The 115,343-nt window shown below is 59.8% G+C and carries 84 protein-coding genes and 3 pseudogenes (1 of these 87 running past the window's edge); 57 read left to right on the top strand and 30 right to left on the bottom strand.

Features of this window, described 5'->3' with window-relative positions; all coding sequences use genetic code 11:
- From ACCD02_RS05050 to ACCD02_RS05040, 3 genes are all read right to left on the bottom strand, one after another.
- Positions 1-707: the 5' portion of a hydroxymethylglutaryl-CoA lyase gene (locus ACCD02_RS05050; protein ID WP_413299032.1), read on the bottom strand. Its footprint begins 193 nt before the window's first position; only the first 707 of its 900 coding nucleotides appear in the window; it begins with the start codon at positions 705-707; its stop codon lies beyond the left edge, outside the window.
- Positions 708-744: 37 nt separating this feature from the next.
- Positions 745-1,140: a MerR family transcriptional regulator gene (locus tag ACCD02_RS05045; RefSeq protein WP_413299030.1), complete on the bottom strand. Its 396-nt coding sequence runs from the start codon at positions 1,138-1,140 to the stop codon at positions 745-747.
- A 132-nt stretch (positions 1,141-1,272) separates the two neighbouring features.
- Entirely contained in the window at positions 1,273-2,220 is a 948-nt protein-coding gene (locus ACCD02_RS05040) for a LysR family transcriptional regulator (protein ID WP_413299028.1), read from the bottom strand.
- A 157-nt stretch (positions 2,221-2,377) separates the two neighbouring features.
- Between ACCD02_RS05040 and ACCD02_RS05035 the strand changes: the two genes are divergently transcribed.
- The gene (locus ACCD02_RS05035) at positions 2,378-3,610 is read left to right on the top strand and encodes an acyl-CoA dehydrogenase (protein ID WP_413299026.1); all 1,233 of its coding nucleotides are present in this window, start codon (positions 2,378-2,380) and stop codon (positions 3,608-3,610) included.
- Between the two features lie 150 nt (positions 3,611-3,760).
- On the opposite strand, the gene ACCD02_RS05030 is transcribed toward ACCD02_RS05035, so the two are convergent.
- Positions 3,761-5,119, bottom strand: a complete 1,359-nt coding sequence (locus ACCD02_RS05030) for a substrate-binding domain-containing protein (RefSeq protein WP_413299024.1) — start codon at positions 5,117-5,119, stop codon at positions 3,761-3,763.
- A gap of 106 nt (positions 5,120-5,225) precedes the next feature.
- Complete coding sequence (gene xthA, locus ACCD02_RS05025; RefSeq protein ID WP_413299022.1) at positions 5,226-6,038, bottom strand: exodeoxyribonuclease III; 813 nt, start codon at positions 6,036-6,038, stop codon at positions 5,226-5,228.
- 139 nt (positions 6,039-6,177) lie between these two features.
- Here xthA and ACCD02_RS05020 point away from each other — a divergent pair, with 139 nt between their 5' ends.
- The 3 genes from ACCD02_RS05020 (at position 6,178) to ACCD02_RS05010 (ending at position 12,300) form a co-directional block, all read left to right on the top strand.
- Positions 6,178-6,819, top strand: a complete 642-nt coding sequence (locus tag ACCD02_RS05020; protein ID WP_413299020.1) for a GNAT family N-acetyltransferase — start codon at positions 6,178-6,180, stop codon at positions 6,817-6,819.
- Between the two features lie 67 nt (positions 6,820-6,886).
- Entirely contained in the window at positions 6,887-8,614 is a 1,728-nt protein-coding gene (locus ACCD02_RS05015; RefSeq protein WP_413299018.1) for an autotransporter assembly complex protein TamA, read from the top strand.
- Complete coding sequence (locus tag ACCD02_RS05010; protein ID WP_413299016.1) at positions 8,611-12,300, top strand: translocation/assembly module TamB domain-containing protein; 3,690 nt, start codon at positions 8,611-8,613, stop codon at positions 12,298-12,300. Before ACCD02_RS05015 ends, ACCD02_RS05010 begins: the two co-directional genes overlap by 4 nt.
- Positions 12,301-12,443: 143 nt before the next feature.
- Here the strand turns inward: ACCD02_RS05010 and ACCD02_RS05005 are convergent, their stop codons facing one another.
- Positions 12,444-13,439 (bottom strand): aldo/keto reductase, encoded by a 996-nt coding sequence (locus tag ACCD02_RS05005; RefSeq protein ID WP_413299014.1) that lies wholly within the window; start codon positions 13,437-13,439, stop codon positions 12,444-12,446.
- Between the two features lie 119 nt (positions 13,440-13,558).
- Between ACCD02_RS05005 and ACCD02_RS05000 the strand changes: the two genes are divergently transcribed.
- The 10 genes and pseudogenes from ACCD02_RS05000 (at position 13,559) to ACCD02_RS04955 (ending at position 30,382) form a co-directional block, all read left to right on the top strand.
- The gene (locus ACCD02_RS05000; protein WP_413299012.1) at positions 13,559-14,476 is read left to right on the top strand and encodes a LysR family transcriptional regulator; all 918 of its coding nucleotides are present in this window, start codon (positions 13,559-13,561) and stop codon (positions 14,474-14,476) included.
- 104 nt (positions 14,477-14,580) lie between these two features.
- Positions 14,581-15,081, top strand: coding sequence for a thiol peroxidase (tpx, locus tag ACCD02_RS04995; protein WP_413299010.1), 501 nt, complete (start codon positions 14,581-14,583; stop codon positions 15,079-15,081).
- Positions 15,082-15,312: 231 nt separating this feature from the next.
- Complete coding sequence (locus tag ACCD02_RS04990) at positions 15,313-16,662, top strand: MdtA/MuxA family multidrug efflux RND transporter periplasmic adaptor subunit (protein WP_413299008.1); 1,350 nt, start codon at positions 15,313-15,315, stop codon at positions 16,660-16,662.
- Entirely contained in the window at positions 16,659-19,769 is a 3,111-nt protein-coding gene (locus tag ACCD02_RS04985; protein WP_413299006.1) for an MdtB/MuxB family multidrug efflux RND transporter permease subunit, read from the top strand. Before ACCD02_RS04990 ends, ACCD02_RS04985 begins: the two co-directional genes overlap by 4 nt.
- Positions 19,766-22,873: an efflux RND transporter permease subunit gene (locus ACCD02_RS04980; protein ID WP_413299004.1), complete on the top strand. Its 3,108-nt coding sequence runs from the start codon at positions 19,766-19,768 to the stop codon at positions 22,871-22,873. The genes ACCD02_RS04985 and ACCD02_RS04980 overlap by 4 nt, the downstream gene beginning before the upstream one ends.
- On the top strand, positions 22,870-24,339 hold the full coding sequence (locus ACCD02_RS04975; protein WP_413299002.1) for an efflux transporter outer membrane subunit: 1,470 nt from the start codon (positions 22,870-22,872) through the stop codon (positions 24,337-24,339). The genes ACCD02_RS04980 and ACCD02_RS04975 overlap by 4 nt, the downstream gene beginning before the upstream one ends.
- Positions 24,340-24,544: 205 nt before the next feature.
- Positions 24,545-24,772 (top strand): annotated as a pseudogene (locus ACCD02_RS04970) (hypothetical protein); the annotation flags it as partial.
- Positions 24,773-25,305: 533 nt separating this feature from the next.
- Complete coding sequence (locus tag ACCD02_RS04965; RefSeq protein ID WP_413299000.1) at positions 25,306-27,249, top strand: T6SS phospholipase effector Tle1-like catalytic domain-containing protein; 1,944 nt, start codon at positions 25,306-25,308, stop codon at positions 27,247-27,249.
- A gap of 175 nt (positions 27,250-27,424) precedes the next feature.
- On the top strand, positions 27,425-29,545 hold the full coding sequence (locus ACCD02_RS04960) for a putative bifunctional diguanylate cyclase/phosphodiesterase (RefSeq protein WP_413298998.1): 2,121 nt from the start codon (positions 27,425-27,427) through the stop codon (positions 29,543-29,545).
- A gap of 90 nt (positions 29,546-29,635) precedes the next feature.
- A complete protein-coding gene (locus tag ACCD02_RS04955; protein WP_413298996.1) occupies positions 29,636-30,382 on the top strand; it encodes an SDR family oxidoreductase in 747 nt (248 codons plus the stop codon).
- A 131-nt stretch (positions 30,383-30,513) separates the two neighbouring features.
- On the opposite strand, the gene mapR is transcribed toward ACCD02_RS04955, so the two are convergent.
- Both mapR and ccoG read right to left on the bottom strand, forming a co-directional pair.
- Positions 30,514-31,944, bottom strand: coding sequence for a GntR family transcriptional regulator MpaR (gene mapR, locus ACCD02_RS04950; protein ID WP_413298994.1), 1,431 nt, complete (start codon positions 31,942-31,944; stop codon positions 30,514-30,516).
- 44 nt (positions 31,945-31,988) lie between these two features.
- Complete coding sequence (gene ccoG / locus ACCD02_RS04945; RefSeq protein ID WP_413298992.1) at positions 31,989-33,407, bottom strand: cytochrome c oxidase accessory protein CcoG; 1,419 nt, start codon at positions 33,405-33,407, stop codon at positions 31,989-31,991.
- 516 nt (positions 33,408-33,923) lie between these two features.
- Here ccoG and ACCD02_RS04940 point away from each other — a divergent pair.
- Genes ACCD02_RS04940 through glgB form a run of 3 tightly spaced genes read left to right on the top strand, consistent with a single transcriptional unit; the run spans position 33,924 to position 41,525 of the window.
- Positions 33,924-35,960: an alpha-1,4-glucan--maltose-1-phosphate maltosyltransferase gene (locus tag ACCD02_RS04940; protein WP_413298990.1), complete on the top strand. Its 2,037-nt coding sequence runs from the start codon at positions 33,924-33,926 to the stop codon at positions 35,958-35,960.
- A 13-nt stretch (positions 35,961-35,973) separates the two neighbouring features.
- Entirely contained in the window at positions 35,974-39,297 is a 3,324-nt protein-coding gene (treS, locus tag ACCD02_RS04935; protein ID WP_413298988.1) for a maltose alpha-D-glucosyltransferase, read from the top strand.
- On the top strand, positions 39,297-41,525 hold the full coding sequence (gene glgB, locus ACCD02_RS04930) for a 1,4-alpha-glucan branching protein GlgB (protein WP_413298986.1): 2,229 nt from the start codon (positions 39,297-39,299) through the stop codon (positions 41,523-41,525). Before treS ends, glgB begins: the two co-directional genes overlap by 1 nt.
- A gap of 151 nt (positions 41,526-41,676) precedes the next feature.
- Here glgB and ACCD02_RS04925 read toward each other — a convergent pair whose 3' ends face one another.
- The 3 genes from ACCD02_RS04925 to ACCD02_RS04915 form a co-directional block, all read right to left on the bottom strand.
- On the bottom strand, positions 41,677-42,885 hold the full coding sequence (locus tag ACCD02_RS04925; RefSeq protein ID WP_413298984.1) for an MFS transporter: 1,209 nt from the start codon (positions 42,883-42,885) through the stop codon (positions 41,677-41,679).
- 242 nt (positions 42,886-43,127) lie between these two features.
- Complete coding sequence (locus ACCD02_RS04920; protein WP_413298982.1) at positions 43,128-44,714, bottom strand: ABC-F family ATPase; 1,587 nt, start codon at positions 44,712-44,714, stop codon at positions 43,128-43,130.
- Positions 44,715-44,745: 31 nt separating this feature from the next.
- A complete protein-coding gene (locus tag ACCD02_RS04915) occupies positions 44,746-44,919 on the bottom strand; it encodes a hypothetical protein (RefSeq protein WP_413298980.1) in 174 nt (57 codons plus the stop codon).
- Between the two features lie 879 nt (positions 44,920-45,798).
- Here ACCD02_RS04915 and bcsQ point away from each other — a divergent pair.
- Genes bcsQ through ACCD02_RS04860 form a run of 11 tightly spaced genes read left to right on the top strand, consistent with a single transcriptional unit; the run spans position 45,799 to position 61,349 of the window.
- A complete protein-coding gene (bcsQ, locus tag ACCD02_RS04910) occupies positions 45,799-46,980 on the top strand; it encodes a cellulose biosynthesis protein BcsQ (protein ID WP_413298978.1) in 1,182 nt (393 codons plus the stop codon).
- Positions 46,977-49,193 (top strand): UDP-forming cellulose synthase catalytic subunit, encoded by a 2,217-nt coding sequence (gene bcsA / locus ACCD02_RS04905; RefSeq protein ID WP_413298976.1) that lies wholly within the window; start codon positions 46,977-46,979, stop codon positions 49,191-49,193. The genes bcsQ and bcsA overlap by 4 nt, the downstream gene beginning before the upstream one ends.
- 41 nt (positions 49,194-49,234) lie before the next feature.
- Complete coding sequence (gene bcsB, locus ACCD02_RS04900) at positions 49,235-51,445, top strand: cellulose biosynthesis cyclic di-GMP-binding regulatory protein BcsB (protein ID WP_413298974.1); 2,211 nt, start codon at positions 49,235-49,237, stop codon at positions 51,443-51,445.
- A gap of 23 nt (positions 51,446-51,468) precedes the next feature.
- Complete coding sequence (bcsZ, locus tag ACCD02_RS04895) at positions 51,469-52,689, top strand: cellulose synthase complex periplasmic endoglucanase BcsZ (protein WP_413298972.1); 1,221 nt, start codon at positions 51,469-51,471, stop codon at positions 52,687-52,689.
- On the top strand, positions 52,665-56,564 hold the full coding sequence (locus tag ACCD02_RS04890) for a cellulose synthase subunit BcsC-related outer membrane protein (RefSeq protein WP_413298970.1): 3,900 nt from the start codon (positions 52,665-52,667) through the stop codon (positions 56,562-56,564). Before bcsZ ends, ACCD02_RS04890 begins: the two co-directional genes overlap by 25 nt.
- 16 nt (positions 56,565-56,580) lie before the next feature.
- Positions 56,581-57,240 carry an SGNH/GDSL hydrolase family protein gene (locus ACCD02_RS04885; protein WP_413298968.1) on the top strand — a complete coding sequence of 220 codons (660 nt, stop codon included), beginning with the start codon at positions 56,581-56,583 and terminating at the stop codon, positions 57,238-57,240.
- Positions 57,240-57,911 carry a cell division protein FtsQ gene (locus ACCD02_RS04880; RefSeq protein ID WP_413298966.1) on the top strand — a complete coding sequence of 224 codons (672 nt, stop codon included), beginning with the start codon at positions 57,240-57,242 and terminating at the stop codon, positions 57,909-57,911. Before ACCD02_RS04885 ends, ACCD02_RS04880 begins: the two co-directional genes overlap by 1 nt.
- Before the next feature lie 18 nt (positions 57,912-57,929).
- On the top strand, positions 57,930-59,345 hold the full coding sequence (locus ACCD02_RS04875; RefSeq protein WP_413298963.1) for an MBOAT family O-acyltransferase: 1,416 nt from the start codon (positions 57,930-57,932) through the stop codon (positions 59,343-59,345).
- Positions 59,345-60,493, top strand: a complete 1,149-nt coding sequence (locus ACCD02_RS04870; protein WP_413298961.1) for an alginate O-acetyltransferase AlgX-related protein — start codon at positions 59,345-59,347, stop codon at positions 60,491-60,493. Before ACCD02_RS04875 ends, ACCD02_RS04870 begins: the two co-directional genes overlap by 1 nt.
- Before the next feature lie 37 nt (positions 60,494-60,530).
- A complete protein-coding gene (locus tag ACCD02_RS04865) occupies positions 60,531-60,956 on the top strand; it encodes a DUF3830 family protein (protein ID WP_413298959.1) in 426 nt (141 codons plus the stop codon).
- 45 nt (positions 60,957-61,001) lie between these two features.
- Positions 61,002-61,349: a 2-oxoacid ferredoxin oxidoreductase gene (locus tag ACCD02_RS04860; protein ID WP_413298957.1), complete on the top strand. Its 348-nt coding sequence runs from the start codon at positions 61,002-61,004 to the stop codon at positions 61,347-61,349.
- 215 nt (positions 61,350-61,564) lie between these two features.
- On the opposite strand, the gene ACCD02_RS04855 is transcribed toward ACCD02_RS04860, so the two are convergent.
- Positions 61,565-61,900, bottom strand: a complete 336-nt coding sequence (locus tag ACCD02_RS04855; protein WP_413298955.1) for a DUF6388 family protein — start codon at positions 61,898-61,900, stop codon at positions 61,565-61,567.
- Positions 61,901-62,199: 299 nt separating this feature from the next.
- On the opposite strand from ACCD02_RS04855, the gene ACCD02_RS04850 reads away from it, so the two are divergent.
- From ACCD02_RS04850 to ACCD02_RS04810, 9 genes are all read left to right on the top strand, one after another.
- Complete coding sequence (locus tag ACCD02_RS04850; RefSeq protein WP_259103791.1) at positions 62,200-63,048, top strand: transporter substrate-binding domain-containing protein; 849 nt, start codon at positions 62,200-62,202, stop codon at positions 63,046-63,048.
- Positions 63,049-63,112: 64 nt separating this feature from the next.
- Positions 63,113-63,775, top strand: a complete 663-nt coding sequence (locus ACCD02_RS04845; protein WP_259103972.1) for an amino acid ABC transporter permease — start codon at positions 63,113-63,115, stop codon at positions 63,773-63,775.
- Between the two features lie 9 nt (positions 63,776-63,784).
- Positions 63,785-64,447, top strand: coding sequence for an amino acid ABC transporter permease (locus tag ACCD02_RS04840; protein ID WP_259103790.1), 663 nt, complete (start codon positions 63,785-63,787; stop codon positions 64,445-64,447).
- Positions 64,444-65,235 carry an amino acid ABC transporter ATP-binding protein gene (locus ACCD02_RS04835; RefSeq protein ID WP_413298952.1) on the top strand — a complete coding sequence of 264 codons (792 nt, stop codon included), beginning with the start codon at positions 64,444-64,446 and terminating at the stop codon, positions 65,233-65,235. Before ACCD02_RS04840 ends, ACCD02_RS04835 begins: the two co-directional genes overlap by 4 nt.
- Before the next feature lie 21 nt (positions 65,236-65,256).
- Positions 65,257-65,649, top strand: a complete 393-nt coding sequence (locus ACCD02_RS04830) for a RidA family protein (RefSeq protein WP_413298950.1) — start codon at positions 65,257-65,259, stop codon at positions 65,647-65,649.
- Between the two features lie 169 nt (positions 65,650-65,818).
- Entirely contained in the window at positions 65,819-66,583 is a 765-nt protein-coding gene (locus ACCD02_RS04825) for an IclR family transcriptional regulator (protein ID WP_413298948.1), read from the top strand.
- A gap of 230 nt (positions 66,584-66,813) precedes the next feature.
- On the top strand, positions 66,814-68,019 hold the full coding sequence (locus tag ACCD02_RS04820; RefSeq protein WP_413298946.1) for an amino acid deaminase: 1,206 nt from the start codon (positions 66,814-66,816) through the stop codon (positions 68,017-68,019).
- A gap of 10 nt (positions 68,020-68,029) precedes the next feature.
- Positions 68,030-68,953 carry a sugar kinase gene (locus tag ACCD02_RS04815; RefSeq protein WP_413298944.1) on the top strand — a complete coding sequence of 308 codons (924 nt, stop codon included), beginning with the start codon at positions 68,030-68,032 and terminating at the stop codon, positions 68,951-68,953.
- Between the two features lie 369 nt (positions 68,954-69,322).
- Positions 69,323-70,003 carry a hypothetical protein gene (locus tag ACCD02_RS04810; protein ID WP_413298942.1) on the top strand — a complete coding sequence of 227 codons (681 nt, stop codon included), beginning with the start codon at positions 69,323-69,325 and terminating at the stop codon, positions 70,001-70,003.
- 282 nt (positions 70,004-70,285) lie between these two features.
- Here the strand turns inward: ACCD02_RS04810 and ACCD02_RS04805 are convergent, their stop codons facing one another.
- Together ACCD02_RS04805 and ACCD02_RS04800 are read right to left on the bottom strand one after the other, a co-directional pair.
- A complete protein-coding gene (locus tag ACCD02_RS04805) occupies positions 70,286-71,215 on the bottom strand; it encodes a magnesium transporter CorA family protein (RefSeq protein ID WP_413298940.1) in 930 nt (309 codons plus the stop codon).
- A 4-nt stretch (positions 71,216-71,219) separates the two neighbouring features.
- Positions 71,220-72,806 carry a RimK family protein gene (locus ACCD02_RS04800; protein ID WP_413298938.1) on the bottom strand — a complete coding sequence of 529 codons (1,587 nt, stop codon included), beginning with the start codon at positions 72,804-72,806 and terminating at the stop codon, positions 71,220-71,222.
- Between the two features lie 93 nt (positions 72,807-72,899).
- Between ACCD02_RS04800 and ACCD02_RS04795 the strand changes: the two genes are divergently transcribed.
- Complete coding sequence (locus tag ACCD02_RS04795; protein ID WP_413298936.1) at positions 72,900-74,003, top strand: peptidase C39 family protein; 1,104 nt, start codon at positions 72,900-72,902, stop codon at positions 74,001-74,003.
- A gap of 95 nt (positions 74,004-74,098) precedes the next feature.
- Here ACCD02_RS04795 and ACCD02_RS04790 read toward each other — a convergent pair whose 3' ends face one another.
- Positions 74,099-74,395 carry a hypothetical protein gene (locus ACCD02_RS04790; protein ID WP_413298934.1) on the bottom strand — a complete coding sequence of 99 codons (297 nt, stop codon included), beginning with the start codon at positions 74,393-74,395 and terminating at the stop codon, positions 74,099-74,101.
- A 441-nt stretch (positions 74,396-74,836) separates the two neighbouring features.
- Between ACCD02_RS04790 and ACCD02_RS04785 the strand changes: the two genes are divergently transcribed.
- The gene (locus ACCD02_RS04785) at positions 74,837-74,971 is read left to right on the top strand and encodes a hypothetical protein (protein WP_413298932.1); all 135 of its coding nucleotides are present in this window, start codon (positions 74,837-74,839) and stop codon (positions 74,969-74,971) included.
- On the opposite strand, the gene ACCD02_RS04780 is transcribed toward ACCD02_RS04785, so the two are convergent.
- On the bottom strand, positions 74,961-76,154 hold the full coding sequence (locus tag ACCD02_RS04780; RefSeq protein WP_413298930.1) for an acetate/propionate family kinase: 1,194 nt from the start codon (positions 76,152-76,154) through the stop codon (positions 74,961-74,963). The two genes, ACCD02_RS04785 and ACCD02_RS04780, sit on opposite strands and share 11 nt — an antisense overlap.
- A 266-nt stretch (positions 76,155-76,420) precedes the next feature.
- On the opposite strand from ACCD02_RS04780, the gene ACCD02_RS04775 reads away from it, so the two are divergent.
- A complete protein-coding gene (locus ACCD02_RS04775) occupies positions 76,421-76,606 on the top strand; it encodes a hypothetical protein (protein ID WP_413298928.1) in 186 nt (61 codons plus the stop codon).
- On the opposite strand, the pseudogene ACCD02_RS04770 reads toward ACCD02_RS04775, so the two are convergent.
- Together ACCD02_RS04770 and ACCD02_RS04765 are read right to left on the bottom strand one after the other, a co-directional pair.
- Positions 76,584-76,878: pseudogene (locus tag ACCD02_RS04770) on the bottom strand (PAAR-like protein). The gene ACCD02_RS04775 and the pseudogene ACCD02_RS04770 overlap by 23 nt on opposite strands.
- A gap of 107 nt (positions 76,879-76,985) precedes the next feature.
- Positions 76,986-78,176, bottom strand: coding sequence for an MFS transporter (locus tag ACCD02_RS04765; RefSeq protein ID WP_413298926.1), 1,191 nt, complete (start codon positions 78,174-78,176; stop codon positions 76,986-76,988).
- Positions 78,177-78,533: 357 nt separating this feature from the next.
- Here ACCD02_RS04765 and ACCD02_RS04760 point away from each other — a divergent pair, with 357 nt between their 5' ends.
- Positions 78,534-78,983, top strand: coding sequence for a VOC family protein (locus tag ACCD02_RS04760; protein ID WP_413298923.1), 450 nt, complete (start codon positions 78,534-78,536; stop codon positions 78,981-78,983).
- Positions 78,984-79,314: 331 nt separating this feature from the next.
- On the opposite strand, the gene ACCD02_RS04755 is transcribed toward ACCD02_RS04760, so the two are convergent.
- From ACCD02_RS04755 to ACCD02_RS04725, 7 genes are all read right to left on the bottom strand, one after another.
- On the bottom strand, positions 79,315-80,172 hold the full coding sequence (locus tag ACCD02_RS04755) for a hypothetical protein (protein WP_413298921.1): 858 nt from the start codon (positions 80,170-80,172) through the stop codon (positions 79,315-79,317).
- Entirely contained in the window at positions 80,166-82,124 is a 1,959-nt protein-coding gene (locus ACCD02_RS04750) for an NfrA family protein (RefSeq protein WP_413298919.1), read from the bottom strand. The genes ACCD02_RS04755 and ACCD02_RS04750 overlap by 7 nt, the downstream gene beginning before the upstream one ends.
- Positions 82,121-84,238: a glycosyl transferase family protein gene (locus ACCD02_RS04745; protein WP_413298917.1), complete on the bottom strand. Its 2,118-nt coding sequence runs from the start codon at positions 84,236-84,238 to the stop codon at positions 82,121-82,123. The genes ACCD02_RS04750 and ACCD02_RS04745 overlap by 4 nt, the downstream gene beginning before the upstream one ends.
- A gap of 12 nt (positions 84,239-84,250) precedes the next feature.
- A complete protein-coding gene (locus ACCD02_RS04740) occupies positions 84,251-86,467 on the bottom strand; it encodes a hypothetical protein (protein WP_413298915.1) in 2,217 nt (738 codons plus the stop codon).
- Between the two features lie 157 nt (positions 86,468-86,624).
- Positions 86,625-87,854, bottom strand: a complete 1,230-nt coding sequence (gene wecB / locus ACCD02_RS04735; protein ID WP_413298913.1) for a non-hydrolyzing UDP-N-acetylglucosamine 2-epimerase — start codon at positions 87,852-87,854, stop codon at positions 86,625-86,627.
- 619 nt (positions 87,855-88,473) lie between these two features.
- Positions 88,474-89,502 carry an ABC transporter substrate-binding protein gene (locus ACCD02_RS04730; RefSeq protein WP_413298911.1) on the bottom strand — a complete coding sequence of 343 codons (1,029 nt, stop codon included), beginning with the start codon at positions 89,500-89,502 and terminating at the stop codon, positions 88,474-88,476.
- A gap of 316 nt (positions 89,503-89,818) precedes the next feature.
- Positions 89,819-90,568, bottom strand: coding sequence for an SDR family oxidoreductase (locus ACCD02_RS04725; protein WP_413298909.1), 750 nt, complete (start codon positions 90,566-90,568; stop codon positions 89,819-89,821).
- Between the two features lie 432 nt (positions 90,569-91,000).
- Between ACCD02_RS04725 and ACCD02_RS04720 the strand changes: the two are divergent.
- The 14 genes and pseudogenes from ACCD02_RS04720 (at position 91,001) to ACCD02_RS04655 (ending at position 108,743) form a co-directional block, all read left to right on the top strand.
- Positions 91,001-91,587: pseudogene (locus tag ACCD02_RS04720) on the top strand (histidine phosphatase family protein).
- A gap of 487 nt (positions 91,588-92,074) precedes the next feature.
- Complete coding sequence (locus ACCD02_RS04715) at positions 92,075-92,905, top strand: class II aldolase/adducin family protein (RefSeq protein ID WP_413298907.1); 831 nt, start codon at positions 92,075-92,077, stop codon at positions 92,903-92,905.
- A gap of 6 nt (positions 92,906-92,911) precedes the next feature.
- A complete protein-coding gene (locus tag ACCD02_RS04710) occupies positions 92,912-93,874 on the top strand; it encodes an ABC transporter substrate-binding protein (RefSeq protein ID WP_413298905.1) in 963 nt (320 codons plus the stop codon).
- A 6-nt stretch (positions 93,875-93,880) separates the two neighbouring features.
- Positions 93,881-96,334, top strand: a complete 2,454-nt coding sequence (locus tag ACCD02_RS04705; protein ID WP_413298903.1) for a TonB-dependent receptor plug domain-containing protein — start codon at positions 93,881-93,883, stop codon at positions 96,332-96,334.
- Positions 96,335-96,346: 12 nt separating this feature from the next.
- Entirely contained in the window at positions 96,347-97,687 is a 1,341-nt protein-coding gene (locus ACCD02_RS04700; RefSeq protein WP_413298901.1) for an LLM class flavin-dependent oxidoreductase, read from the top strand.
- A gap of 137 nt (positions 97,688-97,824) precedes the next feature.
- Entirely contained in the window at positions 97,825-99,408 is a 1,584-nt protein-coding gene (locus tag ACCD02_RS04695; protein ID WP_413298899.1) for an ABC transporter substrate-binding protein, read from the top strand.
- Between the two features lie 10 nt (positions 99,409-99,418).
- Positions 99,419-100,435, top strand: a complete 1,017-nt coding sequence (locus ACCD02_RS04690) for an ABC transporter permease (protein WP_413298897.1) — start codon at positions 99,419-99,421, stop codon at positions 100,433-100,435.
- Between the two features lie 65 nt (positions 100,436-100,500).
- The gene (locus ACCD02_RS04685; RefSeq protein WP_413298895.1) at positions 100,501-101,313 is read left to right on the top strand and encodes an ABC transporter permease; all 813 of its coding nucleotides are present in this window, start codon (positions 100,501-100,503) and stop codon (positions 101,311-101,313) included.
- Positions 101,310-102,941 carry a dipeptide ABC transporter ATP-binding protein gene (locus ACCD02_RS04680; RefSeq protein WP_413298893.1) on the top strand — a complete coding sequence of 544 codons (1,632 nt, stop codon included), beginning with the start codon at positions 101,310-101,312 and terminating at the stop codon, positions 102,939-102,941. The genes ACCD02_RS04685 and ACCD02_RS04680 overlap by 4 nt, the downstream gene beginning before the upstream one ends.
- 475 nt (positions 102,942-103,416) lie before the next feature.
- Positions 103,417-104,574: an alpha-hydroxy acid oxidase gene (locus ACCD02_RS04675; RefSeq protein ID WP_413298891.1), complete on the top strand. Its 1,158-nt coding sequence runs from the start codon at positions 103,417-103,419 to the stop codon at positions 104,572-104,574.
- On the top strand, positions 104,574-105,476 hold the full coding sequence (locus ACCD02_RS04670) for a LysR family transcriptional regulator (RefSeq protein WP_413298889.1): 903 nt from the start codon (positions 104,574-104,576) through the stop codon (positions 105,474-105,476). Before ACCD02_RS04675 ends, ACCD02_RS04670 begins: the two co-directional genes overlap by 1 nt.
- A gap of 119 nt (positions 105,477-105,595) precedes the next feature.
- The gene (locus tag ACCD02_RS04665) at positions 105,596-106,261 is read left to right on the top strand and encodes an RraA family protein (RefSeq protein ID WP_413298887.1); all 666 of its coding nucleotides are present in this window, start codon (positions 105,596-105,598) and stop codon (positions 106,259-106,261) included.
- Positions 106,262-106,318: 57 nt separating this feature from the next.
- Positions 106,319-107,683 (top strand): MFS transporter, encoded by a 1,365-nt coding sequence (locus ACCD02_RS04660; RefSeq protein ID WP_413298885.1) that lies wholly within the window; start codon positions 106,319-106,321, stop codon positions 107,681-107,683.
- A 16-nt stretch (positions 107,684-107,699) separates the two neighbouring features.
- Complete coding sequence (locus tag ACCD02_RS04655) at positions 107,700-108,743, top strand: hydroxyacid dehydrogenase (protein WP_413298883.1); 1,044 nt, start codon at positions 107,700-107,702, stop codon at positions 108,741-108,743.
- Between the two features lie 137 nt (positions 108,744-108,880).
- Here the strand turns inward: ACCD02_RS04655 and ACCD02_RS04650 are convergent, their stop codons facing one another.
- From ACCD02_RS04650 to ACCD02_RS04640, 3 genes are all read right to left on the bottom strand, one after another.
- Positions 108,881-109,693: a pyrroline-5-carboxylate reductase family protein gene (locus ACCD02_RS04650; protein ID WP_413298881.1), complete on the bottom strand. Its 813-nt coding sequence runs from the start codon at positions 109,691-109,693 to the stop codon at positions 108,881-108,883.
- 83 nt (positions 109,694-109,776) lie between these two features.
- Positions 109,777-110,409 carry an FMN-dependent NADH-azoreductase gene (locus tag ACCD02_RS04645; protein ID WP_413298879.1) on the bottom strand — a complete coding sequence of 211 codons (633 nt, stop codon included), beginning with the start codon at positions 110,407-110,409 and terminating at the stop codon, positions 109,777-109,779.
- Positions 110,402-110,851, bottom strand: a complete 450-nt coding sequence (locus tag ACCD02_RS04640) for a GNAT family N-acetyltransferase (RefSeq protein ID WP_413298877.1) — start codon at positions 110,849-110,851, stop codon at positions 110,402-110,404. Before ACCD02_RS04640 ends, ACCD02_RS04645 begins: the two co-directional genes overlap by 8 nt.
- Before the next feature lie 97 nt (positions 110,852-110,948).
- Between ACCD02_RS04640 and ACCD02_RS04635 the strand changes: the two genes are divergently transcribed.
- Entirely contained in the window at positions 110,949-112,358 is a 1,410-nt protein-coding gene (locus ACCD02_RS04635; protein ID WP_413298875.1) for a PLP-dependent aminotransferase family protein, read from the top strand.
- On the opposite strand, the gene argC is transcribed toward ACCD02_RS04635, so the two are convergent.
- Entirely contained in the window at positions 112,359-113,279 is a 921-nt protein-coding gene (argC, locus tag ACCD02_RS04630; RefSeq protein ID WP_413298873.1) for an N-acetyl-gamma-glutamyl-phosphate reductase, read from the bottom strand.
- 114 nt (positions 113,280-113,393) lie between these two features.
- Between argC and ACCD02_RS04625 the strand changes: the two genes are divergently transcribed.
- A complete protein-coding gene (locus ACCD02_RS04625; RefSeq protein WP_413298871.1) occupies positions 113,394-114,278 on the top strand; it encodes a LysR family transcriptional regulator in 885 nt (294 codons plus the stop codon).
- Between the two features lie 129 nt (positions 114,279-114,407).
- On the opposite strand, the gene ACCD02_RS04620 is transcribed toward ACCD02_RS04625, so the two are convergent.
- Positions 114,408-115,343 (bottom strand): hypothetical protein (locus ACCD02_RS04620; RefSeq protein WP_413298868.1); only part of this gene is annotated, 936 nt, incomplete at its 5' end.

Raw genomic sequence — 115,343 nt, 5'->3', positions numbered from 1 at the left:
CCGGCGACCGAGCTGTCGAAAACGCTGACGCCTTCCAGCAGGCTGGCGTAGATATTGGCCAGGGCCTGACCATAGGTGTCATGGAAATGCCCGGCCAATTGCTCGCGCGGGACATGAGCCGCCACGACGTCCAGCAGGGTGCGGGTTGCCCCCGGCGTGCCAGTGCCGATGGTATCGCCCAGAGATATCTCGTAGCAGCCCATATCGAGCAACTCACGGGCAACAGCCGCGACCTGTTGCGGGCTGATAACACCCTCATAGGGGCAGCCCAGCACGCAAGACACATAGCCGCGCACCTGAATGCCATGAGCGCGCGCGGTATCCATGATCGGCACGAACCGTTCCAGGCTCTCCTTGATCGAACAGTTGATATTGCGTTGCGAGAAGGCTTGCGAAGCCGCCGCAAATACCGCGACCTCCCGTACTCCGGCGGCAAGGGCGTCTTCGAGACCTCGCAGGTTCGGCGTCAGGGCCGAGTAGATGACTCCCGGGCGCTTCCCGATAGCGGCGAAGACCTCTGCGGAGCCGGCCATCTGTGGCACCCACCTGGGCGAGACGAAGCTGCCGACTTCAATGTGGCGCATCCCGGCGTCGGTCAGGTCATTCACCAGGTTGACCTTGTCGGTGATGCTCACCGGGTTGGCTTCGTTCTGCAGGCCGTCGCGAGGACCGACCTCCACCAGACGCACGGATTGAGGCAGGGACATGACGGGCTCCAATTAATTACTTTTCGAGAAATATTTCTTAAGCTATTGAACTTAAAGAAATCTTTTCAAGTTCGGTGCGGCATCGCTCTTCGGCGGTATCCAGTTCCAGCTGCATTTGCTGGATGTCGAGCAGTTGCTGTTCCAGTTGCCCGCGACGTTCTTCGATCTTGCCGAGCATGGTGGTCAGTTGCTTCTGATTGCCGCCGCTGGGATCGTAAAGCTCAATGAGTTCGCGGCATTCGGCCAGGGAGAAGCCGATGCGTTTACCCCGCAGGATCAGCTTGAGGGTGACCTTGTCCCGGGCCGAGTAGATCCGCTCCAGGCCACGTCTTTCGGGGGCGAGCATGCCTTGCTCTTCGTAGAAACGGATGGCCCGGGTGGTGATATCCAGCTCCCGGGCGAGGTCGGAAATGCTGTAGGTCTGACTGCTCATGGCAAGGCTCGATGGAAGCGTGCCATTAACCTAAGGTGTGCTTGACGTATACGTCAAGCATGCTGCCTGCACATTTGGCGATATTCGTTATTCTCGAAAATACTTTAATTGGTGCTATCTGTTCTAAAACAATTAGATAGCGTTTGATTCCAAGGTTTTTTCGAGCTTCTTCTCTTGGGCCGTGACCCATTGACACAGCTCAATGATCTGCTCGCGCATCCAACGGTTGGCCGGATCCTGGTCGGTACTTTCGTGCCAGTACAGGTGAGTTTCCACGGTGGGTACGTCGTTGACCGGGACATAGACATAGTGCAGGTCATTACGCCGTGCAAAGCGCTCCGGCACGGTCATGACCATATCGGTTTGCTGCAACACCTGGGACGCCATCAGGTAATGCTGCGAGCGCAGGGCGATCTTGCGCTGGATGCCCATCTTGCCCAGGGCCAGATCAACATGACCGAGGCCGCTGCGACGACTGGAAATATGAATGTGAGTCAGGGACAGGTAGTCATCAAGAACGAAGGCCTCCTTGTGCGCCAACGGATGGCCCTTGCGCATGGCACACACGTAGCGGTCTTCCATCAGCTTGACGTGACGCACCTGCGGGTCTGTGTTGAGCGGTGCGTCGACGGCGAAGTCAAGACGCCCGGCGGCCAGTTCCTTGGTGGTCTCGCGACGCTTGGAAAGGAAACTCTCGATGGTCACGGTGGGCGCCAGGCGACGCAGGCGCTGGAACAGCAGCGGCAGGATCACCGCTTCGGTGAGGTCGGTCATGCTGATGCGGTAGTTCTTGTTTGCCTGCAACGGATTGAAGATGCGGCTTTCCTGCACCGACACACGCAGCAATGACAGGGCATTGCGCACCGGGCCGATGATGTTCTGGGCCATGGGCGTCGGCACCATGCCTTGGGCAGTGCGCACGAACAGCGGATCGTTGAAGGTTTCACGCAGGCGGGCCAGGGCATTGGACACGGCGGGCTGGGTAATGCCGACAATCTGGCCGGCGCGGGTCAGGTTGGCTTCGGTGTAGATCGCGTCGAAGACAATGAATAGGTTCAGATCGACCTTGCTCAGGTTCATGGGGCGCCTTCCTTATTGTTTTTGTGAACTGCTCAATCAGTCGATCATATATCGGTTATGAATGTTTATACACGCTGAGAATAGGTTAGATAAATGCAGATCGCTGCTCTAGCATCGTTTCCATGACAACCGATCCCTCATTGCGAAGGTAGCTCTCATGGATTTTGCGTACTCCCCCAAGGTTCAGGAATTGCGTGAGCGCGTCACCGCGTTTATGGATACCTATGTTTATCCGGCCGAGCCGGTGTTCGAGCGTCAGGTCAGTGAAGGCGACCGCTGGCAGCCGACGGCGATCATGGACGAGCTCAAAGCCAAGGCCAAGGCCGAGGGCTTGTGGAACCTGTTCCTGCCGGAGTCCGAGCTGGGTGCGGGCCTGACCAACCTTGAATATGCGCCTTTGGCGGAAATCATGGGTCGTTCATTGCTGGGGCCGGAGCCGTTCAATTGCTCGGCGCCGGACACCGGCAACATGGAAGTGCTGGTGCGTTACGGCAGTGATGCGCAGAAGCGCCAGTGGCTGGAGCCGCTGCTGCGCGGGGATATCCGCTCGGCTTTCGCAATGACCGAACCGGATGTGGCCTCGTCCGACGCTACCAATATGGCCGCTCGTGCTGAACGCCAGGGCGATGAATGGGTGATCAACGGTCGCAAATGGTGGACTTCCGGCGCCTGCGATCCGCGCTGCAAAGTGATGATCTTCATGGGGCTCAGCGATCCGGACGGCCCGCGTCATGCCCAGCACTCGATGATTCTGGTACCCACTGACGCACCGGGGGTAACCATTGTGCGCCCCCTGCCGGTGTTCGGTTACGACGACGCGCCCCACGGCCACGCCGAAGTGCTGTTCGACAACGTGCGCGTGCCTTATGAAAATGTGTTGCTGGGCGAGGGCCGGGGCTTCGAGATTGCCCAGGGGCGCCTGGGCCCGGGTCGAATTCACCATTGCATGCGCTCCATCGGTATGGCCGAGCGGGCGCTGGAGTTGATGTGCAAGCGTGCGGTCAGCCGCGAAGCCTTCGGTCGTCCCCTGGCGCGCCTGGGCGGTAACGTCGACAAGATCGCCGACTCGCGCATGGAGATCGACATGGCCCGCCTGCTGACCCTCAAGGCGGCGTACATGATGGATACCGTCGGCAACAAGGTGGCGAAAAGCGAAATCGCCCAGATCAAGGTGGTGGCGCCCAATGTCGCGCTGCGGGTGATCGACCGGGCTATCCAGATCCACGGCGGTGCCGGGGTGTCCAACGACTTCCCGCTGGCCTACATGTACGCCATGCAACGCACCCTGCGCCTGGCTGACGGCCCGGACGAAGTGCATCGCGCGGCGATCGGCAAGTACGAGATCGGCAAGCATGTACCCAAGGAGATGTTGCGTAGCGAGCGACGTTGAGAAAGGCATCACTCCCGTTGTAGCAGGAGCGATGTCCGTGGGGCCGGCTTTAGCCGGGAAAGGGCCGGTGTCTTCGCGATATTTCCGTGATCAGACAGGCCGCGTCCCGGCTAAGGCCGGTCCCACCTGTTGTGTATGTATCACTTGCCGCTAATTGACCCACACCTCAACCCGACGATTCTTGATCCGCCCGTCGTCGACATCGTTGGCGGCCACTGGCATTTCGTCGCCGAAACCGAGTACATCGTTGGGGTTGACGCCGTTTTTCATCAGCTCGCGCCGTACCGCCATGGCCCGCAGTTTCGACAGCAAGGTCGCGCGAGCCGGATCATCCTTGGCGTCACCGAAGCCCACCAGCGTGACTCGCTGATCGTGGCGGTCGCGTTTGTTCAGGTAGTCGGCAACCCTCTTGAGATCACGTTGCGCCTTGCTGTCGAGGCGGGCGCTGCCCTGGGCGAAGCGAAAATTGACAGACAAACGCTCGGCCTGGCGGGTCAGGGCCTGATATTGCGCGGGCATCTGCGCGGTGGGTTGCACCTTGATCGGCTGCACGGTCTGGGCGACAAAACCGTTCTGCGCGACGATGGCCTGGCCTTCCGCACTTTGTGCGAAGGCTACCAGGGCCTGAGCCCAGGGTTGATGCAGTTCGGCAGGCAAATAGAAGTACAGACGCCGCGACAGCGGGTAGTCCTCGGTGGCGATCAGGCTGATGGTTGGCAGCATGGCTTTGGAGTCACCGTCGATGATCGCCAGGGCCTTGGCCCGGCGCACGTAGGGCAGGCCGATAAAACCGATGCCCTGGCGATCCTGGCTGACTGCGTCGGACAGTTGCTCGCTGGACTCGAAGCGCCTGGCCGTGCGTGAAAGGCTTTTGCCATTCCTGGCCAGTACCAGCTCGCTGAAGGTATCAAAGGTGCCGGACTGTTCATCCCGGGCGTACAGGTGAATGGCGCCCCCGGTGCCGCCGACTTCTTCCCAGTTCTGCACCTGTCCGGAGAATATCTGCGCCAGTTGCACAGTATTGAGCTCCCGCAGCGGATTGCCGGGATGGAGGATCACCGCGACGCCGTCTATGGCGATGGTCTGCTCGGCCTTGGCGCTGCGCAGATCGCCGATGCCGCTCAGCTCGCTGATTTCCTTGTCCTTGATCGGTCGGGAGGAGGCGGCCAGATCGGCGCTACCGGCCTTGAGTGCGGCAAAACCTGTGGTCGAACCATGGGCCGCCACGCTGACGCTGACGATTTGCCCATTCGTGGCCGTGGCGATGACGTTGACTTCGTTGGCAGTATTGCCCGGTTCGCGATGCACTTGTTGCAGGCCTTGTTTGCGCAACAGCCCTTCAACCAGGGCGGGCCCCAGTTCCGCACCGATGGTGTTGGAGCCCTGGATACGCAGGGCGGTCGTGCCTTGGGCAGGCAAGGGCAGAGCCGCCGAAGCAGCGACAGAAAACACCACTGCGCCCAGCAGCGCCAACAGTGAAAGGGTACGAAAAGTAAGAGTGCGCGGCATTTGCGGCACCTCTGCAGGACAGAAAGTGCCGGGAGAATAAGACAGTCTCGTTGCGGGAATATGACGGGCGGTGACAAAACTGTCCCGCTGGTCAGATCACGCTGGCTTAGCTCAATTCCAGCCAGATCGGCGCATGGTCCGAAGGCTTTTCCATGCCACGCAGTTCGTAGTCGACGCCCGCTGCCTTGATCCTTGGCTCCAGGCCCCTGGAAGCCATGATCAGGTCGATGCGCAGGCCACGCTTGGGCGAGTCCTCGAAGCCACGACTGCGGTAGTCGAACCAACTGAACTGATCAATCACTTCGGGGTAGAGGTGACGGAAGCTGTCCACCAGGCCCCAGGCCTTGAGGCGTTCCATCCACTCGCGCTCTTCCGGCAGGAAGCTGCACTTGCCGGTCTTCAGCCAGCGCTTGGCATTATCCGGGCCGATGCCGATATCACAATCCTGGGGAGAGATGTTCACGTCGCCCATGACCACCAACGGCTGGTCGTTCTTGAACTGGCCTTCCAGCAACTGCTGCAGATCGTTGTAGAAACGCTGTTTGGCCGGGAATTTGGTCGGGTGGTCGCGGCTTTCGCCCTGGGGGAAGTAGCCATTCATGATGGTCACCGGCAAGCCGTTGGCGTCGGCGAAAGTGCCCCAGATAAAACGCTTCTGGGCTTCTTCATCATCGCCGTCGAAGCCTTTGTGCACGGTCAGTGGTGCCTGGCGCGAGAGCAGGGCAACGCCGTAGTGGCCTTTTTGTCCGTGAAAGTGCACGTGGTAGCCCAGTGCTTCGATCTCGGCCTGGGGAAATTGCTCGTCGGAGACCTTGGTTTCCTGCAGGCCAATGACGTCTGGCTGATGCTTGTCGATCAGTGCTGCCAGTTGATGCGGTCGGGCACGCAGACCGTTGATGTTGAACGAGACGATTTTCATGGCGTGCGATCCTGACGAAAAAACGCAAAGCCTAGCCGATGCTACGCTGCAAGAACAGGGTTGAACTGTCAGCGGCGCCCGTTACTCGAAGCTTGTAACGCTGCACCCATGACAGCGCGGTATTAACGAGGTCCACTGCATGTCCGAATCCACTGCCGACGTTCGCCAGCTCGACAGCACCTACAGCCGCGAGACACGTTCACTGCTGTATCACGCCTACCGCCATGAACCGAGCTTTGCCTTTTTATTCAACGCCCAGCGGGCCGGCTACGAGCATCGAGTGCGGGCTACGATTCGCGAGCTGGTCAATCAGCATTTCCTTCAGGACCTGCCTGCCATGGGGCTGTTCGTTGAAGATCGCCTGGTGGGCGTCGCCCTGATCACGCCGCCCCAGCGTCGTCTGGAAATTACCGAAAGCTGGGCGTGGCGCCTGCGCATGGTCTGTAGTGCCGGCTTCAACTGTACCCGGCGTTATCTGGAGTATCACCAGGACGTCCAGGCCTGCATCCCCTCCGACGCTGTGCATGTCCTGCCTTTGTTGGGCATTCATCCGGAATATCAAGGGCATCATCTGGGGGAGCAATTGATGGCAGCGTTGCATGCGTGGTGTGCGGTCGATGAGACGTCCAAGGGTGTCGTACTCGACACTGGCAACCCGAACTATCTGGAGTTCTATAAACGACAGGGCTATGAGGAAATTGGAGAGGTCGCTGTAGGACCGGTCCGGGAGCATGTGTTTTTCCACGCAAAGCCTGGAGTTCCCGCTGCAGCGATGGCCTAACGCTATGAACTATCGGGCATTTGTCAGGTTCTAGTGCTTCTTGTCACCCGTGTTAGCATCTGCGCCCATGAAAGTGTTCAACCGATTCACTAGCGGTTTTTTTCTCTGTTTTTGCAGCGCCCTGGCCTTCGCCGAGGCGCAGTTGCAAGTCAGGGTGACCCCCGCCAATCCTCAGCTCAAGGCCAATGTCGAAGGCTACGTGGGCAGCCTGGGCGAGCGCGATGCCGAGGCCCTGCGCCATTTCAGCCTTGGCGCCGAGTTACAGGCGCAGAAGGCCGCTCAGGCCTTGGGTTTTTATCACGCCAGTATTGACAGCAAGGTCACCTCCGGCAAAACCCCGGCGCTGATTCTTGACATTCAGCCGGGTGAGCCTGTTCATTTGCGTAACGTGACCCTGCGCGTCGAAGGCGAGGCAGCGTCCCTCAAGTCATTCCGGATTCCTCAAAGTGACACGCTCAAGCCCGGCGCGGTGCTCAATCACGGCCGCTACGAAGACGCCAAGCACCTGATCCAGAATCAGGCGTCGCGCTTCGGCTTCTTTAGCGGACGCTTCATTAAACAGCGTCTGTTGGTCGACCCCCAGGCAGGCGTGGCCGATATCGAACTGGTCTACGACAGTGGTCCGCGCTACCGGCTGGGCAAGGTCAGTTTCACTGGCGATGCGCCCTTTGATGAAGACCTGCTGCGGCGCATGGTGCCTTTCAAGGAGAACACGCCATATGATTCCGAGCTGATTGCCGAGCTTAATCAGGCGATGCAGTCCAGCGGTTATTTCGAGGGGGTGCGGGTCGACGCGTCACCGACGGCAGCGCAGAATCAGGTAGTGCCGGTCAGTGTTGATCTGAATACCCGCAAACCCCGAACCATGGGCCTGGGCCTGGGTTTCTCCACCGACGTCGGTGTCCGCGGCAAGGCCAACTGGACCCGCCACTGGGTCAACGCCCATGGCGATAGCTACGGTGCGGAAATGGAACTGTCGGCGCCCCGGCAAAACGTCGGCTTGTGGTATGAAATCCCTCTGGATCCGCCCTTGACCGACAAGCTGCGCTTTGCCGGTGGCTATCAATACGAAGAAATCGCCGGCACCGACAGCCTCAGCAAACTGCTGACCGTCGGCCCGGAATGGCACAGCAAGTTGCCCAGTGGCTGGGAGCGGGTGGTTTCCCTCAAACTGCAACGCGAAGAGTATCGGCTGGGTGACGATGCTGGTCTGAGTACCTTGCTGATGCCCGGCCTGAGCTATTCCTATCTGCGCAGCGATAACCGTATTGATCCGCACAAGGGTTATCGCCTGCAGTTCGATACCCAGGTGGCCAAGGAAGGCATGGTTTCGGATTCCAACCTGCTGCGCGGCACGGCGCTGATCAAAGGCTTGACTACCCTGGGCGACAATCATCGCCTGCTGGGCCGTTTGCAGGTGGGCGGCAATGCCACCAATGGCTACAAGTCTATTCCGCCGTCCTTGCGTTTCTTTGCCGGTGGTGACCAGAGCGTGCGCGGCTATGACTATCAGTCGCTGTCGCCGAAGAACTCCGATGGTGACCGCATCGGCGGGCGCTACATGATCGCTGGCAGCCTTGAGTACCAATATTCCATTGCCGAGAAATGGCGCGTGGCAACGTTCATCGATGAAGGCAGTTCATTCAACAACCTGGAACTGCCCAGTCTCAAGCGCGGTATCGGTATAGGCGTGCGCTGGATTTCTCCGGTCGGGCCGATACGCCTGGACCTGGCCCATGCTCTGGATGATCCGGGAGGCATTCGTTTGCACTTTTCCATGGGGCCGGAGTTGTGAGTCGGCCAACGGTAATACGTGTATTGAAAATCGGCGGCGCGAGCTTGCTTGTGCTGCTGCTTGCATTTCTGGCTTTGGCATATTGGGTGTTGGCCACGCAAAGCGGCAGCCGCTGGGTCTTGTCCAGTGTGCCGGGTTTACGGATTGACGGCTTCGAAGGGCAACTGGCCGGGCAATGGCATGCCGATCAGCTGGTATGGGCACAGGACGGCACTCGCGTCGAAGTCACGGCACCGGTGCTGGCCTGGTCGCCGGGTTGTCTGCTGCAATTGACCCTGTGCGTCGATCGTTTGCAGGCGCAGCAAGTGCGGCTGCAACTGGCGCCGTCCCCGAGCGAGTCGACCCCTGGCCCTGTAACATTGCCTGATCTGCAGTTGCCCCTGGCCTTGCGCCTGGGTGACGTGCAACTGGGCAGCCTGCAAGTCGATGGCGTGGAACAACTGCGCGACCTGAAACTGGCCGCCCACTGGACAGCCGACGGCTTGCAGATCGACACCGCGCATCTGCAACATGAGGCCTTCGTCGTCGATTTGACCGGCTTGTTGAGCCCCCAGGGCGACTGGCCGTTAACGGCAAAGGGCAGTGTGCTGATGCCGGAACAGGGCGGTCAGCCGTGGAGTCTGGCCCTGGATATCCAGGGTGATCTGCTCAAGACCCTGAAGCTTCAGGCTCGCAGCAGCGGCTATCTGCAAGCACTGTTAGGGGGTGAGTTGCAGCCTCTGGCCGAACACTTGCCCGCCAAAGTGACGATCACCGCCGACAGCTTCAAGGCCAGTGCCGATCTGCCCGACACCCTGCAACTCAATCAACTGAACCTGAGCGCCGACGGCGATCTGGAACAGGGTTACAGGATCAATGGTACTGCCAGCCTGCCTGCGCAAGGTCAGGCGGTTGCCCTGAACCTGCAAGGGCGTGTCGATGCAAAGGGTGCGGATATTCAGGCCCTTGAGCTGAATGCCACACCCCGGCAGCACCTGAACCTGAGCGGCAAACTGGATTGGCAAAAAGGCTTGAGTGCCGAAGCTCATATCGCCTGGCAGGATTTTCCCTGGCACTCATTGTATCCGGCCATTGCCGAACCCCAGGTCAAGGTCAGGACCTTCAATGGCGACGTGTCCTATACCGATGGGCGTTATCTGGGCAACTTCAATGGCCTGTTCGACGGTCCGGCCGGACCGTTCAGCCTGAACAGCCCGTTCAGTGGCGACCTTGAACGGGTGTTTCTGCCGCAACTGGAAATTGTCGCGGGCAAGGGCAAGGCCACGGGCCACCTGAACCTGCAGTTCGCCGACGGCATTGGCTGGGACACCGCCCTGGACCTGAGTGCCATCGACCCGGCCTACTGGGTCGCCGAGTTGCCCGGTACTCTGGCCGGGCCAGTGCGCAGCCAGGGCCAGTTCAAGAATGAACAATTGAGCCTGACCGCCGATCTTGACCTCAAGGGCCGCCTGCGCGGACAACCGACGGTCTTGCAGGCCAAGGCCGACGGGCGTGGCGAGCAATGGAATTTGAGTGCTCTGGATATCCGCCTCGGCGACAACCGTATCCAGGGCAGGGGCAGCCTGCAACAGAAGTTGCAGGCGCAACTGGACCTGAACCTGCCGCGCCTCGGCCAGCTCTGGTCCGGCTTGCAGGGGCAGATCAAAGGCCGGGTCGACGTCGGTGGAACGGTGCACGCGCCCCAGGGCCAGGTCGCTCTACAGGGCAGCCGACTGACCTGGCAGGAGAACAACCTGCAAAGCCTGAACCTGGATGCGCGTGTGGACAGCAGCCAACGCGGCACGCTGGCACTCAAGGGGACGGTGATCAAACTGGGCGACACGACTTTGGGTACTTTAGAGGTCAACGGTCAGGGCGATATCAAACGTCAGCAAGTGAAACTGAACCTGCAAGGCCCGTTGCTGAAACTGGCCCTGGCCCTGGACGGCAATCTGGATCAAGGCAACTGGCGCGGACGCCTGGCCAGCGGCGATATCCAGAGCGGCGGCCAGGACTGGCGCTTGCAGCAACCGGCACGGCTGGAGCGGCTGGCCGATGGCAAGGTCAACTTCGGCGCCCACTGCTGGGTGTCCGGCGCAGCGAGCCTGTGCGGCGAAGACCAGCGCCTGGCCCCCGAGCCGCGCCTGCGTTATCACCTCAAACAGTTCCCGCTGGATAGCCTCGCGCAGTGGCTGCCCAAGGATTTTGCCTGGAAGGGCCTGCTCAACGCCGACGTGCAGGTCGATGTCCCGGCGTCCGGCCCCAACGGTCAGATAGTGATCGACGCCAGCGGCGGCACCCTGCGCATGCGCGATCAGGACCGTTGGCTCGATTTTCCTTATGAACAGCTCAAACTGAGCAGCAAGCTGACGCCCAAGCAGGTCGATACCCAACTGAGTTTCGTCGGCGGCAAGCTGGGTGCCTTGCAGTTGTCGGCGCGCATCGACCCGCTGTCGAAGAACAAGACCCTGAGTGGCAATTTCACCTTGACCGGCCTTGACCTGTCGGTGGCCCGGCCATTTGTAGCGGGTGTGCAGAAGCTCAACGGCCATCTCAATGGCAGCGGTACGCTGTCGAGTGGTTTGTTAATGCCTCAGGTCAATGGCAGCATGACCTTGAGCGATGGTGAAGTCTCCGGACCGGAGTTGCCGGTGGATTTGCGCGATCTGAACGTCAAGGCGCTGATTGCCGGAAACAATGTACAGCTCGACGGTGGCTGGAAAAGCGGTCTGGTCGGGCAGGGCACTGTCAACGGTCAGATTGACTGGGGCAACGCATTGCAGGTCGATCTGCGCCTCAAGGGATCGCAGTTGCCGGTTACGGTCGAGCCCTACGCCAAGCTGGAAGCCGCACCCGACCTGCATATCAGTCTGCAAGGCGACAAGCTGGCGATTGCCGGAAAAGTGCTGATTCCCAAAGGGGCGATCACTGTTCGGGAGCTGCCGCCGTCCACCGTGAAACTGTCGGATGACACCGTCGTCGTCGGTCAGCACGCCGAGGCGGGTAAGCCGCCCATGGCGATGGCCATGAATATCGATGTGGAAGTGGGGTCGGACACCCTCAGTTTCAGTGGCTTTGGCTTGACCGCCAATCTGCGTGGTCATGTGCATATCGGCGATAACCTGGACACCCGGGGTGAACTCAACCTGATCGATGGCCGCTACCGCGCGTACGGCCAGCGCCTGACCATCCGCAAGGCCCGCCTGCTGTTTGCCGGGCCCGTGGATCAGCCTTACCTGGATATCGAAGCGATTCGTGAAGTGGACGAGGTGATTGCCGGTATTCGTCTGACCGGCAGTGCCGAGCAGCCGACCACGACGGTGTTCGCCGAACCGGCCATGAGTCAGGAGCAGGCGTTGTCCTATCTGGTTCTGGGCCGACCGCTGAACAACACCGGGGAAGACAGTAATATGATGGCCCAGGCCGCACTGGCTCTGGGGCTGGCCGGTGGGTCCTCAACGGCCGGGAAACTGGCCAGCGACCTGGGTATCCGTGACTTCGAACTGGATACCGCAGGCACTGGCGATAAGACCAACGTAGTCGCCAGCGGCAAGATCACCGACAAGCTGAGCTTGCGCTACGGTGTCGGCGTATTCGAGCCGGCTAACACCATCGCCTTGCGCTACATGTTGAGCAAGAAGGTTTACCTGGAAGCGGCGAGCGGTGTCGCCAGCTCCCTCGATATCTTCTATAAGCGGGATTTTTAAGGATATGTGCCGCCATTCACTGAATTGAAATGAGCCTGTGGGACCGGCTTCGGCCGGGAAAGGGGCGGCATATCCACTGTACTACCTTGAGTCATGGAAGACCTTCCCGGTTAAGCCAGTCCCACAAAAGCTCATTCGCTTTGTCAGCCATTCACCATCTTCAACGACACTTCGCCATACCGTTCGCCAGCAATGGCTTCAACCGGGAATAGGTCCTTAAGCGCCTGCAACTCGGACGAACTCAGCACGATGTCCAGTGCCGCGACGTTCTGCTCCAGGTACGTGCGCTGCTTGGTGCCGGGAATCGGCACGAGGTCATTACCCTGAGCCAGTACCCAGGCCAGGGCCAGTTGCCCCGCTGTCACGCCTTTTTCTGCGGCCAGGCGCTGTACCTGCTCGACCAGCAACAGGTTTTTGCCGAAGTTTTCACCCTGGAAGCGCGGGTTGGTGCGGCGATAGTCGTCTGCGGCAAAGTCGTCCGGGCTCTTGAGGGTACCGGTAAGAAATCCTCGGCCCAGCGGACTATAGGGCACGAAACCGATACCCAGGCGACGGCAGGCGGCGAGGGTGCCGCTTTCTTCCGGATCACGACTCCACAGCGAATATTCGCTTTGCAGTGCGGTGATCGGATGGATTTTGTGAGCCCGCTCCAGGGTGGCGGCTGAAGCCTCGCTCAGGCCCAGATAACGCACCTTGCCTGCCTTGACCAGTTCGGCCATGGCACCCACCGATTCTTCGACCGTGACCTGCGGGTCGATACGATGCTGATAGTACAAATCCAGCGTATCAATCTTCAGGCGTTGCAGGGTGGCATCAATGGCACTGCGGATGTACTCGGGGCTGCCGTTGATGCCGCGGGCGTCGGGGTTGTTCGGGTCGCGCACGAAACCGAATTTGCTGGCGATCAGCACCTGGTCGCGCTTGCCTTGCAAGGCCTTGCCAAGCAGTTCTTCATTGGTGAAGGGGCCGTACATGTCGGCGGTGTCGAACAGATTGATACCCAGCTCGACAGCGCGATGCAGGGTGGCAATGGCTTCCCTGGTATCGGCGCCGGTGGTGTAGAAGTCGGTCATACCCATGCAGCCGAGGCCGATGGCGGATACCTGCGGGCCGTTGCTGCCTAATTGACGAGTTTGCATGGAGGAGCCCTGTGTCGATTTAAGGTGGTTCATTGTGACTGCTCGACATAATTGGGATAAACCGGCTAAAACTACTTTCACTGTTTAGAAAATCTAAATAATCCTACCAAGAGAACCCTATGGATCGCTTCAATGCCATGCGCGTGTTTACCCGCATTGTCGAATTGGGCGGCTTTGCCCGTGCGGCCGAGAGCCTGCATATGCCCAAGGCCTCGGTGACCATCCTGATCAAGCAACTGGAGGCTCATCTGGGCGTGCAATTGCTGCATCGCACCACGCGTCAGGTCACCCCGACTCTTGACGGGCAGGCCTACTATCAGCGCTGTGTCAGTCTGTTGGCCGATCTGGATGACACCGAGGCGGCGTTTTCCTCGGTCAGCAGCGCGCCCCAGGGTGTACTGCGCATCGATATGCCGGTGGGTTTCGGTCGCTTGATCGTGGTCCCGGCCCTCGCGGAATTCAGTCAGCGCTATCCCTTGATCGAGTTGGAGATCGGTATGAGCGATCGTTCGGTGGACTTGATTCGTGAGGGGGTCGATTGCGTGATCCGTGCCGGCGTGTTGCTGGATGCTTCTCTGGTGGCCCGCCCCTTGACCCGCCTGACCCAGATCACCTGCGCCAGCGAAAGCTATCTGCAACGTTACGGCACGCCCATGACCCTGGAGGATTTGCAACAGCACCGGGTCATAGAGTATTTCTCGGCCAGTACCAACAAGCGCTACGGCCTTGAATTCATGATCGACGGGCAGGAGCGCGAATTCCTGTTGCCCAAGGCGCTGTCGATCAATAATTCCGACGGCTATCTGGCCGCCTGCGAAGCCGGTTATGGCCTGGCGCAGACACCGACCTATCATGTGGTCGAGCAACTGCGCAGCGGCACCCTGCGTGAAGTGCTCAGCCATTTGCGGCCGCCACCCATGCCGTTGATGGCGCTGTATCCACCCCATCGGCAGCTGTCGCGTCGGGTGCGGGTGTTTGTCGACTGGCTGGTGGAGTTATTTGCCCGCGAGGAATTCCAGCACCGGCTCAATGGTTGAGTGAAATCCTCGGCAATGGAGTAGGTGAGCAGGGCATTTCGTGGTTAACTTCCGGCTCGTTTCAACCCTGATAATTTTTCATCCTGACAATAAGGACTCAGCTCATGGCTCAAGTGACTCGTAGAGGCGAACCGGTACAAATCAGCGGCGAATTGCCCAAGGTCGGTACCGTTGCCCCGGAACTGAAACTGGTTGGCGCCGGTCTTGCTGACGTGACCCTGGCTGACTTTGCCGGCAAGCGCAAAGTGCTGAATATTTTCCCAAGCGTCGATACCCCCACCTGCGCCACCTCCGTGCGCAAGTTCAATGCCCAGGCCAATGAACTGGCCAACACCGTAATCCTGTGCATCTCCGCTGACCTGCCATTTGCCCAGGCACGTTTCTGCGGCGCTGAAGGTCTGGAAAACGTCCAGAACCTGTCGACCATGCGTAACCCTGAGTTCATGCAGAACTACGGCGTTGCCATTGCTGACGGCCCTATGGTCGGCCTGACTACCCGTGCCGTGGTGGTGCTGGACGAAGCCAATAACGTGCTGCACAGCGAACTGGTTGCTGAAATCGGTCAGGAACCCAATTACGATGCTGCGCTGGCCGTATTGAAGTAATAGTTGGCAATACTCGCAGTCACTGGACGGCCCGGCCTTGCCCGGGCCGTTTTTATTTATGCTTCAGACGCTTAACAACGTAAGCACTAGGTAAATTGCCGGTAAAGGCCCTTTGCTTAGCGCTCTCGAGTGCTTATTGTTCAGCCTCCGAAAAGTTTATTGCCGTTTCAGCAAGGATCACGCTGAACGTTGATAAAGCTTAGAAGCCCCACGCGCAATGGTTGAGTATTCATGCAATCGTCTGGCCCCCGTAATTCCCGTCGCTGGCTGATCAGCCTGTTGGTCCTGTTGATTATCGTTGGTCTGTGCTGGTGGTTCTGGCCCGGCTCGTTTGCCAATAAAGGCACGGATGCCCCGGCCAAGGGGGCCCAGGCGGGCCATTCCGGCGAGCGCGGCGAAGGCCGTCGCCCGAGCAGCGCCAGCCCGACCAAGGCCATACCGGCACGTCCAGGCTTCGGTGGGGCGACCGGGCCGGTGCCGGTACGTGTTGCGCCAGTGACGCTGGGTGACTTCCCGATCTACTACAAGGCCCTGGGCACAGTAACGGCGATGAATACCATCAACGTTCGCAGCCAGGTGGCCGGGCAACTGGTCAAGCTGTACTTCCAGGAGGGGCAGATGGTCAAGGCCGGTGACATGCTGGCCGAGATAGATCCGCGCAGCTATCAGATCGCCCTGCAACAGGCCGAAGGCACCCTGGCTACCAATCAGGCGCTGCTGAAGAACGCCCAGATCGACGTGCAGCGCTATCGCAGCCTGTTTGCCGAAGACAGTATCGCCAAGCAGACCCTCGACACCGCCGAATCCCTGGTCAATCAGTATCAGGGCACCATCAAGACCAATCAGGCTGCGGTCAACGATGCCAAGCTGAATCTGGACTTCACCAGAATCCGTGCGCCGATCTCCGGGCGGGTCGGTCTCAAGCAACTGGACGTCGGCAACCTGGTCGCGGCCAATGACACCACGGCCCTGGCGATCATCACCCAGACCAAGCCGATCAATGTGGTGTTCACCCTGCCGGAGAGAGACCTGTCCAACGTCATCGCTCGCTATCACAGCGGCGACAAGCTGCCGGTGGAAGCCTGGGACCGTGGCGACGTCAAGTTGCAGGCCAGTGGTGTACTCGCCAGTCTCGATAACCAGATCGATATCACCACCGGCACCCTGAAATTCAAGGCCCGATTCGAGAATCAGGACGAGACGCTGTTCCCGAATCAGTTCGTCAATGCGCGCTTGCGCGCCGACACCCTCAAGCAGGCAGTTCTGGTGCCATCGGCGGCGGTGCAGTTCGGCACATCGGGGGCGTTTGTCTATGCCCTGGACGGCGACAAGAAGGTCAAGATCCGCACGGTCAAGACCGGGCCGAGCGACGACAAGTCCACGGTGATCAGCGAAGGCCTGGCCGCAGGCGATCGCGTGGTCCTGGAAGGTACTGACCGCCTGCGCGATGGCAGTGATGTGGAAGTGGTCAACGACAGCACCGAAGTGCCGAAAAGCCCCGGCCAGCAGTTGCAGGGCAAGCCGAAGAAAGAAGAGGGCGAGCCGGCTCCGGCAGTCAAGGCGGATAAAGGCGACGCATGAATATCTCGCGGCTGTTCATCCTGCGTCCGGTAGCGACCACCCTGAGCATGCTGGCCATTGTCCTGGCCGGCCTGATCGCCTACACCTTGCTGCCGGTTTCGGCGCTGCCGCAAGTGGACTATCCGACCATCCGGGTCATGACCCTGTACCCCGGCGCCAGTCCTCAGGTGATGACCAGTTCGGTCACCGCCCCCCTGGAGCGGCAGTTCGGGCAGATGCCGGGCCTGACGCAGATGGCGTCCACCAGTTCCGGTGGCGCGTCGGTGATTACCCTGCGGTTCAGTCTCGACCTGAACATGGACGTGGCCGAACAGCAGGTGCAGGCCGCGATCAATGCCGCGACCAATCTGCTGCCCACCGATCTTCCGGCACCGCCGGTGTACAACAAGGTCAACCCGGCTGATACCCCGGTTCTGACCCTGGCGATCACCTCGCCGACCATGCTGCTGCCCAAGCTCAATGATCTGGTCGACACGCGCATGGCGCAGAAAATCGCCCAGATCAGCGGCGTGGGCATGGTCAGTATCGCCGGTGGTCAGCGTCAGGCGGTGCGCATCAAGGTCAATACCGACGCCCTGGCGGCCAATGGTTTGAGCCTGGCCGATGTGCGCACTCTGATTGGTGTGTCCAACGTCAATCAGCCCAAGGGTAACTTCGACGGTCCGACCCGGGTGTCGATGCTCGATGCCAACGACCAGCTCAAATCCCCGGCCGAATACGCCAACCTGATTCTTGCCTACGCCAACGGTGCGCCGTTGCGCCTGAAGGATGTCGCGCAGATCGTTGACGGCGCAGAAAACGAACGCCTGGCCGCCTGGGCCAATCAGAATCAGGCGGTACTGTTGAACATCCAGCGTCAGCCGGGGGCCAACGTCATCGAGGTGGTGGACCGGATCAAGACCCTGCTGCCGAGCATCACCGATAACCTGCCAGCTGGCGTCCATGTTGCGGTATTGACCGATCGTACCCAAACCATCCGCGCCTCGGTCAAGGATGTGCAGCATGAGCTGCTGATCGCCATCGTGCTCGTGGTGCTGGTGACCTTCCTGTTCCTGCGCCGCTTCAGTGCGACCATCATTCCCTCGGTGGCCGTGCCGCTGTCCCTGGTGGGTACTTTTGGCGTGATGTACCTGGCCGGGTTCTCGGTCAATAACCTGACCCTGATGGCCATGACCATCGCCACCGGTTTCGTGGTGGATGACGCCATCGTCATGCTGGAAAACATCTCCCGGCATATCGAGGAAGGGGAGACGCCGTTGCAGGCTGCGCTCAAGGGCGCCCGGCAGATCGGTTTTACCCTGGTGTCTCTGACCATTTCCCTGATTGCCGTATTGATTCCGCTGCTGTTCATGGCCGATGTGGTCGGGCGGCTGTTCCGCGAGTTTGCCATCACCCTGGCGGTGGCGATCCTGATTTCCATGGTTGTGTCCCTGACCCTGACGCCGATGATGTGCGCCCGCCTGCTCAAGCGCGAGCCCACGCCCGCCGAGCAGACCCGCTTTTATCGTGCCAGCGGCGCCTGGATCGACTGGCTGATCGAGGCCTACGGCAACAAGTTGCGCTGGGTGCTCAGGCATCAGCCGCTGACCCTGCTGGTGGCCGTCGCTACCCTGGCCCTGACGGTTTTTCTGTACCTGATCGTGCCCAAGGGGTTCTTCCCGGTGCAGGACACCGGGGTGATTCAGGGTATTTCCGAGGCACCACAGTCGATTTCATTTGCCGCCATGAGCCAACGGCAACAGGCCCTGGCCAAAGTGATTCTGCAAGATCCGGCGGTAGCGAGCCTGTCGTCCTATATCGGCGTTGACGGCGACAATGCCACGCTCAACAGTGGTCGGCTGCTGATCAACCTCAAGCCCAATGCCGAGCGCAACCTGACTGCCGCGCAGGTCATCCAGCGCCTGCAACCCAATGTCGATGAAGTGTCCGGGATCCGCCTGTTCATGCAGCCGGTGCAGGATTTGACCATCGAGGACCGGGTCAGTCGTACCCAGTACCAGTTCAGCATGTCGTCTCCGGACGCCGATCTGCTCAGCCTGTGGAGCGGCCGTCTGGTCGATGCCTTGAGCAAGCGTACGGAACTCACCGACGTCACCAGCGACCTGCAGGACCGGGGCTTGCAGGTGTACCTGGCGATCGATCGCGATGCCGCCAGCCGTCTCGGCGTGACCGTGGCCAACATCACCGACGCGCTGTATGACGCCTTCGGCCAGCGGCAGATTTCCACTATCTATACCCAGGCCAGCCAGTACCGGGTGGTGCTGCAGGCCGACTCGGGCAATACCCTGGGCCCCGAGGCGCTGGAGCAGATCCACGTCAAGACCACGGCGGGCGGGCAGGTCAAGTTGTCGAGCCTGGCCCATGTCGAACAGCGTCAGGCGCAACTGGCGATTTCCCATATCGGCCAGTTCCCGGCGGTGATGATGTCGTTCAACCTGGCACCGGGCGAGTCCCTTGGCGCAGCGGTTGACGTGATCAACCAGGTGCAGCAGGACATCGGCATGCCTATTGGCGTGCAGACCCAGTTCCAGGGTGCGGCGGCGGCTTTCCAGGCTTCGCTGTCGAGTACCTTGCTGCTGGTCCTGGCGGCGGTGGTGACCATGTACATCGTCCTGGGTGTGCTCTACGAGAGTTATATCCACCCGATCACCATTCTCTCGACCCTGCCTTCGGCGGCCATCGGCGCCCTGCTGGCGTTGCTGATCAGCGGCAACGACTTGGGCATGATCGCCATTATCGGCATCATCCTGCTCATTGGTATCGTCAAGAAAAACGCGATCATGATGATCGACTTCGCCCTGGACGCCGAACGCAATCGCGGCATCGCTCCGGACGTGGCCATCTACGAAGCGGCGCTGTTGCGCTTCCGGCCGATCCTGATGACCACCCTGGCGGCGCTGTTCGGTGCCGTGCCGCTGATGTTCGCCAGCGGTTCCGGCGCGGAACTGCGTCAGCCACTGGGGCTGGTGATGGTGGGCGGGCTGCTGGTCAGCCAGGTCCTGACCCTGTTCACCACGCCTGTGATCTATCTGTTCTTCGACCGCCTCGGGCGTCGCTGGGGACCCAAGCCTGACGCGCCGGCCGACCTGGAACGGGCGGACGCATGAATCTCTCGGCCCCCTTTATCCGTCGCCCGGTCGCGACCCTGCTGCTGAGTCTGGCGATCATGCTGCTGGGCGGCGTCAGTTTTGGCCTGTTGCCGGTATCGCCGCTGCCCAATATGGACTTCCCGGTGATCGTGGTCTCGGCCAGCCTGTCCGGGGCCAGCCCCGAAGTCATGGCTTCCACCGTGGCGACGCCGCTGGAGCGTTCCCTCGGCGCCATTGCCGGGGTCACTACCATGAGCAGCCGCTCGAGCCAGGGCTCGACGCGGATCATCCTGCAATTCGATATCAAGCGCGATATCAACGGCGCTGCGAGGGAAGTGCAGGCGGCCATTAACGCATCGCGCAACCTGCTGCCCAGCGGGATGCGCAGCATGCCGACCTACAAGAAGGTCAACCCGTCGCAGGCGCCGATCATGGTCCTGTCGATGACCTCCGACGTGCTGAAAAAAGGCCAGCTGTACGACCTGGCCTCGACCATCCTGTCGCAAAGCCTGTCCCAGGTTCAGGGCGTGGGTGAAGTGCAGATCGGCGGCAGCTCGCTGCCGGCTGTGCGGGTCGAGCTGGAACCGCAGATGCTCGACCAGTACGGCATCTCCATGGATACCGTGCGCACGGTGATTACCGGTTCCAACGTGCGACGGCCCAAGGGGTTCATCGAGGATGCCCAGCATAACTGGCAGATACAGGCCAACGATCAGCTGGACAAGGCCAAGGATTACGAGTCGCTGATCATCGCCTACCAGAACGGCGCAGCCCTGCGCCTGAAGGACGTGGCCAAGGTCAGCGATGCCGTGGAAGACCGCTACAACAGTGGTTTCTTCAATGACAAGGCGGCGGTGCTGTTGGTGATCAACCGTCAGGCCGGGGCCAACATCATCGAGACCGTGGCGCAGATCAAGGCGCAGTTGCCGGCGTTGCAGTCCTTGCTGCCGGCCAGCGTCAAGCTGGATCTGGCCATGGACCGATCGCCGGTGATCAAGGCCACCCTGCACGAAGCAGAAATGACCCTGCTGATCGCCGTGGTTCTGGTGATCATCGTGGTCTTCCTGTTCCTCGGCAGTCTGCGTGCCTCGCTGATTCCGACACTGGCGGTGCCGGTATCTCTGGTGGGCACCTTCGCGATCATGTACCTGTATGGCTTCTCCTTGAACAACCTGTCATTGATGGCGCTGATTCTGGCCACCGGGCTGGTCGTGGACGACGCCATTGTCGTGCTGGAAAACATCTCCCGGCATATCGACGACGGCGTGCCGCCGATGCAGGCGGCGTTTCTCGGGGCCAAGGAAGTGGGCTTTACATTGCTGGCGATGAACCTCTCGCTGGTGGTGGTGTTCCTCTCGATCCTGTTCATGGGCGGGCTGGTGCAGATGCTGTTCCGCGAATTCGCCATCACCCTGTCAGTGGCTATCGTCGTTTCTCTGGTGGTGTCCCTGACCCTGACCCCCATGCTTTGCGCCCGCTGGCTCAAGCCCCACGCGGCGGAACAGGAAACCACCCTGCAGCGTTGGAGCCGCAAGGCCAACGATCGCATGGTCGCCGTCTACGACCGCAGCCTGGGCTGGGTGCTGCGTCATCGGCGCCTGACGCTGTTGAGCCTGTTGGTCACGGTGGGCGTCAATATCGCCTTGTATGTCGTGGTGCCCAAGACTTTCCTGCCACAGCAGGATACCGGCCAGTTGATGGGCTATGTGCGGGGCGACGACGGGCTGTCGTTCTCCGTCATGCAGCCCAAAATGGAAGTCTTCCGGCGTGCGGTGCTGGCTGACCCGGCAGTGGAAAGCGTCGCCGGTTTCATTGGCGGTAATGGCGGGACCAACAACGCTTTCATGATCGTGCGGCTCAAACCGATCAAGGAACGCAATGTGTCCGCTGAGCAGGTGGTCGAGCGCCTGCGCAAGAACATGCCGAAAGTGCCGGGCGGGCGCCTGTTCCTGCAACCGGACCAGGATCTGCAACTCGGTGGTGGTCGCGAGCAGACCACCTCGCAGTACCAGTACATTCTGCAAAGCGGTGATCTCGCCAGCCTGCGCGAGTGGTATCCAAAAGTGCTGGCCGCGCTCAAGTCGGTGCCGGAACTGACGGCCATCGACGGTCGGGAAGGGCGCGGCGCCCAGCAAATCACCTTGAAGGTCGACCGTGACACGGCCAAACGCCTGGGCATCGATATGAGCGCGGTGACAACGGTGCTCAATAACGCCTATAGCCAGCGTCAGGTGGCGACCATCTATGAAAGCCTGAACCAGTACAAGGTGGTGATGGAAGTCAATCCCAAGTATGCCCAAGACCCGGTGACCCTCAATCAGGTACAGGTCATTACTTCCACCGGTGCGCGGGTGCCGCTGTCGACGATCGCTCACTATGAGAATACTCTGCAGGACGATCGCGTGACCCATGACGGCCAGTTCGCCTCGGAAACCATTTCTTTCGATCTGGCCGAAGGTGCTGAACTGGAGAAAGCTACGGCAGCCATCGAGCGAGCGGTCGCAGGCGTCGGCCTGCCCAGCGATGTGATCGCCAAGATGGCCGGCACCGCCGATGCCTTTGCGGCGACCCAGAAGGCCCAGCCGTTCATGATTCTCGGCGCCCTGCTGGTGGTCTATCTGGTGCTGGGCGTGCTGTATGAAAGCTATATCCACCCACTGACCATTCTGTCGACCCTGCCATCGGCCGGTGTCGGCGCGCTGCTGAGCATCTATTTGCTCGGCGGGCAGTTCAGCCTTATTTCCCTGCTCGGGTTGTTCCTGCTGATTGGCGTGGTCAAGAAAAACGCCATCATGATGATCGACCTCGCTCTTGTCCTGGAACGCACCGAAGGCATGACCCCGCTGGAGTCCATTCGCAGCGCCTGCCTGCAACGCCTGCGGCCGATCCTGATGACCACCATGGCGGCTATCCTCGGTGCCTTGCCGTTGCTGCTCAGCAGTGCCGAAGGCGCAGAAATGCGTCGTCCGCTGGGCCTGACCATTATTGGTGGGCTGGTCTTCAGCCAGGTCCTTACGCTTTACACCACCCCGGTGGTTTACCTCTATCTCGACCGTCTGCGCCATCGCGTCAATCAATGGCGTGGCGTACGTACCGATGCCGCTCTGGACACTCCGCTATGACCGCTTACCTGACTGCCAAAACCGTTAATCCCTGGCCGCTGCGTACCTTGCGGTTGGCGCTGTGCATGGCGCTGCTCAGTGGCTGCGCAGTAGGGCCGGACTATCACAAGCCGGATGTAACCACGCCTGCGCAGTTCAAGCACGCCGAAGGCTGGAGCCAGGCCAACCCGGCCGATGCCTTTGCCCGTGGTGCCTGGTGGGAGATCTACGGTGATAGCCAGCTCAATGGCCTGGTTGAAACCCTCAACAGCTCCAACCAGACCGTGGCCCAATATGAAGCCCAGTACCGGCAGGCCCGGGCCCTGGTGCGCAGCGCCCGCGGCGCGTTTTTCCCCACGGTCGATCTGTCGGCGGGCAAGACCCGTTCCAGTCAGGGCACCGGCAGCAGCAGTTCCAGCCTGAGTAACAACAGCAGCGGTATCCGCGACACCTACAACACGCAGCTTGGCGTCAGCTGGGAAGCGGATATCTGGGGCAAGCTGCGTCGCGGCCTGGAAGCCGATACCGCCAGTGCCCAGGCCAGTCTGGCCGACCTGGCCTCAATGCAATTGAGCCTGCAATCGGAACTGGTGCAGAACTATCTGCAACTGCGGGTGATCGACGAACAGAAACGTTTGCTCGAAGCCACTGTGGACGCTTACGAGCGCTCCCTGAAACTGACCCAGAACCAGTACCGCGCCGGGATCTCTGCCCGCGATGCCATCGCCCAGGCCCAGACCCAGTTGAAAAGCACCCAGGCCGACCTGATCGACCTGCAATGGCAGCGCGCTCAATATGAAAATGCCATTGCCGTGCTGATGGGCAAGGCGCCATCCGAATTCAGCCTGGCGCCGACCACATCGATTCCCAAATTGCCGCAGATCCCGGCGTCCGTACCGTCGCAACTGTTGGAACGCCGCCCGGACATTGCCGCCGCCGAACGCTCAGTCATGGCCGCCAACGCCAATATCGGCGTGGCCAAGGCCGCCTACTACCCGGACTTCACCCTCAGCCTCAGCGGCGGCTACAGCAGCAGTACCTTCAGCAACTGGCTGAGTCTGCCGAACCGCTTCTGGTCGGTGGGGCCGCAACTGGCCACCACGCTGTTCGACGGCGGCCAGCGCTCGGCCGAGGTCGACCGCACCGAAGCGGTCTACGACCAGACCGTCGCGCAATACCGCCAGGCCGTGCTCAATGGCTTCCAGGAAGTGGAAAATTACCGCGTGCAGCTCAAGGTCTACGCCGACGAAGCCGTGGTGCGCGCCGAAGCCCTGGAGTCGGCCCGGGAATCCCTGCGCCTGACCAGCAACCAGTACAGGAGCGGGCTGATCGGCTACCTCGACGTGGTCAACGTCCAGACCACCGCATTGAGCAATGAGCGTAGTGTGCTGACGTTGCTGCAAAGCCGGTTGGTGGCCAGTGTGCAGCTGATTGCGGCGCTTGGTGGCGGCTGGGATGCGGGGCAGGGGTTGCAACTCAAGGATTGACTGGTTGATCGCGTGAGACCTGGCGGCGTGCAATGCGTCGCTGGGCAGGTAAATGCAATATCGGCTTGAACCTCTGCTAATAGTATTGGGTGTCAATGTCTGCAGTTTGATGCTGTTTTTGCTCTCCATTAAATGCTCGCCCAAGTCGTCGACAGAGAGGTTTAAGCCGAATTAAACGGTGCTTATATTCGGGCAGGGCCACCCGATCCGCCTGCTGGAAAAAGCCCAGGTCACCACGCTGGACGACGGCGACAGCCGCTACCGCGTGGAAATCACCGCCCCCGACGGCCTCAACCTGACCTGGCACCTGCGCACCGAGCTGGGCGCGGGGCCGTTGGCGTTGCTCAAGTTGCGCGGGTTCAAGTTGCCGAAACAAATTTTTCTCGAGAGCGGCGAGGCGGGTGGTTCTTATAAGCGCGGTGGCAAGGTATGAGTAAGCGGGCTCTCGCTGTTATAGGGGGAGCCTGTTGGCTTCAATCCAAATGATCAGTTATCCCCTCGCGAGCTGCCCATTTGTATGTAGGATTATTCCGATAATACAGAAGAGTTTTCCTAAGTATCAGTATGGCTATGGATTAGTTGCCCGAGATAATTCAATGTTGCGTGGATGAGTCATCGCATCTCAAGTCCTGTAACTAATCTGCTGCAATAACATGGCGATTTATCTTTTCTAACGACTTCCATCATCGTGGCAGCCCTTCACAAGGCTTGACCCGTAAGCTTCAAATGACGATCAAGCCCTCTAGCTCGAGGCTTTTCTGTGCCCGCAGGCGGGCGCTGCAGCCCTGCATGTATGTCTGAAAGATAAATAACCGTTACGCAGTATCCATTCGTAACACCCGCATTAAAAAGTGTCGGGGAGGAAGGGTTTCTGGCTGTATGTATAAAACATGTATTAATGAGCCGGTTTACGCACCGGCGCCTTTCCCTCGCGAAGGGCGATTATCCGTTGATCCACAACAGGTCATGGCAAATTACTATAAACAAGTGGGCGAGGTTGGTTCGTCCGGTGAGTCACTGGCGCCGCGCAACCTGCATATCAGTGTTTTCTTTGATGGTACCCGGCATAACGAAACCTACGATACCCGCCAGTCAGTGCCGCCATGTCCGACCAACATTGCCCGGCTCTATCACGCCACACTGGTTGAGCCGCAGGATGGCTACTTTGCGTGTTACATCCCTGGTGTCGGCGCGCCATTCCCTGATATCGGCGAGCTGGACTTCACTACTCTGGGTATGGCCTTTGCCAATCGAGGTGAGGACCGTATCAACTGGGCAATGTTGCAGGTGGTCGACGCCCTGACAGTCGCCTTGACCGGGCAGTCGCTACCGGCAGAAACCCTGCAGGACAAACTTCGCGCCATGGCTACCACCTGGCCTTTGACGGGCCTGGGCAAAGGACGGCGGCGCCGTGCTCTGGCGTCGCTGCTCAAGCCATTGCGGGCCAGACTGGTAGCCGGTCAAACCGCACCCGCGCAGATCAGGCTGTATATCTATGGCTTTTCCCGTGGTGCGGCCCAGGCGCGAACTTTTGTCAGTTGGTTGAGCGAACTGCTCCCGACCCCGCGTGCAGCTGTGCTGCCTCAGCAGCAGGTACTGGGCATACCCTTGAGCATTGAGTTCCTGGGCCTGATTGATACCGTGGCGTCGGTGGGCAGTGCTCGTGCCACGCCTTTTACCGAAGGGCATATGGACTGGGCCGACGGCACTCAGTCACTGCCCGACAGTGCACGCTTTCCAGGCTTGATCAAGATGTGCCGCCACTATGTCGCGGCCCATGAGCAACGTTTGTGTTTTGCCCTGGACTCGATTCGCTACACCGATGGCTACTATCCCGACTTTGGCCGGGAGGTGATCTACCCCGGCATGCATTCCGATGTCGGGGGTGGCTATGCGCCGGGTGCTCAAGGCCGGGCTCGTGGCGGGCAGAGCGATTTGCTGTCGCAGATCGTGTTGCATGACCTGTATGCAGCCGCGTTTGCTGCAGGAGCGCCGCTTGCGGTGGTTGGCTTGCCGACTGAGCTGGAGCAGATACAGCCATGGCGCCAGATGACCCAGGGCGTGCAGCAGGAGTTCGAGATCAGCGCACAGCTTGTCGAACGCTTCAATGCCTGGCGTGGCACCTTGAGCATGCACGAAGAGGCCCGTTGCCCTGCCACGGCAAGCTACGAAGTCACGCGAATGAGATGCAGCCTTGAAGAGATTCTGGTCGAGCAATTGGGTTGGCTGACCGGTTGGCGCATTGAGCGTTATGCCCGTGGCAGCTATGCCAATCAGCCATTTTTCGGCCTGGCCACGCAGACCAATGCTTCCCGGCAGGCCGAACTGAGGGTCGAGCGTCAGACCGAGATCGAGGCCATCAAGGATCAGCGCAGGAAGATCCGTGGTCAGCCCGATGAGTTGCAGATTCTCAAGCGCTTTATCTGCCCGCCACCTTATCAGCCCGCCATCGACCAGCAGCAAATGCGTGAAGCCGCCATCGAGTTCGAGCATGACTATCACGGTTGGCGACGGAATCAGACCAGTCCGGCGGGCTGGGTAGCGGACGTCCTGCTCAAGGATACGATTTACCTGCTCACCGACGCTGACGAGCGGCGCGAGCACAAGCAGATCAAAATCATCGGCGAACAATGTCGCGAGAAACTGTTTGATGAGTTCACGCCACTGACTCGTGAGCATCGGGCCGCATTGGTAGCCTTGCTTGACGACCATGTACATGACTCCCGTGCCTGGTTCCTGCACGACACCATCGGTTCCCGGGAGCTGTGGGGAAATTATTTCCGCTATCGGACGGTGATTTTCGAGAGTCGTACCAACAAGTGTGTGACGTCGGCCAAGAAGGTTGGACGGATGGTCGGCGTTAGCCTGGTACTGGGCGCGTCTGCCGCAGTGGCAGGGGGGCTGGCTTAAGCGTCTTCGCGTCGACGGGGAGGGGGAGAAGGCTGAGATAGAAAGGGCGACGACGGGTGGTGTGGCAAAGAGCCATATTTTCCGTCGGAAAACCTCTACAAGTTCTTTGGCTCTTGTACAATTGTCATATTATCGCGTGCATGGAGGCTCATCTCCTCGTGGGTCTTTCCAAACTATGATCGGCAGCTACTCTCCCTCCCTCGTCTCTATTTCCACCCTGGTGGCCATTCTTGCCTCCTATACCGCCCTGGATCTGGCCGGGCGCATCGCCTCGGCTCGCGGCCGTGCTGCCTGGTGGTGGATGGCCGGTGGGGCGTTCTCCATGGGCGTGGGCATCTGGTCGATGCACTTTATCGGCATGCTGGCCTTTGAGCTGCCCATCGATCTGGGTTTCGATCCGGGCATCACCCTGTTGTCGTTGCTGATTGCCATGCTCTCGTCCGGCTTCGCCCTGTGGCTGGTCAGTCAGCCGGAGCTACCCAAGGTGCAGCTTGCACTGGGAGCCCTGTTCATGGGAGCGGGTATCAGTGCCATGCATTACACCGGCATGGCGGCCTTGCGCATGGAGCCAGATCTCACCTACGACCCCGTTTGGCTGATTCTGTCGCTTGTTATCGCCATCGTCGCCTCGGGCGCCGCGCTATGGATTGCCTTCCACCTGCGCCAGCAGACTCCCTGGGTCAAGCTGGTCCGGGGCGGGGCAGCGGTGATCATGGGGCTGGCCGTTGTCGGTATGCACTACACCGGTATGCACGCGGCGAACTTCGCTGATAACAGTTTCTGTGGCGCATTGATCAACGGCATCCGCTCCGATGGCCTTTATGGCCTGGTGCTGGTGACCTGTCTGGCAGTTCTGACGATCACCCTGATGGCCTCGATTCTCGATGCGCGGATGGAGGCCCGTACCGCCGAGCTTTCAAGCTCCTTGCGCAAAGCCAACCGTGAGCTGACCCACCGCGCCTTGCACGACCCTCTCACCGGCTTGCCCAATCGCGAGCTGCTGGCACAGCGCATCGAAGAGGCGATCCAGCGGGTTAGCGGCACGGGCGGCTGTTTTGCCCTGATGTTCATGGACCTGGACAGCTTCAAACCGGTTAACGATGCCTTTGGCCATCATGTCGGCGACCAGTTGCTCTGTGACGTGGCCGCGCGCCTGCGCGGCAACCTGCACCATGAAGATACCCTGGCCCGCATTGGCGGCGACGAGTTTGTCCTGCTGGTGGAGTTACGCCATGCCGAGGATGCGGCGTCCATTGCAGCCCGTCAGGTCAGCGTGGTCTGTCAGCCGTTCGCACTGGCGGAGCATACCGTGCAGGTCTCGGTCAGTATTGGCATCGCCGTTTATCCGGGTAAGGGCCATAACGCCCATGAACTGCTGATGAATGCCGACGCCGCCATGTATCACGCCAAGGCCGCCGGCAAGAATGGCTACAGCTTCTTCGAAACCTCGATGAATACCGATGCGCGCAACCAGTTGCAGTTGTTGCAGGACCTGCGCCTGGCCCTGCGCGAAAAGCATTTCTGCCTGTATTACCAGCCCAAGTTCGACGCCGCCAGCGGCCTGCCGGTAGGCGCTGAAGCCTTGCTGCGCTGGAATCATCCGGAGCAGGGTCTGGTCCCGCCGGACCGTTTTATCGGCCTGGCGGAGAAAACCGGGCTGATTATTCCGATTGGCGAATGGGTGCTCGATGAAGCCTGTCGACAGATGCGTGAATGGTACGAGCTGGGTTACGTGCAATGGCGCATAGCAGTGAATCTGTCGGCCTTGCAGTTCTGCCACGCGGGGCTGGTCAATACCGTGGCCGCGGCACTGGAACGCAACCGCCTGCCGGCCAATTGCCTGACCCTGGAAATCACCGAAACCACTGCCATGAGCGATGCCGATGCGAGCATGGAGGTGTTGCAGCAATTGGCGGATATGGGCGTAGACCTGTCCATCGACGATTTCGGCACGGGTTACTCAAGCCTGATGTATCTCAAACGCCTGCCAGCCAACGAGCTGAAAATAGATCGTGGCTTTGTTCGCGATCTGGAACAGGACAGCGATGACGCGGCGATTGTCTCGGCGATCGTCGCCATGGGCCAGGCGCTGAACCTGCGTATCGTTGCCGAGGGTGTGGAAACTGACCAGCAGCAAAGTTTTCTCACCCGCCTGGGCTGTGACTCGCTGCAAGGCTATCTGCTGGGTCATCCGCTGCCGGCACAGCGCTTTATTGCCGATATTCATAGCGGCGAAGCCCGTCGGCTGACACTGGCGAGCCGCGAGCAGTCGACCTCGTCGAACGGTGGTTTTTAACGCCGTTCGCTGGCACGATGCTCCTCAGGGTCTGCGCTGCCGTTCCGCTTCCGCTATCCTGTGTATCTGTAACTGTTACGAGATCTATCCATGGAAAAAGTCCTCCTGATCACTGGCGGTTCTCGTGGTATCGGCGCGGCCACGGCGCTGCTTGCCGCCCGCCAGGGTTATAAAATCGCCATCAACTACCTGTCTGATCACCAGGCCGCTGAACACATTTGTGCGCAAGTACGTGACCTGGGCGCCCAGGCCATTACCGTGCAGGCCGACGCCAGCAATGAAGACGAAATCATTCGTTTGTTTGCCAGGGTCGATGCCGAGCTGGGGCCGGTTACCGCACTGGTCAACAATGCCGGGACCGTGGCGCAGTCGTCGCGTCTGGAAGACATGTCCGAGTTCCGCATGCTCAAGATCATGACCTGCAACGTGATCGGGCCCATGCTGTGCAGCAAGCATGCGTTGCTGCGCATGCTGCCGCGCCATGGCGGCCAGGGTGGCAGCATCGTCAATGTGTCATCGGTGGCGGCTCGCCTGGGGTCACCGGGTGAATACGTCGACTACGCGGCGTCCAAGGGCGCGCTGGACACCTTTACCATCGGCCTGTCCCGGGAACTGGCGGGTGAGGGCGTGCGGGTCAATGCCGTACGGCCAGGTTATATCTTCACAGACTTCCATGCCCTGAGCGGCGATCCTTCCCGGGTCAGCAAACTGGAGCCGGGCATTCCCATGCAACGCGGCGGTACCGCTGAAGAAGTGGCCGAGGCGATTGTCTGGTTGCTGTCGGACAAAGCCTCTTATGCCACCGGGACCTTTATTGATCTGGGTGGTGGGCGCTGAGGTTCTGCCCTCGTCATTTTGTGGAACCGGCTTTAGCCGGGAAGAGGGCATGGCGGCCGCTACAATTTTATCGATCCTGCCTACGCCTTCCCGGCTAAAGCCGGTCCCACGCGCAGCCCGCACAGGTTTTGTCAGGCTGCGAGCAACGACCGGATAATCCGTCCCAAGGTCTCCATGGCCTTCTCGCAGGTGTCATCCCATGGACTGCCATAGTTCAGACGAATGCAGTTGGCAAAACGCCGGGTTGCCGAGAAAATCGGCCCTGGCGCGATGCTGATGCCCTGCGCCAGGGCCATCTTGAACACCTTCAGCGAATCCAGCTGCTCCGGCAGTTCCACCCAGAGAAAATAGCCGCCCTGAGGCTGGCTGACCCGGCTCTGGCCCGGAAAGTGGCGGGCGATGGCTGCGAGCATAGCCCGTTGCTGGTCTTCCAGTGCATAGCGCAGTCTGCGCAGATGACGGTCGTAGCCCCCGTGTTGCAGATAGTCGGCAATGGCCGCCTGGGCCGGCATGGAAGGTGACAGTGAGGTCATCAGCTTGAGCCGTTCGACCTTCTGGGCATAACGCCCGGCGGCGACCCAACCGACCCGATAGCCCGGCGCGAGGCTCTTGGCAAACGAGCCGCAATGCATCACCAGCCCCTCGGTGTCGAAGGCCTTGGCCGGTTTCGGTGCGTGCTGGCCGTAATACAGCTCGGCGTAGACGTCGTCCTCGATGAGCGGCACCTGATGCTCACGCAGCAACTCCACCAACGCCCGCTTGCGTGCTTCCGGAACAATGGCACCGGTGGGGTTCTGGAAACGGGTCATGCACCAGCAGGCCTTGATCGGGTGCTTTTCCAGGGTCTGGGCCAATACTGAGAGGTCGATACCATCCCGTGGATGCACGGGAATTTCCACGGCTTTGAGCTTGAGCCGTTCCAGCACTTGCAGGCAGGCGTAGAAGGCCGGGGCCTCAATGGCCACTAGATCGCCGGGCTCAGTCACCGCTTGCAGGCAAAGGTTCAAGGCTTCCAGAGCGCCGTTGGTAATCAGCAGTTCTTCCATGGGCAGCATCAGGCCGCCGACCATGTAGCGCAGGGCGATCTGCCGACGCAGTTGCGGATGCCCCGGCGACATGTCGGTGACCACCATCCGCGGGTCCATTTCCCGGCTGGCAGTGGCCAGTGAGCGCGACAGGCGTTGCAGCGGGAACAGCAGCGGGCTGGGGAAGGCCGAGCCAAACGGCACGGTGTTGGGGTCCTTGATCGAGTCGAGGACCGAGAACACCAGCTCGCTGACATCGACTTCGGTGGATTCATTGACCGTACTATGGGCCTGCGGCTCCTGGAACAACTGCGGGGCATTGCCGACGAAGCTGTTATTGACGAAGTAGCCCGAGCGCGGCCGGGCACTGATCATGCCCCGCCGTTCCAGCAGGTAATAAGCCTGGAACACCGTGGACGGACTGATGCCGTGGGTCTGGCTGGCATAGCGCACCGAAGGCACGCGCTGGCCGGGGCCGAGCACGCCACTGCGGATCAGCTCGGCAATGTCATCGGCATATTTCTCGTAGCGCTTCATGCTGTCTGGCGCTCTGCTTGATGGGGATGGCATACGTTACTCGATCAACGGTTGAGCGGGGCAACGAATCGACTCGTCGCGGTGCTTTGAATATCGGGCTGGTCCAGGTCGATAATCTGGAAAGTGATCGCCTGGGAGCTGCTTTTCGGCCGTTCGGCCAACAGGGCGACGGAGACCGGGAAGTCGCTGATTTCTCCAGCGTTCAGCGCCATTTCGGTGTTGCCGTGCAGTTCGAAGGCATCGCCGCCATTCATATCAACCAGGCTCAGGCGATAGTGCTGGCTCTGCTGGGTCTTGTTGATCACCTTGAGGGTGTAGATATTTTCGATCTGGCCCAGCGCGTTCTCCCGAAACAGGCCGCGATCCTTGTTCACGTCCAGAGACACCATGGGTCGCTCATGCAGTGCCAGGCCGAGGGCGCCGATCATCACAACCAGTACGCCGACATAACCGAGCAGGCGAGGGCGCAACCAATGGGTCGTACCTCCCAGCAGTTCTCGCTCGGAGGCATAACGGATCAAGCCATGGCTGTAGTTCATCTTGTCCATGATCGAGTCACAGGCATCGATACAGGCGGCACAGCCAATGCACTCCATCTGCAGACCGTCGCGAATGTCGATACCGGTGGGGCAAACCTGTACACACAGCTGACAGTCGATGCAGTCGCCCAGGCCCAGCGCCTCCGGATCGGCTTCGCGTTTGCGCGGGCCACGGTTCTCGCCGCGGGTTGTGTCATAGGAAACCGCCAGGGTGTCCTGGTCGAACATCACGCTCTGAAAGCGCGCATAGGGGCACATGTGCATGCACACGGCTTCGCGCAGCCAGCCGGCATTGAGGTAAGTGGCGCCGGTGAAGAACAGCACCCAGAACAGGCTGACGCCGCCCATTTGCAGGGTCAGCAGTTCATGGGCCAGTGGCCGTACGGGAGTGAAATAGCCGACGAAGGTCAGGCCGGTGAGCAGGCTGATCAAGAGCCATAGCGTGTGCTTGGCCGAACGCCGCAGCAGCTTGCGCATTCCCCACGGCGCGGCGTCCAGCTTGATGCGCTGGTTGCGTTCGCCCTCGGTGAGTTTCTCGCACCACATGAACAGCCAGGTCCAGGTGCTTTGCGGGCAGGTATAGCCGCACCAGACCCGCCCGGCAAATACCGTGATGGCGAACAGGCCGAAGGCGCAAATGATCAGCAGGCCCGAGAGCAGAATGAAGTCCTGGGGCCAGAAGGTCGCGCCAAAGATATGGAACTTGCTCTCGGACAGATCCCACAGCACCGCCTGACGATCGCCCCAGTTCAGCCACAATATGCCGAAGAACAGCCCGAACAGAAGACCGGCACCGGACAGGCGCAGGGTACGGAACAGGCCGGTAAAGCTGCGGGTGTGGATCAGGCCGCCGCGTTGCTTGAGGCTGGCTTTTGCGGGGGCGGGGTCTTTGTCCAGAAGCTGCGCGGGAATTCGCTGATTCATGATGGGACTCACAGGTTGCAATCGAATGCATGCACTGTGAGGGGCAATCTGTTTGCAGAACAGATTCAGCTTTTCTAATTAAAACCGTATCAGATGTTTTAAAAGCAATGGAAAAGCCCTTTGGCAGCCAGGCTTGGCCGCGAAGGGGCATGCCTGACGCGAAATATGCGTCGTCATACTGGCCTCTTCGCGGGCAAGCCCGGCACCTGCAGGGATCTCATCGGGTCAGACATTTGGGGAAGGCGATAATCCGTCATCGACGCCGTACGGACATTGACCCGCATCAGGCTTCTTTCTTGCTTTGCCTTTGTCAGCGGGGAGGTTGGGCTACGCTCCACCCGCGTCGAGGAAAGCTCTTTGAACTTTTCTCATTGAGCAGCGTTCGGACTTTAGTGGGAGCAGGGCAGGCAGGTATCCCGATTTGCCCTGGCTCGATTGATATTCACTGCACGGATTAGCAAAAGAGCGCCGCGAATGCTCCGTACTGGAGCATTCGGGCGTGAGGAGTGACGCTCGATGAATGTGACTGCCGACCAGCCTTATGGCCCGGATTCCCTGGCTACCGATGTATCCCGATCGACTCGACCCTTGCCACTCACCCAGGCCTTGCAACTGCCTCGCATTGTCATAGAGGACACGACGCCGGTGATCGAAGCCGGTTTGTTCGCGGCCAAGGCGATTGTCGGGCAAACGGTCACCGTGACCAGCAAGGTCTACGCCGACGGTCATGACAAGATGGCTGTACGGGTGTGCTGGCGCGCGGCCGATGAGCAGGAGTGGCAATCGGCGCGTTTGCTCGAACTGGGCAACGACAGCTGGATTGGCGAGTTCGTCCCGGACAAGGTCAGCCGTTATGACTTCCGCCTGGAAGCCTGGATCGATCAATACGCCAGCTACTGCTACGAGCTGGAAAAGAAATTTCACGCAGCTGTGCCCATTGAACTGGAGCTGGAAGAAGGTCGCCTGCACCTGTTGCATGGCGCCGAGCGCAGTCAAGGTGAGTTGCGCGGGCAGATCGAAAGCGTCCTGCAGCGCCTGGAACAGACCGACCTCGACGGTCGCGTAGCCTTGCTGCTCGACGGTGAGACTGTCGCCGCCATGGCTCAGGCCGACCCCCATGCGTATCTGAGCCGCAGTATCGATTTCCCTCTGGATGTGGAGCGCGAACGGGCGCAATTCGCCAGTTGGTACGAGTTGTTTCCGCGATCGATCACCGATGATGCCAAGCGCCACGGCACTTTCAATGACGTCCACTCGCGACTGCCGATGATTCGCGACATGGGCTTTGATGTGCTGTATTTCCCGCCGATCCATCCCATTGGCCGCGCCCATCGCAAAGGCCCGAACAACTCCTTGACGGCGGGACCCGATGATCCGGGCAGCCCTTATGCCATTGGCAGTTCCGAAGGCGGCCACGAGGCAATTCACCCGCAACTGGGCTCGCGTGAAGATTTTCGCAATCTGGTCGCGGCGGCGGCCGATCATGGTCTGGAAATCGCCCTGGATTTTGCCATTCAGTGCTCTCAGGATCACCCTTGGCTCAAGGAGCATCCGGGCTGGTTCTCCTGGCGGCCGGACGGCACCATCCGTTACGCGGAGAACCCGCCGAAAAAGTATCAGGACATCGTCAACGTCGATTTCTATGCGGCCGATGCCATTCCCGGCCTGTGGCTGGAACTGCGCGATATAGTCCTGGGTTGGGTCAATGAAGGCGTGAAGATCTTCCGCGTTGATAATCCCCACACCAAGCCGCTGCCGTTCTGGCAATGGATGATCGCCGATGTGCGCAGCCAGCATCCGGAAGTGATGTTCCTCGCCGAAGCTTTCACCAAACCGGCAATGATGGCGCGTCTGGGCAAGGTCGGTTACTCGCAGAGCTACACCTATTTCACCTGGCGCAACACCAAGGCCGAGCTGTCGGAATACTTCGCCCAGCTCAATGAAGCGCCGTGGCGCGATTGCTACCGACCGAATTTCTTCGTCAATACCCCGGACATCAATCCGCCGTTCCTGCATCAATCGGGACGCCCCGGCTTCCTGATTCGTGCGGCCCTGGCGACCATGGGCTCGGGCCTGTGGGGCATGTACTCCGGCTTCGAACTGTGCGAGTCGGCTCCGGTGCCGGGCAAGGAAGAGTATCTGGACTCGGAGAAATACGAGATCCGCCCCCGGGACTTTGCCGCACCGGGCAATATCATCGCCGAGATCGCCCAGCTCAACCGTATTCGTCGGCAGAACCCGGCATTACAGACCCATCTGGGTCTGCGCCTGTACACCGCCTGGAACGACAACATCCTGTATTTCGGCAAGCGCAGCGCCGATGGCAGCAACTTCATTCTGGTCGCGGTCAGCCTTGACCCCTATAACGCTCAGGAAGCGCACTTCGAACTGCCCCTGTGGGAAATGGGCCTGAACGATGACGCCCAGACCCAGGGCGAAGACCTCATGACCGGCCATCGTTGGACCTGGTACGGCAAGAACCAGTGGATGCGTATCGACCCGGCTTACCAGCCGTTTGGTATCTGGCGGATCACGTCTTCGAACCCGGCTTGAGGAGCAACCGTACATGGCCAAGAAAACCCGGAACGCAGCCTTTATCGAAGACCCGCTTTGGTACAAGGACGCGGTGATTTACCAGGTTCACGTTAAATCCTATTTTGACTCCAATAACGATGGCATCGGCGACTTTCCCGGCCTGATCGCCAAGCTCGACTATATCGCCGAGCTGGGCGTGAACACCATCTGGCTGCTGCCGTTCTACCCGTCGCCACGGCGTGACGACGGCTATGACATCGCCGACTACCGTGGCGTACACAGCGACTACGGCACCATGGCCGATGCCAAGAAATTCATTGCCGAGGCCCATAAGCGCGGATTGCGGGTGATCACCGAGCTGGTCATCAACCACACTTCGGATCAGCACCCATGGTTCCAGCGCGCCCGTCACGCCAAGCGCGGCTCCAAGGCGCGGGATTTCTATGTCTGGTCCGACAGCGATCAGAAATACGATGGCACGCGGATCATTTTCCTCGACACTGAAAAGTCCAACTGGACCTGGGACCCGGTAGCGGGCCAGTACTTCTGGCACCGCTTCTACTCACACCAGCCGGATCTGAATTTCGACAACCCGCAGGTGATGAAGGCTGTGTTGGAGGTCATGCGCTACTGGCTGGACATGGGCATCGACGGCCTGCGTCTGGACGCGATTCCGTACCTGATCGAGCGCGATGGCACCAATAACGAGAACCTGCCGGAAACCCATCAGGTACTCAAACAGATCCGCGCCGAGATCGACGCCAACTATCCCGACCGCATGCTGCTGGCCGAGGCCAATCAATGGCCCGAAGACACGCAACTGTATTTCGGTGACAGCAAGGGCAAGGACGGCGACGAATGCCATATGGCCTTTCACTTCCCGCTGATGCCGCGCATGTATATGGCTGTGGCTCAGGAAGACCGCTTTCCGATCACTGATATCCTGCGCCAGACTCCGGAAATTCCGGAAAACTGCCAGTGGGCGATTTTCCTGCGCAACCACGATGAGCTGACGCTGGAAATGGTCACCGATCGCGAGCGCGATTATCTGTGGAATTACTACGCCGCCGACCGCCGCGCGCGGATCAATCTGGGGATCCGCCGACGCCTGGCGCCATTGGTCCAGCGCGACCGGCGTCGGGTGGAACTGCTCAATAGCATGCTCCTGTCCATGCCGGGCACGCCGACTCTGTATTACGGTGACGAAATCGGCATGGGCGACAATATTTACCTCGGCGACCGTGACGGCGTGCGCACGCCCATGCAATGGAGCATCGACCGCAACGGCGGTTTTTCCCGCGCCGACCCGGCCAGCCTGGTGCTGCCGCCGATCATGGATCCGCTTTACGGCTATCAATCGATCAACGTCGAGACGCAGAACAACGACCCGCACTCGCTGCTCAACTGGACCCGGCGCATGCTCGCCGTGCGCAAGCAGCAGAAGGCCTTCGGTCGCGGCACCCTGAAAATGCTCTCGCCGAGCAACCGCCGCATCCTCGCCTATACCCGCGAATACACCGGCCCGGACGGCAAGACGGAAATCATCCTTTGCGTCTCTAACGTCTCCAGTGCCGCCCAGGCTGCCGAGCTCGAGTTGTCCCAGTACGCGGGCATGGTACCGGTGGAGATGCTCGGTGGCAGTGCCTTCCCGCCCATCGGCCAGTTGAACTACCTGCTGACTCTGCCGCCCTACGGCTTCTACTGGTTCGCCCTGGCTGCGGAAAACCAGATGCCGAGCTGGCACGTGGAACCGGCGCAAAGCCTGCCGGACTTCACCACCCTGGTACTGAAGAAACGTATGGAAGAACTCCTCGACGAACCATTGCGCGGTACCCTGGAAAAAACCTCTCTGGGCCAATACCTGCCCAAGCGCCGCTGGTTCGCGGGCAAGGGCCAGCCCATCGATAACGTGCACATTGCATATGGTGTGCGCTTTGGCGACGCCGAGCGGCCGGTGCTGCTCAGCGAAATCGAGGTTTCGGCGGGCGAGCATCAGGGTCGTTATCAGCTGCCGTTGGGCTTCCTTGCCGAAGACGACTTCAGCAGTGCATTGCCTCAGCAGCTTGCGTTGGCCCGCGTAAGGCGTGGTCGTCAGGTCGGCCTGATCACCGATGCCTTTACCCTGGAGCCGTTCATCCACGCGGTGATCAAAGGCATGCAGGACAATACCGTGCTGCAGAGCAATGATGGTGAGTTGCGCTTCGAGCAGACTGCGCATATGGCCGGTCTGGGTCTCAACGAGGCGTCCGAAGTGCGTTACCTGTCTGCCGAGCAATCCAACAGTTCTGTCGTCGTTGGCGGCGCACTGGTACTGAAGATGATTCGCCGGGTTGCCGCCGGGACACACCCGGAGCTGGAAATGGGCGCCTTCCTCACGAATGCGGGTTATACCCATATCTCGCCACTGTTGGGTTCGGTAGTGCGAGTCGAGGAGGGTGGCGAAGGCAATCTGCTGATGATTGCCCAAGGCTACCTGAGCAATCAGGGCGATGCCTGGGAATGGACCCAGAACAATCTGGAGCGCGCTGTGCGTGATGAGTTGGCCCATGGCTTGTCCGGCCAGGATCAGCATTTCAATGCGCTGCTGGAATTGGCCGATTTTTCCCGGCTGCTGGGTCAGCGCCTGGGCGAGATGCACATGATTCTCGCGGCACCGACCCGCAACAAGGACTTCGTTGCCGAACCGACTTCGCTCAAGGACAGCCAGGCGAGCGGCAAAAGCGTTGCCGCCCAGGTGGAGCGCGCTTTGCAGTTGCTCGAACAGCATCAGGATCGTCTGGAACCGGGCGATCAGCCGTTGGTGCAATCGCTGCTGGGCAAGCGTAAGCAATTGCTGGCCCATGTGCAGGATCTGGCCAAGCGCTCGGTCGGTGGCTTGCGCATGCGCGTGCATGGTGACCTGCATTTGGGCCAGGTGCTGGTGGTCAAGGGTGATGCCTATTTGATCGACTTCGAAGGTGAGCCTGCCCGACCGCTCGAAGAGCGCCGAGGCAAATACAGCCCATTTAAAGATGTCGGTGGCGTGTTGCGCTCTTTCGATTACGCTGCGGCCATGGCTGTACGCAGTGCCCAGAGCGTGGACAGCTCCACCGAAGCGACCGCTGCACGCCAGCGCGTCGCCGAGACCTATTTGACCCAGGCACGGCAGGCATTTATGGAGGGCTATCGTCTGGCCACTGCAGAAATGCCTCACGCCTGGAAAGATCCCAAGGGTGAAAGTGCCGCACTGGAGCTCTTCACCCTGGAAAAAGCCGCTTATGAAGTGGCCTATGAAGCCGAGAACCGCCCAGGCTGGCTGGCGGTGCCGTTACGCGGTTTGCATGGGTTGCTAAGCCTGTCTGATGGAGATGCATGATGACTTCCCTTGATAAGAACGGCGCGGCGTCCCAGCTTTTGCCCGCTGCCGTCGACATGGACGCTCTGATCCGTGCCGAACACCGCGACCCCTTTGCCATTCTCGGCCCCCATGGCGATGGCGGCCAGGGCCAATACATTCGCGCCTACCTGCCCGACGCCCTGAGCGTGCGGGTGCTGGCCAAGGACTCCGGCGAAGAGTTGGGCGAGTTGCCCATGAGTGAGGTGCCGGGCTTTTTTGCCGGGCATTTCGACCACCGCATGCCTTATTTACTGAAGATAAATTGGGCGGGTGGCGAACAGATCACCGAAGATCCCTACAGCTTTGGTCCTTTACTCGGTGAAATGGACCTGTACCTGTTCGCCGAAGGCAATCATCGCGATCTGAGCAGCTGTCTGGGCGCACAGGTCATGTCGGTGGATGGCATCGACGGCGTGCGTTTTGCCGTCTGGGCGCCCAATGCCCGGCGAGTGTCCGTGGTAGGTAACTTCAATAATTGGGATGGCCGTCGTCACCCCATGCGTCTGCGTCATCCTTCCGGCGTCTGGGAAGTCTTTGTCCCACGTCTACAGCCGGGGGAAACCTACAAATACGAAATCCTCGGCAGCCACGGCATCCTGCCGCTCAAGGCCGACCCCGTGGCCCTGGCCACCACCATGCCGCCGGATACTGCCTCGAAAGTCGCGGCTCCCCTGCGTTATGAGTGGCAGGATCAGCAATGGCTGGACAGTCGCACCGCGCGCCATGCCGCCGATGCACCGCTGTCGATCTATGAGCTGCACGCCGGTTCCTGGCGCTGGCACCACGGCGGCGAAGGCGAGCCGGACCGGCCCTATAACTGGCACGAACTGGCCGATAACCTGATTCCGTACATCAAGGATCTGGGCTTCACCCATATCGAGTTGATGCCGATCATGGAACACCCTTTTGGTGGTTCGTGGGGTTATCAGCTGTTGTCGCAATTTGCCCCTTCGGCGCGCTACGGATCGCCCGATGATTTCGCCGCTTTTGTCGACGCCTGCCACCGCGCGGAAATCGGCGTGATCCTTGATTGGGTGCCGGCGCACTTTCCTACTGACACCCACGGGCTGGCGCAATTCGACGGCACCGCGCTGTATGAATACGGCAACCCTCAGGAAGGCTTCCATCAGGACTGGGACACGCTGATCTATAACCTTGGCCGCACCGAGGTGCACGGCTTCATGCTGGCTTCGGCTTTGCATTGGCTCAAGCATTTCCACGTCGATGGCCTGCGGGTCGATGCTGTGGCCTCGATGCTGTATCGCGACTACTCGCGCAAAGCCGGGGAGTGGGTGCCCAACCGTTACGGCGGCCGCGAGAACCTGGAAGCCATCGATTTCCTGCGTCACCTCAATGATGTAGTGGCGCTGGAAGCGCCGGGTGCCCTGGTCATTGCCGAAGAATCCACGGCCTGGCCGGGCGTGACCAACACCACACAGCAGGGTGGCCTGGGCTTCAATTACAAATGGAACATGGGGTGGATGCACGACACCCTGAAATACATCGAGCAGGACCCGATCCACCGCCAACACCATCACGACAGGCTGAGTTTCGGGCTGGTGTATGCCTGGTCTGAGCGTTTCATCCTGCCGATCTCCCACGATGAAGTGGTGCACGGCAAACACTCGCTGATCGACAAAATGCCCGGTGACCGCTGGCAGAAATTCGCCAACCTGCGCGCCTATTTGAGCTTCATGTGGACCCATCCCGGCAAGAAACTGCTGTTTATGGGCTGCGAATTCGGACAGTGGCGCGAGTGGAACCACGACACTGAACTGGACTGGCATTTCCTCGACTACAGCGAACACAAGGGCGTTGTCACCCTGGTCAGCGACCTGAACCGCCTGTATCGCTCGGAAAAGGCGTTGCATGACCAGGACTGCGTGCCCATGGGCTTCCAGTGGCTGATCGGCAACGACTCGGCCAATAGCGTCTATGCCTATCTGCGCTGGAGCAAGGAAGGTGAGCCGATACTGGTGGTGGCCAACCTGACGCCGGTGCCGAGGGAGGGCTATCGCATTGGTGTGCCATTTAGCGGCGTGTGGAGCGAGCTGCTCAATAGCGACGCCCAGACCTATGCCGGTTCCAATATAGGCAACGGTGGTGGTGTACAGGCCGAGGAAATCAACAGCCATGGCCAGCCGCTGTCGCTGTCTCTGGACTTGCCTCCGCTGGCGGTGTTGATTCTCAAGCCAAGGGTGGAATAACAGCAGCGACAGCATCGAATTGCGTAGGAGCTGGCTAACCAAGTGGTGGGATCGGCTTTAGCCGGGAAGCGGATATGGCAGACGATAGAAATGTATTGATCCTGCCTACGCCTTCCCGGCTAAAGCCGGTCCCACCTTGTTTCTATGTTTGCTACGCAGCCTTTCGCGCCCGCGCCGACAGCAATATCGTCAACCCAAGCCCCGCCAACGCCAGCAAGGCGGCGCTGAAGAAAATCCACGCATAACCCAGGTTCAGGGCAATCGCGCCCATCACCGGACCGGCAATTGCCAGGGCCAGATCGAAAAACACCGCATACGAACTCAATCCGGAACTGCGGCTGCTGACCGGCACTTGCTTGATTGCCTCGACACCGAGGGCCGGATACACCAGTGACAGGCCAAAACCAGTAAGCCCCGCACCCATCAGCGCCACCGTCGTATTCGGCGCCAGCCACAGCAGGACCAGGCCCAGGGTTTCGACGATCATGCACAGAATCGCCGAATGGAAGCCGCCAAAGCGATTGATTGCACCGATGAAGAGGACCCGCGCGACGATAAAGCACACGCCGAACACGCTCAGACAATAGGCCGCGCCTTCCCAGCCGAGGCTGACGTAATACAAGGTAATAAAGGTGGTCAGGGTGCCGTAGCCGATGGAGGCGAGGGTCAGGCTCACTCCATAAGGTGCAACCCGGCCGAACACCGCCCAGAACGGCAGGCGCTCGCCGCGAATCACCGGCACTGAAGGCTTGTTACGGATGATCAGCAGCGCCATGCCCGCCAGCAGAAACAGCACGATACCCAGGCTGCTGAAGCCCCAGGCCGAAGTCATGACCACGCCCAGCGGCGCGCCGATGGCGATAGCGCCGTAGGAAGCAATGCCGTTCCAGGAAATCGACCGGGCGGTGTGTTCAGCGCCGACCTTGCCAATGCTCCAACTGATGGTGCCGACACCGATCAGTCCTTGAGAGATACCCAGTAGCAGGCGGCCAACAATCAACACCGTCAGGCTGGCCAGGGGCAGGCTTTCCAGCAAAACCGCAAGCAGGGTCAATACGCCACTGATGGCAATGCCGGCCAGACCGAGCACAATCGCGCGCTTGGTGCCGACACTGTCCGACATGCGCCCGGCAAAAGGGCGGCTAAGCAGGGTGGCCAGGTACTGCGAGCCGATGGTCAGCCCGGCAATCACCGCGCTGAAACCCAATTGGTTATGCACATAGCCCGGCAATACCGCGATGGGCAGGCCAATGCAAAGGAAGGCGATAAAGGTATAGAAGACGATGGCGATGATTTGCAGCGTGATGCTCATCGAACCGGGTTTTGCGGCGACAGGATCGGGCGTGTGATCGGCAGACATGGGTACTCATTCGCGGGCAGGCGGTAGTCGTACGACATCATCGCCCGAGGCCGGGGCAAAAGAAAGCAGGCTAACGATATTGTCCGTTATGGCTTGTTACACATGCAAAAAAGCCCTGTCATGACGACAAGGCTTCGGGACTTCTGTTGGAGTGAGGCTTTCCCGCGAATGGCGCAACGAGTTGTGTCAGGCACACCTACGTCAGGTTCTTCGCGAGCAAGCCTCGCTCCAACCGGGCTGCATCAGATAACCACACCCTGGCTACGCAGGTAATCATCATAAGTACCGCTGAAGTCGGTCACGCCATTCGCGCTCAACTCGATGATGCGGGTGGCCAGGGACGACACGAACTCGCGGTCGTGGCTGACAAAAATCAGCGTGCCCGGGTAGTTTTCCAGCGCCAGGTTCAGCGCTTCGATGGATTCCATGTCCAGGTGGTTGGTCGGTTCGTCCATGATCAGCACGTTTGGCTTTTGCAGGATCAGCTTGCCGAACAGCATGCGGCCTTGCTCACCACCGGAAATCACTTTGACCGACTTGAGGATCTCGTCGTTGGAGAACAGCATCCGGCCCAAAGTACCGCGAATCATTTGCTCGCCCTGGGTCCACTGGCCCATCCAGTCGAACAGGGTGACGTCGTCTTCGAAGTCGTGGGCGTGGTCCTGGGCGTAGTAGCCCAGTTCGGCGCTCTCGGTCCACTTGACGCTGCCGGCGTCCGGGGTCAGTTCATTGACCAGGGTGCGCAGCAGGGTGGTCTTGCCGATACCGTTCGGGCCGATGATCGCCACGCGCTCGCCAGCTTCAACCTGGAAGCTGAAGTCCTTGAACAGCGGCTTGCCGTCGAAGCCCTTGGCCATGCGCTCGACAATGACCGCCTGACGGTGCAGCTTCTTGGTCTGTTCGAAACGGATGAACGGGCTGACGCGGCTCGATGGCTTGACTTCGGCCAGCTGGATCTTGTCGATCGCCTTGGCGCGGGAAGTGGCCTGCTTGGCTTTCGAGGCGTTGGCCGAAAAGCGGCTGACGAAGGATTGCAGCTCGGAAATCTGTGCCTTCTTCTTGGCGTTATCCGACAGCAGCTGCTCGCGGGACTGGGTCGCCACGGTCATGTACTCGTCGTAGTTGCCCGGGAACAGGCGCAGTTCGCCGTAGTCCAGGTCAGCCATGTGGGTGCACACGCTGTTCAGGAAGTGACGGTCGTGGGAGATGATGATCATCAGGCTGTTGCGCTGGGTCAGCACGTTTTCCAGCCAGCGGATGGTGTTGATGTCCAGGTGGTTGGTCGGTTCGTCGAGCAACAGTACTTCCGGATCGGAAAACAGCGCCTGGGCCAGCAATACACGCAGTTTCCAGCCCGGCGAGACTTCGCTCATCGGGCCGAAATGCTGCTCGATGCCGATACCCAGGCCCAGCAGCAATTCACCGGCGCGGGATTCGGCGGTGTAACCGTCCATTTCGGCGAACTCGGTTTCCAGCTCGGCCACGGCCATGCCGTCTTCTTCGGTCATTTCCGGCAGCGAGTAGATACGGTCGCGCTCGGCCTTGACCTTCCACAGCTCTTCGTGACCCATGATCACGGTGTCGATCACGGTGAATTCTTCGTAGGCGAACTGATCCTGGCGCAGTTTACCCAGACGCACATTTGGCTCCAGCATCACCTGACCACCGGAAGGGTCCAGATCGCCGCCCAGGATCTTCATGAAGGTGGATTTACCGCAGCCGTTGGCGCCGATCAGGCCGTAACGGTTCCCGGCGCCGAACTTGACCGAGACGTTCTCGAACAGGGGTTTGGCGCCGAACTGCATGGTGATATTTGCTGTAGAGATCAAGTGTTTGTCCTGCGGGGTTAAAGAGGTGTGTTTAGACTCCGCCGACGAGTCTGGGCCAACGTTCGGGCCAATCAGATGCGGCGGGCAGCTTCTCCAGCTCGGTTCTGTTCGAAAAAGAGCTGATCCATATCGCGTAGGTAGAGAGCAACACCTCGACGTTGTGGTCCGGCAGGCTGGCGATGAACACAAGGGTCATGGCAGCCATCAGGCACATGGTTGCGTAGGTGTGGCATGTGTGGTACTGCCGACGTTCAGGACGCCCGTCGCCTATTAGCGCGGGCTTAAAGGGGCGGATTGTAACACTTGGCTCGGCGATCCACATCCCGCCTTTGCCCGCAGAGAACACAAATGTGTAGATCGGGAATGTCGCCGATGAGACGTGGCCGCGATTGCATGTGACCTGGGCTAACGGAACAACGAAGCCAGCTTTGCCGGCAGTTCATCCACTTTAATACGCGCTGGTCTTTGTACGGTTTTGGTGCGCGGCCAAACTCCAGCGTATACCGTGAGCCATTATAGTGCGGAGTATAAAAGATGACGCTTTAATGTCGGTTACGCGGCTGGCTAACGTGAATTTAAAGGTTTTGGTCGTATTGAGAGTGCGTGCCTTGGTGACTTTATTATGACGCGCTAATATTGACGGTGCTTTTTTAAGTGCGGTATCCGGATAATGTTTTTTTGAATTGCCCTCAAAATAAACGCTGTCGCCGATGATTATGGAAGTGTTGATCTGTATTTTGTTTTATTGGTTAAACTAATGTTTTTAAAAGGATTTATTTTTTTTGGTGGAGGTGGCCGGATGGTATTGGATAGCATTATCCTGAATGGCTAAATCAATACCTGACTCTTGGCGTGCATGTATTTTAATGGGGTTTCTTGAGGAGGGTGGGGTTGTCTGGAGGGGGCGGCTTCAGTATGTCAGAGTGAGCGCCTGATTTTGATCGCCATAAAAATGACGATATTTTTTAGGGCATTGGAAGTTTCAATAAGTGACCCATTGATTGTCTCAAAAAAACAACGGTATCATTTTGCCATCTATGTTTGGGTTCGGGTCTGAGCTTCGTTGTGTGTAATGGGGGCTTTTATGAATGATATCGCGAATCTATTAAATAGATTTGGCGCAGGTGCAGACAGCTATCTCGAAATTGAAGACTTGCTCGACTATAAAGAGCTGCTGCCCGCACATTCTTTGCCCGAAGTAGAGTCGTCAGCCGAAACTGGAGCTGCGTTTATTGAGCATGTGGTGACGCCTGTGCCGCAGTCGACCCCGCACGTTCCTGTTTCACCACAGCCAGCTGTTGTGGCCGAGATCCAGCCCCTCCCAACTACAATATGCGCCTCAGATCCTTTTGCCACTGAGTGCGTTGCGAGTCCGCTATTGGGCAACCTGATTGCCGACCTTTCAGCCGAACGCAAGGCTAAAGTTCGTGATTGTAATGAGCAAGCGCTTCGTCAGGCGCTGGTCAGTGGCGAACCACCTTCCACGCCGGCACATGTACTGGCTGTAGTGTCTTCAAAGGGCGGCGTTGGCAAGAGTACCCTCAGCGCGGCGTTGTCAGCACATCTTAAGCTGGATGGCGGGAAGACTATAGCCATAGACCTGGACCCTCAAAACGCCTTGCAATATCACCTGGGAGTGACCTCCGGCGTCGACGGTGTCAGTAATGCCACGCTGACTGATATGAGTTTTGGCTCGCTGTTGTTGAGCGGGCAGGGCGGCACATTGTTCCTGCCGTATGGTGAGATCTCTGAGTCGGGTCGCCGCAGGGTTGAGCGCACTATTGAATCTAACCACTACTGGCTGGCGTCGCATCTGGCGCGCATGGACCTGACCGACCGTGATGTCGTGGTTCTTGACACGCCTCCGGGTCGCACCCTCTATATGGAACAGGCCCTGCAAGTAGCCGATGAAATACTGGTTGTAACCACTGCCGATACGGCGTCGTTCATGGCGCTGGAGCAGATGAACCTCCTGCTGGAGGGTAGTGTCGGGGGGCTGAACCAGCCACGCGCGCACTACGTAATCAATCTGTTCGACGCCTCGCGGCCCCTGAGCCTTGATGTGTGCGAATTGCTGAAGCGCCGTTACGGAACGGATCTGCTGGGTGTTGTTTCTCTTGACCACTCAATCAGCGAAGACCTGGCTTATGGAGTCAACCCGCTGTTGAGCTATCTCGATAGCCCAGTACGCCAGCAAGTATCTGCTCTGGCCGATGCACTCAAGGCAAATATCCGGCCGGCAGTTCAGGCTGGTGCATCGTTATGACCCCGATTCCATCAGAGCAAAAGCCATTCAGTCTTCATACGCGCTTGGCATACCGCGTCGTCGCTGCCATTGACGGCTCTCCCGAAATCGTCCGGCGCGTTTTACTTTTGTGCGCACTGGCGGTCTCGGTGCTGTTGGCGCTTTTCATTATTACGGTGCCCTTCGATCTTGAGGCTCAGTGTATTTTCGCCGGTTGCTGCTTCGGCCTGGCGCTGGTGCTACGCAAATTGCCGGGGCGCTTCCCAATCGTGCTGCTGATTGGTCTGTCGCTGACAGCGTCTCTGCGCTACATCTACTGGCGGATTACCTCGACCCTCGGTTTTGAAACCTGGATGGATTCCTTTTTTGGCTATGGCTTGTTGGCGGCCGAGTCGTATGCGCTGGTGGTTTTGGTGTTCGGTTACTTTCAGACCGCCTGGCCGCTACGGCGCCAGCCAATACTGATGCAGGGAGCGCCGAGCGAGTGGCCGACCGTCGATGTGTTCATCCCGTCCTACAACGAGGCGTTGGACATCGTTAAAGTCACCATCTTCGCCGCTCAGGCCATCGACTGGCCGAAGGACAAGCTGCGTGTTCACGTCCTCGACGACGGCCGACGCGAGGATTTCCGCCTGTTCTGCGAACAGATCGGCGTCAGCTATATGACCCGGGATAATAACCGTCACGCCAAGGCCGGTAATCTCAACGAAGCGCTGCAAAAGACCGACGGCGAATATGTGGCGTTCTTCGACGCGGATCACGTACCAACCCGTTCGTTTCTGCAGATCTGTGTTGGTTGGTTCATCAAGGACCCAAAGCTTGCGATGCTGCAGACGCCGCACTTCTTTTTCTCACCCGACCCGTTCGAGAAAAACCTCAGCACCTTCCGTTCGGTGCCCAACGAAGGTGAGTTGTTCTACGGTCTGGTGCAGGATGGCAACGATCTTTGGAACGCCACGTTCTTTTGTGGCTCCTGTGCGGTGATGCGCCGTACTGCGCTAATGGAAGTCGGTGGTGTTGCGGTGGAAACCGTGACCGAGGACGCACACACTGCGCTCAAGCTTAACCGGATTGGCTACAACACCGCGTACCTGGCGCTCCCACAGGCGGCGGGCCTGGCTACCGAAAGTCTGTCACGCCACATCAGCCAGCGTATTCGCTGGGCGCGAGGTATGGCGCAAATATTTCGTGTAGATAATCCGCTGATGGGCAAGGGGCTGAGCATCGGCCAGCGGTTGTGCTATGCCAACGCCATGCTGCACTTCTTCTATGGCTTGCCGCGGCTGGTTTTCCTCACTGCGCCGCTGGCCTATATGTTATTCGGCGCGCAGATTTTCCATGCCTCGGCGCTGATGATCACCGCTTACGTCCTGCCGCACATGATGCATGCCAGTTTGACCAACTCGCGTGTTCAGGGGCGCTTTCGCCATTCGTTCTGGAACGAGGTGTATGAGACGGTACTGGCCTGGTACATCATGGGGCCGGTTCTGATGGCGCTGGTTAACCCGAAGTTCGGTGGTTTCAACGTGACCGACAAGGGCGGGATCATCGATCAGAAGTTTTTCGATTGGAAACTCGCACGTCCCTACATTGTTCTGTTGACCTTCAACCTGGCGGGCCTGCTGGTCGGCGTCTGGCAGTTATGGAGGGGGGACCCCAACGGTCCGGCCACCATCCTCATCAACATGGCCTGGACTGTCTACAACCTGGTTATTACCAGCGCATCGGTGGCGGTGGCCAGTGAAACGCGCCAGCTGCGCAACGAACCTCGGGTCGCCGCAGAGTTGGCCATGCGCGTCAGCCTGAGCAATGGCCTTGTCTACGAAGGCGTCACCCAGGATTTTTCGCAGAAAGGCCTCGGCCTGCGTCTGTCTGAACATGTGCAAATCAGCCAGGGCGAGCGTATCCATATAACGCTGTTCCGAAATCAGTATGCGAGCGTGTTTCCAGCCACGGTGATGTTCAGCCGCGACAATCTGATTGGCGCACAGTTCGAGGGTCTTAGCCTGCGCCAGCAAAGCGAACTGGTTCGGCTGACCTTTTCCAGAGCCGATACCTGGGCGTCGAGCTGGGGCAGCGGGCAGATCGATAGTCCGCTGATTGCCCTGCGCGACGTTGCCGGCATCGGCCTGCGTGGCATAGGCGAGCTGTTGCGCGCATTGATTCTCGAACTGCGCAATACATTCAAGACCTTTCGGCGAGCGCCTAAACCTTTCGAAGAACCGACGGTATGACCATGAACTCAAAGCGTTTGGCCGCGTCTGGACTGTGTAACATGAAGCGCTCTCTGGGGGTGATGGCATCGGCATTGCTCGCACTTGGAAGCACGGGTACGTCACTGGCCGACACGGTGCCAGATGCTGGCGGCTATAGTTTTACGCTCAAACAACTAGGGCGGTATTACCCGATAAACCTGCACGGTACTGAAGCGACCGATAGTGTCAACTTTGACGTGCGTACCGACCAGGTGGTGACCGGCGCGCATTTGAATCTGCAATATAATTACTCTCCTTCGCTGCTGCCGGATTTGTCACAGATCAATATTTTGGTTAATGACGAAGTGGCGGCCAGTATTGCGTTGGCCAAGGATACGGCGGGCTCGTTGCAAAACAGAACGGTCGATATCCCTGCCCAATTGATCACCGAGAAAAACCGCCTCAGCATGCAGTTCATCGGTCACTACACCATGGGCTGTGAAGATCCGACGCATAGCAGCCTATGGGCGAAGGTCAGCAACAATTCGGTGTTGGAGTTGCAGACTACACCGTTAACCATGCCTGACGACCTGGCGACTCTGCCAGCACCATTCTTCGACCCTCGCGATGCACGCAAACTCAGCCTGCCTTTCGTGTTTGCCAGTGCTCCGAGCGGTGGTGTGCTCGAGGCGGCAGGTGCACTGTCGTCCTGGTTCGGGGCGTTGGCAAAATTCCGTGGTGCGAATTTCCCGGTTCAGATTGGCGGCCTGCCGGCCCACGGTAATGCTGTGGTCTTGTTCAGTGGTGATGCCCCCGGCGTTATTGGTGGCCTGGAGTTGCCCACGCCGAAAGGCTCGACGCTGACCATAATGGCTAACCCCAATGACAAGTACGGCAAGTTGCTGGTGGTGTCCGGGCGCAATACTGACGAGCTCAAGCGCGCCGCCAGTGCCCTGGCGTTGGGCGGCAAGGCACTGTCCGGTGCCAGCACTGTCATCGAAAAACTCGATGTCATTGCTCCGCGCAAACCCTATGACGCACCTAACTGGTTGCCATCTGATCGTCTGGTCAGACTCGGCGAGTTGATCGACACCAAACGCTTGAACGTGTCCGGTTACAACCCAGGCGATATCACCATCGCGCTGAACCTGCCGCCCGACCTGTTCAACTGGCGCCAGAGTGGTGCGCAGTTGGACCTTAAGTATCGGTATACGCCGCAACCGAAGTCGAACAACTCTTCATTCATTATCAGCTTCAACGACGGCATGCTCAAATCCGAGACACTTCCGTCGATGGAGTCGCTGGATAAAAGCCTGCTCAGCTCGATCAAGGACGAAGCCCTCTATCGGGAAACCCGGCTAAACCTGCCGTTGGGCTCGGCAGCACTGCAGTCACGCCTGCAATTACGCTTTATGTACGACTTCATCAAGCAGGGTGAGTGCGGCGACATCATTATCGACAACATGCGGGGCAGCATAGACCCGGAGTCAACCGTCGACCTGAGAGCGTACGATCATTTCATTGCCATGCCCAACCTTGGCGTTTTCAAGGATTCTGGCTTTCCGTTCACCCGCATGGCAGACCTGTCACAGACAGTCGCAGTACTACCGGACGATCCCGGGACCGGCGATATCAGCGCCTATCTGACGGTGCTCGGTCGCTTTGGACTGTCCACCGGCTACCCAGCCACTGGTGTGACTGTTGCCCAGGCGGCGCAGGTGTCTTCAATGGCGGATCGAGATCTGCTGGTATTTGCATCCGGGAATAACCAGCCGCTGTTATTACAGTGGGCCGACCGCCTGCCTGCTATTGCAGCCGAGCAACAGCGCGTTGAGCTGTCTGATCTGCCGATGCGCGTACTCAACTGGTTCAGTGCTGACGAAGTGTCCAACCTGCGCCGTACCCGCCTGGCCATGGCCTTTACCAGCAGCCAGCCTGGCGCTTACCTGACGGGCTTTGAATCACCTCTGAAAAGCGGTCGCAGTGTGGTGGTGATTGCCGGTGGCGATGCCGGGGGCTTGGCTCAGGCCACTTCGTTGCTGACAGCAACGGATGACGATACCAGCGGCATCCAGGGCAGTCTGGTGGTCGTGCGAGGTAAAACCGCTGAAGCGCTGGTAGCCGACCAACAGTATTACCTCGGCAACCTAGGCCCGTTCAAATACCTGCAGTGGCTGATGTCCCAGCATGTTGGCTGGATGGTCCTGATTACCGGATTGGGCATATTGCTGCTGGGTGCGCTGGCATACATGGGCTTGCGTGCCAAAGCCAGGAAACGTCTCGAGTGCTGATCTGGAACATGGAAAACCACACGATGAAAGCACCCCGTGCTCTTTCTTTCAGCGCCCTGCGCTCGGCAGCTTGCTGGCTGCTCGGGACTTTCGCGGGTGTGATCGGGCTGCCAGCCATGGCGACTGACGCCTCCTGCGCGGCCTCTGTCTGGCCGCGCTGGGAGATCTGGGCCTCGCGCTACGTGCAGGACGACGGACGCATGCTGTCTTCGAGTGTACAGCTCAATCACAGCACTTCGGAGGGGCAGTCCTACGGCATGCTGTTTGCGCTGATCGGCAACGATCAGGCTCGTTTCGATCGCCTTTGGCAGTGGACGTTGGCGAACATGCTGGGCGCCGACATCAATACTCGTTTGCCCGGCTGGCTGTGGGGGCAGGGCAAGGATGGCCAGTGGCAGTTGCAGGACGCCAATTCGGCTTCTGACGCGGATCTGTGGATCGTCTATGCGCTGCTGGAGGCAGCACGGATTTGGCAACGGCCGGCCTACCGCGATGATGCCCTGCACCTGCTCAAGACCATCGAAGCGAAGCTGGTGGTCAACCTGCCAGGGCTGGGCCGCATGGTTCTGCCCGGGCCTGAAGGCTTCACCCAACCCGATCATCTATGGCGTCTGAACCCCAGCTACCTGCCGCTGCCGTTGCTGCGCCGATTGGTCAAAGAGGAGCCGACCGGCCCCTGGAAGGACATTCTCAACAACACCGTGACCATGGTGCGCACTTCCAGTCCACATGGCTACATCGCCGACTGGGTCGGCTATCGCGGTACTTCGTCGCAGTCGGGACTGTTTGTTATCGACCCTTCCAAGGGTGACCTGGGCAGCTACGACGCGATCCGGGTGTACCTGTGGGCGGGCATGACCCCAAAGACCGACCCGTTGCAGGCCGGTTTGCTTGGCGCCCTCGACGGCATGACCCAAAGCACTGCGTCAGCGGGAGTGCCGCCGGAAACGGTGCAGGTGTTGTCAGGAGGGGTTAATGGTCAGGGACCCTTCGGATTCTCCGCCGCGCTGATCCCGTACTTCCAGGCCAAGGGTCAGACCTGGCTTGCCGAGCAGCAGCAACGCCGTACTGAGCAGGCCTGGGACTCGGCCTTCGCAAAAAGCCAGAGTGCAGAGCCACTGTATTACAACGCCATGCTCAGTCTGTTTGCGCTGGGTTGGGCAGAGAAACGCTATCAGTTCCGTGACGACGGAACGCTTAAACTGTCCTGGGAGTCGTTATGCGCTCGCGCTGTTCTTCGCTAGCCGTTGGCATCCTCACCGCGTTGGTCGCCTACACCGCGCATGCTGAGGGGGTCGATATTCAGGCGCAGTTGATTGAGCAAGGCCATTACTGGCAAGGCCGTTCCGATGTGCAGCGCGCAGGAGAAATCTGGGAAAAGGTACTGCGTCTGGACCCCAATCAAGTCGATGCGCTGTATGGCATGGGCCTTAATGGCGTCAAGCTGAACAAACCGCAACTGGCTCAGCAGTATCTGGCCCGTTTGCAAGCATTGCCGTCACATCCATGGCAGGCCGGTCAGCTTGAGCAGGATATCGCCATGGCCAGGCCGGAGAAAAAAGCCGAGCTCGAAGAAGCTCGACGGCTGATGGATGCAGGCGAGCGTGACGAGGCCGATGTGGCCTACCAGAAGCTGCTCAAAGGCCTGACACCATCGGGCAATATCGGCCGCGACTACTACAACAACCTGGCCTTCAATGATGCCCGTTGGCCTGAGGCGCGCAAGGGGCTGGAGCGGCTGGTACGTGAGAACCCCAAGGATTCGATTATCCCGCTGTTTCTTGCAAAACAGCTGGCGCGTCACGAAGACAGTCGCGAGGCGGGCATCCGCGCCCTGGCAAAGCTGACTCAGCGTGCCGACATCGCCGGTGACGCCGATGAAAGCTGGCGCCTTTCGCTGACCTGGCTGGGTGAACCGACGACAGCACAGGTGCCGCTCTTTGAGGAGTTCCTAAAGGCTCACCCGGATGATCAGGTGATTCGTGACCTGATGAACAAGGGCAAGCAGCGATCGAGCACGGCGGCTGTCACGACCTGGAAGCAGGATCCTTTGCTTGCCCGTGGCCTTCAAGCGTTGGAAAAAGGTGACTTGGCGACTGCTGAAAGTGCCTTCCAGGCGCGGCTGAAAGCCAAAGCCGATGACGCTGATGCTTTGGGGGGGCTGGGGTTGGTCCGTCAGAAACAAAATCGCTTGCCCGAGGCCGAACAGTTGCTTGGACGGGCCATTGTCAAGGGCGGCACGCGCTGGAAATCCGCCTTGGACGGCGTGCATTATTGGTCGCTGCTTCAGCAGGCCCGTGACCTTCAGGGCAATGGTCAGATCGCCCGTGCCAAGGATGTAGTCAACCAGGCCATTCACCTGAATCCGAACACCGTGGACGGTCGCCTGGTCCTGGCTGACATTCAGACCACGGCCGGGGAGTTCGATGCTGCGCAAACCAACTATCGTCAGGTGCTCGCGACTCAGCGCGGCAACCTGCAAGCCTTGCGCGGACTGATCGGTCTGCTATCACAGACGGGGCAGGCAGATGAGGCCTTGAGTCTGCTCGATGCCTTGCCACCTGGTGACCGTGCCCGCATGGGCGACGACGGTCAATTGCGTGCCCTGCATTCGACTCAGGTTGCTACTGTCGCAGAGCAGCGTGGAGACATTGCGGCTGCCCAGTCTGCCTTGGCCGATGCTGTGAAGAACGACCCGGATAACGTCTGGACGCGTTTCAGCCTGGCGCGTCTGTACCTGAAGACCGGCGATTCAAACAAAGCCCGCGACGTCATCGACACCTTGCTGAAGAAACAGCCGAATAATGTCGATGCGCTCTATTCCAGTGCCCTGCTCTCGATGGAAATGGAAAAGTGGAATGATGCGCAGGCCGCTATCAATCACATCCCGGTAGGCCGTCGTACGCCGGAAATGAGTGATCTGGCCGACGAGATCACCATGACCATTCAGGTACAACTGGCCGCCAGCATGGCCAAGCGTGGCCAGCGTCAGGAAGCCCTGGTGCTGCTCGACCGTTTGCAGCCAGTGGCCAGCCGCACGGCCGAGCGCACGGGCACTCTGGCTTCGGCCTATATTGATGCTGGCGACGCCGAGCGCGCCCAGGCGATGATGCGCACGGCGTTGACGAAAACCGCTCAGCCTTCTACTGAACTGATGCTGCAATACGCCGGGCTGTTGTTGCGTACCGGGGATGATGCGCAGGTCAATTCGATCCTGCGTAGTCTGCAGAATCAGCCAATGAGTGTGGCGACCAGGAAACGCTATGACGACCTGGCCTTTAACTACCGCGTAGCTCAGGCTGACAAACTGCGTGAAGGCGGTAATCTGGCAGCAGCCTATGACATGCTTTCGCCTGCATTGGAGCAGCGGCCAAATGACCTTGCGGCCAACTCGGCACTGGCGCGCATGTACAGCGCTAACGGGGACAACCAGAAAGCGTTCGAACTTTATAACCCGTTGCTGAAAAAGAACCCGGGCGATCCTTCGATCCTCTTGGCATCAGCGGATGCCGCCGTCCAGGCCCGGGATCTGAGCTATTCGGAAAATGCTCTGGACCAGTTCATGCGTTTGCAGAACTACACCCCGGGCACCCTGACCGAGGCTGCGCGTATCTACCGCGCCATGGGTAAGCTGGACAAGGCCACCGATGTGTTGCGCAAGGCCGTCGACATCGAGCAAACCGAGCGCAAGCGTGCCATCGCCGCAGCGACGCAGCCGGCGGCAACGACAGCGGTATCCATTAACCCCTTCCGCAACAGCACTGCGGCTGTAGCGTCGCGTAATGCTACGCCCGCCGATGAGCTGCTGGACAGCAATGGCAATGTCGGCTTGCCTGCCGATGCCTACCCAGGCCAGGCGGTCGTGGGAGGGGCAGGGGGTACCGCACGCCAGTCCAAACAGCTGGCCTCGAATAACCCGTTTGTCCCACCGCTCAAGGCCGCAGCGGTGGTGCCAGTCGAAGATGTGCCGGTCAGTGCTGCCCAGCGTGCCTTGAACAACGTTCTCCAGGAGCGCAGCGGCTACGTTTCCCAGGGCCTGCTGGTCCGGGGCAATAACAGCGAAACCGGGCTGGGCAAGATGAGTGATGTCGAAACCCCGTTCGAGGTCAATATGCCGCTCGGTGACAACCGAATAGCGCTGCGTGTCACACCGGTCAGGCTCAATGCAGGCAATGTGAAAAGCTCTGCCGCCACGCGCTTCGGCAATGGCAGCGACGTCGAGGGCGCCGGCTCTCAGCGCGACTCGGGGGTGGGGGTGGCGGTGGCTTATGCGCGACCCGATGAAGGCCTCAAGGCCGATATCGGCACCACGCCAATGGGCTTTCAGTACACCAATATGGTGGGTGGTGTAAGTGTGGATCGGCCATTGTCCAGCAACACCAATTGGCATTATGGGGTTAGCGCATCGCGGCGCGCAGTGATCGACAGCGTGACGTCCTTTGCCGGGACCACCGACACTCGCGACGGCGAATCGTGGGGAGGGGTCACCGCCAATGGTGGTCGTGGCGACATCGGCTATGACAACGGCAAGATCGGCGCCTATGGCTATGGCTCTTACCACCGGTTGGTGGGCCACAACGTTGAGGCCAACAACCGGGGTGAGCTGGGCGGAGGTATTTATTATTACCTGCAAAATGCCGTCGACAAGAAGCTCACCGTGGGCCTGAGTGCGACCGCACTCGGCTTCGAGAACAACCAGAACTTCTTCACTTACGGGCATGGCGGTTACTTCAGCCCGCAGAGCTTCTACGCACTCGGTATGCCCGTCACCTGGTCACAGCGTGGCCAGCGTTTCACCTACCAGATCAAGGGATCGGTGGGCTTACAGCACTTTAACGAGGATGGCGCCGACTACTTCCCGGACGACGCCACCCTTCAGGCTGTCAACAATCAGCGTTATGCCGGCGACAGTAAAACCAGCATCGGTTACAGCCTGGCCGCTGCCGGGGAATACAAACTTGGATCGCACTTCTACGTTGGCGCCAATCTGGGGCTGGACAACGCCCAGAACTACAAGCAATTCAACGGCGCCATGTACGTTCGATACATGCTTGAAGACATGACGGGCTCAGCAATGGAACTGCCTGTCAGTCCATACCGCTCACCTTATTCAAATTGATTACCGGAGAATTCTTATGCCAGCTTCTGTCCTTGCGGGTATGACCCTTTTGGTGCTGGGTGAAAGCCATATGAGCCTTGCCGACCATCTGACCGAGCCATTGAATGCCGCATTGGTTGCCCAAGGGGCAAAAGTACATTCCATTGGCGCCTGTGGTGCCAACCCTGGTGACTGGCTGATCACCAAGAAGGTGGACTGTGGTGCGGAGCAGGTCAATGGCGACAAACTACAGATTAAAGGCCGCGAAGCCACCACCACGCCGATAGGCGAATTGATCGCCAAGGACAAGCCCGACCTGGTCGTGCTGGTCATTGCCGACACCATGGCTTCGTACGATAAGCCGGCGTTCCCCAAGGCATGGGCCTGGCAAAGTGTTACTGGTCTGACCAAGGCCATCGCCGCGACCGGAACCAAATGTGCGTGGGTCGGCCCAGCCTGGGGCAAGGCCGGTGGCATGTACCAGAAGAACGATCCGCGCACCCAGTTGATGTCGCAGTTCCTGGCAAGTAATGTCGCGCCGTGCAGCTATATCGATTCGCTGACCTTCTCCAAGCCTGGCCAATGGGTCACCACCGATGGCCAGCACTTCACTGTGGCCGGTTACAAATCCTGGGCGACCTCTATTGCTGATGCATTGAGCAAGCTGCCAGCTGACGCTGTGAAAGGGGCCAAGTGATGAGTGCTATCCGGGACCTGAGCGTCGTTGCGGCACTGTTACTGAGCTCCAATGCACTGGCCGCGGATATTCCGCTGTATCCCACGGGCCCAGCCGAAGATTCGGCATTCATCCGTTTTATCAATGGCAGTAGTGAGCCGGTGCAGGTGATTGCCCAAGAGGGGCAACCGCCGCTCAAGCTCGATACGCAAAAGCCCGCCTCGCAGTTCTTTGCGGTGCAGGCCAGCAATGACATCAAGGGCAGCCTGGTCAGTGGCGCTCAGCATGTTCCACTGCTGCTGAAGGTCGAGCCGGGAGAGTTCGCCTCCGTGGTCGCACTCTCAGACGGTAAGGGCGGGGTGAAGACGGTGACCGTGCATGACATCCCGGATGATTTCAACGGCCTGAAGGCCTCGTTGGGTTTCTTCAATCTCGACGTCACCTGCGCCGACGCCGTTCTGCGCCCTGCCGGACGCAATGCTGATCTGTTCAAAGGGGTCGCTGAAGGCGGCTTGCAGCGCCGCTCGATCAACCCGGTGCAGCTGTCGGTACAGCTGGTGTGCGGGGGCGCGAATGTCGGCGCTGCGCTGGACCTTGGTGAGTTGAAGGCGGGGGAGCGTTACAGCGTTCTGTTGCTGCCATCTGCGTCCGGCCCACGATTGCTGTTCGCCACTGATTTGTTGTCCCACTGATCGGATTGCGCAATTGCCATGGTCTTCGCCTCGCTCGAGTTCCTGACGCTGTTCCTGCCACTCTTTATGCTGATCTATGCGTTGGTGCCGCAGCGCGGGCGTAACCTGGTACTGCTGATAGGCAGTTGGCTGTTCTACGGTTGGTTAAGCCCCCTGTTTCTGTCGCTGCACATGGCGTTGACTATTGTCGCGTGGGGGGGCGGTCTTTTAATCGACCGTGCCCGTGAAGACTCGCGCGGGCGCGTTCGGTTGCTGATCGCACTGATTGTGTTCAACACCGCAGTGTTGTGCTGGTACAAATACGCCAATATCTTCGCCGCCACCTGGGCCGAACTGATGACTTACTACGGTGCGATGCCGCTGCAATGGCAGAAAGTCGCACTGCCGGCAGGGTTGTCGTTCATAGTGCTGCAAGCGATTTCCTATCTGGTCGACGTGCACAGGCATACCGTGCCGGTGGAGCGCAGCTTCATCAATTACGCGACCTACATCTCGATGTTCGGCCACTCGATTGCCGGGCCGATCATCCGTTACGACTGGGTTCGTCGAGAACTGATACAGCGTTGGTTCAATTGGCAGAACTTCACCCTGGGTGCACGGCGTTTTATGGTCGGCATGTGCATGAAGGTGTTGGTGGCCGACACCCTTTCGCCACTCGTGGACTCAGCCTTTCATCTGGAGAGTCCTTCCTTCATCGATGCCTGGATCGGTTGCCTTGCTTACTCGTTGCAACTGTTCTTCGACTTTGCCGGTTACAGTGCGATGGCCATCGGGCTGGGCCTGATGCTGGGGTTCCATTTCCCGGAAAACTTTAATCGGCCTTATCTGGCCAGCAGCATCCAGGACTTCTGGCGGCGCTGGCATCTGTCGCTGTCAAGCTGGTTGCGCGACTACCTGTACATTGGGCTGGGTGGTAACCGCAATGGTGTGTGGAAAACCTATCGCAACTTGTTCCTGACCATGGCCATTGCCGGGCTTTGGCACGGTGGTGACAGTTGGAATTACTTGCTCTGGGGCTCGGCCCATGGTGTGGCGTTGTGTGTCGACCGTCTCTGGTCGCGTTCCAGCCTGCCGGCCGTACCCCGTTGGCTGGCACATGTACTGACCTTATTGTTCGTATGTCTGGCATGGACGCTGTTTCGCGCGCCGAACTTTCATGCGGCGCTGAGCATGTACGCCGGGCAGTTTGGCTTGCAGGGCATGGCCCTGGGGGATGCGCTGGCAGTGACGATGCGCCCGGTGCAGGGCTTGGCAGCACTCTTGGGTGTGCTGTGCGTGATCCTGCCGATATGGCAGACGCGATATGAACAACGACTGGCTGACAATGCGCTGTTCGCATTGGCTGCCGCCCTTTGGCCCGTAGCTGGTTTCCTGCTGTGCTTTGCGCTGATCGCCAGCCGGGAAGCCGTGCCCTTTCTGTACTTTCAGTTCTGATGACGACGCCAACACTTCCTCCGTCCCCTACACCGGTTGCGCCGAGTAAACTCGCCGCCAGTGCCAGTAAATTTCCGGGAGTCGCTCTGGCGGCGATGCTCTCGGTCGGGCTGCTTTCCTGTGCCTGGTTACTGGTCAATGGAAAAGTCGAGCTGATACCAGCCAATCTCACCGCTGATGAGGTACTGCACGGCACGCTCACCCACAAGGTTGCCAAGCAGTTATCCAAGTCCTGGCTGCCTGAACAGGCCGCAAACCTGGAGCGCGGCGTCAGTTGGCTGCTATTTCATGATGCCGGCCCTCGGGTGCGGCAAGGGTGTGATGGCTGGTTGTTTCTCACTGACGAGTTTCGTATCAACCCGCATGCCCAAGCCAACGCCCTGGTCAAAATGCAAACGCTCAGCGATATCCAGCAGCGCGTAAAACAGCGAGGCATCAAGCTATTGGTGGTGGTTGTGCCGGATAAAAGCCGCATGGCTTCCGATTACTTATGTGATTTACGCCGCCCGGCCATACTGATTAGAAGGGTGCAGGACTGGACCAGTCAGTTAAGTCAGGCGGGTGTATCAGTATTGGACCTGGCGCCATCCCTTCAACCGCTGGGTGCGGCGGCTTACCTGCGTACCGACACGCACTGGAGCGAAGCCGGAGCGAACGCTGCTGCCAATGCCATTGCTGCTCAGGTGCGCACGCTGGGGATTAGTGCGACGCCGAAGAAAAACTTCGAGGTAAAAAGCGATGCTCTGACCTTGCGTCCGGGTGATTTGGTGCGCTTGGCCGGAATCGACTGGCTACCGTTACGCTTGCAACCTGCCACGGAAAGTGTCGCGGCTACAAAGATCAGCGAGCGTCAAGAGAACGTTCAGACAGGGGGTGACAACCTTGACGACTTGTTCGCAGACAGCAATCTGCCCAATGTCGCATTGATCGGCACCTCATTCTCGCGAAACTCAAACTTCCTGGGTTTCCTGCAACTGGCTCTCGGTGCATCTGTTGGCAGTTTCGCCAAGGATGGTGGCGAATTCTCCGGTAGCGCAAACCAGTATTTCAACAACCCGGCTTTTAAACAGACGCCCCCGAAACTGATCATCTGGGAAATTCCCGAACGTGACCTGCAAACACCTTATGAGAAGATAGAGGGAATTTGAGCCCACAGCTGGGCAGGTCCCAACCACGAGATGAGCTATGACCACCATCAAAATCACCACCGGCGGCTTTTCATTCCTCGCCGAAACCAACCCCGATGCCCCGCAGACCGTCGCGGCATTCCTGCAATTGCTGCCTTACCGGCAGAAATTCATTCACGTGCGCTGGAGCGGCGAGGGCTGCTGGGTGCCGCTGGGGGATTACCAACTGGCGCTGGACGGCAAACCCATCGGTTTTGAGAACGCCACCAGCCATCCTTCAGTGGGCGACATTCTGTTCTATCCCGGCGGCTACAGCGAAACCGAGCTGCTTGTGGCCTATGGCTCCTGCTGCTTTGCCAGCAAGATGGGGCAGTTGGCCGGTAATCACTTCCTGACCATCGTCGAGGGCAAGGAAAACCTGCGCAAGCTGGGGGTCAAGACGTTATGGGAAGGCGCTCAGGATGTGTTGTTCGAACTGGCGTGATGCGGGGGCGATGATAGAATCGCGCTTTTTCAGCAAAGGCATGCCATGAAAACTCTACTCTGTGTACTCACTGCCGCGTTGCTGGCCGGGTGCGCCGCGCCTTCAGGGATGGCGCGTTCTGGTGGTCCGAAGCAGACCCTGACCAGTGAAAAGCCGGAAGCCGCCGTAGCGCAGTGCCTGCAGATTGCCTGGCAGGATGAAAAACTTTTCGGTAACAGCTTTGACGTGTTCATGAACCCACGGGGCGAGGGCGGTCATACGGTGTTCACCACTGAGAATGAATTCTTTGCCGATGTATATGCGCAGGGGCGCAATACCTTGGTCGAGTACTACACCAAGCGCAGTGGCGAAGTTTCGGAGCGGCGGGTAGCGGCAATCGCGACCTGTCTCTGAATCGATGTGGGAGCGGATTTATTCGCGACCAGGGCGCTACAAACGATATATCTATCGTATTCACTGGCCTCTTCGCGAATGAATTCGCTCCCACAGTGGCGCATGCATATTGTCGGATTTGTGGGAGCGGATTCATCCGCGAAAGGGCCGTTCCGGCTTTACAGCAAACACAGAGTCTCCCACAATTGTCTCCCGCAATATTCTCTACACGCTACTTATCCGGCGCTCTTGAGCCCATTCAACTCGCAATATTCCGCCCATTCCATTCCGGCCATCTCGGCCACTTCCTTATGTACCTCAAGGCGCTGCGCCTCGAATTGCTCAGGCGATTCTGCGGTCAGTTGCAAGGTCAGTTCCCAGGCGAACAATCCCAGGCGTTGCGCCTCTTCCTCGAACGCTTCGTGCAGGCGCTCTTCCCGGTATTGCTGTTGCGTCAGCCCCGCAGCCTGGGCGGCGAGGGGGTTGAGGTGATCCAGAGTTTCCTGCAGCGCGGGGCGATCTGCGAGAAATAGTGCCAGCGCACGTTGATGCGGCTGTTCGGGCAGGGACATGGTGCTCCTTGGTAATCGAAAGGATGTAGACGCGAATATAGCACTGCGCCTTTGTGGCGCAATCGCGCACAGCATTGGGGCCTTGTTACCCAGTGCTGGGTGGGCCGGTAGCAGCAGGTTATCCGCTGCATTCATCGCGGTTGTGGTTGTCGCCCTGGTTATTACCTTGATCTGAATCGCTTTTTTCGGGGTTGCCATGAGCCTGGGGTTCTGTGGCACACTTTCTGCTGTCTATTCCGTTGTTACATACCTAGTTCCGTTATAGCGGAATAAACACTTATCTCGGCGGAGTTCATGTCATGCATCGCGGACCTTCCTTTCTGAAAGCTTGTGCATTTGCGCTGGCGGCAACAGCCACCCTGGTCACTTCGGTGCAGGCAGCCGACAGCAAACTGGATACGGTATTGAAACGCGGCACACTCGTCGTCGGGACCGGCAGCACCAACGCCCCTTGGCACTTCCAGGGCGTCGACGGCAAGCTGCACGGTTTCGATATCGATATCGGGCACATCATTGCCAAGGGCCTGTTCAACGACCCGAGCAAGGTCGAGTACGTGGTGCAGTCCTCTGATGCGCGGATTCCCAACCTGCTGACGGACAAAGTCGATATCACCTGTCAGTTCATTACCGTGACCGCCAGCCGTGCCCAGCAGGTGGCCTTCACCCTGCCTTACTATCGCGAAGGTGTCGGCCTGCTGTTGCCGGAGGCCAGCAAGTACAAGGAAATCGACGATCTCAAGGCCGCCGGTTCCAGCGTTACCGTGGCCGTATTGCAGAACGTCTACGCCGAAGAACTGGTGCACCAGGCCCTGCCTCAGGCCAAGGTCGATCAATACGACAGCGTCGACCTGATGTATCAGGCGGTCAATTCCGGCCGTGCCGATGCCGCCGCCACGGATCAATCCTCGGTCAAGTACCTGATGGTGCAGAACCCTGGTCGCTACCGTTCGCCGGCCTATGCATGGAGTCCGCAGACCTACGCCTGTGCGGTCAAGCGCGGCGATCAGGACTGGCTGAATTTCGTCAACACCACCCTGCATGAAGCCATGACCGGTGTGGAGTTCCCGATGTATGCCGCGTCGTTCAAACAATGGTTCGGCGTGGATCTGCCAACCCCGGCGATCGGTTTCCCGATGGAATTCAAATAAGTCGAACCTTGATTGATGGGGCAGGGTGGGCCGCAAGGCTTGCCCGTCCCTGGTACTGCTGACCATGAACTATCAGTTGAATTTTTCCGCCGTGTGGCGCGACTTTCCCAGCCTGCTGGCGGGGTTGGGGCTGGGCCTTGAGCTGGCGCTGATCTCCATCGCCATCGGCTGCGTGATCGGTCTGATGGCGGCCTTTGCCCTGCTATCGCGTTACCGCGCCTTGCGCGTGCTGGCCTCGGTCTATGTCACCGTGGTGCGCAATACGCCGATCCTGGTGCTGATCCTGCTGATCTACTTTGCCTTGCCGGGGCTGGGCATTCGCCTGGATAAACTGTCCTCGTTCATCGTCACCCTGTCGTTCTACGCCGGGGCTTACCTGACCGAAGTGTTCCGTGCAGGCCTGTTGAGTATTCACAAGGGCCAGCGCGAAGCCGGGCTGGCCATTGGCCTGGGTGAGTGGCAGGTGCGGGCTTACATTCTTGTGCCGGTGATGCTGCGCAACGTTTTGCCCGCGCTGTCCAACAACTTTATCTCGCTGTTCAAGGACACCTCCCTGGCCGCGGCCATTGCCGTGCCTGAGCTGACCTATTACGCACGCAAGATCAACGTCGAAAGCTATCGGGTTATCGAAACCTGGCTGGTGACCACGGCGCTGTATGTCGCTGCCTGCTATCTCATTGCCATGCTCTTGCGCTACCTCGAACAGCGCTTGGCGATACGCCGCTAGGAGGCCGTCATGAATCCACCCCTCACTTGGCTGCAAGTGCTCTGGGCCGCCCGGGAAACCTTGTGGTCAGGCTTTTTGACCAGTATCCAGTGCTCGGCCCTGGCGATTGTCTGCGGCACGTTTATCGGCTTGTTTGCCGGGCTGGCCCTGACCTACGGCAACACCCTGACACGCTTGCCGTTTCGGCTATACGTCGACCTGATTCGCGGCACGCCGGTTTTCGTCCTCGTGCTGGCGGTCTTTTATATGGCCCCGGCCCTGGGTTGGCAGATCAGCGCTTTTCAGGCCGGAGCATTGGGCCTGACCCTGTTCTGCGGCTCCCACGTCGCGGAGATCGTGCGCGGCGCCCTGCAAGCCATTCCACGCGGGCAACTGGAGGCAGGCAAGGCCATTGGCCTGACGTTCCAGCAGTCCCTGGCCTACGTGCTGTTGCCCCAGGCTCTGCGGCAGATCCTGCCGACCTGGGTCAACTCTTCCACCGAGATCGTCAAGGCTTCGACCCTGCTCTCGGTGATCGGCGTTGCCGAATTGCTGCTCAGTACCCAACAGATCATCGCCCGGACCTTCATGACCCTGGAGTTCTATCTGTTCGCCGGTTTTCTGTTCTTTATCATCAACTACGCCATCGAGCTGCTCGGGCGATTCATCGAAAAACGGGTGGCCTTGCCATGATCGAAATCTCAACCGCAAAAGTCGCCCCGGCCCTGCTGAGCATTGAAGGCCTGCACAAGTCCTATGGCGAAGTCGAAGTGCTCAAGGGCGTCGACCTGCACATGAACAAGGGCAATGTCGTGACCCTGATCGGCTCCAGCGGCTCGGGCAAGACCACCTTGCTGCGCTGCGTCAATCTGCTGGAAGAATTCCAGGGTGGGCACATTCGTCTGGATGGTCAGGACATCGGTTATAGCGATATCGACGGCAAGCGCGTGCGCCATGCCGAGCGGGTCATCGCCCAGCACCGGGCCATGACCGGTATGGCGTTCCAGCAGTTCAACCTGTTTCCGCACCTGAGCGCCTTGCAGAACGTTACCCTGGGCTTGCTCAAGGTGAAGAAGATGCCCAAGGATCAGGCGGTCGCGCTGGCGGAAAAATGGCTCGACCGGGTCGGTCTGTTGCAGCGTCGTGATCACTTTCCGGGGCAACTGTCCGGTGGTCAGCAGCAGCGCGTGGCCATTGCCCGGGCCATCGCCATGAACCCCAGCCTGATGTTGTTCGACGAAGTCACCTCGGCCCTGGACCCGGAGCTGGTCGGCGAAGTGCTCAGCGTGATCAAGGATCTGGCCGAGGAGGGCATGACCATGTTGCTGGTCACCCACGAAATGCGCTTCGCCTACGAAGTGTCGGACCAGATCGTCTTTATGAACCAGGGCCGTATCGAGGAACAGGGCCCACCCAAGACATTGTTCGAGCAGCCGAAATCCGCGCGCTTGAGCGAATTCCTCAAGAACATCCGCTTTTAAGCTCACTGACAGGAGATCCCCATGAGCATTACTCGTTACGGTGCAGGCAGCACCGCTGGCGGCGGCCAGCCCCGTCCTTTCGCCCGTGCCGTCGAAGCCGATGGTTGGCTGCATGTGTCCGGCCAGGTGCCTGCCGTTGACGGCGAGATCATCAACGGCGGTATCGTCGAGCAAACTCACCAGACCATGAAGAACCTGGTCGCGATCCTCAGCGAAGCCGGTTATGAACTCAAAGACGTGGTGCGCGTCGGCGTCTGGCTTGAAGACCCGCGGGACTTCTGGAGCTTCAACAAGGTTTTTGGCGAGTACTTCAGCCCCGAGCACGCCCCGGCGCGGGCCTGCGTACAGGCCAACATGATGGTGGACTGCAAGGTCGAGATCGATTGCATTGCCTACAAGAAAAAGGCGGCGTAACCGACCCCCTATTTGATTGAAATGCGGTTTTGTAGGAGCTGCCGAAGGCTGCGAGCGCGTTGTGAAGCCATTCGCAGCCTTCGGCAGCTCTTACAGATTGCGTGTTTGCAGCACGATAGCGGCGTAACCGGGCGTAGAATCCGCGTCACATTCTCAGGACAGCACCGACATGACCGAAGACACCATCAAACGCAGGGCCCGTGGTCTGGACCGGGCGTTCGATATTCTCGATTTCCTCAAGGAAAAGGGTACGCCCCTGCGTCCCAACGAAATTGCCAGTGGCATCGGCAGCCCGAAATCGACGGTCTATGAACTGGTCAGCTCCCTGCTGGAGCGGCGCATTCTGGAAACCGTCGGCAAGGAAGGTCATGTCTACCTGGGGCGGCAGCTGTACTTTCTCGGCCAGGCGCACCTGCGGCATTTCGATTTCACCCGTGAGGCCGAAGCCAGCCTGGGCGAGATCGTCAGCCAGACCCGGGAAACCGCGCAAATGTGCCTGCTCAACGGGCGCAAATACACCGTGGCGCTGATGAAAGAGGGGGAGCGGCATTTCCGCATTTCCTCGGATATAGGCGAAGACGCGCCGATTCCCTGGACCGCCTCCGGCCGCCTGCTGCTGGCCCACCTGAGCGATCAGGCGATCAGCGACCTGATCGATCCCGAGGATTTCATACTGCCAGACGGTGAGCGCCTGCCGCTGCAAACCTTTATCGATCAGATTCGTCGCGCAGGGGAAGAGGGCTTCTTTTCCTTCGACAGTGTCGCCGACACCTTTACCCATTGCTTCGCCGCCCCGGTCAGGGACGAACACGGCATTTGCATGGCTACCCTGTGCATCGTCGCGCCCCGGGCCGACGCGAAGAAAAACTACGACGAGTATCGCCGGGTGCTGATCGACAGCGCCAATGGCCTGGCTCGTCGAATCAATGACTGACGGGGGTAGGTGATCCCGCCCCGTTTTCAACGCCGCGCTGTCGCGCCGCAAACAATGTGGGACCGGCTTTAGCCGGGAAGGCGCAGGCAGGATCGATACACTTCTATCGTCTGCCATATCACTTCCCGGCTAAAGCCGGTCCCTCGAAAACGCGGTTAATTCAGTGGGTGACGGCGCATCTGCAACAGCGCGTCGCATTTCTGCCACCGCGTTCTATCAGGAGAACAACAATGAGTATTGCCGCCATAGAAAAAGGTGCCGCGCAACCGGGTGACTGCCTGGTCCGTGATGTCAGCCTGCCTGCCCTGGTCATCCACCAAGAGGCGCTGCATCACAATATTCGCTGGATGCAGGCCTTTGTCAGCAACAGCGGCGCCGAACTGGCGCCCCATGGCAAAACCAGCATGGTGCCGGCCCTGTTTCGTCGGCAACTGGAAGAGGGGGCCTGGGGCATTACCCTGGCCACGGCTGTGCAGACTCGCGCGGCCTACGCCCATGGCGTGCGTCGGGTGCTGCTGGCCAACCAATTGGTCGGTGCACCGAATATGGCGCTGATTGCCGAGCTGCTTGCCGACAGCCAGTTCGATTTCCATTGCATGGTCGATCACCCCGATAACGTCGCCGCCCTGGGTGAGTTCTTCGGCGCCCGTGGTCTGCGCCTGAATGTGATGATCGAATACGGTGTGGTCGGTGGTCGCTGCGGCTGCCGTTCCGAACAGGAAGTCCTGGCCCTGGCCGCTGCCATCGCCGAACAACCGGCCCTGGCCCTGACTGGTATCGAAGGCTACGAAGGGGTGATCCACGGTGATCAGGCCGTCAGCGGCATCAAGGCTTTCGCCGCCTCACTGGTCAGCCTCGCCGTTCAGTTGCAGGACAAGGGCGCCTTTGCCCTGGACCGGCCCATCGTCACCGCGTCCGGCTCTGCCTGGTACGACCTGATCGCCGAAGCTTTCGACGCCAAGGCCGTACGTGATCGCTTCCTCAGCGTGCTGCGCCCTGGCAGCTACGTGGTGCATGACCACGGCATCTATAAAGACGCGCAATGCTGCGTGCTGGATCGTCGCAGCGAACTCACCGAAGGCTTGCGCCCGGCCCTGGAGGTCTGGGCCCATGTGCAGTCCATGCCGGAACCGGGCTTTGCCGTGATAGCCCTGGGCAAGCGCGATGTCGCCTACGATGCCGGCCTGCCCATGCCGCTGCTGCGCTACAAGGCCGGTGTATTGCCAGCCACGGGCGAAGATGTCAGCGCCTGCAAGGTCACCGCCGTGATGGATCAGCATGCCTTTATGACGGTGGCGCCGGGCTGCGAACTGAAGATCGGCGACATCATCGCCTTCGGCACCTCACACCCGTGCCTGACTTTCGATAAATGGCGTTCGGGCTGTCTGGTCGGCGACGACTTGACGGTGATCGAGTCCTTCGATACCTGCTTCTGAGGGCTGGTCCATGCCTGAATCCAATCTGCGCATCGCCCTGATCGGCGAATGCATGATCGAGTTGCAGCAGCACGCCGATGGCAGCCTGCACCAGAGTTTTGGCGGCGACACCCTGAATACCGCCGTGTACCTGACCCGTCTGTTGGGCAGCCGGGGGCAGGTGGACTACGTCACCGCCCTGGGCGACGACAGTTTCAGTGACGCCATGTGTCGGCAGTGGGCGCAGGAAGGCATCGGCCTTGCGCAGGTCCAGCGCCTGTCGGGGCGTTTGCCGGGGCTGTATTGCATCCAGACCGATGGCAATGGCGAACGGCGTTTCCTGTACTGGCGCAACGAAGCGGCGGTGCGGGACTGCTTCACCACGGCCGCCGCCGAACCCATCCTCGCGGCGTTGCCGGAGTACGACGTGCTGTATTTCAGCGGTATCACCCTGGCCGTGCTGGGCGAGCAAGGCCGGGCGCGGTTGCTGGAGGTACTGACCGAAGCCCGCAGTCGGGGGGCGAAGGTGGTGTTCGACAATAACTATCGGCCACGGCTATGGACCAGTGTCGAGCAGGCGCGGGTGGCATATCGGGACTGCCTGCAACAGGTGGATCTGGCGCTGCTGACCGAGGATGACGAACAGGCCCTGTACGGTTACGCCGATACCGAGCACTTGTTGGCGGCCTATCCGGGCATCGGGGAAGTGGTGGTCAAGCGTGGCGCACTGAACTGTGTGGTCAAGGCTGACGGTCAGCGTTTTGAAATCCCGGCCCAGGCGGTGGCCCAGGTGGTCGATACCACGGCGGCGGGGGACTCGTTCAGTGCCGGGTATCTGGCTGAGCGGTTACTGGGCACGGATCCGGTTACTGCTGCCGAGGCGGGGCATCGCCTGGCCAGTACCGTGATTCAGCATCGCGGGGCGTTGATTCCGTTATCGGCAATGCCGCAATGATCTGTAGGAGCGAGGCTTGCCCGCGAATAAGCGGTGTGTGCAGTCGACATATTGTCTGCGCCTGGAATACTGCTTTCGCGGGCAAGCCTCGCTCCTACAAGTGAACCTGTCTCATAACACCTTGTCTTTTCGAAATATTTTGTTGCTTGAAAGCGTCAAAAAAGTCACTTATTTGACCAGCGGATGCAACCTGTTGGTCATTTGCGCGTCTGAACCCTGCATTCTTCATACCGAAACAAATTGCCATTACCCTCTGGGAGCCTCGACAGGAAAGGCTGGCGATAGATTGACAGGACGTCATTGAGGGCTGCACACGGCCCAAACAAACGGTCGTACTTTCTTCAAACGTATACCCGGACTGCCACTCCCATGACCCTTTTCAAAACGCCTATATTCAGCCGTATACGCAAGCACGGCAGGTACTATCTGTTGCCGGTGTTGGTCATCACCTCGTCGGTGTTCAGCCTCGGTGCCGGATTGGGTGTGCATGCCGAACCTGCCAACGGCACCCAGACCCTGGTGTTTCTTCGCCATGCGGAGAAACCCGACATGGGCCTGGGGCAACTGAACTGCCAGGGCCTGAACCGTGCCATCGACCTTTCTGAGCTACTGCCCAAGGAGTTCGGCAAGGCTGACTTCATCTTCGCCGCCAACCCCAGCCGCCACGTTGAAGAAGGCGCTGGCGATAAATCCTACAGCTACCTGCGGCCGCTGATGACAGTTGGCCCCAGCGCCATCAAGCTCGGCCTGCCGATCAATATCGACTACGCCGCCAACGACACCGGTGACCTGGCGTCGGAGCTGCTGCGCGACAAATACCACGACGCAACCATCTATACTGCCTGGTCCCACGGCTATCTGCCGGAACTGGTCAACAAGGTTGCGCAGCAAGCCTCCGGCCATAAGGTCAAACTGGTGGATGACTGGACCGGAGACGATTTCGACTCGGTGCTGGTTCTGACCCTCAAGTGGGTCAATGGCAAGGCGTCGCTGGAGTATGAAAACTACAAGCAGGGCTTGAACAATGGGCCGGTAGGTTGCCCGACCTGAGCTGAGAGCCACAGATGATGGTACGCATGGCTCGGTTTTGTGGGAGATTCTATGTTTGCTGTAAAGCCAGAGCAGCCCCTTCGCGGATGAATCCGCACAGATCCGACGATATGCACAGCGCTACTGTGGGAGCGAATTCATTCGCGAAGGCTTTATTCCGGACGCCGCCAATGTGTTGGATGCACTGGCCCCTTCGCGGATGAATCCGCTCCCACAATTCGTTCCCACAGAATTCACATGTTTGGCGTTTGCGGTGGGTGCTCATCCTGTCCAGGATCTGTATCACGACGCCCTGGCCATCCGCCGCAACCCCCACACCATCGCCGCGCCCATCCCCAGCATCGCCACGATCAGTGCCGTGTAGGACCACCACCACGGCAGCGGCGCGGTCATCATGCTGTATTCGGACATCCCGCCAATGCCGGCGATCAGGTTCAGGGGTAGAAACACCACGTTGATCAGGGTCAGTTTGCGCAGCAGGTTATTGGTGCTGTTGTTGACCAGGTTGCCCCGGGCGTCCATCAGCCCGGCAAACACCGTCGAATAGATCTCCGCCTGTTTGTAGCACTGGTTGTTCTCGATGATCATGTCGTCGATCAGCCCCAGACAGTCACTGCTGTAATGTTTCTTCTCGGCATGATTGCGCAGGCGGGTCAGGACGGCGCCGTTGCTGTGCAGCGCGTTGATGTAATACACCAGGCTTTCACTGAGGTTGAACATCTGCAGCAGATGGCGGTTTTCCAGGGACGAATTGAATTTCTGTTGCAACTCCCGGGCGACCATCTTGATCACCTTCAGGTGGCCCAGATAGTGATGGATATTGTTGAACAACAGGTCGAGCAATACATCCAGCGGTTCATTCATTGTCTCGCGACGGCCAAGCCCGCTCAGTGGCTTGTCGTCGTTACAAATCAGCAACAGGCAGTCATCGCGCAGCAACAGCCCGAACGAAGACACGTCGAAGGAGAAACTGTCCTGTCCCGAGTAGTTCTCCGGGCGCTTCCAGATCAGGAACAGCGAGTCCGGGTGAAATTCGATGCGTGACACCTCGTCCGGGTCAAGGGCCGAGGCGACGGCGTGTTCATCCAGGCGAAAGTGCAGCCGTAACCAGTCGTGGTCGCCGACATCGGGTTTGCTGCACCACAACACCTGGGCCGGTTGCTGTGTGGCGGGGTAGAGCCGACCGTCTTGCAGCCGCAGTGATCTGATCATCGCCTCACCATGCCTGGCCGAGGCGCTTGATCTCCAGGCGGCGGACAAACTCTTCGAGCACCAGGCTGTAGAGGTCGTCCTTCAGATAAGCGTCCTCGATACCGGCATCAAGGTTGGGATTGTCGTTGACCTCGATGACCACCACCTTGTCCCCGGACTGCTTGAGGTCGACCCCATACAGGCCATTGCCGATCAGATTGGCGGTACGCAGGGCCAGCTCTACCACCGCGCGCGGTGCCTCGTGGACGGCCATGGTCCGGCATTCACCGTTGATCTCACCGCCCTTGGCCTTGTGGTTATAGATTTGCCAATGGCCCTTTGACATGAAGTACTGGCAGGCAAAGATCGGCTTGCGATTGAGAATGCCGATGCGCCAGTCGTACTCGGTGTAGAAAAACTCCTGGGCCAGCAACAACACCGAGTGTTCGAACAGTTGTGCCGTTGCCTCGAGCATTTCGGCGCGGTCTTGTACCTTGATCACCCCTCGGGAAAAACAGCCGTCGGGAATCTTCAATACCAGGGGAAAGCCCAGTCGCTCGGCCACCCGGTCCAGGTCGTCGGGGCGATCCTTGTAGAGGATTTCGGTGCTGGGCATGCCCAGTCCCTGACTTTTGAGCAGGTCGGTCAGGTAGACCTTGTTGGTGCAGCGCAGGATCGACGCCGGATCGTCCATGACCACCAACCCTTCGCTCTCGGCTTTCTTGGCGAAGCGATAGGTGTGGTTGTCGACGCTGGTGGTCTCGCGAATCAGCAGCGCGTCGTATTCGGCCAAACGAGCGTAGTCTTTCTTCTCGATCAATTCGACATCGATGCCAAGGCCCTGGCCGACCCGGATAAAGTTGGCCAGCGCCTTGGCGTTGGAGGGCGGCAGCTGTTCCTGCGGGTCGTGCAGGATCGCCAGGTCATAGCGGGCCATGCGTCGCGAGCGCGGCTGGCGCCAGATTTTGCGGCTGAAACCGTCCAGAGCCAGGGCAAACTCGTCCTGTTGGTCATCGCGCAGGCGGGGCAGCGCGCCAGCCTTGATCCCGGTGATGTGCCAGTTGCCGCGCTTGCGGAATTCCACCAGCAGGATAGGACAGGGAAAGGCTTCAAACAGCTGGCGGGCCAGATCCTTGAGGGGCGCCAGAGTGGTCTGGCCGAAGTACAGACTGAGGGTAAAGGCTTCGGTGTCGTTATAAGGGTGATCGAGCAGGGTGTGTTCGAGCAACTTGTCCAGGTCATCCAGGGCCAGGCCGTACAGTGATTTACGGGTCAGCTCGCTAATGGTCTTGACGGAGGGCAAGGCATGATGGCCGCGTGCTTCGGCCAATAATGAACAGTAGTAACCATGGCCCAGATATTTATAACTGCGGCACAGATTGATGACCTGGACGCGCTTGCCACCGTTGTCGGGCTGGGGTTTTTCCAGGTAGTCCTGGGCGCTGATCAGGTCTTCGCTGGGGAAGTAGGAGGCCCAATCCTCAAGGCGTTCAACGATGATCAGCAGTTGGCTCTGGCTGTTGCCCGCCCGGCCTGGCGGAATGCTTTTCGTGATTGCCGAACGGGAAAGTTGCGTCGATACTTCATTCATCTTCACCGGCACCGCGGACATAAGTAGTCGATCCATTGGGGAACAAGTCTTTTCTATTAAGCATGTGCTTTTGGAAATGTCCCGTTTCGTTACTTAACTTTTACGGCGGTGCCCATGAACTTTATATACCGCGATGCGACCGTGCTGGATGTCGATGCATTGATGCAACTGGAGAATCAGTGTTTCGCCACAGACCGGCTCTCGGCGCGCAACTTCCACTGGATGATCAGTCGTGCCAATGCCTGTTTGATCGTCGCTGAAGGTGGCGGGCAACTGTGCGGCTATGCCCTGGTGCTGTTCCATCGCGGCACGTCACTGGGGCGCCTTTATTCCCTGGCGATTGCCGATTCGGCCCGGGGTCATGGCCTGGGCAAGCACCTGCTGAGCATGGCCGAAGCCCAGGCACTCGAGCGTGATTGCGCCTACCTGCGTCTGGAAGTGCGCCCCGATAACCCGACGGCTATCGGCCTGTACGAGCGCATGGGCTATCGACGCTTCGCCGAGGTCGAGGATTATTATCAGGACCACGCTCCGGCGTTGCGTTACGAGAAGCGCATTCTGCAGCACCAGGACGGCCAGGTCCGTCAGGTGCCGTATTACCAGCAGACCCTGGATTTCACCTGCGGCCCGGCGTGCCTGCTGATGGCGATGAAAGCCTTGCAACCGGATCGTGCCATGGAGCGCCGCGAAGAACTGCAACTGTGGCGTGAGGCGACCACGGTGTTCATGACCTCCGGCCACGGCGGCTGTAGCCCCCAAGGGCTGGCGCTGGCGGCGGCGCGACGGGGCTTTGCGGTGAGCCTGCTGGTATCGGTGCCGGGGCCGCTGTTTCTTGGTGGCGTGCGCGATGAGCACAAGAAGCAGGTGATGCGCCTGGTGCATGAAGAGTTCGAGCGTGAGTTGCAGGCCAGCGATGTGCGCCAGTTGCGCAACCAACCGCTTAATCTGCCGCGCTTGCTGGCCGAGGGCGGCAGGCCGCTGGTATTGATCAGCAGCTATCGCCTGACCCGCTCCAAGGCACCACATTGGGTGATGGTCACCGATTGCGATCAGGACTTTGTTTATCTGCATGACCCGGATATCGATCACAGCCAGCATCGGCAGGCACTGGACTGCCAGCACCTGCCGGTGAGTCATACCGATTTCAATCGCATGAGTTGTTTTGGCGCGGACAAGTTGCGGGCGGCAGTGATTATTTATGCTGGATCAGGGAGTTAGTGTGGGACCGGCTTTAGCTGGGAAGGGGCGGTATATCCGCGAAATAACTGCGTTCAATGGAGCGGCTTTCCCGGCTAAAGCCGGTCCCACAATGTTTACTGGATGGCTTCAACCCCACGCCACAGCCGCTCTTCAATCGCCCGGTTCACATCGCAGGTTTCCTGCATCAGCATATGCGCCGTACCCGCCAGGGCGACGAGGTCGTGTTCGTCGGCGCCGGTGCATTTGAGGTTGGCCAGGGTGTCGAGGAATTGGGTAACCAGGTTGACGCGAAGCACGGTGCAGGCGTGCATGTCCTTGAGTGGGGCCTGGGTATCGAGCATCAGCACGGGGCTGTCGAGGCCGGGGTGGGAGAGGGGGGTATAGCGTCCTTGTAGGTCATGAGCAGTCATCAAAAAGCCTCTACGTCTGAATGGGTGCCGCTGCATCGTCGTCAAACCAATGGGTGGCGGCTACATATGGATTGACGACCGGGACGCAGAACCGGTAGATCCGAGGATCTTCCATACGCAGCCGCCATAGCACTGTTGAGCGATCAAAAGTGTTTTAGCTGAGGCGTAAAGCTGTGCGTCGGATCGTCAAATCCGATCGTTACCGGAGCAACGAAGGCGCGCAGATTAGAGCCTTGGCAGGACGCGAAGGCGGTATTTATATCTAGCTTCTGGTTTATTTGAAGGGCGCGATTATTACCGGATATTCCGTGCCTCAGCGGTGCTTGCGTATAGAGTCCGTATCAACCGGGGCCCACGCGTAAAGATCCCGTAGAGTCGATTGCGCCGCGAACGCGGGAAGTGGATTACTACCGGGGTCGTCTTCCTTTACAGGGCTTTCCCATGAACAACTCAACCCTTGGCATGCTGATCCTGGCGTTTATCGCGGTGTTTGGTGCGATCAGTTTTTTCTGTGAGTTCTTCCGCGCCCGCCCGGACAATTCAGCAGGTGCTGCCGAGGAGCGCGTCAATCGGTAAGGGTTTGCGCCGTCAATGCACACACCCATTCCTCATTGGTCGGTTCGATCACCACCTTGATCCGGCTGGCCGCACTGGAAATCACCGAAGCATGGGCCAGATTGGCCGCTTCATCCAGTTCGACCCCCAGGTATGCCAGCCCCTGACACAGGCGCGCACGGATGGCGGCGTTGTGCTCGCCGATGCCGGCGGTAAACACCAGCATGTCCAGCCCGCCCAGGGCCGCCACCAGTGCACCGGCTTCATGCAGGAAGCGCCGCTGATACAACGCCAGGGCCATGGCGGCGCGGGGTTGCGCGGTTTCGCACTCAAGCAGCACCCGCGGATCTGCAGAGATCCCGGAAACGCCGAGCAGGCCGGACTCGTGATAGAGCATGTGACTGACCTGCTCCAGGCTCAGCTTGCCGATTTCCATCAGGTAGATGACTGCGCCAGGGTCCAGGGCGCCGCTGCGGGTACCCATCATCAGGCCGTCCAGGGCCGAAAAGCCCATGGTGGTGACGGCGCTGCGCAGTCCACGCATGCCGCACAGGCTGGCGCCGCTGCCCAGGTGGGCGACCAGCGTGCGGCCCATGGCCTGGGCGCCGTAGCGTTCCGCCAGGGTCAACGACTGATATTGGTAAGACAGACCGTGGAAGCCGTAGCGGCGCAGGCCGCTTTCCCAGGCAGACCAGGGCAGGGGCAGGATTTTCTCGACGTCGGGCAGCGTCTGGTGAAAGGCGGTGTCGAAACACACGACCTGGGGCAAGTCCGGACGGCTGTTGAGCAGCGTTTCGATGGCGTCCAGGGCGAACGGCTGGTGCAACGGCGCCAGGGGAATGTAGCTTTTCAGGTCGGCCAGCACGGCAGCATCGATCAGTACCGGTTGGTTGTACTTGACCCCGCCATGCACCACGCGGTGGGCGATGGCCCGTATCGCCCGGCCGTCAAGCTTGACCCGTATCCGCTGGCGAATGTGATCCATGGCTGCGTGATAGGGCTTACCGGAGTCCAGAGCCAACTGACAGGGCCCGCCGCCACCTTCGCTGATGGTCGGGTTCGGCCCGGTAATGCCCTCGACCTTGCCCGACCACCGGGGCTTGCGCGGCAGCGGACCGGATCCGGCATCGAACACGGCGAATTTGATGCTCGATGAACCGGCGTTGAAAACCACGATCACTTCACCATCGGGGTGTTTGTTCATGACCATGATTCCTCAAGTCCTTTGATGGGATGCCGCCAAGTTTCTGCCACTGCGCAACCCGCTGCAGGATTCGGCTTGCTGGCGATGGCGTCAGGTCAGCCAATGACGATAGCGCCTGTGATACCGGTGACGCCAGCAAATCGGCTCCTTGGGCTCCATTCCAAATCAGAAACAGGTGACGACCTGTCAAATCATAGCGTTGTCTTACGGCATCAGGCCCAGCACATGATCACCATGTAGACCGACAGGCTCAAGCCCGGACGCTGTTGCAGATCGATGAGTCTGCATGGGGCGGCGGCACCCTGGCTTCCCGCGAACATTATCGGCTGGGTCAGTCGCACGGGACATTCCAGCGTTTTCATGGCAACGGCAAGCTTGCAGCGACGATGGACTACGGCCATGGCAAGCTGTTGGAACAAAGCCGTTCATTCACCCTGGATACGCGATCTTGATCACCCCGGCCACGTGCACATCAGGATGCTGTTGGCGTCCAGCCACGGCATCGGCCCGAGCAGCATGGTCGGGGCACACCCGGGATCCATGGGGGGCCAGACTCTGGCACATGCCCAATGGCAGGACATGACCAACGCAATAGGGGACATAAGGTTAGCCGCCGGCATGCTCAACACCGACGGACGATTGACCGGCAACACATTGAGCATAGACGGCGCCACGGCGAAACTGCATGCAGGGTGGCGCCGGAACAGACTTGCGGACATCCCAGGACGAGCCCTGTTGAAGCCTTCGAGGAGGCTGAAGTCTAGATTATCTGACAGAAAATTCTGACACGATTGTTGAGGTGATGCCCCCGCAGACTCGCGTTATAGCTATCTAGATAGCGAGCTCTCGATGAACCCTGGCCAGGTTCAGCAGCATCACCAACCCCAGGCTGGCCGCCAGCCCGCCAACCAGAAACACCACGGCATAACCAAAGTGATCGGCCAGCAGGCCGGTCACCGGGCCAGTGAGGCCATAGGCCAGGTCCTGGAAGGCAGCAAAACCGCCCATGGCCGTACCCCGCAGGTGCGGCGGTATGCGTCGTACCACTTCCACACCCATGGCCGGGAAAATCATCGAACAGCCAAGCCCTGTGAGGAACGCGCCAACCAATGCCGGCTCGGGACTGCTGGCGCTCCACAGCAGGTATTGACCTGTTGCTTCAATCGCCATAGATACCAACGCCACCGGAATACCACCGACCCGGTCCGGCCAATGGCCGAACAGTATGCGCATGAGCACAAAGGCCACGCCGAAACAGCTCAGCCCGAGCCCCGCGTGGGACCAGCCCTGATGCAGGAACAGCAGCGGAATAAAGGCCCCGATGGCCGCGAAGCCGACCCCTTGCAGGCATACCACCATGCCGGGCTGCCAGATCTTCCCGATGATGCGCCAGAACGATGGGCGCTCGCCGCTGGCCGGTATCACTGCGGCCAGGGGCTGTACCATGGCCAGACCGAGTATCGGTACCAGGGCGCAGGCTGCCATGACCCCGACCACGCCGGTTTGCTCGAACAGATAGAGCCCTAATGGACCGCCTGCGGCAAAAGCACCGTACATGCCCATGCCGACCAGTGCGATGACGCGCCCTGAGCGTTGCGGGCCCATGATGCCAAAGCCCCAGGCCAGTAACCCGACCAGCGCCATGCTCTCACCCAGACCGAGCAACAGGCGACCGACAATCAGTACGGCGTAGGCCAGCAGCGGTGACAGCCCCTCCCAGCCACTGAGCAGGCAGATAAGCCCGGCCACTACATAGACCCACAGACCCCGCACCAGGCAGTGCTTGCCCCCGTGGCGATCGGACAGACGCCCCGCCAGGCTGCGGGTGAGGATGGTCGAGACAAAGGTGATGCCCACGGCCAGCCCGGCGAGGGCGTTGCCCAGGTCGAGTTGCCTGCTGACATACAGCGACGTCACCGGCAGAGACATCGCGACGCACAGATAAGAAAGGAACAGCGCCAGGGTCATCCAGATGACCAGATACAGGTCGGGGTCCGAGCGTCGGGAAAAGAAGGTTTTCAAACCAGTACTCCTTGGCAGCCACGGCTGCGCCACCCACCCGGATAGGCAGGTTATTGAAACGAAGGGTTGGAGGCGTTCAGGTGGTCGCGCGAGTCGCTGAATGACCGGGCCAGTATGAAAGGCTCGGGCAGGCACGGGTATTCGCATTCATTGATACGACATCTACTGTAGGAGCGGCTTCAGCCGCGAGGGTGCTCGTCCGGCTAAAGCCGATCTTGCAGGAGAGCGATACTCGCATTTTGACGCTCCCGGACAGGCGTCACGGCAGCCTTGGGCAGAAGCACCTATACCCAATAGGTGACCGTGCCCGCGCGATTGCCCATGCGCAAGCGGTCACGCCTAGAGGAGATTTCCATCATGACAGTCAAACCCACTCTCGAAGGACGACCCCGAATTACCGCTTACCTGGGTCTGAAGAACGCCAGTGAGGCCATCAAGTTCTACACGGAAGTTTTTGGCGCTAATCAGAAATTTCGCCTCGATACGCCTGAGGGCAAGGTCGGCCACGCCGAGCTGCGAATCGAAGACTCGGCGCTGATGCTGGCCGATATCTGTAGCGAATCGCCCTTTGGCAAGTCACAGGACGGTCTGATTGCCTTGCATCTGTATGTCGATGACGTCGACGCGTGTTTCAAACTCGCCATCAAGAGAGGAGCACGTCAGATCAACGCAGTTAAAGACCAGTTCTACGGTGATCGTAGCGGTACTCTACGTGATCCTTTCGGCGTTATCTGGTTCGTGGCGACCCATAAGGAGGACCTGACACCCGATGACATCCGCGAGCGCGCGGCGAAGATATTCAACTGAGTGAGGACGGTGTTTAGGGGAGGCTATGGCGAAAGGCTTACAGGGACTTGCGAAAACCTCCCCTATACACCGTCTGAGCAGAAGCCTAAATTGGATCCATCAGCTGAAGCACAGGAGTGCTTCGGAGAACACGGACGCTCTACCATGGCTTGGATTGCTGCCGACAGGATGTTGGGATGGACTTGATAACAGACCCGCTTCGGCGGGTTTTTTATTGCCTGCCATTTGATTAGCGCGTCCTGAATCGTGGAAGCGGGGCGTGCCGGCATATCCGTCAAATTTCTGCACCGTAATCGCGGGCAAGCTGCGCTCCTACAGATAGTCCGCCTGGCTATTTGAGCAACCCTTCCACCAACTCCGGCGTCAGGTAATGTGGCCCGTCGAACAGGTACAGCGGGTAGCCGCTATAGGCATCGATCTGCGGCTTGAGCTCGGCGACTGTCGCTGAACGAAACCCGCCACCGACCTTGGGGCGGAACGCTTCGACGATGATTTTCACCCGGTTTGGCCCAAGTTTTTTCCGCAATGCATCGGCATATTGCCGGGCCACCGGAGCGGTACGTGTATAAACGCCAACCCCGTCCTGAAAGAATACGCCGATATCGTCCGGCAGCCAGCTCTTGAGCCAGTTGGCGGTGGCGGCAGGGCCGATATTGCCGCCGTCGTAGACACTGATCCACAGCGGCCGCGGCAATTTGGCCAACAGGGCGGGCAATTCCCTGGCGCGGCTCCAGCTCGGATCGACTTCGGCCGGGAAGTACCAGCCAGTGACATTGAGCGGCGTCTTGACCTTGGCCATGCGCTCGGACAGCACCGCGAGTTCCTCGATATTGTCCCGGGAACGGTTTTCGCTGAAGAAACCGGCCAGGCCGAGTATCACGTTCTGCGCCCAGGGTTCCTTGCCGATGCGCGACCAGTCCGGCAGCACCGGTACTTCGGGCAGGCCGGAGCCGGGCACGAAGGCCTGGCCATCCACTGCCGTCCATTGCACCAGCAGGTCGTGCACGCCCAGCTTTTGCCAATCGCCCCGTATGCCTACGGTCTGGTTATCCGGCTGCCAGACGATACCCACCAGGGCCGGGGCGGGTTTTGACGGCAGGAGGGCGTCGGCGGCAATCGCCAATGCGCCGACCAGGAAGGCTGCGAGGCCGGTCTGCGCCAGTCGGGATTTGCGCAGCATATTCACCATGAGTAGGTCAGCCGGGCAAACACGCCCTCGGCCTGGTCATCGCCATACACCTTGGCCCGATACTGCACAGAGAAATCGACATAGGACTGCGGCGCCTTATGTGGAGTCTCACGGAACCAGTAGCGAACGCCAATGCCAACACCCGCGCCACCGGCATTGCCGGACGAGGTCTTGTTGCGGCCAAAGGCATCGTTTGTGCTGTGCATCTGTGAATCGTAGTCGGCGGCCAGCACCACATGGGGGAACAACACCAGGCGCGGGCTGACGCGATCCATGCGGATGCTGCGGCCCAGTTGCCATTCGCTGTTGAAGTAGTTGCGCTTGTCCTTCAGATAACGACCGCCCTCGACATACAGGTTGGACGTCCACCAGCTGGGTACATCGACCCGCAGGTCGGTGCCGATGCTCGAGCCGTAGCCCAGGCGCACCAGCCAGTCGCCGTTGGCGTTGGAGCCGGCCAGGGGAAAGGTGCGCTCGAAGGCGGCCATCAGGTTGTATTCGCTCAATGGTTTCACACGCACACCCACCGCACCCTGCAGGGCGTCCAGGCCCTTGTCGTTACCGCTTTCCTTGTTCCACAGGGTATCGGTGACGCGGCCATACAGCTCGACGAAGCGCGCGTTGTTGTAACCGGTCGGGCGCCAGAACACTTCGGTGCTGTTCTGCACGCTGTCATTGCTGCTGCGCGGCGCACCACTGAGGCCGCTGGTACTGCTGGCGCCGCGATAGGTGGTGGTGTTGGTCAAGCCCCATTCCCGGGACAGATCGGACACCGCGCGACGGGTGTCGAATACCTGCTGATCGGGCATGTGCAGGTCGCCGGTCTGTTGATAGTCGATCACCCGCTTGAAATAGGCGATGGCCTGGGCGTCATCGCCGACGCGCATGGCGCTGTAGGCGGCGTCCTGGACTTCCTTGGGCTTGAGCTGGTTCTGCCGGTCCAGGCGCTTGAATTCACGCAGGGCCCCGCGATCATCCCCGGCCTGGGCGAGGAAGTAGGCAATCTGCACCTCGTCACCTTGTTTCAGCTCGCCATTGGCCCGGGCTTTTTGCAGGCGCAGCAGGGCTTCTTGCGGCTGGCCGAGGGCGGCATACAGGGACGCCTGCTCACGCAGGGGCAGGTTACCCACGGCCAGAGCCTGGGCGTAGTCCTGGCGGGCGCCGTCCTGATCGCCGAGGCGCTGACGCACCTGTCCGCGCTGGGCCAGCAGCACCGCATCGTTGCCCTTGAGGGCCAGGGCCTCGGTGGCGGCGGAACGGGCAGCCGAATATTGCCCCTGGGCGATCAGGGCGCTGACCAGCAGGCGCCGATAGGCGATCTCTGCGGGGAAGCGGCGCACCACATCCCGAGCGAAACTGACGGCGCTGTCGTTGTCGCCACGGGCCAGGGCGGCGTAGCCCTCGGCGGCGTTATTGACCGCCATCTGTTCGTGGATCGCTTGCAGGCGGTGGTCCAGTTGCGGCGACGGGCCGAGTTCCTGGACGGCTTCATTGATCGCGACCTGGGCGTCGTCGAGACGTTGCTGACGCTGCAAGGCTTCGATCAGCATCATGCGGTAATCGGCGTTGTGGGGCGCCTGAGCGATGGCCTTGCGGGCGAACTGCGCGGCGCGATTGTAATCGCCGCTGGCGTAAGCTTTGAGCGAGCGGTTACCGTCCAGATAGCCGGGCTTGGGAGGGGCATCGGGATAACGTTCCGGATGATCGCGACGGAGCTTGTCGCGCTCGGCCAGCAGGATCAGTTTGCGCAGGTCCTGCACGTCATCGCGCTGACGTAGGGCTTCCTTGGCCTTGGCAATTGCCAGGTCATAGTCCTTGTGGTTGTAAGCTTCATAAGCCTGGTTGGCGATGGCATAGGCCGGACCACTTAGGGGCAAGGGCAGGATTTCTGCCTGGGCCAGCAGCGGCAGCAGGCTCAGGCCGGCAGTCAGGGACAGCAAGGGGAGCTTCATTGGGAGCGCTCCTGAGGCGTAATAGAGGAATGACGATGCTGCCCGGCCACGGCCTGTTCGATGGTGGCGCGGGACAGCACGCCGGTATCGACCAGGTAGTCGCCGATACGCCCGTGCATCTGCGGGCGGTAATGGCGAATGGCGCGGTTGAAGGTCTCGCGGTCCAGCAGGCCCTGCTCGATCAGCAGATCGCCCAGCAGGGGCGTGGAGGTCGGCAGCGGCTGACCGGCAACGGTATCCAGTTGGCGCAACCGGGCGAGGATTTCGCTTTCCCGGGCGATCAATTGCACAGGCTCAGCGCCCAGTTGTTCGCTGATCTGCGCCAGGCCATCCTCTGGCAAGGGGCTGGCCACGGCGATCTGCGGGCGGCCGTCGCGAGTGTCGGGCAGGGGGACGGTGCGCCAGCGCAGGCAGAACTCATCGTCCAGCCGCGACGACGTCGGCACCTTGCCGGCCAGGTCGAAGACCCGGGGCAGGTCGCTCTGAAAGGCGATGGCTTCGGCCAGGGTCTCGTCATCGAGCCAGCCGTGGCTGAGCAGAATCTGCCCCAGGGGTATCTGTCGGGTCTGTTGTTCAGTCAGGGCGCTCTGCAGGTTCTCGTCGTTGATCGCCTGCCAGGACAACAGTACGCCCCCCAGTTTGCGCGGCGCCTGGGCCACCAGATCGGTGGACGGGAAGTCGTGCATGGTCTTGTCCCAGACCAGCTTGCGGTTGAGCAGCTTGCCCACCAGGAACATGCGCCAGGCCCTGGCGGCGGCCATGAAGTTGACGAAGTTGCCCACCACCATCCGGGGAATCGACAGTAGACCGTGCTGCCAGCCGTAGAGCACTGTAGTGAAGTAATACCGGTGAGCGATGCGCCAGAGCAGGGCAATGCCATTGGCCAGCAGCAGATACTGGATCAGACCATTGGTTTCGAAAGGCGTGGGGAAACTGGTGTTCCACAGTCCGCTGCTGCGTAGCACTATGAGCGCCAGCAATTGCACGAGAATCAGATAGGCAATGATGCTGACAAAAGAGGTCACCACCCCTTTGCGATCACGAAACAACAAGTAGCGGTTGGCAAACGAACCGGTCCAGCCCACCTGTTCCCAGCCTTGCAGGCCGATGCCCAGCGTCCAGCGGGCTTTCTGGCGGAAAGCGGTGCGGAAGGTGTCGGGGAAAAATTCCCGCACGCACAGGGGCATTTCCAGGGTTGATTCATACTGCGGCCGGAACCAGGATTTGCGCAGCACGCGATACTGTACGGGGTAGCGCACGAAAATCGAACTCATGCCATAGCGATACAGACGCGCGCCGACGTCATAGTCCTCGGTCAGGCTGTCAGTGTTGAATGGCTGGTTGTGAGTCTCGTCGGCAAGCACTTGCAGAGCGCGCCGGGAGAAGCAGGTTCCCACTCCAGCCGACGGCACGCTGTCGGTCATGCTTTCGCGCACAACCAGGTCCTTGCCGTGCCATTCGGCGAACTCATCCATGTAGGTCCCGGCGACCCATTCGTACCAGTTGCGTTCCAGCGACACCACCGGCAACTGGATCATGTCCTTGCGCGGCAACAGGTAGTTGAACAGGCGCAGTTCCAACGGGTGCAGGACGTCTTCGCTGTCATGCAGTACGACACCGGCAAAGCTCACACCGTGGGTCTGTTCATGGAGGAAGATCGCCTGGATCACCCAATTCAGGCAGTCGGCCTTGCAGGTCGGCCCTGCGTGGGGCACTTCCACCCGGTGTAACTGCTTGTAGCGGCGACGCATGCGCTCGACTTCGTCGATGGTGCGCTGGTCGTTGATATAGGTGCCGACGAAGACCACGTACTGCTGGTAGTCCAGGGTCGAGACCATGTTCTCGATCATCGGCGCGATGACGTCGTACTCCAGCCAGGCCGGCAGCATGATTGCCAGCGGCTGCTGGTCCCGGGCAAGCAGCTGTTCCACGGTCAGGGGCCGGAACTTGCGTTCAGCGGTGAACCTGCGGTACAGGCGGCGGGACCAGTACCACAGGTCGATGATCAGGTCGTCCAGACTCGACACCAGAATGATCGCGCCCACGATCACCGTGGCGATTTCCAGGGCACTGTAGTAATGGGCCAGCCAGTAGGGCCAATAAAGCGACGTCATCTACAGTCTCCGTTACTGGCGCTTGCGGCGGGCAACACGGCCGGCAGCAATCAGCAGGAGAACGACGATAACCACCCCGGGAATCAGCCACAGCCACGACGGTCGGCGCCAGGCATCGAGGCCCTTGTCTTCATCGTCATCGATCAACTGGCTGCCGTTGGGGTCCTTGCTATCAAAGGTGCTCAAGGCACCATTGTCGCCAAGGATGCTCACGTTGCCGCGCTCAAGCAGTACCGGCCGGGCAAAGTCCGGAGGTTGGCCGCCAAGGGTGCGGTAGCTCAGGCCATGCTGGCCGCCGGACTCGACCACTTGCAGGGCGGCGAGGTGATTGAGGGTCTTGAGGTCGAGCAAGGTCTGTTTCTGCTGATGGATCAGCAGGTGTCCGTTGGCATCGACCTGCACAGCCTCATCGCTGCCCTTGACCGGCAGTTCAAAGGCAAGGAAGGCCTGATTCGGGCTGACTGCAGCCTGGCTGTCGGCAATGACCGTCAGTTGCGCACGCAATGGCGCGACACCACCGGCACTGGCGATGCGGATCACTTGCGGCAGGCTGTTGACGGGGTGATCAAGGTAGCTCTGTGGCACCAGCAACTGGCTGGTCACGGCGAAACGCGCGGCGATGCCGGAGAAATCGTCGCCCTGGGCGGTCTTGTCGAGGATCACATGACTGGTGGGCAGGACCGAGACCGGGAAGGGCTGCGGTGTTTCCCGGCATTGGTCGCTGACCGGCTGACGCTGGAACGACACGCGCAGGGTGTTCTGCGAGGCCAGGGCGTAGCGCGGAATGCGCGCTTCGATGCGTTGTTTCTGGCCGTCAGCCTGTAGCTGGCTGGCGCCGATCAGATAGTCATTGAAGAACAGCGTGGCCACCGGGGGCGTGCCGGCCACTCCTGGCGAAGCGCTGACGTCGATGACCGCCTTGACCGGCACGCGTCCATCATAGGCGACGCTGCCCAAGGGGAACGAGGTGCTCCAGTCGGTCTTGGCCAGCACATCCACGGCGCCGGTTTTGCCACCCAGGCGGCTGAGGGCAACGCGGCCATCCTTGCTCAGTTCGCCGGCCGACACTTCGCCCAGGGTCAGCTGACGATTGCGTGCCAGTTTGTTCCAGGCCGAACCGAACAGATCGATGGCCTGGGTCGCAGCCTCGGGCTTGATCAGTAGCAGCGGGTGAGCGCCGAGCATGGCCAGGCGCAGGTTATCGGCGCCGGGGTTGTTCAGCGCAGCATTGAGGTGACGCTCACGCCAGCGGCCAAGAGCGTCGCCAGCGGCGGGGTCAAGGCGCTGTACCTGTGCGCTCAGAGCGTCAAGGGCGTCGCTGACCGCCTTGAGCAGCTGTGGATCGCTGACCGCCAGATCGGCGTTCAGGGACGGCAGCTGGCCGAGCATCAACAGGGCGCCGATCTGGGCCGGATCGTTCAAGGTAAACAGGCCCTTGCCATTGAGGCTGGCGAAGGCCGGGATAGGTTTGAGTTCGTCGGGAACGTGCAGTCCGCTGAGATCTATGCTGTCGTGCAACGACGGGAAGGCCAGGATCCGCGCCTGCTTGCCGATGCGTTCCAGAGCCACGCCCAGGCGCCAGGCGGCGTCATAGCTGGCGCTGCTGAGGGTGCCTGGCGCGACCAGAATACCGGGTTTGCCGGGCAGGGCGTTCCAGGCAGCACCGACATCGTGCAACTGATCGGCGTCATAGCTGTAGCTCAGGCGGGTGTGTGGGTCGATGCGCAGCACATTGCCAATGGCGCGATCGTCTTCGCAGTGGACTCGCGCCACCACCGATGACCAGGCAATCCCCAGGCGCACCGAGCCGCTATCCCGTGCAGACTTGTCGACGCCGATGGCAAAACCGATATTGCCCTCACCATCGTTGAGGCCCATGGCGCGTACGGGGTAGCCATCCAGGGACAGCAGCAGGGTGTTCTGGCCCGCCTGGCCATTAAGGTAACTGCCCTCGAAATTCAGGCTGGCATCGGTCAGCGGCACATCGGCCGGCACCGGCAGATACAGCTCGCGGCGTGCATCGCTGGCATTGAGGATGATGGGCCGGTCGATACCCAGGTCCTTGAGTTCGATGACTCGCTGTTGCCGAGTGTCGACGTTTATGCGGTTGATCGCCTGACTCAACGGGGTTTCGGCGGCCAGAGCAAAGGACGGAGCAAGGGCCAGCAGACCCATGGTGCAGGCAAGCGTGTTCCACGCGGCCGTATTGACGGTAACGGAAGACTTCATTCAGGCAGATCTCGGCTAAAACGGAATGTGTTGGCGCAGAAGGGGCGCTCGCAGGAGCGAGGCTTGGCCGCGAAGGCGATCGTTCGGATCACGATATTGGCTCGGACGTACCGACCTTTTTGCGGGTAAGCCTCGTTCCTGCGATCAAATATGATTGCTAATGGACACGTACCGAGCGCAGCGGCGTGGGCTGGTACAGCGCCTCATTGACCTCAATGAGCGGAGCGGTCGGGGTAACGACGAATTCCTCCACCGGCCGGCCCATCAGCACGTCGACTATCCGTCCGCAGGCCTGGCCATCGCCGTAGGGGTTGCTCGATTGCGAAGCGCTTTGCCACAGCAGTTCATCGTCGAACAGCATGCTCACGCCCTGCACGATGGATTCAGGGTGAGTGCCGACCAGGCGCACGGTCCCGGCTTCCACAGCCTCAGGCCGCTCGGTAACGTCACGCATGACCAGCACCGGCTTGCCCAGGGATGGCGCTTCTTCCTGCACGCCACCGGAGTCGGTGAGCACCACGTGGGCGCGTTGCATCAGGCGTACGAATGACAGGTAATCCAGGGGCTCGATCAGGTGTACGTTGGGCAGGCCGCCCAGATGCTCATTCACCGGCCCTTGAACATTGGGATTCAAATGCACCGGGTAGACGATCTGGATGTCATCGCGTCGCGACAGCGTGCGCAGGGCCTGGCAGATATCCTGGAAACCGTCGCCGAAATTTTCCCGACGATGGCCGGTCACCAAGAGCATCTTGCGTTCGGGCAGCAGGAAGCTGAACTGCCGATCCAGGGCTGCGCGCAGCTGGCGGTTCTGTTCGATACGCCTGGCCGTCATCTGCAAGGCATCGATTACCGTATTGCCGGTGACGAAGGACTTGCCCTGCAGGCGCTCGCCCAACACATTGCGCCTCGCCTGAGCAGTAGGGGTGAACAAATGATCGGCGATCAGATCGATGCTGCGCCGGTTCAACTCTTCCGGCCACGGCTGATGGATATCGCCGGTACGCAGCCCCGCCTCGATATGGCCGATGGGAATGCGTCGATGGAAGGCGGACATGGCCGCGACCATGGCAGTCGTGGTGTCGCCATGGACCAGTACGCGGTCCGGCTGCATCTCTTCAAGTACCGGATCGATAGCCGAATACAGGGCGGCGGTGAGGGTATTGAGGGTCTGCCCAGGGGTCATCACCCCAAGCACGTAGTCAGCCTTGAGATCGAAGGTCTGCAGCACCTGTTGCAGCATGCTCTGATGCTGACCGGTAACGCAGATACGCGAGTCGATGCCAGGTTCTGCTTCAAGAGCCTTGACCAGCGGAGCCATCTTGATGGCTTCCGGCCGGGTGCCGAAAATCGAAAGAACTTTCAATCTGGATTGTGCACGAGCCATTGAATCCTCCCACGCATTTTCATGCGCTGCACAGCAGTGTTCTTGAACCGAAATGGACTCAAGTCACTAGCAGGTAATTATGGTTAGGTGCATTTAGCGAAACAAAAGTTCGACAGTCACTTCATGTGCAATGCGAAATCCTTGTAACCGTAGCGGGAAGGATTAATAGCAAATAAAAAAGAACTCTGCAAAACGGTTTTTTCGTTTTTTTTGCCAACTTCTGTGTGTTGATAAAGTGCGTGAAACTTTCAGCGGGAGAGAAGGTCAATCATAGTTTTGCTGTTGGTTTGAAGTGCGCGGGTATATTGCTGAAACGATTGCGGAGGGGCGTGGCGCGGAAGAGTTCAAAGTATTTTTGCAGTTTTTTGCATGTTGTTGAAAGAGGGCATGGTTTAGCAGGCTGATGATCACTGCATGAGCGGATAATAGTCCCGTTTTATCGGGCAGGGAATGGTAGCGATGTAATATTTGTGAAAGCAGCGGAAGTTTGAAGTGTGCAGCCGGTTACAAGACGGAATAGGGTGTTGAACTTGTGGGAGTGATAAGTGTCGCCAGCGAAAGTTGAATGGAGTGCCACTGAATAGTATAAATAGTGGCACTTTGCCTTGGGTTGTGGCAATCAACTGCCTTGTAGTGGCTTTACGTCCTTGAAGAAGTAATCCTGCCATGACGCCGGCTTGTTCTTGATCGCGCCGACCCGGTACATGAACTCGGCCAGAGGATAGGTGTTTTTAGGCGTGATGGTGAAGTCAAAGTCGGGGTTCTCGATGATCTTCAATAGTGCAGCACGATCAATCTTGGCCTTGGTCACGCGGATATAGGTATCGGCGGCGGCGCCTTTGTCCCTGCGGATAAAGTCCTCTGCTTCAGCCAGGGCTTCGATGAACGCGTGGTAGGTCTTGGGGTTGTCGTTACGGAATTTCTCCGTGGCGAACAGGACGGTCGGCGAGTTCGGGCCAAGCAGCTCATAGGTGTTAAGCACCACATGCACTCCGGGCGCCTGGATTTCCTGCTCCTGGAACGGCGGGTTGGAGAAGTGGCCGGTCAGCTCGGTGCCCCCCGCGATAATACTGCCAGCCGCATCCGGATGGGGCAGGCTCACGGTGTACTTGTCCAGGCGCGCGTACTCGGCATCGCCCCAGAGCTTGGCCGAGGCATATTGCAGGTAGCGCGACTGCACGGACACACCGACGGCTGGCACGGCAATACGGTCCTTCTCGGTAAAGTCAGCAATGGTCTTGACCTTGGGATTATTGCTCACCAGGTAATAGGGGAAGTTGCCCAGGGACGCGACCGCCTTGACGTTCTGTTTGCCCCTGGTGCGATCCCAGATGGTCAGCAACGGGCCGACCCCGGCCCCGGCAATATCCACCGAGCCGGCCAGCAGCGCATCGTTGACGGCCGAGCCGCCCGACAGCTGTGTCCAGTCGACCTTGATCTCCACGCCGTCCTGCTTGCCGTGCTTCTCGATCAGCTGTTGATCTCGGACCACATTGAGCAGCAGATAGACAATGCCGAACTGTTCGGCGATGCGAAGTTGCCCTTCAGCCTGGGCTGCACTTGGCATGGCCAGGGTCCCGGTCAGCAGCGAGGCGGAAAGGCTCAGGGTCGTGGCCAGGCGGGAAAGTCGAGGGATGGGTTTTGGCATGATCGGCTCCGTGTGCGTGAGATTGAGTTCCGCTATTCGGTAGACGATATAGGTATAAATATTTTTATTTAAATAACGATATTGAATATCGATATGGCGGGGACAGCAAAGCGTGTGGGAGCGAATTCATTCGCGAAGAGGCCCATACATCCGACTCATGTGTATCGCCTTGAATACCGCTTTCGCGAATGAATTCGCTCCCACAGGGGGTCAATGATTAAGGGGGCGCCAGGTCCGTCGCCGACGCTATTGCGAATGCTGCGCACTCGATCGCCAGTAGCCAGCCCACAAAAAATCAAACCTTCCTGGCGTAAAATCAGATATTCGCGACCCCGCCATCCACCAGCAGCTCCGTACCCACCACAAAGGTCGACTCATCCGACGCCAGAAACACCGCTGCCTTGGCCAGTTCCCAGGGCGTGCCCAGGCGACCCAGTGGTACCAGTTGACCAATGGTGGTGCGCAACGCCTGTTCTTCTGCAGGCGCAAGGCCGAGTTTGCCGAGGGCTGCGGTTTCGGTCGGGCCCGGGCTCAGGCCATTGACCCGGATGCCACGACTGATCAATTCGCCGGAGAGGGTGCGGGCCAAGGACAGCAAGCCTGCCTTGCTTGCGGCATAAGCGCTGCTCTGGGCCAGGCCGATTCGTGCGCTGACCGAGCCGCAGAGGATCACCGACGAGGGATTGGCCAGCAAAGGCAGCAGGGCCTGGATGAGGAAGAACGGGCCCTTGAGATTGGTCTGCAACAACCGGTCCCAGGTCGCTTCGTCCCAGTCTTCCAGCGAGCGATGGGTGACATCCCCGGCATTGGCGAACAGCACATCCAGACGCGGCCAGTGCCGGGTGAGCTGGTCGGCAACGTCGCGTTGCCCGGCGATATCACCGGCGTCGCTGTTCAGCAGCAACACCGATTGCCCCAGTTCTCGGCCGGCGTCTTGTAAGGCCTGCTCGTTGCGCCCGGTAATGGCGACCGTTGCGCCTTCGGCGAGAAACTGCCTGGCGGTTTCCAGGCCGATCCCCGAAGTGCCGCCTGTAATCAGTGTGTATTTGTCCTTGAGCCGTGACATGGCTATGCCTCCTTTTTAAGGCAGCATGGCGCGCGCGGCCTGCTGCCACTGTTCGTACAGTGTCTAGCGCAGGGCCAGACCCTGCGCATTGAGCACCTGGGCGACCCGCTCGCGGCCGTGCAGCGATTCCTGACCCTTGAGGCGCTGTAGCTCCTGTTTGCTTCAGGGCGGCGAGTTCAGTTGCTGTTTGCGGCTAAGTTAAGGATTGGTAACGCAAAAATATAGCCATAGGGAAGTGTTGTAAAAGCACTTGTGAATATAAGCTAATAATATTTTATATTATTATAATTCAAATATTTATGTGAATTTTGCATTTAATGTTGAGGCTATCTGTACTCTGCGCGAGCACTTGATGCTGTAAATACGTCGCACGGTCCGGTCTTTTCGTGAGCAAGCTCGCTCCCACATATAGCCTTCAGGGAGATTAATGACATGGATCTGTATGTCGTCCGCCACGGCCAAACCTGGGCCAATATCGAAAGCCGTTATCTGGGGGCCCTTGATCCTGAGCTTACCGAGCTGGGCTGTCAGCAGGCCCAGGCGCTGACCTTACATCTACCTGCCAATGTTCAGGTGCTGTCACATCACCGTTATTGCGGGCCCGACAGACCGCGGACTTCCTGAATCAGCATCACGAGCTGCCGATCCGCATCATGGACGCCTTTCGCGAGCGTCATGTCGGCGTGTTCGAAGGGCTGACTCGGGCAGAGGCCAGGGCCAGGCATCCTGGCTTGTGGGCGCAGGACATTACCCGCCAGTGGGATATAGGCCCTGATGGCGGTGAGTCGATCAAAGACGTGTTCATCCGCGTGCACCAAGGCCTGCAAATCCTGCTTGATGCCTATGGCGAAAAAGTTGTGGTGCTTATCGCTCACGGCTTCGTGGCCAAGACCGTAAGGGCCCTTGTCCGAGGTGATTGCTCCGATTTCTACAGCTGGCAACTGGGTAACGGAGAGGTTTTGATGTTGGAGAGTCTGCGGTTGACTGGGCAAGCCGATGAGCTGAAGCCATCTTTGTAAGATATCCCCTCGCCGCGCTTTGGTAGGAGCCAACTTGTTGGCGAGCAGGGCGACGCGGCACGTCTGATCCACCGCCTCGCCAGCAAGCCGGCTCCCACGAATATGATTAATATGGATATAAATCAATCAATATAATTATCCATATTAATATTAGCTTAGTCCGTAAAAGAATTTCACAGCCGCTTTCTCTACGTTTATGTTCTAACCCAAGCAGGACAGCGCGGCCCATCCGCGCTATTGCCTGAGCGCTCGACCCGACCCCTCGCACGGTGGAGGAGAGCTAAGCCAACCACCATGCGAGGGATCCTGACCATGACCACCTGACGCCCCGTCTGCCTGTCGATTCAGCGAACGTATCCGCGCGCTGATCGATATCGAGTCTTCCCATTTGCGAACCCGACATTTGCTTCCCTGGCCTTGCGCCTGGCGCTGTCGCTCGCTCAGAAAATAGCTCGGCCACACGAGCACCAGCCTGAGTAATCCTGGCATGAGTCAAACCAACCCGATTTCGAAAAGCATTTTCAGCCTGCCCCACAGCGACAATCGCCTGACCCTGGACGGCGTGCCAAAGCACGCCGACCTGCACGCCGAGCGCCTGCATCGCAAACAACGCCTGGCTGCGTCGTACCGCCTGTTTTCCCGTTACGGTTTCGAAGTGGGTCTGGCCGGGCATTTCACCGCCCGTGACCCGATTGAAACCGATCATTACTGGATCAACCCGTTGGGTGTGCCGTTCTCGCAGATAACCGTGTCGCAACTGCTGCGGGTCAATCGCGAAGGACAGGTGGTGGAGGGCGAGGGCTTGCTCAATACCAGTGCCCTGGAACTGCACGACGGCCTGCAACAGGCCCGGCCGGAAGTGGTCGGCATCGCTCACCTGCACGGTTTCTACGGACGGACCTGGTCGTCTCTGGGCCAGTTGTTTGACCCGATTACCGCCGAAGCCGGGGCCTTTGTCGAGGATCAGGCGATCTTCCGTCGTCATGACCTGCGCACCGCCAGCGGTGCCCTGGACAATGACCGCGATCGGGTCACCGCTGCCTTTGTCGACAGTTTCGGCGGTAACAGCCTGCTGTTCTGGCAGAACCACGGTGTCTGGACTGTGGGCGAAACCGTGGAAAGCGCGGCGTGGAAGTTCATTCTTGCCGAGGACATTGCCCGCTCCCATCTGCTGGCCAGAGCCGCAGGGGTGCCGGTGATTCCCCAGGTTGATCCGGTCACACCCCAGAACCGGGCGCGTGGCGAGCTGTTCGGCTGGCTGAATTTCCAGCCGCTGTGGGACGAGATTGTCACCCAGCAACCTGACCTGCTGGACTGACTGGCGATGGCCGCTCTTAGCCGACGCCGCCTGCTCACTGCCAGTGCCACACTGGTCGCGGGTGCCTGGTTACTGCCCAAGGCTGCCCATGCCCGGGCCACGCCTTTGCGGGTATGGCGCTACAAGGGCTCAGCAGCGACTTTCATGGATTTGGCCGGGCAACTGGATACGCCTTACCCGGTGGAGTGGGTGGATATCGGCGGTGGCAACCTGGTGCTGGAAGCATTGAACAGTGGCAGCCTGGACTATGTATCGATGAGCGAGATTCCGCCCATCTTCGCCGCCAGTGCCAAGGTACCCATTGCCCTGATCGGTGTGTTGCCGGGAGACCTGCACGACAACGGTATCGTCGTACGCAAGGACGCCGGGATCCGCAGCGTCGCTGACCTCAAGGGCAAGCGCATCAGCTATGTACGGGCGACCAATACCCATTACTTCGTCCTCGACATGCTGCGTCAGCACGGCCTGACCCTGGCCGATGTGCAGGCGGTACCCATGCCGATGCAGGACGCCCTGATCGCCTTTCGCAGCGGCCATGTCGATGCCTTGACCGGCGGCGGTATCAGTCTGTTGCAGGCCGCGCGGGAGGGCGGCGAGCGTCTGGAAAATGTCAGCCGCTTTGTCGGCAATAGCCTGATCGCCACCACGCAAGGTTCACTGCAGGACCCTGGCAAACACCGTCAGCTCGGCGACTTCCTGCAGCGGGAAAAGGCCACCTGGGCCTGGGTCAGCCAGCATCCCGAAGCCTGGGCCAGGCGCTGCCAGGAGCAGAGCGCAATTGCAGCCGAACTGTATTTGCAGCAGTTGCGCCAGCGAGCGCTGCCGGTGCGTCTGGGGGCCATCAATGAGCAGGCCATCGCCTCGGCACAGCAGGTCGCCGACACCTTTTTTGACAATCAGTTGATCCGCGAGCCCGTCGATTTACGACCGCTCTGGCGCGATGACTTCACCTCTATCCTGGAAAGTTGATCCTTGATGAAATCGCTCTCTTACCGCGTCTCTTTACCCCTGGCGCCAATGATTTTTGCCGGCTATGCGCTATTGCCCGCGTACGCCGCCGAATCCAGTGAAACCCTGGACACCGTGATTGTGACCGGCTCCCGTGGCAGCGAAGCGCGCACCGTGACCAGCAGCCCGGCCCCCATTGATGTGATCAATGCCCAGCAGTTGGAGAAAACCGGGTCAGGCAGCTTGCGCGGCGCGCTGGAGAAAGTCCTGCCGTCGTTCAGCCAGCGCCCATCCGGCACCTCCAACGACAGCATCGCCCGGCCTTACAGCTTGCGTGGTCTCAACGGTTCCAACGTGCTGGTACTGGTCAACGGCAAGCGTCGCCATAACAGCGCGGTAATCAACCTCGATTCGACGGCAGCCTACGGCACCAACCCGGTGGATCTGGACATGATCCCCATCAGTGCCATTGACCATATCGAAGTGCTACGTGACGGCGCCTCGGCGCAGTACGGCTCGGACGCCATCGCCGGGGTGATCAATATCATCCTCAAGCAGAACGACCACGGCGGCTCGGCCAGTACCCAATATGGCGAGTACTACCGGGACGGCGATGGCGGCACCATACGCCAGACCCTGAACAACGGCTTTGCCTTGCCCAACGACGGCTTCTTCAACCTGTCACTGGATGCCAAGTCGCAACAGACCGCTGTGCGCGCCCGGGATGCCACCGGTTCGTTCTATTATCCCCAGGCCGATGGCTCGCCGGACCCACGGGAAGCCACTGCGGACAAACAGGTTCAGAAGAACGGCCTGCCCAAGATCAAGGCAATCAATGTCGGTTATAACGCCGAGGCGCCGATCAACGATGACGTGACCTTCTATTCGTTCTCGACCCTGAGCAAGCGCGATGCCCGCGGCGGGCAGAATTATCGCCGGCCTAACTCGACCAATATCATCCCGCAGATCTACCCGGACGGCACCGCGCCGTTCTACACCCTTGAAGAAGTGGATTATCAGGTCGCGGCCGGCGCCAAAGGCCTGCTGGCAGGTTGGAACTGGGACCTCAGCTCGACCTTCGGCCGCGACAAGGGCCAGGCCGGGGCCGATGAAACCCTTAACGCTTCCCTTGGGCCAACCAGCCCGACCCATTTCGATACCTACACCAATACCTTCGATCAATGGACCAACAACCTCGACTTCACTCGGGCATTCGATGTCGGCCTGAGTAAACCGATGCAAGTGTCCTGGGGCGGTGAACTGCGTCATGAGCGCTACAAGACCGAGTCCAATGACTACCTGTCCTATATCAATGGCGGCTATATCTACCCCAGTGGCCCATTGCGTGGGCAACCGGCGGCAGTAGGGGCCCAGGGCGCGATTACCCTGACTCCGGACGATGCCGGGCAGAACAGTCGCAACAGCTATGCCAGCTATGCGGACGTGGGCTTCAACCCCACGGAAAAACTCTGGCTGGGCCTGGCCGGGCGCTTTGAAAAATACGATGACGACTCCGGCGACACCCGCAGCGGTAAATTCTCGGCACGCTATGACTTCACGCCGGACTTTGCGATTCGCGGCACCATCAGCAATGGCTTCCGAGCGCCGTCGTTGTCACAGTCGACTTACGCCCATACCTCCAACCAGTACACCCTGGTCAACGGCGTCGCCCAGTTCGTCGAAGCCAAGACCGTGCGGGTCGATTCGACTCTGGCAAAGGCCCTCGGGGCCGAAGCCCTCAAGCCCGAAAAGTCGCGCAATATCAGCGTCGGCTTCACCTACAAGCCACTGCCACAGGCCAACGTGACACTCGACGCCTATCAGATCGAGATCAGGGATCGCATCGGCCTGACCGGCTTCCTGTCCGGTGCCGGAGTCAATCAGATCCTGCAACAGCAGGGCTTCCGCCCGGGCTACCAGCTCAAGTACTTCACCAATGCTGCTGATACCACGACCCGTGGTATCGACCTGGTCACTGACTACAAGGTGGACTACGGCCGCTACGGCAGCGTCAAGTATGGCGTGGCGTTCAACTACAACAAGACCGAGCTCGACAGCATCAAGGCCACCCCGGCCGCGCTGACTGCCGTGGGCAGCAACCTGGTGCTGTTCGACCGCGTGGCCCAGGGCTACCTGACCGTGGCCAACCCCAAGACCAAGCTGATCCTCAGCAGCAACTGGAAGATCGACAAGTTCGATATCAACGCTTCGGTCAACCGCTATGACAAGGTCACCGCCCGTGATGCCAACCCGGCCTATGACGTGACCTACGGCGCCAAATGGATCACCGATCTGGAAGTCGCCTATGCGGTGACCGATGCCCTCGGTGTGGCCGTAGGCGCCAATAACCTGTTCAACGTACATGCCGACAACAACGGCTACCCGGCTGGCGACGTCAACGGCTTCCCGAAATTCGGCAGCATCTCACCGTTCGACCCCTATGGCGGCTTCTGGTACACGCGCCTGACGTACAACTTCTAAAAGGATGCAGTCATGAGCAAGACACACCGACAAATCCTGCTTGGCGCATTCATTCCCAGCGCCGGGATCATGGGCTCCAACTGGCGGCATCCGTCGGCAACGGTCGACTCATTCGTCGACTTCGGCCATTACAAGTGGATCGCCGAGACCCTGGAGGCGGCGCGTTTTCATGCGCTGTTTTTCAACGATACGGTGAATATCGAGCTGGACCTGGAAGCCCTGGCCCGCGGTCCCAACAGCGTGCGATGGGACCCGTTGGTATTGCTGCCCGCGCTGGCCCTGGTCACCAGGAATATCGGCCTGATCGCCACCGCCAGCACCACCTATAACGAGCCATACAACATTGCGCGCAAGTTCGCCAATATCGACCACCTGAGCGGCGGCCGCGCGGGCTGGAACCTGGTGACTTCCTTGGGCGGCGGTGAGAATTTCAACCTCGATGCCCATGTCCTGCACGCCAATCGCTACGAACGTGCCGAGGAGTTCTATGATGTGGTCACCGGCCTGTGGGACAGTTGGCAGGACGATGCCTTCGTGCAGAACAAGGCGTCCGGCCTGTGGCTGGATACCGGAAAAATGCACGTCCTCAACTACCACGGCAAACACTTCCAGGTCAAAGGACCGCTGAATGCGGCGCGGCCGGTGCAGGGCTATCCGGTGGTGGCCCAGGCCGGGTCGTCGGATGCCGGTCGGGCGTTGGCGGCGAGGGCCGGAGAACTGATTTTCACCGCCCAGCATACGGTGGAGCAGGGGCGGCAGTTCTATTCCGAGATCAAACAACAGGCCGCAGCCCTGGGACGTAATCCCGAGCATGTGAAGATCTTGCCCGGTGTTTCGCCGGTGGTTGGTCGAACCCTGGCCGAAGCCCAGGACAAATACGACCGCCAGCAGGAGTTGCTCGACCCGAGCACCTTCCTGCGCACCATCTCGCGCTTTACCAGCCTGGGCTTCGACCTGTCGGAGCTGCCGTTCGACGAAGTGGTGCCACTGCCGCCGGAGACCTTCGATACCAATACCCACAAAAGCCGGCAGAAACTGGTGTTCGACCTGATCCGCCGCGAGCGGCCGACGGTTCGCCAGCTATTCAACAAGCTCACTGCCGGTGGCCATCGCATCCTGATCGGCACGCCGCAAAGCATCGCCGACGATTTCCAGGAGTGGTTCGAACAGGGCGCCGCTGATGGATTCAACGTGATGTTCTCCGGGCTGCACCAAGGCATCAGTGATTTTGCCGACGGCGTAGTGCCGGAGCTGCAACGCCGTGGGCTGTTTCGTCATGAGTACCAAGGCGACACCCTGCGCGAGAATCTGGGGTTGCCTTATATCCCCAATCGGCACGCGGCAGCCGTTTGAGTTCAAAAGATGCTTTGTGGGAGCGAATTTATTCTCGAAAGCAGTGTGTCAGTCACGGTGATGTATCTGAACTGACGCCTTCGCGAATAAATTCGCTCCCACAGGGATTTATCGACATATGGATAGCGCTCTACCTTATGAAATCAAAAACTGCGTTGCTTTTGCCCATCCTTGCGGCGCTGCTCAGCGCCTGCGGCGACCACCCCGATCCATCCGTCGTCGCCTCGGCAACCAAGCCGGTTGCCGGCGGCACCCTCAAGGTTGCCCTCGATGGCGATCCCAACTGCATCGATCCGCAACAAGCGGGTAATAACACGGCGCTGAATGTCGGACGTCAGGTTGTCGACTCCTTGACCGACCAGGATCCGCAAACCGGTGCCATCGTGCCCTGGCTGGCCACGTCCTGGGAGATGGATGCCCAGTCCAGGCGTTTCACCTTTCATCTGCGCGATGGTGTGCGTTTCAGCGACGGCACGCCTGTGGATGCCGCCGCCGTCAAAGCCAATATCGAACAGATTCTGGTATTGGGCGCTCGTGCCTCACTGGCCTCGACTTACCTGGATGGCCTGAAGGGCGTTGAAGCCGTGGACAGCCGCACGGTGATCATTGAATTCAACCAACCCAACGCGCAATTCCTGCAAGCCACCTCGACCATGAGCCTGGGCTTGCTGGCGCCGGCGACCCTGGCGTTGTCGGCGGCGGATCGTTGCCAGGGCCAGTTGATCGGCAGCGGGCCGTTCAAGCTCAAATCCTTCGTGCACAACCAGCAAGTGCAGCTGGTGCGCAACGATGACTATGTCTGGGCTTCGTCACTGGCCGGGCATACCGGCAAGGCCTGGCTGGACGGTATCGATTTCCTGATCATTCCGGAATCCGGTGTGCGCCTGGGCAGCCTGGTTTCGGGGCAGATCGACGTCGATAGCGGGGTTGTGCCGCAGAACGAACAGACTCTCGAAGCCCGGAAACTGCCGTTGCTGACCCGGGCCAACCCCGGTGTGGTGTATGTCTTGGCACCGGATGAAAAGAGTCCGCTGTATACCGAATTGGCGCTGCGACAGGCGCTGAACAAGGCGATAGACCGCGCGCAACTCGGCACCATCATCTCCCGCTATCAGAAGCCGGCTACGGCTTTGCTGGCCAGCAGTACGCCGTTCTACCGGGATCTGTCGCCATTGCTGGCCTACGACCCGGACGGCGCCCGGCAACTGCTCGACGCCGCAGGCTGGAAACCCGACGCCGATGGCATTCGCAGCCGCAATGGTCAACGCTTGAGCTTGCGCCTGGATTACTGGCAGACCACGCCAATCCTGGAATTGGTCCAGCAGCAACTCAAACTGGTGGGCATCGAACTGCGACTGAACAAGGCCACGATCAGCCAGGTCACGGCTCTGAAAGCCAATGGCGATATCAGTCTGAATTTCTTCAACCTGACCCGTGCCGACCCGGACGTGATCCGTACGGTGTTCCAGGTGTCCGGACGTAACTACAACAACCGTGACAGCGCAGAGCTGGATCAAGTACTGCAGGACTCGGCGGCAACTCTGGACACGGCCGTGCGCCAGCAACTGGTGGACCGCATCAGCGAAACCATGATCAGGGACGGCCATGCGATTCCATTGATCGAGCTGGTGACCGTGGTTGGCCAGGGCCGGCAAGTGCAGGGCCTGCACTTTGAAGCGTCATCGCGCTTGCAGTTCTTCGACACCTGGTTGCGGCGATGAGGAGTCTGTCATGAGTGAAATCCTGGTTCCTGTTCAGAGCCTGTCCCGTTGGGCCGGGCATCCGTTGCGTCGTCTGCCGGGCTACCTGGTGCAACGCGGATTACAGGCGGCGCTGGTGCTATGGGCGGCGTTCAGCCTGTCGTTCGTGATTCTCTATGCGCTGCCCAGTGATCCGGTGAGCATCATGCTCAACCAGACCGGTGAGCCGACGGCCGTGGATCGCCAGCAGATCGCCGCGTTGCGTGCCGAATATAACCTCGACGAACCCTTGCCGGTGCAATACGGCCTGGCCCTGTGGCGGGCAATGCAGCTGGATTTCGGTCGTTCGATCCAGAGCGGCGAGCCGGTTGCCAGTGCCTTGGCCCATGCCCTCCCTGCGACCGCAGCGCTGACCCTGCTGGCCCTGACCGTCGCCTTGCTGGGCGGTATCAGCCTGGCTCTGGCCGCCAGCCTGACCCGACGACATTGGTTGCGTGACTTGCTGCTCGGAGTGCCCGGGCTGTCGGTGTCGCTGCCGACGTTCTGGATCGGCCTGCTGTTGTTGCAGGGTTTCTCCTTCAACTGGCACTGGTTTCCGGCGATGGGAAATCAGGGCTTCGCTTCGCTGGTCCTGCCTGCACTGACCCTGGCGATCCCTACTGCGGCGGTGATCGCCCAGGTGCTGGCGCGCTCCCTGGCGTCGGTGCGCCAGCAGCCGTTTGCCGATGTGCTGCTGGCCAAGGGCCTGGGCAAGGGCAGGTTGCTGTTCGTGCATCTGCTGCATAACGCGGCGATTCCGTTGCTGAGCCTGACCGGCGTGATCGTCGGCAATCTATTGGCCGGTTCGGTGGTGACTGAGACGGTGTTCTCCCGCGAGGGTGTCGGCCGTCTGGCCCAGGGCGCGGTGATTACCCAGGACATTCCGGTTGTGCAGGGTGTGGTGGTGCTGGCAGCGGCGATTTTCATCCTGGTCAATCTGCTGGTCGACTCCCTGTATCCCTTGCTGGATCCGCGCATGATCAACAGCGGCCCGAGGGCAGGGCGATGACCCGGGTCTTGAATGAGAGCGTTTTAGAAACGGCGTTTCCAGGACGCAGCGCGTGGGCAACAACTGTGCGCGTAGTGCGCCAGCGGCCGCTGTTACCTTTGGGTATCGCAGTGCTGCTGTCGGCGCTGGCTTGGGCGATGTGGCCGGGGGTGTTCAGCCATTACGATCCACTATTGGGTGTACCGGCCCAAGCGTTGCAAAGCCCTGGTGCGCTGCATTGGTTTGGTACTGATCATCTGGGACGTGACTTGTACAGCCGGGTCGTCCATGGCGCGTCATTGTCGCTGCGAGCCACGGCATTGGCGGTGTTGATCGCCCTGGCCATCGGCATCGTGTTGGGGGTGGTCTCCGGCTATTTCGGCGGTCTGCTTGACATGATCTTGATGCGTCTGGTGGAAGTGCTCATGGCTATTCCAGCGTTGCTCCTGGCCATGGCCATTATTACGGTGTTGGGATTTGGCACGGTGAATATCGCCCTGGCGGTTGGCCTGTCGTCGGTGGCGACTTTCGCTCGCCTGGTTCGGGGCGAGGTGCTGCGCTGGCGTGGCAGTGTCTTCGTCGAAGCCGCCATTTCCTGCGGCGTGGGGCCATGGACCATCATTCGCCGACACATTCTCGCCCACGCTGCCGGGCCGGTGCTGGCCCTGACTGCATTGGAGTTCGGCAGCGCCGTGTTATCGGTATCGGCGTTGAGCTTCCTTGGCTTTGGCGCGCCGCCACCGCAGCCGGAATGGGGCCTGCTGATCGCCGAAGGCCGCAACTACATGGTCGCGGCCTGGTGGTACACCACTCTGCCGGGGCTTGTCGTCGCCGCGGTGGTATTGGCTACCAACCAGATCGCCCGTGCCGTTCAACATCTGCAAGGAGTCAAACGATGACTGCCGTTCTGCATGTCCAGGGCCTGCGCATTGGTTACCACACTGCTCAAGGCCGGGTAGAGGGGGTCGACCAGGTCAGCTTTGTGGTGTATCCCGGTGAAATTGTCGCCGTGGTGGGGGAGTCCGGTTCCGGCAAGTCGACCACGGCGGCCGCATTGATCGGGCTGTTGGCGGATAACGCCTCAATCGAGACGGGCAGCATTCTGTTGGCCGGAGAGGAATTGGTGGGGGCCAGCGACAAGCGCTGGCGCAGCCTGCGCGGCAGTGTGCTGGGCTTTGTGCCCCAGGATCCGGGGTTGTCCCTGGATCCGGTCAAGCGCATCGACAGCCAGTTATGGGAAGCAATGACTGTGCACGGCGTGCCTCGGGCCTTGGCGAAAACCCGTGCCTTGCAGCTGCTGCAAGAGGTCGGGTTGAAGAATATCCCCCGTGTCGCTCGCAGCTTTCCCCATCAATTGTCCGGAGGTATGCGCCAGCGAGTGTTGATCGCCATGGCTCTGGCCAACAATCCGGCGCTGATCATCGCTGATGAGCCGACCAGTGCCCTGGACGTCGGTGTGCAACGACAGATTCTCGATCGTCTGCAAACTCTGGCTCGGGAGCGTGGCACGGCAGTGCTGTTGATCACCCATGACCTGGGCGTGGCACTGGATCGGGCCGATCGCCTGATCGTCATGCAGCGAGGCCGTATCGTCGAAACCGGCGAGGCCCGGCAGATTTTCGAGCAGCCGCAGCATGCCTACACCCGGCAATTGCTTGGCGCAGCGCCCGGTTTCAATGAGGCGGCCACAGTGCGCAGTTATGTTTCGGCGAAAGCAGCCACGCCGTTATTGCAGGTGGAACGGCTGCGCAAGGATTTTTCCAGTTGGCGTAATCCCGGCAATGCAGCAGTGGACGATGTTTCGTTTTCAGTGATCCGTCATGCCACCACCAGCCTGGTCGGCGAGTCCGGGTCGGGTAAGACCACTACGGCTCGCTTGATCGTTGGCCTGGAACGACTCGATGCCGGGCGAGTCTTGTTCGATGGTCAAGACATCAGCCTAAACCGCCGCAGCCAGTGGCAACCGCTGCGTCAGCGGATCCAGATCGTCTACCAGAATCCGTACGCATCTCTGGACCCGCGTTTCACCCTGGAGCAGATCATCACCGAGCCACTGCAGGCCTTTGCCGTGGGCGACCGTGCTTCTCGTCTGGCTCGGGCGGCCAGCCTGCTGGATCAGGTAGAACTGCCTGGACGCCTGCTGCATCGCCGCCCCGGTGAGCTATCGGGAGGGCAGCGACAGCGGGTGGCGATTGCCCGCGCCCTGGCCCTGGAGCCGGAATTGCTTGTGCTGGACGAGCCCTTGTCGGCACTGGATGCCTCAGTGCAGGCGCAGATACTGGCGTTACTGGCTGAGCTACAGCAGCGACTGGGCCTGACCTATCTGTTTATCTCCCACGACCTGGCGGTTGTGCGGCAAATTTCCGAGCAGGTGGTGGTCATGCGAGCCGGCAAGGTGGTAGAGCAGGGTGCCTGCGAGCGGGTGTTCCAGGCCCCGGCCCATGAATACACTGCGCAATTGTTGGCGGATGTACCGGGGCGACGGTATTTGCAGGAGCGGCGGGAGGAGGTTTATCGGATGGCGTGAGGTGGGCTGGCAGATTACTGAATCACCGACATTTTTGTGGGAGCGAATTCATTCGCGAAAGCTTTATTCCGGACGCCGCCAACGCGTTGGATGTACCGGCCCCTTCGCGGATGAATCCGCTCCCACAAATCCTACGATATGCACGCGCTACTGTGGGGAATTCAGTCGCGAAGAGGCTGGTACATTCAACAGATTTTCATCATCTTCAATCCCGCTTTCGCGAATGAATTCGCTCGCACTGTAGCGCGTGAATATCGTCGGATCTGTGTGGATTCATCCGCGAAGGGCTGCTCTGGCTTTACAGCGAACATAGAATCTCCCACATAAATTGCTCTGCTCACGCCTGTTTTTATTCGGAGGATAGGGGTATGCCGGGGGCGATGAAAGCAAAACACCATTTTTCGCTTTATCCCCGCCTTCCAAGGCTCTAGGCTCACAGGTCGCCCGGCCACAACAATAATCCAGTGAGCGCCCCATGCCTGAATCGCTGCAAAAGTACCTGTCGCTGCATGATTTCGAGGCGGTGGCGAAGAAGCGTTTGCCCGGCCCGCTGTATGCCTATGTGTCCGGCGCGGTGGAGGACGGCATGTCCGTCGCGGCCAATCGCAGCGCGTTTGCGCAGTACGGCTTCATTCCCAATGTGTTGGTGGATGTGTCCAAAGTCGATATGACCACGACCCTGTTCGGCCAGACCTACTCGGCGCCCATCGGCCTGGCGCCCATGGGTATTTCCGCCCTGACCAGTTACCGGGGCGACTTGATTCTCGCCAGTGCCGCCGCTGACAGTCGGGTGCCATGCATCATGAGTGGCTCCTCCTTGATTCGCCTGGAAGAGGTAGTCGAAGCCGCGCCTTACACCTGGTTTCAGGCCTATCTGCCGGGTGACCAGAAGCAGATCGACGCACTGATTGATCGGGTTGCCGCTGCCGGCGTGCAGACGCTGGTGGTCACCGTGGATACCCCGGTTGCGGCCAATCGCGAGAACAATGTCCGTGCCGGTTTTTCCACGCCGCTACGCCCCAGCGTGCGCCTGGCCTACGAAGGTGTGACCCATCCGCGCTGGTTGTTGGGGACCTTCCTCAAGACCATTTTTAACCACGGCATGCCGCACTTTGAAAACAACTACGCCACTCGCGGCGCGCCGATCATGTCCAAGAGCGTGCTGCGCGACTTTTCCGACCGCGGCCATCTGAACTGGGACCACGTGAGCGCCATCCGCGCCCGTTGGAAAGGGCCGATGATTCTCAAAGGCATCCTCAATCCACGGGATGCCATCAAAGCGCGAAACATCGGTATTGACGGCATCATCGTTTCCAACCATGGCGGCCGCCAGCTCGATGGCAGCGTCGCGCCGTTGCAGGTACTGCCACGCATTGTCGACGCGGTGCCGGATACCGTGGTGATGATCGACAGTGGTATCCGTCGCGGCACCGACGTGATGAAAACCATGGCCCTGGGCGCGAAGGCGGCCTTTATCGGCAGGCCATTCAACTACGCGGCGACGGTGGCGGGGCAGCCGGGGGTGGCTCATGCCATCAAGTTGATCTGCGATGAGTTGAAGAGAGATTTGGGCTTGTTGGGGGTGTCTTATCCGTCGAGCCTGGATGCATCGGTCCTGCTGGAAACCTGCTGATGGTCACTTTCAAACAACTGGAAGCGCTTTACTGGATCGCCCGCCTGGGCAGTTTCGAAGCTGCGGCAGCCAAGCTGAACATGTCGCAGTCGGCGATTTCCAAACGCATCGGCGAGCTGGAAGAAACCTTCAGCGAGCCGATCTTCGACCGCGTCCGACGCAACTCGCGTCTTACTCCTCGTGGCGCCTTGCTGCTTGACCATGCCACCGACCTGTTAAACCGACGCGACCAGATGCTTCAGGAAGTCAGCGACAAGTCGGCCCTGGTCGGACGCTTTCGTCTTGGTGTTACCGAACTGACTGCCATGACCTGGCTGCCGGCCCTGGTCGAGCGAGTCAACGCCGTGTATCCCAAGCTTGAACTCGAGCCCTCGGTTGACGTGGGCTCCGGGCTGTTTCGCCAGCTGGAGCAGGACCAGCTCGACCTGATCGTGGTACCCGCTGTTTATGCCGATACCCGTTTTGTCAGCCTTGAGCTGCCCAGCGTGCGCAACACCTGGATGTGTTCGCCGCGTCTGCTCGATAACCAGCAGGTCTGGTCGCTGCAAGCCCTATGCGGCCAGGTGCTGCTGACCCAGGGCGGCTCTTCCGGCGCGGGCCTGCACTACCAGCGCTGGTTCGCCACCCAGGGCGTGACCTTCGAGCGGACCATCAATGTGAACAATCTGCTGGCCCAGGTCGGCCTGGCCATCTCCGGCCTTGGCATTGCCTACCTGCCCAAGGACTGTCTGGCGCATTTGCTGGAGCAGGGCAGTTTGTGCGAGTTGAGCAGCGAACCGGCGTTGCCGGACAGCCCTTACATCAGCCAATACCGGGGTGATCGTTGGGCGGGGGTCAGCGCTGATATTGCGCAGATGGCCCAGGAGCTGTGTGATTTCACCCGGTTGTTGATTGCGCGCTAAGTTTTTGGGGCGTAAATGATGGAAAAAAAGCGATGGTTTTTCAGTCGTTAATATCGCTAAAAGTATTGGCGCCGACTGCCTAAGATCCCAGGCATCAACCAACAACAAAGGGTGCCGCCATGAGCTTCCCAGGATCCCGTGTCAATCCCGCCGTCCCGCCTCTGAACAATGAGGTGATTCGCGCCTTCAATAATGTCGTCACTCCGCATATCAGCGATAACCTTGGCCGCCATATCGGCGCCCGGGGCCTGACCCGCTATAACCGCACCGGCAAACTGGTCGGCACGGCGCTGACGGTCAAGACCCGGCCCGGCGACAATCTGTACATCTACAAGGCGATGATGCAGCTGCAGCCCGGGCACGTCTTGGTGATTGATGCTCAAGGCGATGCCAACAATGCGGTGATTGGCGAACTGATCAAGCTCTATGCCCTGCAGCGCGGTTGCGTCGGCTTCGTGGTGGACGGTGCCATCCGTGACGTCGCCAGTTTCGAGCACGTTCCCTGCTATGCCCGCAGCGTCGTGCATTGCGGGCCCTACAAGGAGGGGCCGGGGGAGGTCAATGTGCCGGTGAGCATCGGCGGGATGCTGGTTTCGCCAGGGGATATCGTCGTCGGCGACGAAGACGGCCTGGTGGCATTCCCCATGGATCAGGCTGAAGAGGTCTTGCACAAGGCCGGGCTGCACGCCGAACACGAACAACGCGTGATGGCGGAAATCGCCACGGGTGCACTGCATCAGAGCTGGATCGACAAGGCCCTGGCTGCCAAGGGCCTGCTGGATTAGCGATCAGCGCTGATCCCGTCCGCCAACCGACACAAATCAAATAATATCGGTATCGTCATGATCAAGACCCTTTCCAAGAAAGGCGGCTTTCGCTGGATTGTCGCCGGACTGTTCTTCCTCGCCTACATGATTGCCGGCGCCGACCGCGCCAATATCGGCGTGGTAGTACCCTTTATCAAGCAGGAATACGCCCTGAGCAACACCGATATCGGTGCCTTGGCCAGCCTGTTTTACCTCACCTACGCAGTGGTACAGATCCCGGCCGGTTATCTATTCAGCCGCTGGGGCATCCGCAACCTGCTGACGGCCTCCCTGGTGCTGACGTCCATCGCCACACTGCTGATCGGCATGACCACCAGTGTCCTGCAACTCAAGTTCGCCCGGGCCTTGCTCGGCGCCGCTGAGGGCCCGATTAATATCGGCATCGTCTCGATTATCAACCGCTGGTTTCCGGCACGGGAGAAGGGCCTGGCCACCGGGATTTTCATGTCCGCGATCAAGTTCGCCCCGGCCTTCGTGCCGCCGCTGTGCGCCTGGATCGTGCACTTGTATGGCTGGCGCGAGGTGTTCTATATCTTCGCCTTTCCGGGTCTGCTGGTGGCGGTGCTGTGGTGGTGGCTGGTCAAGGACGATCCATCGAAAAGCCCGTATTGCTCACCGGCCGAAGCGCGTTATATCGAAGAGTCCGACGCGCCGCTCAAGACAGCGAATGCAATGGCGCCCCAACGCAGCTGGCTGGACCGCTTTATTCGCACCCGCGACATCGATCTGCTGCACGACAACGCCAGTATCCTGCGCTCATGGAATATCTGGGCCTGTGCCCTGGGTTATTTCCTGATGGTCGGGATCACCTACGCCATCATGACCTGGGTGCCCACCTACCTGGTGTCGGTCAAGCACTATTCGGTGATGAAAATGGGGGCCGTCGCGGCAGCTCCATGGGTCGGCGCAATCGTCGGCAACCTGCTCGGCGGCTGGTTATCGGACAAAGTCTTCGACAAGCGCCGCAAGCCGGTGATGCTGATTACCTCTTTGGCCACGGTCGTGACGATGTTCGTCCTGCTCAACTCGCCGGATGATCCGATCCTGCTGGCCGGAGTGTTCCTCGTGGCGGGGATCCTGCTCAACATCGGTTACTCGACCTTTCTCGTCTACCCCATGGGCCTGGCGACCAAGGACAAGGTGCCGTTCGCTGCGTCCATCATCAACACCGGCGGCTCTCTGGGCGGTGCCTTCGCGCCTTTTGTGGTGGGTGTGCTGCTCGATGCCTACGACTGGAACATGGTCTTCACCTTTCTCGGCGTCTGTTCGCTGCTGACCTTTGTCGTGTTGCTGACCATGATCGAGCCCCGGCCCAAGGCCAGCGCCGTGACCCAGGAACCCCTTGTGCCGAACGGCCCCCACGTCGCCAGCAACGCTTGAATATCAAGGACACCTTATGTCTACGTTTTTGAATAATGCCGTGATCAGTCGTCTGGACCTGTGGATCAACCCGATCTTCGACGAACTGATCGAGGCCACGCCGGGCCTTGCCCTGCAGCGTCTGGTCAGGGCCGATGAAGCCGGGGTATGGGTCGGATTGCGCCGGACTACGGCCTACCACATTACCGCCGCGAAGGATGAACTGCCCAGCCAGTGGTTCGCCAACCAGGCACTGATCGAGCAATGTCCGCAGTTGCTCTGCGTATCATCAGGCGGGGCGGGCTATGACACGGTGGACGTCGAAGCCTGCACCCGAGCCGGTATCGCCGTGGTCAATCAGGCCGGGGCCAACGCCAACTCGGTGGCCGAGCATACCTTTGGCCTGCTGTTGGCACTGAGCAAACGCCTGATCGAGTCCAACCGCCGGCTACGTACGGATCGCGGCTTTGCCCGTGAAGACCTGATGGGCGAGGAGATCCACGGCAGCACCCTCGGGATTATCGGCCTGGGAGTGATCGGCGAGCGCACGGCGCGGGTAGCCAACGGCTTTGGCATGCGCGTGTTGGCCTACGATCCGTATCTGGATGCCGAGACCGTTCGTAATCGTGGCGCGGAACCAGCATCCCTCGAGCAATTGCTGGGGACCGCAGATTTCGTCTCCCTGCATTGCCCGCTGAACGCCTCGACCCGCCACCTCATGGGCGCCGAACAGTTCGCAGCGATGAAGCGCGGGGCGATTTTCCTGTCCACTGCGCGCGGTGGTATTCACGATGAAGCGGCGCTGTTCGACGCCCTGAATCGCGGGCATCTGGCCGGTGCCGGGCTGGATGTGTGGGAAGTCGAGCCACCGCCCCATGAGTCGCCGTTGCTGGGGTTGGAACAGGTGATCGCCACCTACCATACCGCCGGGGTCAGCCATGGTGGACGGCGTAATGTGGCACGCTCTTCTGCGTTGCAGATTCAGGCGATGCTACGGGGAGAGCGACCACCACACCTGATCAATCCCGAGGTTTGGGAGCATTTTCTGGAGCGGTTGGAGCGGGCATCCTCAGTAGTCTGATTTGAAATGCAATTATTGTAGGAGCTGCCGAAGGCTGCGAATGGGTTTTAACGGATACATCGCCTTCGCAGCCTTCGGCAGCTCCTACAGGCATGATGCATTATCGGAATTTAGCGAAACGCTTTGGGACCCGCTCATCATTTGTGTTGGTCGGGCCCCTCCCAAAGACTCGACTGCGCCACTGCCATCGCCGCATCCAGCCCATTTTTCACACTGGCCTCCAGCCCTGCGGCCAGCATGCCATTGATCCCTGCCGCACTGACGCCTTTGTAGTCCAGCAGCGTTTGCAACAGCGCCTGGAAATCCCTGCCGGGCGTGATCAACTGGCTGGCCTGAACCACCACCGCCGTCACCGCACGGCGGGCTATATCATCGGCAATGCCTTGCTCAATGGCGCAGTTGTACATGGTTTTGGCCAGAAGTGCGGGGTAGGAGGGGCCGGTCCCGGTCAGGCCGGTGAGGTAGTCCAGCTCCCGCTCGCTGTGCACTTCATCGGCCTGGCCACAGGTTTCGAAGATCTGCTGAACCAGGGCTTTATCAGCGGCTTCGACCTGGGGGCTGCCCAGCCACGGTGTGTAGGACTGACGAATTTCCAGGGCGGCATTGGGCATGGCGCGAATCACCCGCCGGCTGCCGATATGGGCTTGCAGATCGCTCATGCACACGCCAGCGACGAGGGAAATCAGCAGCCGATCCTGCATATCGATATGCACGGCGGCGAGGTCTTCGGGCCGTACCGAGAGGATCACCACATCACTTTGTCGAACCAGTTCCTGGTTATCGGCGGTAATGCCGACCCCGGCCAATATCCCCGGCTCATTGATAGTCCCGGAACGGCTGGAGAGGATCAGCGCTTGAGGTTCGAGCGAACCCGCCTGCACCAATGCCGTGGCAATGGCGCGTCCCAGCCATCCCGTGCCGCCGATAATACCGATGGTCAAGCCGTGCATGATGTCCCTCAACAGGTGGCTTTAAGCAGTCGGTCCACCTTACCACCGGCGTGAGGGGCGTGCCGTCGCAGCCGCGACATGCTTCAGCCCATGGCGACAGCGCGAGGTCGGCGGGCGAACAGCGGCTCCAGCAGCAATTGTCCCCGGGCGCAGTCCACCGCTGTTGCCACGGCTTCCTCACCCCCGACCATGCCTTGCAGATAGATAAAGTGCAGGTCGAACAGACCAATGCTGTTGAGCACATGCCGCAGGTAAGGCGTGATGAACTCCTGCTGACGCGCCATCGGCCCGCGATGGACGCCGCCCGAGCTGATCAGCAGGTAGACCGGGCGGTCCTCCAACAGACCCTGCTTGCCAGCGGGTCCGTTTTCAAACGTGCGGTGGGCACGCACCACATGGTCGATCCAGAGCTTGAGCGCGGCGGGGCCGGTGAAGTTATGGATGGGTGTGGTAATAAACACCAGGTCACTGCGCTCCAGTTCGCTGATCAGACCTTCCGACTGGGTAAAAGCCGCATCCTCGATCGGTGCACGGCGGATGATCGCCCCGGCGTAATCCTCAGTGATCGGACTCAATGGCGCAGCCGCCAGATCTCGGTGAACCAGGGTCAATCCGGAAAAACGCTGTTGCAGCAGGCCGACCATTTCCGCTGCCAGGCGAAAGCCTGGCGAGTTGCCCTGGTTCGGGCTGGCGCTGAGCAGCAAGACATTACGCATGGCGGTTCTCCTGGGCAAGGTTCAATGACTGAACGAAATGCATGCCCTTGGCGAGCAGGCCTTCATGGAAATAGAAACGTTGCGCCAGGGGCATGTGCAGCCCGGTATCCAGCACGAAATGCGCGCAGCCGCGTTTGCGCGCTTCATCTCGGGCGGCCGAGAGCAGACGCCCGCCAAGACCGGAATGGCGTTGCGCCGGGTCAACGATCAGGTCGTCGACGTAGACGAAGCGTCCGTACAATAAGTTCTCCGACTCGCGAAAGCCGATCAGACCAATGACCTGCTCACCACGAAACGCGCCCAGTAACAGGTAACCGGCCTGGACCTGGCGAATCAGCTGTCCGGCATAGGTAACGGCATCGCCAAGGTGCGGGCGCAGCTGGCGCATCAGCTCGAAACTGGCCTCGAACTCGGCAGGTTGCTGTAGCAGACGCAATTCCATGGTTGATCGCATTGCAGGCCCCTCTGTGGAAGTGGGTTCAATCTAACGTGGCAATGTCCTATGCTCTAGATCCAAAAAAGTTAAAAGAGACTGGGACATGGACGGTTCAGGCGAGGTGCCGCTGTATCGACAGATTTATTTGCGTTTTCGCCAGTCCATTGCTGACGGCCAATTGCTCGCGGGCGAGCGAGTGCCTTCAGTTCGCGCCTTGGCCGCCGAGTTGAATCTGGCTCGGGGGACCGTGGAAGCGGCGTACCAGTTGTTGATCGGCGAGGGCTATCTACAGGCGCGTGGCCCCGCAGGTACGGTGGTTGCGCCGTTGTTGCAGCCCATTGCGCGGCCCGCGCCAATGACAGCCGAAAGTACGATTGCGCCGACTCTGGTGCACTCCGGCGCCGTACCGGGCCCTTTGCAGATCGGCCTGCCTGCCCTCGACGAGTTTCCACGCAAACTATGGAATCGCCTGACCAGTCACGAGCTGCGCCATAGCGGGGTCGATGGCCTGATCTATCCCGACTCCCGGGGTGACGCCGGGCTGCGCGCGGCGGTGGCCGGGTATCTGGGGGTGTCCCGGGGCATTGTCTGTGCGGCCCGACAGGTATTCATCTGCGCCGGGTATCCGGGGATTCTCGACCTGATCTGTCGCAGCCTGCTGAAGGAGGGCGATCAGTGCTGGTTCGAAGAGCCGGGGTATTTCCTCGCCCGGCGCTTTCTACAGGAGGCCGGTGCGCAACTGGTACCGGTGGCGGTGGATGCCGAGGGGCTCAATGTCGAAGAGGGCAGGTGCCTGGCCGATGACGCGCGGTTTGCCGTGGTAACCCCCAGCCATCAAAGCCCGCTGGGGGTTTCCCTGTCATTGCCGCGGCGTCAGGCCTTGCTGGACTGGGCCAACCGCAAGGGCAGCTGGATCATCGAAGACGACTATGACAGCGAGTACCGCTATCAGGGCCGTCCGCTTCCGGCGCTGAAAAGCATCGATAACCAGGGCCGTGTGCTGTACGCCGGAACCTTCAGCAAAGTGCTGGCGCCGGGGCTGCGTCTGGCCTATCTGGTGGTGCCGGAGACTCAGGTCGAGCGCTTCGCGGTCATGGCCGATCGCATGCACAACCATTGCCCGCAGCTGCTTCAGGCAACGATTGCAACTTTTATCCGCAACGGCCATTTCGCCCGGCATCTGAAGAAAATGCGCAGCCTGTATGCGCGGCGTCGAGCCCTGCTGATCAATGCCCTGCATGAGCACTTGGGCGAGCGCTTGAAGGTCGATCAACAGGCCGGTGGCATGCATATCGTCGGGCATTTGCCGGCCGGATATGACGACGGGGAAGTGGCCGAGCATGCCCGGCTTCTGGGGCTGGCGGCGGTGCGACTGTCCGTTTGCTACGCCGGCAGCGAAAATACCCAGGGCCTGATGCTTGGCTTCACCAATATAGCGTCCGCGCAACAGGCCGGGGAGGTGGTGGCGCTACTGGCCAGGGCGATCAGCAGCGCTGCGCCGGTCCCGATGTAATCAGCGCTGCAACAACAGATCCAGATTCTGCACCGCTGCTCCGGCAGCCCCTTTACCCAGATTGTCGAAAACCGCCGCCAGCAAGACTTGACCGTGGTTTTCGAAAACAATCAGGCGCAGGTTATCAGTGCCGTTGAGTGCCTGAGGATCCAGGACCGCCATGGCCTTGGCATCCTGTAACGATATGACCTCCACGCCATCGGCAGCAGCATAGTGCTGGCTCAGGCAGTCGTGTACCTGCGCGGCATCAGTGCCCGGTGCCAGCAAGCGCAGTTGCAGGGGAATGGTCAGTACGATGCCCTGGCGAAACGCGCCATAAGCCGGCGAGAACAGTGGACGCTCGCTAAGGCCGCTGTATTGCTGTATCTCCGGCACGTGCTTGTGCGCCAGGCCCAGTCCGTACAATTGGAAAGCCGGAGCTTGGCCCGCGCCTTGGCCTTCATATTCATCGACCCCCGCCCGGCCCTTGCCGGAATAACCCGATACGGCGTGAATGCTGACTGGATAGTCGGCTGGCAGCAGGCCCGCTTGCAGCAAAGGATGCAACAGGCCGATGGCGCCGGTGGGGTAGCAGCCGGGATTGCTGACACGCTTGGCTTCGATGATCGCCTGTTTCTGTTGCGCACTGATCTGGGCAAAACCGTAGGTCCAGTCAGATTGGGTACGGTGTGCCGAACTGGCGTCGATCACCCGCACGGCAGGGTTTTCGATACTGGCCACCGCTTCTTTTGCCGCCTCGTCCGGCAGGCACAGAATGGCGATATCACAGCCATTGATCGCTTCGGCACGGCGTTGGGCATCCTTGCGCTGGCCGGAGGGCAGGGTCACCAGACGCAGATCCTTGCGTTCGTGCAGGCGTTGGTGGATCTGCAACCCGGTGGTGCCTTGGTCGCCGTCGATAAATACAGATGCAATGGTCATGGGATGCGCTCACAGGCAGAAATCAACAGCCTTTATCTTCGACGCGGGCGTAACATAGTGAAAGTTGAATTTGATAACGATCAGATTCACCTTTTCTGAATATTAGAGGTTTGTATGCGCGAAATCAGTCTCGACCGTCTGCGTACCCTGGTGGCCATTGCCGACCTGGGTTCCTTCGCCGAAGCGGCGCGGGTCTTGAACCTCGCGCCGCCCACCGTGAGTCTGCATGTCGCCGACCTCGAAGCCCGGGTTGGTGCCACGCTGCTGTCGCGTACCCGTGGCAAGGTGCAGCCTTCGGTCATCGGCCAGACTCTGGTCGAGCGGGCGCGGCGCCTGCTGGCCGATGCCGAGCAGGCGCTGGAAGATGTGCAGCGCCAGGTATTGGGCCTGGCCGGTCGGGTGCGGGTCGGTGCGTCCACCGGGGTCATCGCCCAGTTGATCCCCCATGCCCTGGAGGTGCTGGAACAGGATCATCCGGACATAGACGTACAGGTCGCCGTGCTGACCTCGCAGCAAACCTTGCAAAAGCTGGCGGACGGCAGCCTGGATATCGGCCTGGTGGCCTTGCCGCAGCCACCGGTCAAAGGGTTGCGCATCGAGCCGTGGCGGCGCGACCCGGTCATGGCCTTCCTGCCCGCGCGCTGGAACAGCCCGGACCTGATCAGCCCCGCCTGGCTGGCCATGCAACCGCTGATCCTCAACGACAACAGCACGCGCCTGTCGCGCCTGACCGCCGAATGGTTCGCCAATAACGGTCCGCAACCAGTGGCGCGGATTCAGCTCAATTATAACGACGCAATCAAAAGCCTCGTGGCTGCCGGTTACGGCGCGACCCTGCTGCCCCACGAAACCTCGACACCCCTGCCGGACAACCGCATAGTAATGCGCCCGTTGAGTCCGCCGCTGTGGCGTGAGCTTGGCGTCGCCCATCGCAGTGGCGAAATCGAACGCACGACTCGGCATGTACTGGAAGTGTTGTGGGGGTTGAGTGTGGATTGAAGTAACCGCTGACACGGCGAAGTTGGGCAGCGAACCCTTGCAGGGGGCGGGAGCCAATATCGTGTGAGAGTTCATTTGCGAATAGATTGCGCGTTATCGGCCCAATGTAAGCGTGGCTTGGATCGGTCATCAGTCGATATACTTCACGTGCCTTAACATAAAGTTAGGCCGTTTGAAGGTATTGATATTATCGGTGCGCCCACGCATTTCCTTGAGCTTGGCTTTGAAGACATCGTTATCCATATCGATCCAGTAACGCGGGTCGCGATTGGTTTGACGGTCGTACTCGGCAGTCACCGGGTCCAGGTGGCGATGAGCTTCGTGTACCGGTACGTCGGGCAATGGGCGGCTAATGTCCATGAAGTTCTGGAAGAAATCCCACAGGGCGCAAGGCTTTTGTGCGAGGTTGTCTGGCGCAATCATGTCATTGAAGTTCATGCCCTTATTGCTATAACGATGAGCCAGAGAAAGACCGATCATGGGCAAGCCCTGACGATCTGGGTTGGTGATTATATAAGCGTCGAACTCATAAAAGGGCGCGGTGAATTCGCCGATTTTTCCGGTTTTTTTAAAGTCCTTGTAGTCAAAAATAGTAACCAGGCCCGTGCGGCGATTCAGTTCCCAAAGAGGGCCTTTTGGGGCGCGCAGCCAAATTCTCGGGAAGTACTCAACTACAATGTGGCCAATCGCCCAGCAGAACAATGGTGTGCCCAATGTCCATGAATAAAACTCTAACATTTCTTTATATATTAACTCCTTGTTTGGAGAGTTTGCTGAGGGCATTGTCAAAAAATAGGTCAAGATCGAGACAAGGATAAATAGCATAGTTGTTACCTTCCCCCCACCTTTTAGAAATAACCAAAATTGAGTCTTGAAAGGAAATTGCGCATGACGAATCACTTCATGATCGTGTCGATAATGCAGCTCCAGATGTTCAAATGGGCGTGTTACGTAAGTGCCATTCGCTTTCTGTTCGGCCTTTTCCTTTTCGAATTTTTCCCAGTAGCGCATTTTTTCGGGACTGGGGTCTTGCATGATGTTGTCCGGGAGCACCTCTTGGGTATT

Origin of the sequence: Pseudomonas sp. Pseusp88, assembly GCF_047303955.1 — a bacterium.
GTDB lineage: Bacteria > Pseudomonadota > Gammaproteobacteria > Pseudomonadales > Pseudomonadaceae > Aquipseudomonas.
This window is presented reverse-complemented; position numbering and strand designations above follow the sequence as displayed.

Bases quoted from the DNA above. Each gene is read 5' to 3' on its own strand.
- wecB (WP_413298913.1), bottom strand. From the start codon at position 87,854: ATGGCTCGTGCACAATCCAGATTGAAAGTTCTTTCGATTTTCGGCACC.
- ACCD02_RS04800 (WP_413298938.1), bottom strand. From the start codon at position 72,806: ATGTCCGCGGTGCCGGTGAAGATGAATGAAGTATCGACGCAACTTTCC.
- ACCD02_RS04875 (WP_413298963.1), top strand. From the start codon at position 57,930: ATGGTCTTCGCCTCGCTCGAGTTCCTGACGCTGTTCCTGCCACTCTTT.
- ACCD02_RS04695 (WP_413298899.1), top strand. From the start codon at position 97,825: ATGAAATCAAAAACTGCGTTGCTTTTGCCCATCCTTGCGGCGCTGCTC.
- ACCD02_RS04845 (WP_259103972.1), top strand. From the start codon at position 63,113: ATGAACTATCAGTTGAATTTTTCCGCCGTGTGGCGCGACTTTCCCAGC.
- ACCD02_RS04815 (WP_413298944.1), top strand. From the start codon at position 68,030: ATGCCTGAATCCAATCTGCGCATCGCCCTGATCGGCGAATGCATGATC.
- ACCD02_RS04810 (WP_413298942.1), top strand. From the start codon at position 69,323: ATGACCCTTTTCAAAACGCCTATATTCAGCCGTATACGCAAGCACGGC.
- ACCD02_RS04725 (WP_413298909.1), bottom strand. From the start codon at position 90,568: ATGTCACGGCTCAAGGACAAATACACACTGATTACAGGCGGCACTTCG.
- ACCD02_RS04870 (WP_413298961.1), top strand. From the start codon at position 59,345: ATGACGACGCCAACACTTCCTCCGTCCCCTACACCGGTTGCGCCGAGT.
- ccoG (WP_413298992.1), bottom strand. From the start codon at position 33,407: ATGAATCAGCGAATTCCCGCGCAGCTTCTGGACAAAGACCCCGCCCCC.
- ACCD02_RS04670 (WP_413298889.1), top strand. From the start codon at position 104,574: ATGGTCACTTTCAAACAACTGGAAGCGCTTTACTGGATCGCCCGCCTG.
- mapR (WP_413298994.1), bottom strand. From the start codon at position 31,944: ATGAAGCGCTACGAGAAATATGCCGATGACATTGCCGAGCTGATCCGC.
- ACCD02_RS04955 (WP_413298996.1), top strand. From the start codon at position 29,636: ATGGAAAAAGTCCTCCTGATCACTGGCGGTTCTCGTGGTATCGGCGCG.
- ACCD02_RS04880 (WP_413298966.1), top strand. From the start codon at position 57,240: ATGAGTGCTATCCGGGACCTGAGCGTCGTTGCGGCACTGTTACTGAGC.
- ACCD02_RS04835 (WP_413298952.1), top strand. From the start codon at position 64,444: ATGATCGAAATCTCAACCGCAAAAGTCGCCCCGGCCCTGCTGAGCATT.
- ACCD02_RS04680 (WP_413298893.1), top strand. From the start codon at position 101,310: ATGACTGCCGTTCTGCATGTCCAGGGCCTGCGCATTGGTTACCACACT.
- bcsA (WP_413298976.1), top strand. From the start codon at position 46,977: ATGACCCCGATTCCATCAGAGCAAAAGCCATTCAGTCTTCATACGCGC.
- ACCD02_RS04760 (WP_413298923.1), top strand. From the start codon at position 78,534: ATGACAGTCAAACCCACTCTCGAAGGACGACCCCGAATTACCGCTTAC.
- ACCD02_RS04840 (WP_259103790.1), top strand. From the start codon at position 63,785: ATGAATCCACCCCTCACTTGGCTGCAAGTGCTCTGGGCCGCCCGGGAA.
- ACCD02_RS04855 (WP_413298955.1), bottom strand. From the start codon at position 61,900: ATGTCCCTGCCCGAACAGCCGCATCAACGTGCGCTGGCACTATTTCTC.
- bcsZ (WP_413298972.1), top strand. From the start codon at position 51,469: ATGAAAGCACCCCGTGCTCTTTCTTTCAGCGCCCTGCGCTCGGCAGCT.
- ACCD02_RS04780 (WP_413298930.1), bottom strand. From the start codon at position 76,154: ATGAACAAACACCCCGATGGTGAAGTGATCGTGGTTTTCAACGCCGGT.
- ACCD02_RS04675 (WP_413298891.1), top strand. From the start codon at position 103,417: ATGCCTGAATCGCTGCAAAAGTACCTGTCGCTGCATGATTTCGAGGCG.
- bcsB (WP_413298974.1), top strand. From the start codon at position 49,235: ATGAAGCGCTCTCTGGGGGTGATGGCATCGGCATTGCTCGCACTTGGA.
- ACCD02_RS05040 (WP_413299028.1), bottom strand. From the start codon at position 2,220: ATGAACCTGAGCAAGGTCGATCTGAACCTATTCATTGTCTTCGACGCG.
- ACCD02_RS04650 (WP_413298881.1), bottom strand. From the start codon at position 109,693: ATGCACGGCTTGACCATCGGTATTATCGGCGGCACGGGATGGCTGGGA.
- ACCD02_RS04740 (WP_413298915.1), bottom strand. From the start codon at position 86,467: ATGAAGTCTTCCGTTACCGTCAATACGGCCGCGTGGAACACGCTTGCC.
- ACCD02_RS05000 (WP_413299012.1), top strand. From the start codon at position 13,559: ATGGATCGCTTCAATGCCATGCGCGTGTTTACCCGCATTGTCGAATTG.
- ACCD02_RS04660 (WP_413298885.1), top strand. From the start codon at position 106,319: ATGATCAAGACCCTTTCCAAGAAAGGCGGCTTTCGCTGGATTGTCGCC.
- ACCD02_RS04820 (WP_413298946.1), top strand. From the start codon at position 66,814: ATGAGTATTGCCGCCATAGAAAAAGGTGCCGCGCAACCGGGTGACTGC.
- tpx (WP_413299010.1), top strand. From the start codon at position 14,581: ATGGCTCAAGTGACTCGTAGAGGCGAACCGGTACAAATCAGCGGCGAA.
- glgB (WP_413298986.1), top strand. From the start codon at position 39,297: ATGACTTCCCTTGATAAGAACGGCGCGGCGTCCCAGCTTTTGCCCGCT.
- ACCD02_RS04710 (WP_413298905.1), top strand. From the start codon at position 92,912: ATGGCCGCTCTTAGCCGACGCCGCCTGCTCACTGCCAGTGCCACACTG.
- ACCD02_RS04635 (WP_413298875.1), top strand. From the start codon at position 110,949: ATGGACGGTTCAGGCGAGGTGCCGCTGTATCGACAGATTTATTTGCGT.
- ACCD02_RS05005 (WP_413299014.1), bottom strand. From the start codon at position 13,439: ATGCAAACTCGTCAATTAGGCAGCAACGGCCCGCAGGTATCCGCCATC.
- ACCD02_RS04715 (WP_413298907.1), top strand. From the start codon at position 92,075: ATGAGTCAAACCAACCCGATTTCGAAAAGCATTTTCAGCCTGCCCCAC.
- ACCD02_RS04940 (WP_413298990.1), top strand. From the start codon at position 33,924: ATGAATGTGACTGCCGACCAGCCTTATGGCCCGGATTCCCTGGCTACC.
- ACCD02_RS04890 (WP_413298970.1), top strand. From the start codon at position 52,665: ATGCGCTCGCGCTGTTCTTCGCTAGCCGTTGGCATCCTCACCGCGTTG.
- ACCD02_RS04985 (WP_413299006.1), top strand. From the start codon at position 16,659: ATGAATATCTCGCGGCTGTTCATCCTGCGTCCGGTAGCGACCACCCTG.
- ACCD02_RS04645 (WP_413298879.1), bottom strand. From the start codon at position 110,409: ATGCGTAATGTCTTGCTGCTCAGCGCCAGCCCGAACCAGGGCAACTCG.
- ACCD02_RS04665 (WP_413298887.1), top strand. From the start codon at position 105,596: ATGAGCTTCCCAGGATCCCGTGTCAATCCCGCCGTCCCGCCTCTGAAC.
- ACCD02_RS04655 (WP_413298883.1), top strand. From the start codon at position 107,700: ATGTCTACGTTTTTGAATAATGCCGTGATCAGTCGTCTGGACCTGTGG.
- ACCD02_RS04750 (WP_413298919.1), bottom strand. From the start codon at position 82,124: ATGAAGCTCCCCTTGCTGTCCCTGACTGCCGGCCTGAGCCTGCTGCCG.
- ACCD02_RS04705 (WP_413298903.1), top strand. From the start codon at position 93,881: ATGAAATCGCTCTCTTACCGCGTCTCTTTACCCCTGGCGCCAATGATT.
- ACCD02_RS04805 (WP_413298940.1), bottom strand. From the start codon at position 71,215: ATGATCAGATCACTGCGGCTGCAAGACGGTCGGCTCTACCCCGCCACA.
- bcsQ (WP_413298978.1), top strand. From the start codon at position 45,799: ATGAATGATATCGCGAATCTATTAAATAGATTTGGCGCAGGTGCAGAC.
- ACCD02_RS04965 (WP_413299000.1), top strand. From the start codon at position 25,306: ATGGCAAATTACTATAAACAAGTGGGCGAGGTTGGTTCGTCCGGTGAG.
- ACCD02_RS05035 (WP_413299026.1), top strand. From the start codon at position 2,378: ATGGATTTTGCGTACTCCCCCAAGGTTCAGGAATTGCGTGAGCGCGTC.
- argC (WP_413298873.1), bottom strand. From the start codon at position 113,279: ATGACCATTGCATCTGTATTTATCGACGGCGACCAAGGCACCACCGGG.
- ACCD02_RS05045 (WP_413299030.1), bottom strand. From the start codon at position 1,140: ATGAGCAGTCAGACCTACAGCATTTCCGACCTCGCCCGGGAGCTGGAT.
- ACCD02_RS04915 (WP_413298980.1), bottom strand. From the start codon at position 44,919: ATGGCTGCCATGACCCTTGTGTTCATCGCCAGCCTGCCGGACCACAAC.
- ACCD02_RS05015 (WP_413299018.1), top strand. From the start codon at position 6,887: ATGAAAGTGTTCAACCGATTCACTAGCGGTTTTTTTCTCTGTTTTTGC.
- ACCD02_RS04860 (WP_413298957.1), top strand. From the start codon at position 61,002: ATGAAAACTCTACTCTGTGTACTCACTGCCGCGTTGCTGGCCGGGTGC.
- ACCD02_RS04830 (WP_413298950.1), top strand. From the start codon at position 65,257: ATGAGCATTACTCGTTACGGTGCAGGCAGCACCGCTGGCGGCGGCCAG.
- ACCD02_RS05030 (WP_413299024.1), bottom strand. From the start codon at position 5,119: ATGCCGCGCACTCTTACTTTTCGTACCCTTTCACTGTTGGCGCTGCTG.
- ACCD02_RS04885 (WP_413298968.1), top strand. From the start codon at position 56,581: ATGCCAGCTTCTGTCCTTGCGGGTATGACCCTTTTGGTGCTGGGTGAA.
- ACCD02_RS04755 (WP_413298921.1), bottom strand. From the start codon at position 80,172: ATGGTGAATATGCTGCGCAAATCCCGACTGGCGCAGACCGGCCTCGCA.
- ACCD02_RS04730 (WP_413298911.1), bottom strand. From the start codon at position 89,502: ATGCCAAAACCCATCCCTCGACTTTCCCGCCTGGCCACGACCCTGAGC.
- ACCD02_RS04980 (WP_413299004.1), top strand. From the start codon at position 19,766: ATGAATCTCTCGGCCCCCTTTATCCGTCGCCCGGTCGCGACCCTGCTG.
- ACCD02_RS05020 (WP_413299020.1), top strand. From the start codon at position 6,178: ATGTCCGAATCCACTGCCGACGTTCGCCAGCTCGACAGCACCTACAGC.
- ACCD02_RS04990 (WP_413299008.1), top strand. From the start codon at position 15,313: ATGCAATCGTCTGGCCCCCGTAATTCCCGTCGCTGGCTGATCAGCCTG.
- treS (WP_413298988.1), top strand. From the start codon at position 35,974: ATGGCCAAGAAAACCCGGAACGCAGCCTTTATCGAAGACCCGCTTTGG.
- ACCD02_RS04640 (WP_413298877.1), bottom strand. From the start codon at position 110,851: ATGGAATTGCGTCTGCTACAGCAACCTGCCGAGTTCGAGGCCAGTTTC.
- ACCD02_RS04625 (WP_413298871.1), top strand. From the start codon at position 113,394: ATGCGCGAAATCAGTCTCGACCGTCTGCGTACCCTGGTGGCCATTGCC.
- ACCD02_RS04825 (WP_413298948.1), top strand. From the start codon at position 65,819: ATGACCGAAGACACCATCAAACGCAGGGCCCGTGGTCTGGACCGGGCG.
- ACCD02_RS04790 (WP_413298934.1), bottom strand. From the start codon at position 74,395: ATGACTGCTCATGACCTACAAGGACGCTATACCCCCCTCTCCCACCCC.
- ACCD02_RS04925 (WP_413298984.1), bottom strand. From the start codon at position 42,885: ATGTCTGCCGATCACACGCCCGATCCTGTCGCCGCAAAACCCGGTTCG.
- ACCD02_RS04850 (WP_259103791.1), top strand. From the start codon at position 62,200: ATGCATCGCGGACCTTCCTTTCTGAAAGCTTGTGCATTTGCGCTGGCG.
- xthA (WP_413299022.1), bottom strand. From the start codon at position 6,038: ATGAAAATCGTCTCGTTCAACATCAACGGTCTGCGTGCCCGACCGCAT.
- ACCD02_RS04795 (WP_413298936.1), top strand. From the start codon at position 72,900: ATGAACTTTATATACCGCGATGCGACCGTGCTGGATGTCGATGCATTG.
- ACCD02_RS04700 (WP_413298901.1), top strand. From the start codon at position 96,347: ATGAGCAAGACACACCGACAAATCCTGCTTGGCGCATTCATTCCCAGC.
- ACCD02_RS04865 (WP_413298959.1), top strand. From the start codon at position 60,531: ATGACCACCATCAAAATCACCACCGGCGGCTTTTCATTCCTCGCCGAA.
- ACCD02_RS04785 (WP_413298932.1), top strand. From the start codon at position 74,837: ATGAACAACTCAACCCTTGGCATGCTGATCCTGGCGTTTATCGCGGTG.
- ACCD02_RS04745 (WP_413298917.1), bottom strand. From the start codon at position 84,238: ATGACGTCGCTTTATTGGCCCTACTGGCTGGCCCATTACTACAGTGCC.
- ACCD02_RS04960 (WP_413298998.1), top strand. From the start codon at position 27,425: ATGATCGGCAGCTACTCTCCCTCCCTCGTCTCTATTTCCACCCTGGTG.
- ACCD02_RS04690 (WP_413298897.1), top strand. From the start codon at position 99,419: ATGAGTGAAATCCTGGTTCCTGTTCAGAGCCTGTCCCGTTGGGCCGGG.
- ACCD02_RS04975 (WP_413299002.1), top strand. From the start codon at position 22,870: ATGACCGCTTACCTGACTGCCAAAACCGTTAATCCCTGGCCGCTGCGT.